Origin of the sequence: Schnuerera sp. xch1 (genome assembly GCF_019931165.1) — a bacterium.
In the GTDB taxonomy this organism is placed as follows: domain Bacteria; phylum Bacillota; class Clostridia; order Tissierellales; family Tepidimicrobiaceae; genus JAIOUP01.
In genome coordinates this window covers 1-105,844 of sequence record NZ_JAIOUP010000008.1, presented here as the reverse complement: position 1 = coordinate 105,844, position 105,844 = coordinate 1, and the positions used below count along the sequence as shown (strand labels likewise).

Here is a 105,844-nt window from a genome sequence, read left to right as displayed (position 1 = left end):
AAAACTTCATCGATTATTCCAAATCCTATGGTTTCATCTTCACTAAATTCATAATCCTCTTCAGATACAAACCTTTGAAATCCTTGATTTACATAGGCATTTTCTCTATTCCAAAATTCCTTTTCATATCCATGAAATACCCAGGATGTATAGCCATTATCTCTTAATATCCAAGGCAAACCATAGAATGTATTCTTTTCATAAGTTTTATAGATAGATCCTTGATCTGAAGGATACAATGAATTGTTAGTTACAAACTCAGCATCCGATGTATTACCTCTGCCTATTTGTTGATAATAATTATTAAAATATAAACTGCCTTGTTCTTCTATCAACTTATTTAGATTTGGAGTTATTTCCTGTCCATCATAAAATCGATTAATTGGGAAATTCTGTAAAGCCTCTACTTGTATTACTATTAAATTTTTACCTTTTCCTGTACCAGTATATTTCCCTTCTATCATCTGGCTCCTATCCTTTAATTTTTCCAAATCCTCTAAAGTAACCAAACTTCGACCTTCAACTACACCTTTCTTAGTTATAGCATCCTTTATATCCTTGATATGGTAGGTGAACAGTTCCTGGTTGCTTACTGGAATCAATAAATCCTTAGTATTTAAAAATAATAATAAGATTATAAGTAAAATTGCTATACATCCAGGGACTCCCCACCTTATATGTCTATTATAGGTTTTTTGCTCTCTTTTATTGTTAGTCTTTATCAAGTATATTATTAACAATGGAATATCTAAAATGAATAAAGCATTCTTAAAACTAAATAAAACTGCAATGCTATCCCCTACAGCTCCTACCTGTCCAAGTAGACTCAACATATTAGCTGAAGGCAGTATATTGAAATGTGAATAATACATTACATCCATAAACATAACTAGGGATATAAAAGTATATATGCTTAAACCTAGTACCCTTTTTTTCTTATAGTTGCTAAAGTAAATTGAAGTGAAGATAAACATAGTGACTAGTGTACTCGTAAGAAATATTAACGATTGATTATATTGAATTTTGGTTATATTCATAAATAATATTATTTTCAATAGTAACAATATGCTAAAAAACATTTTTATTCCTCCAACCAGGTTATTAATTTACTATATAATATTACACTAACCATTTAATGAGTGCAAGTTTTTGATTCATCACAAATTATGGATTGGAAAATGAATACAATAGGATTATAATAAAAAGGTAGAACAGGAAAGGAGATTCTTTTATGAAATATAAAACAAGAGATTTGGTTACATCAGGAGTTCTGTTAGGAATAAGCATTGTAATATCTACAGCAATACACATGTCTGGAATTGATGGATCAATTTTTCTTCCTATGCATATTCCTGTTATGATTGCTGGATTTTTACTAGGTCCTTCATTAGGTTTAATAGTAGGATTTTTATCACCTTTACTCAATCATGCTCTGACAGGTATGCCCCCTATCCCAGTATTATGGATTATGTTGGTTGAATTATCAATATATGGACTTATATCTGGTTATCTCTATAAAAGATTAAATATGAATCTGATATTTTCCTTAATTATAAGCATGATAATCGGAAGAATGGGTGCTGCCCTAACCATATTGTTGCTAGGCCAAGGATTTGGATTGCCAATGCCACCATTAGACATATATGTATATGGAATGACTCTAACAGCCATCCCTGGAATAATTATACAAATTATATTGATTCCTATATTGATTAAAACCTATGAGAAATACAGGGAATAGAGTCATAGTCAGAACATTGAATAACTTTCTTTATTAGTGCCAGGCACTAATAAAGAAAGTTATTCAATGTTTAGAAATTTGACCCAATTGATAAAGTCTGTTAAAATTATAGTATTACAATATCACAAAATAACTTGTTTAGTTTAGAAGGGGGGTTGCGATGAATTGGAAAAAAGAATTAGCCAATAACATAACAACTGTGGATGAATTAGAGAAAGCACTCCAAAAGGAATTTTCAAAGGAAGAAAAAGAGAAATTAAATGAAATAGTCAAACAATATCCTTTGTCTATTCCACATTACTATTTATCTTTAATTGACAAAGATGATGAAAATGATCCTATAAGAAAATTGTGTATTCCTTCCACAAAAGAGACAGACTTAACAGGTAGCTTTGATACGAGTGGAGAGTCAAATAATACAGTAGTTGTTGGATTGCAACATAAGTATAAACAGACAGGTTTGTTGTTATCTACCAACCAATGTGGTATGTACTGCAGACACTGTTTTCGAAAAAGACTTGTTGGATTAAATAGTGATGAGATTATGAACCATTTAAAAGAAATTATCGCCTATATAAAAGAACATGATGAAATAAATAATGTTCTAATATCAGGTGGAGATGCTTTTTTAAATAACAACAGAATAATTCACTCTTACTTAGAAGATCTATCTTCTATTGAACATTTAGATTTGATCCGTTTTGGGACTAGAACACCTGTCACATTCCCGATGAGGATAAATGGAGATCAGGAATTACTCAATATTTTAAGAGAATATTCGAGAAAGAAGAAAATCTATGTAGTAACCCACTTTAACCATCCAAATGAAATAACAAAAGAGTCTATAAAAGCAGTAAAAAATCTATTAAACAGCGAAGTTGTTCTCAAAAATCAAACTGTTTTACTAAAGGGCGTTAATGACAACCCAGATGTCTTAGCTACACTTATTAATAAACTTACTGCAATAGGAATTAACCCATATTATATATTCCAATGCAGACCTGTCTCAGGCGTGAAAAATCAATTCCAACTTCCACTCAAGGAAGGATATCACATTGTAGAAAAAACTAAATCTAAACTTAATGGTCACGGAAAATGTTTCCGTTATGTGATGTCTAATAAAAGAGGAAAAATTGAAATACTAGGAAACTTGTCAGATACTACTATGTTATTTAAATTTCATGAAGCAAAATATGATAAAGATATGGGTAAGATCTTCCAACTCGATATCAAAGATGAACAATGTTGGATAGAAGAAGCAAGTATAAAATAATTTTATCTTAAGTATAGCAACCTGGTACTAATTTACTAACTTTTTTTGAAAAAGTTAATGAATAAGTGCCGGGTTGCTTTATTTCTTAGTATTACAAGCCTGGCACTATAAAAATAAAGTTATTATTATGATTTTGTATTTTTTTATCGAATTAGTATATAATATGGGTATAATGCTTTTCAGGAAAGGAGAGGATTTTATATGAGAAAAATAGGATTACTACCTAAATTAGTAATAGCTATTATATTGGGAATAATAATAGGTAATTTTGGTCCTCAATGGTTAGTACAGATTCTAGCAACTTTTAATGGATTATTTGGTAATTTCCTAACATTCAGTATTCCATTGATTATTATAGGATTTGTGGCTCCAGGTATTGGAGACTTAGGAGAAGATGCCGGAAAGCTATTAGCTATTACAGCTGGTATTGCCTATGTATCTACTGTTTTTGCTGGCACTTTGGCATATCTTACATCTTCCATAGTACTACCTATGTTTTTGACTCCTGGAAGCTTGGATATGGCCGCCAATAATCCAGAAGAATCCCTATTGGAGCCTTATTTTGCAGTTGAAATGCCTCCAATATTTGGAGTTATGACAGCTCTATTAATAGCTTTCACTATCGGTTTAGGAATCGCTACTATTAAAGGAGATACAATAAAAAAATTTATGGATGAATTTCAATCCATTATAGAAAAACTTATATCAAGGATAATAATTCCTTTACTTCCTTACCATATACTAGGGATATTTGCCAATATGACTTACGCTGGCCAAGTAGCTACGATACTATCAGTATTTGCTAAGGTATTCATAATGATACTTATACTTCATATAACTGTTCTCATTATACAATTTATTATCGGAGGAACAGTTACAGGAGCAAATCCTTTTAAATTATTAAAAAACATGACTCCAGCTTATTTTACAGCTATTGGAACTCAATCCTCTGCAGCTACTATACCAGTTACTCTTGCTCAAACTAAGAAAAATGGTGTTCAAGATGAAATTGCTGACTTTGTTATTCCATTATGCGCAACTGTCCATCTATCTGGTAGTACTATTACCTTGGTCAGCTGTTCTATGGCAATAATGATGCTGAATAATATGACAACTAGCTTTTCAATTATATTCCCATTTATATTGATGTTGGGCGTTACTATGGTCGCTGCACCTGGTGTACCTGGCGGTGCAGTAATTGCAGCATTAGGACTCTTAGAAACAATGTTAGGATTTCCACAGTCACTTCTTTCTTTGATGATTGCATTATATGTAGCTCAGGATAGTTTTGGTACAGCTACTAATGTTACAGGGGACGGTGCCATTGCACTAATTGTGAATAGGATTTCTGGGTATAGATTAAATAAATAAACATAAAAAGAACGGTTCTAGATTACTAAAAATTAATCTAGAACCATTCTTTTTATTATTTAAATTCAATAAATTTATTATTGATTAATAAATTCATAAACTTAGCAAGTCGTTCATATAGAGGTTCAGCTTCATCTTTAAATTCATTCTCAACTAACTGACCTATTTCATAGATATTTCTTTTACCATCTATATGCTTCCATATGAAACTGCCCATTTCATCCAAGTCAAGTTTATACTTATCAGGGGTAAAGAATAACTTTCTCACTATCTTTTCAAATAGGGAATCTCTGTATATTATTATTTGGATTAAACCATCTTCTTTTTCTTTCCAATCAATCCTATCAGATTTTTTTGGTATATAGTCTAGATAGTTTTCTTGCTTTTTCTTCCTTTTTTTAAACATTATACATCCCCTAATTATTTTTCTGTTTTAACATAAAATGATTTTCTTATCAATAGATAAGCTAGTCCAACAAAGAATATCAATGATCCCCATTGCCCTAATGCCAGATTACCTACAGCAATTGTTTCTCCAAGGTTACCTGCTGCTGTTGGTATTACAGCAAATATTGCTAATAGTATTCCTATTAAACCTTCTCCTGCTATAAGACCTGAGGAGAATAATACTCCACCATCAACCTTTTGTTTAAGGATACTTGCTTCTTCTTTTCTTTTATCCAACAATCCTCTAATAATTCCACCTAACATAATTGGAGTACTTAAGTGAATTGGCAGATATAGTCCAACTGCAAAAGGCAACACTTGAATGCCTAACAACTCAACAAATATACCTATTCCAATTCCCATAAATATCAATGTCCATGGAAGTTCTCCACTCATTACACCTTCAACAACTAGTTTCATTAGAGTAGCTTGTGGCGCTGGCAATTGTGATGAACCAAATCCCCAGGCTTCGTTTAATAGAATCATTACAAATCCAATTACAAGAGCTGATGCAACTGCACCAATAAGCTCTCCATATTGTTGCTTTCTAGGAGTTGCTCCCACTAAGAATCCAGTTTTTAAGTCCTGTGACATATCTCCAGCCATAGCTGCTATTATACATATTACAGAACCTACGGCTATTGCTCCAATCATTCCTTCATGTCCATCAAAACCTATTGCTCTGAATATTAATGCTGTAATTAATAATGTTGCTATGGTCATTCCTGATACCGGATTATTAGTACTACCTACTAACCCTACAAGTCTCGCTGAAACTGCCGCGAAGAAGAATCCAAATATAGCTATTATTAATGCTCCCGGAATTCCAACTGGAATAAAGTCTGTAACACCAATAAATACAACTATAGCTATTATACCAATAATTACTATTTTCATCGACATATCTTCATCTGTTCTCAATGTGGCAGTTGCAGTTCCTGCTGTATCCCTTAGTCCACCCATTGCTTCTTTAAATGTTCTGAATATCAATGGTAAGGATTTAATTAAACTAAAGATTCCACCAAACGCAACTGCACCTGCACCTATATATCTTAAATAAAAATCCCACATTTCCGAATATCCTAGTTCACTCATTGGCACCGAAGCAGGATATATTATATCCGGTATAAATTGTCCTAAGTGAACCATTAATGGTATCAATACTAACCAACCTAATATAGCACCACTTAACATAAAAGAAGATATCTTGGGCCCTACTATGAACCCTACACCTAGTAGAGATGGTAAAGTATCCATACCTACCGCAGCACCTTTATAAAATGGTAATGCCCATTCGACTTCACTTGGGAATAGTTTTATTCCATCAGTAATAAATTTGAATGCTGAACCTATCCCTAAACCCTGGAATACTGTTTTTGCTTTAGAACCTCCTGTTTCTCCTGCTATTAATACCTCTGCACATGCTGTTCCTTCAGGGTAAGGTAAGACCCCATGTTCATTCACTATTAATGCTTTCCTAAGAGGAAGCATTAAGAATACTCCTAAAGCTCCACCCGCTAAGGCAATGATTACAATTCTAAGTGTATTTGGTTGTTCCATACCAAGCTCATTAGCCCAAATAAATAATGCGGGGATTGTAAATATAGCTCCAGCTGCTAAAGATTCACCAGCTGATCCAATGGTTTGTACCATATTATTTTCTAATATGGAATCTCTTTTCATAATTCCACGGATAATACCCATAGAAATTACAGCTGCTGGTATTGAAGCACTAATAGTCATACCCACTCTAAGACCTATATATGCATTTGCTGCACCAAAGATAATTGCCATAAAAACACCTACTATGATTGCTGTAATTGTAAATTCTGGCATTACTTTGTCAGCTGAAATATAAGGCTTAAACTTTTGTATTTCCTTTTCCATTATATTAACTCTCCTTTCTACATTTGTTTTGATTAATTTTATTATTTACCATAATTATAATATTTTGAATATTTTTTGTCAATTTTTCACACACTTTAGAATTTTTCAAATAGTCAAAAACTATTGTTCGGAATAATAACAAAATATATAAATGCTTTGTGATTATACCAACTTTCTATTCACTATTTCTGTAACTATAAAACTAGCTACATCTTCAGCAAAAGAACCTACTCCAAAACCTGCATCATAGCCTAATTCCTTTGCCAATTCGTGAGAAATTCTTGGTCCGCCACAAATTAATATTACTCTGTCTCTAATGTTTTCTGCCTCTAACAATTCTACCAATTGGGTAAGATTGGGGATATGAACATCTCTTTGGGTTACAACTTGTGATACTAGAATTGCATCAGCATTCAATTCTATTACCTTTGCCACCAATTCCTCATTAAGCACTTGACTACCTAGATTATATGCATCAATTCCCTTATATCTTTCTAGCCCATAATGACCTGCATACCCTTTCATATTCATTATGGCGTCTATCCCAACAGTATGTGCATCTGTTCCAGTACAGGCCCCTACTATAACTAGATCCCTTTTAATATTGTCATTTATATACCCTTCTATTTCTTCTTTACTCATAATATTCACACAAACTTTTGGTACTTCAATCTTCATATAGTCCACTGTTTGAGTAGCTTTTGCATAGACTATAAAATAACTGTATCCTGTTAAATCCTTAGAATATACTACACAAGGATTCTCTAAGCCCATCTTTTTAACCAATTGACACGCTGCTTCTACTGCTTCATCGCCATATGGTACAGGTAAAGTGAAGCTTAATTGAATTATTCCATCATTTAATGTGTCCCCATAAGGTTTGATTTTCGCCAAATCTACCATTAATCTTCACCTCCAACCATTAATTGGATAAATGGATTAAAATATCCAGAATCTTTTTTGATTACTCCATCTAACCCTTTTCCTCCAGTTCTTGCTCTTTTTATTCCACCAAATTTACCTTCCTCTATTGTTTTAAATATTCCCTCTTTTTCTATCTGATTTAATAGTTCCTCCGCCTTTTTAAGAACTTCCTGAGCCCTAGTTTGAATCATTCCATCTTTTCTAAAGGTAATCTCATCTCCTAAGTTTCTAGCATTATTAAAGATATATTCAGCATTTTCAATCGATAGATATCTATCCTGTAAATGTGGAGTATGAATAGCTTCTGTTGGCATACCTAATAATTGAATTCCTTGATGAGTCATAATGGATGCTAAGTTAAACATAGCATCTTGTAAATGCCCTTTAAATATATTGCCTGTCATATATTTTGTTGGAGGCATATATTTTAATAGTGCATTGGGGAATATTTCTCTTGCCATTTGGGCTTGGGCTAATTCCATTAGAAACCCATTTTCTATGGATGGATCCATTTCAAACGCATGACCTAATCCTATCTGTTCTTCTGGAATTCCTGCCTTCAATGCAAACTGTTCATTTATAAATTGTGATGCTAATACTGTATGCGCTGCTTCTACTGCATCATCTGTTGTAAGATAGTTGTCCTCTCCAGTATTGATTATTATTCCTGCAAACCCATTGATTACTCTAGAAAAATATTGATCTATTAGAGTTCTTTGCATATTTATATCTCTGAACAAAATTCCATATAGAGCATCATTCAACATCATATCCAATCTTTCTATTGCACCCATAGCTGCAATCTCTGGCATACATAAGCCAGAACAATAGTTACAAAGTCTTATGTATCGTCCTATCTCTCCACCTACTTCGTCCAATGCCTTCCTCATTATCCTAAAATTTTCTTGAGTAGCATAAGTCCCTCCAAATCCTTCTGTAGTTGGACCATACGGTACGTAGTCCAATAAGCTTTGTCCTGTAGTTCTTATTACTGCTATTATATCTGCTCCTTGACGAGCGGCTGACTTTGCTTGTTCCATATCTTCATATATATTCCCCGTCGCTACTATTACATATAAATAAGGTTGCTTACCCTCTCCAAGGGTAGCTATAAATTCTTCTCTTTTTCTCCTATTTTCACTGATCTTTGCAACTGTCTTCTTTGCCATATCTAAAACGGTTTTTCTTATCCTATCTTCATTAGCTATCTGTATGTGAGTAATATCCAATTCTCCTCTGGATATCTGCTCTACTATCTCTTGAGGGGTGTCTCCAGTTTGAACTATAGCATTCCCTATCCAAAATGCTATTCCTCTTCCTAACCCACCACTTCTCCTTACATTATCCACCAACACATTTGGTAATGGTTTTCCTATTTTATCAATACCATCTACTCCTAATAATCGTGCTATTGTTCGTTCTATAGAAGTAGTGGTATGCTTATCTATAAAGTTCTGTACTTCATCAGCTATCTTCTTAGCTGCATCTCTTGAGCTATCTATTAACTTTGAGTCAAGATTTAGTTTATTCAACTTTTCACAACACCTTTCTTTTCAATTTTGAACATATATAGACAATGTACTAGATACAGTTCATAATTAGAAAATATAATATATGGGAAAATAATATAAAGGGGCGATCTCCATTAAGATTTCTCTATTTCATAAATTCCCCTCAGCTAATTTTATTATCTTAGAGTCCAATCCCATTATTCTTGCAATATTTATGGCGTCTTTTGGAACATCTTTGTCTTTATCCACTTCCATTAGTCGATAATCCATAAGACTACTTATCATATCTATTTTATCTATATTAATATCCTTTAATTTAGTTTCCAAATTGTTTAAATCTATACTGGACAACCCTACTACCTGTAGATGAGTTATATCATCTATATTCCCTATATTGTCATAATGGGTTGTTAGTACAGTTATTGAATTTTTATCTAGTAGATACTGTACTATTGCCTTAGTTATGGCATATCCTTCTTCTGGATTTGTACCTCTTGCAAGTTCATCTATTAATATCAATCCTTTATTATTTGATATTTCTATGGCTTCTTGGATAAGTTTAATTTCTCCTCCAAAGGTACTCAATCCTTTATCAATAGATTGTAAATCTCCTATAGAGGATTTTACAAAATTATTTAGTCCTAAAATCATTTTATCAGCAGGGATTAATAATCCATATTGAGCCATTACAGTTAGCAATCCCATCAGCTTTAGACTGACTGTTTTACCACCCATATTAGCTCCAGTAATACAAGCAACCCCTTGTTGCAAATCTACAGATATTGGGGTGAATTCCAATCCCTTTTCATTTATCATTTCTTCAATTTTAGGGTGTCTTCCTTCTATTATAGTTAATAAGTGCTTATTGACTATACTTGGTTTGATAGCATCTATCTCTACAGCAAACTTAGCTTTACCTAATGTGAAATCCAGCTTTCCAATACTGGCTATATTCATCCAAAGCTTTTTACTATGTTTTGCTATCTCCTTAGTTAATCTATTTCTTATATTCATCTCTTCTTTTTCTTCTTTATCTTTTAGCATTTGGACTTTTCTTTTCAATAAATTTAAATTGTCTGATGTTTTTAAGGAGTATTTAATATCTCTTTCAATATTTCTTTTCTGTTGTCTTATCATTTTAAGATCTTCTGAATAGCTATCGTATATGTAAAATGTAGGAATACCAGTATTTTCGGGATCCAATAGTTCTTCTAATTCCTGTATAGGTTGTATTTTAATACCATCCCATAAAATGACTCTATTTTCATCTAATAACTGTTTTAAATCTCTAATTGAAAAAAGAAAATTCTTTATTTCAAACAATTCTACTTCTGTAAGGATAGATCCTTTTTCTGATCTTTTTATTGAACCCCTTAAATCCTTTATACGATGTAATACACTATCCATATCTCCTATAAGTTCTTTATCTTCAGCATAGACAACAGCTTTTTCAACTTTATTTAATTCTTCTATTAATTTTTGTTCTTCACCTGGAATATAGGGTTTCATCCTTTTTTTATAAAATTGACCATAGGAGGTGATTACGTTTATCCTATCTAGTACATATTGGAAATCTAAAGATTTCTTTGTTGACTCATCCATAAACTCCAAACTCTTCACCCCCTAATAGTAGATCCATTACAGGAATACTTTTTATATGGTATCTCATCTTATTCAATAATTCTTTTGGATCAAAATAATGTCCCTGAGGTGCGTATGAATTTAAAGTTATGGCCACTAAATTTATTGGATTCAATACCTTTACATCAACACCATATCTTTTAAATTTAAGCCAATCCTTTGGGGATATAAACACTTTAGTTCCATCGATTACTACAATAGAGACATCTTTATATTTATCAGTAGACATTATAATATCCTCTAAAGTGCTTTTTACAAGTGAACCAGGTATTACTACATATTTCGATCTGTTTTCAATATTGTCCGCTATGACTTTACCGTTATTTAATGCACTCTTTATTCTAAGTATATCAATATTTAAGTCTTCATCTATTATAGCTACCTTCCCTTTATTTAAAGCTTTTTCTACAATTTCCCTATCCTTTAAACCTTCTACTGAAGGAAGGCTAAATAAATTTGCTAAATGAACTGTTCTTTCAATAACCTTATCAATATCCCTACTAAGTACAGCACCAGTGGATAGAATAGTAGCTTCAGAAATTGAGGGCGATGCTGAAGCTTTTCTATCCATAGCCCCATCTATAATTATGATTTCGGCACCAAGATTTAATAACAAATTTGAAATTTCTCTGACCTCTCTTGCAGTTTGAGGTCCAGCTATCTGAATATATCCACTATCCCTTACTCTACCTATTAATATTTTTCCTAAGGGTGTTCTATAGTCTGTTACTTCCATTATTTCTACTACAACATCACTCAATGATAACAAATGTGCAGTAGTTCCCACTATCGTTCCTTGTTCTACAAATATTTTTGATTTTTCTGTTTCCGTAACTATATCAGTAGATTCTCCATCTCTTCCAGCGGAGATAATCCCTAGCATTATACCTTTATTCGTAGCTTCACCAACTAAGTGATTTAATGCTACTGTCTTTCCACTATTTTTTGCCACTCCTACTATGGATACTATTTTATATTTATTGTATATGATATCTAATAGCACTATAAAACACCCCCATATGTTCTAATCTCAGAGCCCAATCCTAGAAATCATACGTTATACATTGTCTGTTGTTTCTTTGTTTCCTTTCTAAATTATCTGGTTCCATTGCTTTTACTTCTCGTCCTTCTAATAATTCTGATACACCTGTATTGAGCTTTTCTATTTCTCCTCTACATGTTGGACAATCGCATGGCTCTTCAATATACTGAGGTTCAATATAAGTAGTTATAACCCCTTCATAATTTCTAAGCACAACTTTAGTTGGAGATTGGCTAATTACATACTGAGGCATAACCGGAGTTTTCCCTCCTCCTCCTGGTGCATCTACTACAAAAGTAGGTACTGCATATCCAGAGGTGTGCCCCCTTAATGCTTCTATTATCTCTATCCCTTTAGATACCTTAGTTCTAAAGTGCTCTATTCCAGTAGATAAATCACATTGATAAATGTAGTATGGTTTAATTCTCATCTTTACTAGTTCATGAACTAAATCCTTAATTATATTAGGACAATCGTTTACTCCTCTTAATAATACTGATTGGTTTCCAAGAGGAATACCTGCATCTGCCATCCTTCTAGCGGCTTCCTTTGAATAATCTGTAACTTCTTTTGGATGATTATAATGTGTATTTAACCATATTGGATGATACTTCTTCAGAATATTTACTAAATCATCGGTAATTCTCATGGGCATAACTACTGGTGTACGACTACCTATTCTTATTATTTCAACATGAGGTATTGCTCTTAATTTCCTTATGATATATTCCAGTTTTTCATCAGTTACTAATAAAGCATCTCCTCCTGATAACAACACGTCTCTAACTTGAGGAGTATTTCTAATATATTCTATGCATTTTTCTATTCTGTCGTTTGGTGCTCCAGAGTCCTTTTGTCCTGCAAATCTTCTTCTAGTACAATGCCTACAATACATAGAACATTGATCTGTAATTAAAAATAATACTCTGTCAGGATATCTGTGAGTTAGTCCTGGTACTGGTGAATCTTCGTCTTCTGATAGTGGGTCATCCATATCCGCTAAACTCTGATGAGTTTCCATTATTGTTGGGACTGCTTGCTTCCTAATTGGACAATTAGGATCGTCTGGATCCATCAAAGATGCATAATATGGTGTAATACCCATTCTGAATTTATCAAGTACTGCTTCTATATCCTTTTCTTCTTGTCGGGTAACATTTATTAACTTCTTTAAAGTCTCTATATCAGTAATTCTATTTTTTACCTGCCACTGCCAGTCGTTCCATTGTTCTTCAGTAACGTCTTTCCACAGTTCAATATCCTTAAAATTTCTCACAATTTACACTCCTTTTTTTATTCCTTTCTAACATAAAAATCAAACCCTTTTAACTCAGGAAGGCACACGACATAGGAGGACGATTGTATCTATATTATTTAAGCATACAAATCTTCAAATATCTTTCTTAACTCTTGACTTTCCCTCATTAATTCCAGAGAAATTGCTGCATGACCTTTAGTGTAGCCGTTACCTATTATCATCGTTACATCTTTTCCTACTCCTTCAGCTCCTAACGCTGCTTTTGTAAAGTTGGTAGCCATACTGAAGAAATAAACTAAACCTTGGTCTTTAGTACATAATATGCTTGACATTTCAGTATTTGGGATATTAACTGTATTTATAACTATATCTGCTAATTGTCCACCAGTTGCTTCCCTAACTTTTTTCATTAATCCTACTGCATCAGTAGCATCGGCTTTTATGTATATATCTGCTAAGTTTATACCCTTTACTCTCTGAATTGTCTTATCCCTCGATCCTATGCATATGACCTTTCCTGTAACTCCTGCCCTTTTCTTTGCTTCGTATAAACATAGCATCCCAGATTTTCCTGTTCCGCCTATTATTACTACAGTATCTCCTGGCTTTACTAATTTAGCTGTTTGTGCTGGTGCCCCTGCTACATCTAACACGGATAAAACTAAGTTTTCCGGTAAATCGTCAGGAATTACTGCATAGATTCCAGACTCAAATAATATTGCTTTACCCTTGATGTCAACTTGATCTACTCCTGGCCTAACTTCTAAAAATTCGTCTATTCTAAGTGGTGTTAATGATAATGATACTAGGGTTGCAATTTTGTCTCCTACTTTTAAGTCAGTTTTTCTTTCTAAAGCTGGTCCAATTTTTTCAATAGTACCTATTAACATCCCGCCAGAACCTGTTACTGGATTTTGATGCTTTCCCCTATCAGCTACTATACCTTTCATGATTTTTTTTATTTCTTCTACGTCATCTTTTGCCTGTTCCCTTATTTGAGTAAAACTTGCTGAATCTACATTTAAAGTCTGTACATCGATTAATATTTCATTATCATAAATTTCCATAGTATTATCAATTCTAAGTGCCGGTTGAGGTAAAACCCCTTTTGGATCTATTACTCTGTGGATTCCATATTTATTACCTTTTTTCATAGTACATGCCTCCCTCTATAATTATTTCTATCTGTTATTAATTGCAATATCTGTGCCAATTTTTTCAAATTACATAAACACTAAATTCAGGCATATCTGTTAAAATGTTAACATTGTAAATAAATTCCCTGCTGAATTTTGGGCAAATCAAAGTCAGAAATGACACAGGAGTTATTCATTACAGTAATCAGATGAGTAAACTTAACGATGTATCTCGTTTTTAATTGTGTATTGTATAAGCCTGGCACCAAAAAAGAAAGTTATTGTAATTATTTTAAGTTATATTTAGATATTTTGTATTGGAGAGTTTGTCGAGGAATGTTTAAAAGTTTTGCGGTATAGCTAATATTGTATTCTGCTTCTTTTAATGCATGCTGTATCATTTGTTTTTCCATATTAGCTAAGGTTTCTCTTAAAGATAAACATGGCTTTTGTTTTTTTATATCTTTAAATTTGGCTGGTAAGTGTTGTACTTCTATAATCTCTACATCATATATACTCATTATACCTTCTATCAAATTTTCCAATTCTCTTACATTTCCATCCCAAGAATAAGAGTTAAATATACTCATAACTTGCTTTGATATTCCTTTAACAGATTTATTTAATTTATTGTTAAATTTCTTTATAAAGTGGTTTACTAATATTGGTATATCATCTTTTCTTTCCTTTAATGGAGGTATCCCAAAACCTATTACATTAAGCCTATAATATAGATCTTTTCTTAATATCTTCTGCTTTACTGCTTCTTCTGGATGTATATTAGTAGCAGCAATTATTCTTACATCTACATCTGTATTTTTAGTTCCTCCTATTGCTCTAATACTATTATCCTGTAATACTCTTAATAATTTTGATTGTAATTCTAAGGGCATAGAATTGATTTCATCTAAAAACAAAGTCCCACTATCCGCTAATTCAAAAAGACCTTGTCTATCTTCTGCTCCAGTAAATCCACCTTTTACTGTTCCAAATAGGATCCCTTCTAATAGATTAGCTGGTAAAGCAGCACAATTTTGTGCTATGAATGGTTTATCTTTTCTATTACTTGAATTGTGTATAGCATGTACAAGCAATTCTTTGCCTGTACCCGTATCTCCATATATAAGAACTGGTGCATTTGTTTTCGCTGCTTTCAATGCATTTTTTTTCAAATCTAACATCTCTTTATTTTCTCCTATTATATCTAGGAATGTATATTTTGCCATGTTCCATTTAGTTTTATTGTTTGGTTTATTATTATTAAATAGCTTGCTTTGAAGATCTACTATCTTTTCAGACATCTCTCTGACTTGGGTTATATCTTTAGATATTTCTAAAGCTCCTATTATTTTATTATCTTTTCCTATGATAGGTAATGATGAATTAACCGTCGTTATCATTTCCCCTTTGTAATTTAAAAAGGTCTGTTCTTTTTTATATATGGGTTTTCCTGTTCTCATTGTATTTAATAGAGTAGAAGTTTTATAACTTAAAGATGGATATACTTCTAATAGGTGTCTACCTATAGCTTTTCTAGTATCTATAGCATCAATTTTTTGAGCAAATTTGTTATAATATACTATTCTCCCTTTGCTATCTATAATATGGATCCCTTCTTCAATATAATCGAATATTTGAAATATATTTTCTTTGAGAAATAGGTTTTGGTTCTGCATAGAATAATTCCTCCTTTCTGCTTAATTTTAAGCACATATAGCCAAATTTTAGGCACTTATGGTGCCTACATGTTTTCTATATTGACTTTTCGAATTGAGGCAATTTCCTTTTTTAATATATTTCCTCCTATTCTTTTAAATTTCTCTGGATCGTCACTTACATAAAACTCACATTTCCCTCCGTCAATTCTAGAAGATGTTAAATTTGATTCCTTTAGCATAATCTTTGCTGCTTTAGCAGTTTCATATGCGGGATTTATCAAATTCACTTTTCCTTCTAATACCTTATCTATGGTATATCGAAGGGTTGGATAATGAGTACATCCTAAAACCAAAGAATCTATGTTATGTTCCTTTAATTCCAATAGATACTGCTTGGCAGTCATAAATGCTACATCTGAATTTTCCCATCCTTCCTCTACTATTGGAACAAATAAAGGACAGGATATGCCTATTATCTCAGCTGAAGGAAGCATCCTTCTCATCCTTCTTTGATATGATTGACTGTTTATAGTTCCCTCTGTACCTATTACTCCTATTTTCGAATTCCTGGTTACTGCTATTGCTGCCTCAGCACCAGGTTCAATAACTCCTAGTATAGGAATCTCAAACACTTTTTGGGCTTCTTCCATAGCTAGTGCCGAAGCGGTGTTACAAGCAACTACTATAGCTTTTATATCCTTCGTTAATAAAAATCTTACTGATTGTAAAAAGTATTTTATTACAGTTTCCTTTGATCTAGAGCCGTAAGGTATTCTTGCTGTATCTCCAAAATATACTACATCTTCTCCTGGTAATTTTTCTATCAATTCCTTTAATACTGTCAATCCACCAACTCCAGAGTCAAATACTCCAATCGGTCTGTCATCCATAAAAAATTCCCCCTTATATTATATTTTATTAGTATAAGAGGAAATTTACAATCTTTTTTTACACTAAAAAGTGTTATCCAAACCTTCTATTATTTTAACTATATCTTCTTTAGAGGTACTATTATGCAATGAACAGCTTTATATGGTCTAAATTCAAAGTATTATCTTAGTAATTTTAGGAAACTTCCTATATTATCCTCCTTTATCAGTTTTTCTAATAATTCCTTATCATTGCTTAAACTATTTAAATACTTAAAAAAGTTCCTCATAGTATCATCCTTTGAATAATCTTCCTTTCTTACAGCTAATAGAAATACAATCTGTACTTTCTCATTATCCCATAAAATAGGTTTTTTTAATGTAAGTATAGCTATAGTAGATAATATTACATAATCGGCATTCCCATGAGGTATAGCTAATAAATTACCTATTTCGGTAGGATCCATTAGCTCTCTCTTCAATACGGATTTGTGAAATCTAAAATCCACTTTTCCTGCTTTATACAATTTAGATGTAATAAATCTTATAATTTCATCCTTATTTTTAAAGTTTTTGTTTAAAAATATAAATTCTCTATCTATAAATTTATGAATTTTCCTTTGATTATTCAAATCTTCATAAGCCATATTGCTATTTAATACTTTTTTAATCCTAATCTCTTCTGCCTTGTCTATAATTGGACTTATCTTAATATATCTTGTTTCAAAATTATCTATATCTACCGTTGAGAAAATAAAATCTGTTGGATTATCTTCTACATATTTTCGAATCTCTTTAACAGAAATATTTCCCCTAAAATCCATCCAAGGAAATATCTTTTCTAGTTTAATCTGCAAATAACTAGAAACACCTATTCCCAAATGACAAACTACAACTGCTGTGTATTTTTTAAAAGAACCATTGTTATGTCTTTCAATTGAAGCTTGAAAATGAACAGTTATATATGCTACTTCCTCTTTTGGAATACGTATATTGTATTCAGAATTAAATTCATTAACAGTTGCTAAGGCCTCATAGTATACATATGGATTCATTCGCTTTATATACTCAAATAGTGGGTTCTCTAAAGACAGCCCATACTTAATCCTATTAAGAGAACCGTATAGATGAAGTCTCAAACCTTTGATCAATATTTCATCTGATGTAAAAGGTAGCTTATATATTTCTTCCATATTATACAATAATCTATTTAATAATACGTCCATAATACTGGTATCTGATTCAAGAGCAAAATCCATGGATTCCATATTACTATCACTAGAGTACCTCATTCCAAGCAGATGAATTGCTAAATAAATAATTTCATTTTTAGGAAATATTAAAGAGAAGTTCTTTTCTAAGTATCCGGCTAATTTTAAGGCCCAAGAGTATTGTGGTTTTCTTTTTACTAAATCTTTTTTATCCTGAGAGATACTTATAGCTTGGTTTAGTTTAATTCTTTTTATCATAAAAAGAAGGTGTATAGCTAAAGCATCGCTGGATTCGTCGGTAAAATAGATTTTAATGTGATTTTGTAAATCCGCTATGGCTTTATTGACTAAATCAATTTCATAAGGCATAAAAATACTTTTTAAAGTAGGTTTAGTTTTATTTAGATTTCCTAAAACCTTAATTCCATGAGATAATGCTTCCCTCTTATCCTTTTCCGTTCCTTCAATAAAAGTCCCAATCTTTTGTTTTGAAACTATCTTTAAATTAAATCTTTCTAGTTGCTTTCCCAACTCATTTAAATCATCAGTAATGACTTTTTTATTCACATAGTATCTTTCTGCAAGTTCTCCTAATGTTACTGGTTTTGTATCCATAAGTAATGTATATAATAATTCAAATTGACGCTCATCATTGGATAACATATATTCATTAAAATAATTGTTGCCTAAAATATCCTTAAGGGTTATTTTAGAACCTTCTTTTATTTTTAAGCGAATACCTTTCCCCCTAATTCTCTCAAGTTTTAAATCAGAAGAAAACTTGCTAAGATACTCCTCTATCCTATCCAGTGAATTCCTAATAGTCTTATCAGAACAACCTTCACGTTCTACCATTTCCTGGATTACTATAAATGTATTCTTTTTTTCATAAAGGATTCTTATCAAGTTTTCTTCTCTCTTATTCATATTTTCACCTTATTATTTGAATTTTTAATCATCCTGTAAGCAAATAATGGTTTTTACCTCACAAGTCTTAATATCCATCATATTATTATCTAGTTTTGAAATTAGTTTTTCATCTAATCTAGATTCATAGAGTCTTTTATTCGTACCTGTAATTGCTATATTCTTATTTACAATTCTATCAGGATTATATAATCTTATAACCAAATCATCTCTGCCTTCTGCTTTCTTCACCGTTGATAATACAGCCTCTCCTTTTATACCAAATGCAGAATATGCCATAGGTAAATTCTTATCTTTAGGATTTGTAATGACAAAATAAGTGGTATTATTTTTAAATTGAGAACCTTGGTACGCTATTATTGGCGTTAATATCTCTTTTGAATTTTGAGCGAACTTATAGGCATCATATTTATCATAATATCTTATGAAATATCTTGCATTTATTTCTTCATTCATTAGTTCTGCATCAGGAGTTGGAGCTTTTGTTCCTGATTCTCTACCGGGTCTATCATTAAGCTCTTCCTTACCAAGGAATGGAGTAGACCTTAAAATAGTCATAGCAATTTTATTGAATTTTTCACCTATAATCTGATATTCCCTTACTGAATCAGTAGTAACTTGAACTGCCAAATTATCATCTGCAATACTAACAAAACTCTGCATTGGCTCTATTGTCCTAGGTTTTTCATCCCAACCCTGATCTCGCCAGAACTCAACTTCTTCTAGATATACTTCCCTTTCAATAGTTCCGAATTGTTGATCTGCATATGAACATTTTGCATATATTTCTGTATTTACGATCAATCTTAGTCTATGTTCAATTGCCTTGTTTAATACCTTTACATCTATACCAATATTGGGATCGTTCTTTGCTAAACTAATATCCATCTTTATTATATTAGTAACAGAAACTTTTCCTTGGCTCCTTTCTTCTAAATTATAAGGTAATGACATTTCAAAGACTATATGCATTATATTTTTTAATGAATTTGATTCAATTTCTACATCTATTACCTTGACTCCCCTCAAATAAATATTATCTATTGGCTCTGAGTAATCATAGCTATCGCCTTCATCTCCGTCATCTTCAAAGTATACTGCATCTAAATAATTCTTAGCTCTTTTTTTATCAAAAATATCTATAGTTCCATTGTTATTTATTGAAATAGTATAATATTCATTTTCAATACAATTATCGTTTACAGCTAATGTGTTTTTCCCCTTGTTGTTTTCACGAATATATAATGTTTTATAGCTCATAGGTCGAAGAGTTTTTATGTCTATTAATATTTTAGAATTATATATATTTTTGATTTCTTTATGCCAGGAAGTAGAAGAATCGTTGTCTACTCCAATTTCCCTGATGGACTTTTTGAAAATATCTTCCGTTACATCTTCAGTACTAATAATTTCCGATCCATATACATTGCCTTCTTCATCATATATTTCAACATCTTTAAACGGTAAAAATAATTGTGTTTCCAAAAGCCCTCCACGTTCATATGGAAGTAGATTATATACTTGAAATTGGAAATTATCTTTTACTGGAATTTTTGTACTTATCTCTCTAAGTTTTAATTCTGTTAAGGAAGTTGAAAGATTTGCCGCTTCGATGAACCTATGTTTTACATACCTGTTAGTCTCATCAGAATTACACATACCAATACTATCGTGAGCAGAATTATCAAGCATTAGTTTCCAAACCTTTTCAAATACATTTTCCTCATATTTAAATCCAAGAATGTATGCCAATGAAGATATTGGCTCAGCTATATTTTGAAGATAGTTTTCTATCCTATTGTTCATTATCTTTAAATCTGCACGGGTTGAAAAAATACTTTTATGAGTTCTTGAATATTGTCCAAAAGTAAATTCACCTTGGTATCTTTCAAAATCCACATGAGACTTCTCGAGCTCTATCAAACCTTCTTCCATAGACATTATTTCAAAATCAACATCTGGTAATACCTCTTTAGCCTTATCAATTATGTGAGGTAAATTCTTCCTAATAGGTTTTTGATCTTCACCATTAAATAACAATATCAATCCTGTTCTATACTTATCCTTCAGCTTATCTATAATTTCTATCATAGAATCCTTGATTTCATCTGAGTTTTCTGGTGGATACCCAAAACTTCCATAAGCGTAAATATTATGAACAAATACTTCATCCCCATTTGGAGAACTCCAGTAAAACTCTCTATTCCTAATTAATCTATCAGCAATGCCTCTCCTAAATGCTGCATATTTAAAACCAAATCCCCTATAAATTTGGGGCATTTGCTCACTCATTCCAAAGGAATCTGGTAAATACCCAACTTTCATAGTTCTTCCAAGTTCTTTAGCCTTACGAGTTCCATAGAGTAAATTTCTAATTAGAGACTCTCCTGATACCACCAATGTATCAGGTTGGGTATACCAGGGCCCAGTAATTATTTTATTGTCCTTGACCAGTTTCTTAACTCTAGTTTCCATATTGGGTCTCATCAATAGATAATCCTCTATTATAGAAGTTTGACCATCAAGTATAAAACATTTAAATTTTGTGTTTTCCTCTAAATATTCTATAACTTCGTCAAAAACATGTAAAGAATAGATCATTGACTTAGAAGATGTAAAATACCACTCCCTATCCCAATGGGTGTGTGGAATTATGCCAATCTTTAATTTTTTCATCTTTTCCTCCTTTTTTAAAAGAAAAGGGACCCAACATGGCCCCTTGATTTATATTTTATTAAAAGACTTGTAATTTCCCTTTTTCTATTAGTCTATTTCTATAGAATACATTGATTACGGCAATTAGGATTGAACCGATAGCAAGCCCTATAATGTATGGAATTATGCCATCAATTAATGGCCAAGCCCATATTGCTGACTCAGGGAACCATTGTACTGCTCCCAAAATAACTGCTGTAGTAGAACCTATTACTGAACAGATAACATATAGTGGAATCACGAATCCAGGTCTTTCTAATGCAAATGGTATGGCACCTTCTGATATCCCCATAAATGCTAGAAATATAGATGTTTTCCCTGCTTGATAAAATTGCTTATCATATACCCTTCTGCCAACTAATTTCCTATCGATAATAGTGCTTAGCCCAAGACCTATAGAAGGAGTAACTATTGCTAATACCCTTGCAGTTATAGGCAAAGTCTTTTCTATTGTAAATGCAGTTGCTACAAATCCTGCTGCTTTGTTTACAGGCCCACCCAAATCGAAGGCAGTTGTAGCAGAAAGTATTACTGCATAGACCATTTCACCTGTTTTCCCTGCCGATTCAAGCACACTTTTGATACCATTATTTAAAGCGCCACCAATTGGAGTTACTATATATATCATTGCTATTAAAGTAAATAACGCTGCTAATAGTGGAATCAAGAATGTAGACTTAAATGCCAACCAGTTATGAGATACTTGTATTTTTTCATTCAACCATTTAACAAAATATCCAACTGCAAAAGCTATAATGATGCCGCCTAAAAATCCTGAAGGAACTGGTGGTACTGACTGCCATGCTCCATCAACTATTTCCAATCTTCCAATTGGATTATTTGCCACATAACCTCCTATAAACCCTGAAATAAGAGCGGTTTTACCACCAATTGAGTTAGCTGTATATGCTGCAAAGATAGGTATAGCAAACCCAAATAATGTAAATCCAAAAGATGACATTATATCCGCTAATTTTAATAATGTTTCATTAAATCCGACAAATTCTCCTGTAGCCAATGCATCTGTAATGGATAAAGACGGGTCTATCCCTAAAATAACATAAGGTATAATTTGGGAAAATGCACCAATTAGACCACCCATGATTAATACCGGTATCATGTAGGATATCCCAGTCATTATATGACGGCTTACTTCTGTCCAAATAGACTGTTTACCGTTTTTTGGAGTTTGAGTATTCTTGTTTCCCCGAGTTATGGGCTTATCGTTTGATGAACCTACAACTCTTTTTTTAATTGTCATACAAAATCTCCCCCTATTTTATTTAATACCTAAATCTTCTTCTATCTCTTCTATAATTCCCTTTGAATTCTTAATTGCATCTTGTAATCCCACTTCATAAATTTCATATCCTTCAAATCTGTCCATCCCTTCAGGTGTTACAGCTACTGCATGGAGTATAATATCGGCTTCTTCAATATCTTGAGGTGTAAGTTTGTTTTTTATACCGTCTGTTCCTTGTGTTTCAATCTTTACATCATAACCTTTTTCTTTTGCTGCTTGTTCCAATGCTTCTGCTGCCATAAAAGTATGAGCAAGACCCATTGTACAGGCACATAGTCCAATGAATTTTTTCCCCATTTTCTCTCCTCCTTTTTAAGAATTTAATGCTCCCATAATCATCTCATATATCAAATCAATATCATTCGACTCGCTTAGAGTAGTTTTGAACTCTTCATTGACAAGCTTTCTTGATATTTTTGATAGCATAGTTAGATGTATATTATTAGTATTTTTCTTTGGAGATAGGAAGGAAATTATAAGATTAACATTCTCCCCATACCAATCAATGATATCTTTTGGTTTTATAATCAATACTACTGGAAAATTGATTGAAGGGGATTTTGTATGGGGTATTGCTATCATATCACCGATAGCAGTATTGTACTCCCTTTCCCTATCCCATAAATCTAGTTCTGTTTTATCTCTATCATTGGATATGTCTAGTTCACTAGCCTTAGTAGCAATAAAAGCTATAGCTTCCTCTCTCGTACTTATATCTACATTAAGCAATACATACTCTTTTTTAAATGTTTTCAATGTCATTCTCCTTAACTAATTTAACTATGATAATTTCTAAAATTATTATAACATTTAGGAAATCGTTTTATATATGATAATATTACCGATATATCGGTAATATTAAATTATTAAACCCATGATTCCATCCATAATTAGTGGAGAATAGAAATTAAAAAAATTTCCCCTTTATAAAGGGGAAATTTTTAAAATGTTAATGTACCATTTTCATTATGAATCAATTGTAGTACATCTTCTTCCTTACCATTAAGAGCGTTGATATATACTATGAAATCCTCGCCTCTATAATCTCCTTTAAATTCATAGCATAGGACCTCGTCTTTTCCCTTAGGAATCATAGCAAGTCTAGTGGAATTTATTTCAAAGTCTGTTCTTATCTTTTCTCTTGCTTCATCTACTGATAATTGAGGTTGTTGAATATCTCTTTCATGATTGTTTAGATAATATTGTGCTGCATCAAAACCAACTATTTCACCATTATCTAAAGCTACCTTAACCTTTATCAAGTCTGGATATATTGTTACATTCTCTACTTTATTTACAAAATTAATCAATACGCCACCATCATATTTTTGATAATAATTTGGCTCCATGTTGTCAAATCCTTTTTCAGAAAGATAGCTTAGTGCTCTATTTTGAGCTTCTTCTATGGATATCTCCTGTTCATTTATAGGTCTAGGATTATTCATCCAAATTACATGGCCACCTTTTCTAGATACTCCTATGTATGCAGATAGTTCTCTAGAAGTATCATTTTGTTTCAAACTAAATGTATAAGATGGTATGACGACTTCTGTTACATTTTCTCCATCTTCAAAAGAGGTCACTTTTTCTACTCTGTCATTCCCAAAGAATTCTCTAGCTATTTTTTTTGCTTCTTCTACAGATACGTCTTTATCATCTAATCCTAATGGTTCTCTATCTATCATCTGATCTGCAAACGGCCCGTCATATATTAACTCAGGAGTTTTAGCCATATTGTCTTCAATACTTGTTAAAGTAGCTTGAAATATATTTTTGTTTCCTTCTTCAACTTCCTCAGTTTGTTCCTTAACAAGCGAACGTATTGTAAAATCTTGATTTGCTAATTCGGATTGAAGATTTGCTAATTCTTCATTAAATTTAGCAGAGTTCTGCTTAAGATTTGCTAAGGATGCTCTTTGTTCATTAGTTAGAGGCTGCCCATCTAAATGAGTTTGGATTAAATTATAACTATAATCTGCTGCTTGATTTAAAAATTTTTCTGTATTAGCGGTATTAGCATGAGTTATGGGCATTTGTGCCAGCTTATCCTGAGCAAAATATGCCTCATTCATTATCTGCGATAATAATAATACGTTTTGTTCTCTTGAATTAGATAGCATAGCCTTTGATAGGTTTACTTGAACATTTTCTACGTGTTTTTTTACGTCAAAGAATAGTCTTTGATAATGATTTTCCAAGGCTACTCCCAACTCTTGCCTCGTCTGGTACTCAGAATATGCCCATGCCAAGGATAATATAAGAGCTAATCCTAATATACTTGGTGCAATCCACCATCTTTTTCTATCCATTCTATCACCTCCTATAGTCCAAACCAGTGTTTACCAATTTTAAGTGTTACTTTTCTAGACCAAATCCATTTACTAGTCGCAGTAGCTGGGTTCCAGTAATAGAGACTGCCATATGTTGGATCCCAACCATTTAGCGCATCCCTAGCAGCTTTTATTGAATCCTTACCAGGTGTCAAATTTATCTGTCCATCTGCCACTGCTGTAAAGGCCAATGGTTGATAAATTACTCCTGCTATTGTATTGGGGAAATTCGGATTCCTAACTCTGTTCAATATTACTGCACCTACTGCTACCTTTCCAATATATGGCTCTCCTCTTGCTTCACCGTGTATAGCTCTAGCTAATAGATATTCATCTCCTTGTCTATTCACACCTTGAGCAGAAGCTGGTGTAGCTTCACTTAAAGATATCCCCAATGCAGCAGCTGTATCTGGTCCCACTACTCCATCTACCTTTAATCCATTTTTTTGTTGAAACCTTCGCACTGCTCTATATGTATCTGGCCCAAATATGCCATCTACATCTCCAATTAAATATTTCCATTTCACAAGTTGCCATTGAACATTTTTTACATCTTCCCCTTGAGATCCCCAATAAAGAAGTCTAGGGGCAATGGACTTGTCAAACCCTGCTTTACCTAAATAATATATTGGTTCGTAAAATAAAAGTATACTTGAGAAAACTGAAGCTAAGACCATTGTCATAATGATAAACTTCTTATGCTTCTTTAATTTATCCACTGATATCCTCCTTCCACAATTCATAATTGTTGGGTTTCTATATTTTTTGTAATAATATAAAATTTATGCAGTAAAATGAAAAAAGCTATTATTGTCTTAGCTTACCAATAATAGCTTTTTTTATAACTTATACTTTTAATAATTTTACTAGTAAATCATAAATAACCTGAGAAGTTTTAACTAAACTATCTATAGAAACCCATTCATCAGAGGAGTGATAATTTTTCCCATAAGGACCAAAAATAAATACAGGAGCACCAGTTCTAGTTCCCAAATAATTAAAATCTCCCACACTTGAAAAATAGGCTATATTTCCACATGTACCAGTTACTTTCTTAATAACTTCTAGAAATTCTTTTGCAAATATGTTATCCTCTTCTATTGTAAAAGGTTTAAATCCATCTACTCCATCGTGAGGAGCTTCTCTAAATTCCATTTTATATTCACCTTTAATACCAGCTTTTTTTGCTGCCTCTTTGACCTCATTGATTAAAAATTCTTTATCTTCTCCCCTAACTACATGTCTAAATACCGTAAAACTTGATTGTTCTGCTACACTACACGCTTGACCACCCCCTGAAGTTTCAATAACTACTAAGGATCCTTTACCTAATTGAGGATCTTCTTTTAATTCAATCTTCTCAAGTTCACAAATCAATTTAGCTCCATCTAAAATAGCATCCATTCCCAATTCTGGTGCTGCGGCATGACTAGATTTACCGTAAAAATTTACCTTGTAATTATATCCACCTCTAGCTCCTAAGCACAGACATGGAAATTCAATATCTGCAAATCCACTGCTAGGTTCAGTCACAATTGAAAAATCAATTCCATCTGTTATTCCATCTAAAATAATAGCATCTGTCCCTAATCCATAAGGTCCCTCTTCATCAGAAACTAAAGTATAGACTACTTCGCCTTTAAAATCTTTTACATTTCGTTGGAAAGCTTCCAAAGCAATCATTATTGCTGCCGAACCACCTTTCATGTCTAAAGCTCCTAAACCATATAGCTTATCACCTTCTATAATTGCTTTCATAGGATCCTTTGTCCAACCTTGACTTAAAGTAACCGTATCTAGATGTCCATTAAGTAATATTTTAAGTCCTCCTTCTTTTCCTTTTATATTCCCTACTACATTTGTTCCTTGAAATTTTGTAATTCTATCTTCACTATACCTATGATACTCACACGAAATATTCTTTTCTTTTAGCCAATTATAAGTGAATTTCATTATTTGTTCTTCTTCAAAATAAGGACTGTAAATTTTAACTAAATCAGATAATAGCTTGATTATATTTTTCCGAACATTTTTCAAAACAATCCCCCCAATAATAATTTAATACAAATTATATCATAAAAATTAATTATTTTCAGAATGTTTAAAATTCTGTTGATATATTTAGCAAGCAATGATATTATGAAAATAAATATATTTCTATATATCTTATTAAAAAATTAAAAATAATTTTTTAAAGAATAAATAAAAATAAACAGATAAAGTATTAAAATAAATTTCAAAGTATAAAGTGGATATTCATAGCATACAAATTTAAAAAGCTAATATTCCAACTCGAAACAGGAAATGCAAATCATATTTCCTTTATCCCGTTTTTTATTTACAAATAATTAAAACAATTAATAATTACAGAAGGGAGGGAACTTAAGATTTATTCTACTAAGTTTAAATCACTAATTTAAAAAATTAGGAGGAAACTTTATGCAAACAATTACTGATATTCTAATTGGTTTTTCCAATTGGCTGTGGGGAATCCCGATGCTAATCATCTTGGTTGGTGGAAGCCTTTTCTTGACTGTTAAACTTGGATTTGTTCAATTTAAATATTTTCCATTTGCTATGAAAGAAACATTTGGTAAAATGTTCAAAAAATCTGAAGACGGAGAAGGAACAATAACTGCCTTTCAAGCTGCGACATCAGCTTTAGCCTCAACTATTGGTGCTTCCAATATAGTTGGCGTGCCAGTGGCTATAGCATTTGGTGGCGCCGGAGCTGTATTTTGGATGTGGATTATAGCTTTAATAGGTGCCGGAGCCAAAATTTCAGAAATTATATTAAGTATCAAATATAGAGAGAAGAATGAAGAAGATGAGTATGTAGGGGGTCCTATGTACTATTTAAAGAAAGGAATTCAAGGAACATTGGGCAAAGTACTAGGTTTCATGTTCTCTTTCTTTTTAATGATTGAAATTGCTCCCTCTATTGCTGCTCAAACTGTTTCAGTAGTACAAACAGCTGGAACCATCAATATTCCCAATTGGGCTAGTGGTTTAGTTCTTGTACTAATAGTAGGCATAGTAGTATTTGGTGGAATAAAAAGAATTGGAAAGGTTACAGAAAAATTAGTGCCCTTTATGGCATTACTATATATAATAGGTTCATTAACAATAATTATTATAAACATTTCAGAATTGCCAAATGCCATTGGTCTTATATTTAAACACGCTTTCACTCCAATGGCTGCCGTAGGTGGATTCGCCGGTGCAGGAATAGCTCAAGCTATAAGATGGGGTACTGCTAGAGGGGTATATTCTAACGAATCGGGAATGGGTACAGCTCCTATAGCTCATGCTTCAGCAGTTACTGATCATCCAATGCGTCAAGCTTTATGGGGTATATTTGAAAATGTAGTAGATACTTTGATAGTCTGTACTGCAACCGCATTGATAGTAATAGTTACAGGAATATACCAAATAGTTCCTGCTGATCAAGCTGCAAGTATGCCTTCTCTGGCATTTCAGACATTATTAGGAGATGGACTAGGAGGTATAATTGTGACCATAAGTATAACTTTGTTTGTACTTTCCACTGTTATCGTTATAATATATTATGGTGAGAAACAAGCAGAATATCTATTTGGCACTAAATTTTCAAAGGTAATGCGTGTCATTTATTTAGCTGCCATATTCTTAGGAGCTTATGGAGGAATTGAATTCTTGTATCAATTCTTAGACCTATTGTTAGGCTTAGTAATTATTCCTAATATGATAGGATTATTGTTATTAAGCAATGAAGTTAAAGACTTAAAGAATGAATTCTTCAATAACCCTAAATACTATAACAAAACTAGAGTTAGAAATTAATATTGACTTATAATAATATAATCATCTTGGAGGAGATAAGATGTATAGAAATTTAGGTGACAAAATCAAAAAGCTCACAATTGAGTTAACTGAAATTCCAAGCATCGTTAGTACGAGAGAAGAAATCAATGTAGTAAAAAAAATTTATGATAAATTTACAAATATGAAGTATTTCAAAAAACATCCCGAAATGGTAAGATATATTGATGTTATAGATGACAGTTTAAACAGAAAAAGCGTATTGGCTATGGTAAAAGGACAAAAGGGAAATAATAATAAAACTGTTTTATTGATAGGGCACACAGACACTGTAGGCACTTCAGATTATGGTAATATAAAAGAATATGCAACTAGACCATTAGAATTGCCAGATAGATTAAAGAGCATTTCCATTCCAGAAGATGCTTTGAAAGATTTAGAATCTGGAAAATACCTATTTGGTAGAGGCGTATTTGATATGAAATGTGGAACTGCTACTTTAATGACCATAGTTGAAGAACTGTCTAATAATGTAGAAAACTTAGAGGGAAATATAGTATTTGCTGCAGTCTGTGATGAGGAAGGTAATTCTGGCGGAATGCTTTCTGTAGTTCCAGAATTAGTTAAATTAAGAGAAAAGGAGAATTTTGAATATCAAGCCGCTATAGATGCTGATTATATGGCTCCAAGATATGAAGGAGACATTAACAGATACGTATATGTAGGAACCGTAGGTAAGCTAATGCCTTCATTTTATGTGATAGGCTCTGAAGCCCACGGTGGCGATCCATTTAAAGGTTTAGACCCTAATCACATATCTTCAGCTATAATCGAGGAAATAGATTTCAATACTAAATATTGCGATGAGGTTGAAGGTGAAGTTACAGTTCCACCTATTTCATTAAGACAACAGGATTTAAAACCAGAATATTCAGTTCAAACCGCAAAGACTAGCTATCTATATTTCAATTTTGATACTCATAGTAGTGCTCCAGATGAAATGATGAACAGGATAATTGATGGAACTACTTTAGCATTTCAAAGAGTAATTAACAGTTTAAATGAAGAGTATAAGAAATATTGTGTAGCTAATGGATTCCCTTATGAAAAACTACCATGGAAACCAAGAGTTATATCCTATTCCGAATTATATGACAAGGTTAAATTAGAACAGGGTGATAAAGTAGATAAGGTAATAGATGATTTGAACAAGGCTCTTTTATCAGATGAAAGCATAGATGAAAGAATGCATGCACTTAAAATGGTTCAAACTGTTCATAGTATGTGGTCTGATAGGAACCCAGTAGTAATTGTATACTTCTCCCCACCATATTATCCACACATACATGTAAAAGGCGAAACTGAATTGGAGAAGAATTTGTTAAATGTAGTAAATGACGTTATCGAAAGTACAGCGTCTAAATACAACATTAAGATGAAAAAATTCTATCCATATATATCGGACTTAAGTTATACAGCTGCTCCAAATGAATCCAATGCAATTGATTCATTAAAGAACAATATGCCTGGATTTGGAACGAAATATATTCTTCCTATAGAAGAAATGCAAGCACTCAATCTTCCTGTAGTAAACATTGGACCTTTTGGAAAGGATGCACACAAATTTACTGAAAGATTAGAAGAAGATTATTCTTTCAACATAGTACCAAAACTTATTTATAAAACGATAGAAAATCTTCTCAAATAAAAAAAGCAGCCTAGGCTGCTTTTTTATTTGCTCTGTGCTATTCTATCTGCTATATAAACCTTTGTCTTTTCAACTACTTCTAATATTTTAGATTTTAATATTATAGGAGAAGCTTTTTCAGCTAAAAGAACACCTACCTCATCTTCTGATAGTACCTCTTTTAAGCCTTCTTCGACATTAGCTGCATTGCCATGTCTCATTTCTACGAAACATAACGGCGGAAACATAACACACCACCAATTTTGACCCTTCCCTTCTCCTATTGTAACCTGAAGTGTCTCATATTCTCCAGCAGGAAATACTACATTTCCATATTTTTTAGTTGGGAAATCTTTTTTTCCTAAATATACATCTACAGAATAATCTTTACCTTCATCTTCTATAACTTCTTCAGCAATAGACTTGATATTATCTAGATTGTCCTCCATTATAGCTTTAGTTTGATGTATCGATTCACTGTTCTCTAATTCTGTTTGTGTTTCTTTTAGTATTTTATCTCTAATCTTTAGCTTTAATGATTGATCCTCTTCAATATCACTATTAGCTTTCACATGAAATCGTATTATCTCATTTTTAATATCATCCATATAAGCGTTTTTACTAGATGTATAAGGTTGAATTATATATATAATAGAAATAATTAATATTGCTAAAATAAGAATTAAATTCTTATGTTTCATTTAGAACCCTCCTAAGTTCTTTTTTTCTTTAATATTAATTATTTCCTATGTTTGTTTTTTTATACCATAAAACAGAGATGCTCCATTCCGTTCAAAATAACATAGCCAAAAATTTCCACTTCATATCCTATAACACCAGTATAATTCTGAGCGCCAGTTAAAAATCCAATCTTTAATTATTATTTAGTCAATCCTGTTCTTCTTATATGCACATTGACTGTAACATCAAATTCTATCTCTGGGAAAATATTATCCCAACTATCTTGAATTTTTTCCCAATCTCTAGGATGAAATTTACTCATGTGTTCTCCAATTCCTATTATATCTGCATTTATTTCTTGAAGCTTATCTATAGTCTTTTCCATTTCTGCTTTTATTTCCTTTTCTATTGTATTTTCCATTTCTAATAACACTTTATTATCGTAGGCAGTCTTTTTATCATTCATGGTATAGCCTTGTAAATATCCCTCTATTTCTACATTTATACTCGCCTTTACCCCATTTTCTATATATGCATCTTTCTTCGTGTCTCCTCTTATAATTGTATAAATTATTAAATCATCATTGTGAACAACATCTATAGTCTCCAGATTAACTTCTCCATTCATAAAATTAATAACTCTATTTTCCTTTTCATCAACCCATTCCAAAAACTTATAATTTTTTATAATACAACCACCAGATATTTTAAACTTACCATTTTCAAGTATTATCCTTGGAACAATAGTTGTATTAGAAATATCAAAATCAGAAATAAAGTCTGTAAGTGTTTTAGGAGTAAATCTAGCAGAACTCCTATTGTCTCTCACTGAAGAATAAATTACTCCATCTGTATGCTGATCCTCAGAATAGTTGGCCTGTAAAATATCTCGCGCCTTTCCTTCAGCTACTAATATCATAATCTTTTTATTTGTCTTAGTATCTCTATTCAATTCGTCCAATATCTGTCTGACTAATTCTTCCTCTTTAAGTAAGCTTTCACCTACTATTAATACTTTTACATGCTTATAATAAAAAGGAAATGGTACTCGATTTCTGAATTCCCTTCCCGCTTGAAATATACTACTAGAAATAGTAGATATCAGGTATGTTCTTTGCTCCTCAGTTGCATTTTTACCAATAGCATTTATATTAGGATACTGATATGTAACAATTAATCTATCCACATCACTGCCTTTGGCTTCTTCATTTAGGTCTATTCCTATGTCTGTTACAAATAGTCTCTGTTCTATTTCTTCTTTATCCCAACATCCCGACATAAGTATTAGAGAGATAATAGACATAATAAGCAATTTCCTTCTCATGCTCTACTCCTCCTCTTTCTTATAATTGCTGAAATAAATATAATAATTGGAAGAATAACTCTCGCTATTATAGCCGCATAGCTTATTATTCTTGCCATTATCTCATTAGTTTGAACCAAATTATCTGGTAACAATGCAACGGTATATATAATTGGTATTAAAGGCAATATAAATAATTCATGGGTTTTAGTCTTAGAGATATTTGAAAGGACAGCTCCACCAATATAAAAAATTGATGTCAATGAAGCGTATATTGCTATGACCCATATAGCTAACATAATCCCATCCAAATTTTCTAGAAAATACCCAGGCAAATTCACCTCTTTAACAACAGCTACTGAAGGCCAAATTTCCCTTTTCAATTGATAGATTCCAAATGAAGATAGGCTTGTAAAAAATACTATTAAATATACACAAGTTACAACAATTAACCCTCTTAAAACATATTTTAATGTGTTCTTATTATCATCTGAATAATTATAGCATAAAAAAATAATTTCGTACCCAGTATAGGAAAAAACAGCAGTCATTATTCCCCTAGGTAATTGTTTGTAATCTGCATTAAATATTGGAAATATATTAGTATAATCCATATCTGGTAAAGTTACCGCCAATAAAAACACTACAAGACCTATTATAATTGGATAGATCATCACAGCCATTCTACCTAAAACCTCTATTTTGGATCTGGATAGATATGCTGTAGCTAATAACATGGTTATAATGATAACCTCTATAGGAGTAGTTTCCAATATATATACCTTTATAACTTCTCCAAAGATTCTGACAGTATATGCAAGTACTATAATCGTATAAATAGCTTGAATAATCAATATTATACCAAATATTGTTGGTCCCATTACTTCTCTACCTATTTCAAATATGGATTTGTTTGGAAACATACTGAATAGTTTATCTATTATTATAAGAAATGGGATGAGCATCAATCCTGCTAATATTATCGCTATCCACCCATCGTTCTCCAATATCATAGCTAATTCACTAGGTAAAGACAACATTCCCACACCTATAATGGTAGTAACTAGCAACGCTTTTATATGTTGATTAGATATAGTATTTCTTTGCATCCTTTCACTTCCTCACATTCTTTTCTTGTCTCTAGGGAAAGTAAATTTTGGTCGAAACCTGAGTCTTTGTAATGGAGCCTTTATCAATGTATCTTTTAAATCTCCTTCCTTGATTCCTAAACCCGAATAAGGTGATGCAAATGGCACTCCAAAACTTTTTAATTTAGCAAAATGGGCAAATAATATAACTACTCCTAACATGATCCCATATAAACCCAGCACTGCTGCTAGTACCATAAATGCAAATCTACATATTCTTAATCCCGAAGCCCATTGATAATTAGGCAATGCAAAGGATGCCATAGTAGTTATAGCTACTATTATTATCATAAGAGGACTAACAATTCCTGCTTCTACAGCTGCCTGGCCCACTATAAGCCCTCCTACTATGCCGATGGTACTTCCTATTGGTCCTGCTATTCTGGTACCAGACTCTCTCAAAATTTCAATAGTTATTTCCATTAAGAAAGCTTCTATCACTACTGGAAATGGTACATTTACCCTACTTGCAGCTAAATAAAAAGTCAATACAGTTGGTATTAATCCAGGGTGGAATGAAGATATGGCTATATATAGAGCAGGCGCTAGGACAGAAAGAAAAGCACATATTATTCTTATAATTCTAATAACCGATGTAATAGGCCATCTAGAATAATAATCCTCTGTTGATTGAAATAAAGTACCCAATGTAGCTGGAACTATTAAAGCAAAAGGAGTATTGTCCACTATAATACCCACTCTTCCTTCATATAGTGATGCTGCTACTGCATCTGGACGTTCTGTACTTTCTATCTGTGGAAAGGGAGATAGATAATCGTCTTCAATTAGTGCTTCTAAGGTAGAACTTTCTCCTATTGAATCTATGTCTATTTCATCAATTCTTTTCATGACTTCCTGAAGTATTTTTTCATTTACAATATCCTCTATGTATACGATAGCAATATCTGTCTTGGATCTCCTTCCAACTTTTGTAGCTTTTAGTTTCATCTTTGGATCTCTAATACGTCTTCTTACCAATGCTGTATTAAACCTCATTGTTTCTCCAAATCCATCTCTAGGGCCTCTTACTACGGTTTCTGTCTCTGGTTCAGCTATTCCCCTTGTAGGCCATCCTCTAGAGGATAAAATCAATCCTTTTTTACAATTATCAACCAATAAGGCTGTTTCTCCAACTAGTATTTCATCTACAATTTTATCTAGGTCTTCTTCCTCTTTTACATCATGCACAGCAATGGATTCTGCAGATATTCTGTCTAAAAAATTAGTTTTAATCATATTTATGTTCATATTGTCTTTACTTTCTGTGCATTGTAATAATACTTGAATAGCATATTCACTTATCAGAGATTTATCTACAAGCCCATCTACAAAGATAAGGCAAGCTTTTGTTTTATCTTTATCTCCTATTTCAATTTTTCTATAGATTATGTCATCACAATCTTTTAATATACTCTTGAGAGTTTCTATATTTTCCTTTAATTTTTTCGATATGTTCATTTTATCCTCCTAGTCCAGCCTTAAGAGTACAAATATTATTATTGCAATTGTTATATAAGAATAGGATATAACCTCTACTATTCTACGTTCCTTAATAAATCCATTTTTTTTAAATTCACGACCATCAAATAGTAAAGATAATATTGCTACTATCATAATAACTATTACACTATAATTACTAAATATATCATTTATAAAATGTAAAATTCTATACAAAAAACCCACCCCCTGCTCACTATGTTTATAGTTAACAGAAAGTGGGTTTATTATTCATTTTATATCGTCCTGGTCACAATAACCTTTTCTACCTTCTTCTCCAACATCTCTTTACAATTATATAACTTTTTCTCATCATCAAATATTCCAAATACCGTGGGTCCACTACCACTCATTATGCTACCTAACGCTCCATATTCAATCATATCTTTTTTTATTTCTTTAATTATGGGATATTCTTTTATGACAAACCCTTCCAGCACATTAGTCATGCTTGTAGCTACTTTTACTATATTATCTTCTTCTATGTATCTAACTATCTTTTCAATATCTGCTACTTTCTCTTTATTATATAGATCTAGATTGTCATATACATGAGCAGTGGATACAGGTACCCCTATATTCGTTAAAAGAATCATATTGTTGGAAAAACTCTTTATCTTAGTTAACTTTTCTCCAATACCCTTAGCCCAAGCTGTTCCTCCAGTTATACAAAATGGAACATCTGCTCCAATTTGTAATCCCATTTTCATCAACTCTTCTTCAGATAACTTTAAATTCCATAATATATTTAATCCTTTAAACACCGCTGCTGCATTGGAACTACCTCCAGCTAAGCCTGCAGATACTGGAATTCTTTTTTGTATAATTATATGTATTCCTCTGTTTATCCCAGTTTTATTCACTATTTTTTCCCAAGCCTTATACACCAAGTTTGTATGATCCAAAGGAACATCCTTATCATTACACTCGATCTTTATTCCTTTTTTTCTATCTCTTAAAGTAACTGTATCCTTAAGATCAATCTGTTGCATAATAGTATTTATTTCATGATATCCGTCATCTCTTTTATATAAAACATCTAATGCAAGATTTACCTTACCAAAAGAGTCTACAACTATTTCGTTCATTTAAATTCTCCTTTTATAAAATTAACGGATACATTATATCATAAAATATAAATTGATACTAGAAATCTATATCAACTTTCTTCTCTATTATTATCTTCTCGCCAGGCATTAGATTAGGTGGAGAAATTATATCATTTGATTCAATAATTTCATCTACCGTAGTATTATATCGTTTTGCTATGTCCCATAGTGTATCATCTTTTTGAATAATATATACAATGATGCTAGGTCTATCTTTTTTATCTATAATTTCTCCATTTTCTTCTATATCATTTATTATATTTATTTTCCTCTCCCTATCTATAAAAATATTATTTTTAACTATTGCATCAATGTACAATACATTATCCTTTAAATTATGTTTTAAACTTTCTAAACTAGTCTCAGTATTTATGATTGCATCATTGCCTAAATCTTCTGTTGTTACATATGTCTTGAATGGCACTTCTTCTTTAAATGTAGATATTTCATCGTTAATCTCATTTAGATAATATATGTTTAATGCAAGTATTCCTTCTATTACTATCTTATCTTCCACATACTGGTTATCAATTACTCTTGGATCAGCTTCTATTGCATATATCTCTTTAAAATTTTCACCGGTAATTTCTTTAGATATATCTTCTTTATTTACTATATCCTTTATATTTTCCATTATCTTTATTTCTTCTGTCTGCAAATCAACCTTCTCTTTAATAGAGTAGGCATCTATAATTACCTCTTTTTCTTCTTGTCTATATAGCTTAGGTACTATCTTTATCTTAGCTTCTACGTCAAGTATTCTTAAATCCCCTTCAAGGTTTTCCCTTATTTCATATTCTCCATTTTCAACTTCCATATTTAATTTGCATTTTGAATCATATTCAATATTTTCCGTTTCTATAAAATGGGTGAATGGAATTCCTCTATTTATTGAATTAAGTTTGTTTCCACCGAAATATATTATGGAGCACTCTAATATCCCAGATAGTATTAATCTGTCAGCAGAAATACTTAATTCCTTCTCATGAGGGTACATATCGATTTTTAATATTTCATCTATTGGCGGCTGATCATCATTTACTTCAAAGGCTTCCTTGATTAAAGCATATGATTCTTCTCTACCAAGTATATCATTATACTTTACCTTTTCTTTTAATACTTGAAGATCAGGCTTTTCCACTACTTCTTTTATTATTTCAACTGAATTAGTTTCTTCTACTCTTGCCCATAGGTTTATCAAAGCATTTAATGAAATCTTTCTTTCATCTAATAGTTCATGTTCTATATATTCTAAGTTTGTTTTTACTTCTACCGCCATGGATTCAGTAATTCCTTCTATTTCTATTTCTTCTTTAAAATCATTGTTTGTTTCTACTGCATATATATTTAATTCCTCTTCATTTGATTTATATACAACCTTTAATTTTGCTAGTCCGTTTATTAAAACCTTTCCCTGTACAATCTTTGTACTTAAAATTTCTATTTTACCATCTGTCCAAAGGATATTATCTATTTCTGGTTTTGATTGACTTAGGTATATTTCAGTCTCCATTAAAGATTCTATTCTTTCATATCCTTTCTGCTCTTCTACTCTAAGGATATCCTTAACTATTTCCATCTCTAGACCTCCTCCATTCATAACTTTATATCCTATAAAAAAGTATATGTGTCAATGTCCAAAAACATGAATAAAATAATGCATCCTTAGACCTATTTACCTTTAAAGTTATTTCGACATATAATTTATGTAAAGACTTCCGAATGGTCTTTCTTCCCCATATGAGTATTTAAATATTACTCATTTCCCTATTTTATTAAAATTAAGGGACGAATAATTTGTCCCGCAAAATCCGACATCATGTCGGATTTTGTTTTTACGTCAAAAAGATTAAATAATATGATATAATTTATTGTAAAAGCAATTGGGGAGGAATATCATGAATAGGGAAAAAATCAAATTTACAAAAAATAAGCCATTCTCCATTAGAATACAAGCTATAAGTAAATACCCTATCCACTGGCATGAAGATATAACAGAAATTCTTTTACCCATCAAAGGTTCTATTGAAGTAATTTCAAACTTTGAACATGTTCTAGTTAAAGAAGGTGATTTTTGGTTTGTAAATAACAAATCAATACACTCAATACGAAGCCCCTCAAAATCAATAGTAGTATTTTTCCATATTGATCTAAATTATTTTGAAAACCAATTTGAGCATATAAAATACATGTTTTTCAGAAACAATATGTATTCTAACGGTAACATTAAAATAGAAAGCGATAATCTTAACAATCCAATTAAAAGGGGATATAAAACAAGATTTAGAAATTTATTGATTAGTACACTTACCAATATCATTAACAACACCCCATTAACCAAAGATTTAACCAAAGACTTAATATGTCAATTAATAAACTCCATGGTACAGGAGTTTAATTGGCTTCAATTTATAAAAAAGGATAATACACTTATCAGTTCTCTACAATTGAATAGATACTATAGGGTCATAAAGTTTATTGATGAACATTATCCAGAAAAAATAACTTTAGATGATATCGCAAGCCAAGAATTCATTACCAAAAACTATTTTTCTCATTTTTGGAAAAACTTAAGTTGCTTTAGCTTTAATGAATATCTTAATTATAAAAGAGTATTAAAATCCGAATTTTTATTGCTTACTACTGATATGAGCATCTCATCTATAGCACAAAAATGTGGATTTTCAGATGTTAAATATTACTATAAACATTTTAAACGATGGTATGGATGCACCCCATCAGAACATAGAAATAAATGTTTTTCATACATGAATAAGAAATTTGATTATAATGAATTAAAATTAATTAATATAGCAAAAGAGATTGATAGTTACATTAAAAATATAATACTTACTGAATATACACAAGATAATATCTGGAATACTACATCACTATTTGATAACTATATTAAAATGAAATATTTATATAAAATAAATAAAATGCCCTCTCAAAGATCCACCCGAAATATTATAGTTGATGTTTTAAATCCAAATAACTTTAAAATAAAAGGGAACAAGTCCTTCTTCAATTGGCAAAACATAGATTTATCAGTTAACTTTAGTGAAACTTCTAATTCAACAATCAATATTAAATTTAATTGTCATTATTTAAAGGAAAAATGTTTTGAAGATATTATATATAAATTTTTAAATTCTTGTATACACCGTTATAGAATTATAACTGTCGAAAAATGGAAATTCTTCATACTTTATAACGATACAATTTCATTTAATTATGCAAATACTATTGGAAATATAATAAGCAAAAAAATTCAGCATGCCGACGTAAGTTATTTTTTCGAGGTATAATCGACGAATATGTTTATTATTTTTTTAACAATATCACATTTTTGTCAATAGTATCAAACTGCGGTTAGTTATATAATTGATAGTGTAAAGATATGATTGAAAATTATATTTCAAATAAAGGGGGATTTTTATGAAAGGTTTTGCAATGTTAGGCATTAATAAAGTTGGCTGGATTGAAAAGGAAAAACCAGTTGCTGGTCCTTATGATGCGATTGTTAAGCCAATAGCTGTTGCTCCTTGTACTTCAGATATACACACTGTATTTGAAGGAGCACTAGGTGAGAGAGAAAACATGATATTAGGTCATGAAGCAGTAGGAGAAATAGCAGAGGTAGGCGATAAGGTTGAAACCTTTAAACCAGGCGACAAAGTTGTTGTACCTGCTATTACCCCAGATTGGAGAACTACAGAAAGTGTACAAGGATTTGCACAACATTCAGGTGGTATGCTAGCAGGATGGAAATTTTCTAATTTTAAAGATGGTGTATTCTCAGAGTATTTCCACGTTAATGATGCAGATATGAACTTAGCATATCTTCCAGATGATATTTCAATTGAATCAGCAGTTATGATAACAGATATGGTGACAACAGGTTTCCATGGTGCAGAACTAGCAGATATTCAATTAGGTGATGTAGTTGCTGTGATTGGAATAGGACCTGTAGGGCTAATGGCTACAGCTGGCGCCAAAATTTTAGGTGCAAGTAGAATCTTCGGCGTAGGAAGTAGAAAAGCATTGATAGAAGCTGCAAATTTCTACGGTGCAACTGATATTGTTAATTATAAGGAAGGCCCTATTGATGAACAAATAATGGATCTAACAAATGGCAAAGGCGTAGATAAGGTAATAATAGCTGGAGCATCTCCCGAAATTATGAAAACAGCTGTAAAAATAGTAAAACCTGGCGGCACAGTTTCAAATGTAAATTATTATGGAGAAGGAGACATAATCCCAATTCCTAGACTTGATTGGGGTAGTGGAATGGCTCATAAGAAGATAATTGGAGGTCTAACTCCAGGTGGAAAAGACAGAATGGAGAGATTAATAAATCTAGTTAAATACAATAGAGTGGATCCATCAAAATTAGTTACTCATAAATTCCATGGATTTGATCACATAGAAGAAGCTTTGATGTTAATGAAGAATAAACATCAAGATTTAATAAAACCTGTAGTGTTTGTTGACTAAAAAATTTTTGTAATAAATTCCCATCAAAAAACCGGACAAAAGCTTTTGTCCGGTTTTTCATTCTTATTTGTAAACAATAAAAAAACAAGACCATTAGCCTTGTTTTTTTAACTTATTTTTATTTGTTGTCTATCGGTATCGTCACAAATTGTAACTTCAACTGTCTGTGTTAATATATCGGAATAGGTGTATGAAACTCTTCTCATTGAGTCAAATTGGTTATAAATTCTTACTACAAACAAGCTAGGATAAGCTTCTTCTAGTATTCCTTCTCTAACCGTTGTTTTCTTTCTTCCCTTGTTCGCCTTAAGAATTACTTTTTTACCAATACAATCTTCAACATTTTTACGAATCTTGGCTAAGTTATTCTTTTCTAACAAAGTAACCACCTTCCATCGAGTTCTCCCCTTGACTTAGGGGGAAGAAGGAGTGTAAAGGGACACTCATAGTAGAATTGTAACATAATTTCCTTAGTTTGTCAAATAAATTAACATTATACTATGAAAACCTCACTTTGTCAATTGTTTTAGTAAAAAACTATAACTTAAAATATTCTAGAATACCTTCTGCTATTCCATCAACTAATTTTTTTATATAGTTATCATCTTGAAATTTTATTTCTTCATCTTTATTTGACAAAAAACCTAATTCAATTAGTAAGGAACTTGAGCTTATTCCCCTAAAAACATAAAAATTACCTTCCTTTATACCTCTTGTGAAAATATGTCTTTTTTTTAGGCTTTTTAATATATGCAATCCTAAGCTCTGACTTTCTATATCATTCCTAAAATGAAACATTTCTACACCTTTCATGCTAGAATTAGGAAAATAATCCATATGAATACTTATAAAAAAATCTGGTTTGAACTTATTAGCTTGTTCTAATCTATCTGTTGCTAAAATTTTCGTATCGTTATTCCTAATTAAGTGTACAGTAGCTCCTAAACTATCTAACTTTGATCTTAGTTGTAAAGATAAACTAAGAGCTATATCCTTTTCTAATAGCCCTAATAAATCGCCTCTGTATCCTTTATCTTCTCCCCCATGTCCTGGATCTATTACTATTATTTTCCCATATAGTGGTTTTTTTATACAAGGCAATGTCATTTTCTTTATATCTATACCTGTATAGTAGTACTTTAAAATATCTTCAAAAGTATGCCCTTCCTCGGCCATTTTATTTGCTCCATATTGGCATAACCCAATTCCATGGCCCTTACCTCTAGATACCAGCTTAATACCAGTTGGAAATATTGCAAATCTGGTAGAATTTAAGTTTAAAAGCTCCATTAGTTCTACACCTGAAAATTTTTTGTTGCCTATTTTAATTGATTTTATCCTATTATTTTCATCTTTTTTTACTTCTTCTATAAATCCTGTCATTTCCGATTCAAAATTCACATTCACCATGGGAAACTTAACCTTTAGCAATTTTTCTATTTCCTCAATACTAAAATATCTTTCATTTTGCCAGTATGGAGAGTCCTTACAATATTCACATAGAACTCGACGAAGATATATAACTTGATTATTTATAACATCTTCAGAGTTTTCTGTGCTACCCCCACACGCTAAATGATATTTAGCTTCTATGAGTTTCCCATTGAATGTTATTACCATATCCTTAGTTTCCTCTACAGCTTCAATTATTTTTTCTATATCTTCACCTTCATGCTCCCAAATATCTACAAGTCCTTCTCCTTGTATTGGCTTTGGGGATTTTAATAGATTAGTCCTAATAACTATCGCCTGAGCTTTCAAAGCTTCTATATGGAAGTTTAAATCAATTTCAGAATTCAATAATATACCAACCATTTTTTCTAGGGGTATTACCATTTCGGAATTTCGTTCTTTATCAAAATACCTTATATTATAGACACTTTCCATATTCACTACCCCCTAATTTTTCACTATTAATATATATTATGAAAAAGTTACGGATTAGTGATAAATATGATATACCCCTATTGTTCATATTTTATAAATTTAATATTGATTGAGCTACTGAAAAGTATATAATCAAACTCAACACATCTACTAATGTAGTAATCAATGGTCCTGCCATTATGGCTGGATCTAAATTTAATTTTTTAGCTATCATTGGTAATACTCCACCAATCATTTTAGATATTACGACAGTTATAAATAACGTTATGGATACAGTAAAGGAAACCAATAACCCTACCCTATCAAATAAATAATTTTTAAAAAAGTTTACAACTGACAGTATAATACCTACCATTAAACTAATTCTAAATTCTTTCCATAATATCTTAGGTGCATCTTTTAATTCTATTTCTCCTAAGGAAATACCACGAATCACCAAAGTCGAGGCTTGGTTACCTGAATTTCCTCCGGTATTCATCAACATGGGTATGAATGCAGTTAATACTACTATAGTTGCTAATACATCTTCAAATCTTCTAATTATACTCGCTGTCATAGTAGCAGATATCATCAATATCAATAACCATAAAACTCTATCCTTTGCAAGGCTTAATACACTAGCGTCAATATATTTTTCTTCTGATGGAGCAATAGCTGCCATCCTTTGAAAGTCCTCAGTGTTTTCCTGATCAATTACTTCCATTATATCATCTACTGTTATTATTCCAGTCAATCTATTCTCATTATCCACTACTGGCAATGCTAAAAATCCATATTTTTTAAATATGCTAGCTACTGTTTCCTGATCATCATGTGTATTAACATATATTACATCGGTATCCATTATTTCTTCAATAGTTTTATTTTCATCACTTATAACCAGTTTTCTTAAAGAGACTATTCCCTCTAGCTTTCTATTCTTATCTGTAACATAGCAGGTATATACAGTCTCCTTATCAAGTCCTGTTTCCTTTATATGTTTTAAGGCATTTTTTGCTGTCATTCCCTTCTTCAAATCCACATACTCTATGGTCATTATGCTTCCTGCTGAATCAGGCGGATATCTTAGGAATTGATTGATTAAATTTCTTTCCTCTTCCTTTGCGTGTATTAGTATTTTCTTGACTACATTCGCAGGCATCTCTTCAATTATATCTATCATGTCATCAAAAAATAGTTCTTCTACAATATTTTTTAATTCTTTATCAGTTACTAAACCGATTATATCCCTCTGCTTATCAATGGAAAAACTAGAAAATACTTCTACAGCTAAATCCTTAGACAGCATCCTGAATATCAATAATGCTGTATTTACATTCAAAGGTTCTAATAAGTCTGCTACATCTACTGCATTTAACTCTTCTAATTCCTTTTTTAAGATAGCATAGTTTTTTTCTTGAATTAAACATTCTAATCTTCTTTCATCCATATTAACCCCCCTAAAAGAACTTTAGTCGGTGATGACTAGTGTTCTTTTCATTTAGTTTTAATTCATAAGTTTCCATACTATACCTAGGCAAAGGTCCAGAATCCACTAATCCCCACCTCCTTTTATTCTCTTTAAGGAAAAATTAATATATTAATAGTATATTTTATTTTAACACAAATTCTATCATTTATTAAATAATATATTTTAAGATAAAAAAAGCTAAAGAATGATAATTAAATCATCCTTTAGCTAAATATTATGTTTACTATTAAATATTGTTAACAAGAAGATACTTTTCCATCAGGTATAACTGAAAATCCCTTTCTTAACCAGTTATCACTATAATCTATAGTAAATACTCCAAAACTCTCAGTTAAATATTCTTCTATAATGAAAGTAAAATTATCAACTTCTGTTTTTATATCGTCTTCCTTTAGCTCATCCAGAGCTAATCCAAATGAAGGACCACCTCAACCGTGACCTGCTACATATATCCTTAAAGGTTTTTTATCTTTCTTTGAATCTAATATTCTTTTTAGCTCCTGCTGAGCCTTTTCAGTTACTTCAACTTTCATCATTATTCCTCCCAAATTTTATTTCCTATTGTCAATATACCCTATCCGGGTATCTTTATTCATTTTATATTATTTTTTAACAAAAAACAACCCCCTAACTAAAGTTAGGGGGTTAGTGCTACATTGCTCTCCCTGGTATTATTACATCTATTATTCCTATGACTAAAGCTCCAATTATTGCTCCCCAAACTGATATTTCAAATCCAGGTACTATAAATCTAGTAGCATAGAGAATAATTGCGGCTATAATAAACCCAGTTATCCCTCTTCCAAAGGGCGTAGCATTAACTCCAGTGAATCTTTGTATTACATAATCCAGCAATGCTATCACTACTGCCGCTAATATCAAGCTCCATAAACTATCTATAGAAAACCCTGGTGTAAGAAATGCAGCAATTCCAATGACTATCGCTGTAACTAATAGTCTAATTAAAATTTCTCCTATGTCCCAATCATTTGTATTGTTTCCTGTTCTATTTTCTGTCCTTTTCTCTACATTTTCTCTATTTCTTTCATTATTATCCATAAAGCTCACCTCCTGGTATAAGAATAACCATTTATTATTTTTTTATACATTTTTGATTAAATATTTTCTTAATATCAATCTTGTGTTATACTTATACTATAAAGAATAAATAAAATATGCTAAAATACAAATATATTAATTACAATTCTCGTAAGGAGGTCCAAAATGGAAATTACTAAAGATATGTTAGTAGGTGAAGTAATTCGTAATAAACCAGAAGCAGTAGATACTTTGCTAAGCTTTGGATTGGGATGTATTGGATGTCCAGCTAGTCAAATGGAGAGTTTAGAAGAAGCTGCAATGGTTCATGGTATAGATTTACCTAAATTGTTGAAAGCATTAAATTCATAAAAAATCCCTCTTGTAATTACAAGAGGGATTTTGCCTAATTAAGTAATTGTTCCATTCTAGATTTATCAAATCCTACTATTTCTTCTCCATCAATTATTATAACTGGAACTCCCATATGTCCCATACTCATCAATTCTTTTCTAGCTTCAGGACTTGTTTGAATATTCTTTTCAGTATAGGATATTCCTTTCTCCTGCAAATAATCCTTTGCAGCTATGCAATATGGTCAAGTATTGCTCGTAAATATTACTACATTATTAGCCATTTAAATTCCTCCTCGTATAACCTTTTATTTTATAATATATTATACCCCCATAAGGTATCTTGTGTCAAGCAATTTGTCCTCTTCTTGCCTATATAATACCCTATAGAATATATAATTAATCATATTTTGCTAATTCTATCTTAATATTGACACATAAAAAACCTAGGAATATAATTACTTAGTATATTGCATAAAATCATATAAAACAGAAAAGGATGATACTATGGTAAAAAATTATATGGAAATTCTTGTAGATGAAGTATATGAAGAAATTAAAGATAGCTTTCAAGAATGTGAATGTGCAGAATTTGAAAACAATATAAAATCTATTGCATTAAACAATCTTCAGCCAGCATACTTCACATCTTCCGTTAATAATGCTAAGAAGAAAGCTTTTTTGTTAGATAAACAAACAAGAATAAATGTAGTTGCTAAACTTGCAGAAGCCAGAGATATACTTTATAAACATTATAAAAAAGATAAGGGAATAATATAACCCTCATCTTTTTTTATTCCATAAATTTTTATAAGCTTTAAAAATTATTGCATTTCCTTTCTAAGAGTGTATGGTATTGTCCGTTGGTACCATTGGATTTATAGGATATATTATCTTCCCAGTCATTGGATCAATATATAAAAGCCAATATCCTATTCCATCAATAGAATCATACCAAGTATTAAAACCTGTAATTCCTTTAAATGGATGTTCTTCTGTTATAAACCGCCCTGGTACAGCATAGACATAATACTTTGTTTCATTCCTTTCGTTATAAAAGCCAAACAAATAATGCCTATGTTTTCTAATTTGATTCATACATGTAGTGGAGTTATGCAAAAATGGATACTTATAACTAGAACTCATTAAATAATTATAATATGGTAAAAATCCTCTACATGGGTCAGTTCCATCATCATCTATTCTCCACCACTGATATCCATGAAGATATATCTTCAGAGGCTGTACTCTTGGGAAAAATTTTAATACACTCATTATATAATTGGTCATCTGATTTTTATGATTTAAACGTCTAATGTATTCCAATGATTCATAAGTATGATGTGATTCTAATGGTTGAGTTTCTCCATGAAAAGATTCTTCCTTTTCCTCAATACAATCCTCTACTTTTGATACCCTATCCACTTCTTCAAATTTATATTCTTCTGTTTGTTCAATTGGTTGTTCTACTTCTGATACCCCATCTACTTCTTCAAGTTTATATTCTTCCGTTTGTTCAATTGGTTGTTCTTCTTCTAATACTTCCTCTTGTTCAAACTGTATATCTTCTTCTACTATTTCATTATCTGCTTCAGGTTCATATTCATCTGATACTTTTTCTGTTTCCTCACTAGAAGAAGACTCTTCTATATCCTTATTCTCATGATCTATATCACTATATCCTTCCACTTCTTCTGGTTTAATATCTAAAGGGAGTGGCATCTCTTGTTGCTCTGATATAAGTTGATTATTAATATATTCATGAATAGACTTATTGTCTTTATCAATATAACCTCCTAATAATACATTCATACCTCTTCTTATAAGAATAGCGTTTACTTTCTTAATTGAAAAACCTTTTGATTCAAGTTCTCTTAAATTAATGCCAATATTTATCCTAGATCTTCCTCTTTCATCAGTAATTATCCTACCTAAATCTAATTCTTCTATTCTTCCGTTATTCTCCTTCAAAAAGTATACCTTATAATATTGGTCCTTCTCACAATTTTCTACATTTACTCTTATACTTCCTTTGTTACCTCTTATTTCTATTTTTACATGACCTTTCGGGTTTATATTGTTAATGTTTGTATAGTCATTTTTAAGGATAATATACTTTCTAAAGTATGTAAAATCCTGTGGCATGAATAACCCTCCTTTTTTAATCTTTATATTAATATATGTCTAAGGAGGGTAATGTTTTACTAATCTTAATAAAATCTTCTATTTTTAAATTTTCTGCTCTTTCTTTCTGAGAAATATCACATTCATCTAGAATTTTCTTAACATCTTCCTTATCTAGCCCCAACTCTCTGGAGGATAAAGAATTTAGTATTGTCTTTCTTCTTTGATTAAATGCCGTTCTTACTACTTTAAAAAATGTCTTTTTATCTACTTGATGGTCATTCTCTCTTATATTTAACTTAACTACAGCTGAATCCACCTTAGGTCTAGGCATGAATACAGTTTTAGGCACTGTAATCAATATTTCTGGATTAGCATAAAAATTTACAAATATCGTAAGAGAACCATATTGCTTAGTACTAGCGCTAGCAACCATTCTATCCGCTACTTCTTTCTGAATCATCACTATTATAGATTCGATATTTAAATCTTCTTCTATTAGCTTTGCTATTATAGGAGTAGTTACATAATAAGGAAGATTAGCTACTACTTTAACAGGCCCACCATTCAACTTTTCATCTATTAATTTATTAATATCAACTTTAAGTATATCTCCATGTACTATTTCCACATTATCATAACTACTCATAGTCTTATCTAAAATCGGCAAAAGATTTTTATCTATTTCTACACTTACTACTTTTTTGGCATTTAAAGCCAATTCTTCCGTTAATGTCCCTATTCCAGGGCCAATTTCTAATACGTAATCATCTTTAGTAATACCACCTTCTTGAGAAATCTTTCTGACTATATTCCCATCTATTAAAAAATTTTGACCAAGACTTTTTGAAAATTTAAATCCATATCTATCAAGAATTTCTCGTACATACTTAGGGGAGTACAATCTCTTATCATTCATGTTGTTGTATCAACTCCAATGCTTTTATAAACTCTTCCCTTGTTATTCCAAAGTTGTTGAGTCTGCTCAAAAATTGTTTAGCATTACAATAACCTATTCCTAGGATATCACCCAATTCCTCTCTTTTTTTTCTACTATTAGCTCTACCTTCTAATCCCAACGCTATTAAATCTTCTCTGACAAATTCCTTTCTCCTTGTCGAAATTATAGGCCTAGCTTTACTAATAGCTTCTACAATATCATCTTTAATAGCATTTTCAACTCCAATATTACCTTTCTTTAAAGCCTTTCCTTGTTGTAAAAATGCATGTTTACAATTTTTAATATGCTTACACAAGTCCTTTCTTATCTGTTCCCCAGCATGATCTGGATCCGTTAAAATTATAATACCTCTTTTTTCGGCAATTACCTTCAAATTTTCTATAAATTTTTTATCATATCCAAATCCTCCAGTAGCTATTACTTCTGCTTCTACAGCATTTTTTACTGCAGATATATCATCTTTTCCTTCTACTACTATTATTTCCTTTATCATAATGGTACCATCCTACTCAATTCTAAACAATCTTTTTATATTTTCTGCTGTCTTAGTCGCTAATTCTTCAAATGTTATCCCTCTTAATTCAGCTATAATTCCTGCCACGTATCGTACAAACACAGGCTCGTTTCTTTTCCCCCTATGTGGTTCTGGCGTTAAATAAGGAGAATCCGTTTCTATTAGTAGTTTATCCATTGGTACAGCTTTAGCTACTTCTTTTGGTATCCTTGCATTTTTAAATGTAACAGGTCCTGCTAATGATATATAAAATCCCATATCTATATATTTCATAGCCATCTCTACACTACCAGAATAACAATGCAAGACTCCTTCTAATTTATCGTTTTGCGCTTCCTTTAATATTTCAAGTGTATCTTGAGTCGCATCTCTTGAGTGGATTATTACAGGTAAATCCACCTCTTTTGCTAAATCAAGCTGCTCTTTAAATTTTTCTTTCTGAATGTCCCTAGGAGAATTATCATAATGATAATCCAAACCTATTTCACCTATGGCTACTACCTTTTTTCTATTTGTAAAGGATTTTAAAATATCGATAGTTGAATCATCCATTTCCTTAGCTGAGTGAGGATGAATCCCCACTGCAGCAAATACATTATCATATTCTTCTGATAGAGATACCGCTCTTATACTAGATGCTAAATCATCTCCAGGATTTATTATCAATTCTATGCCTGACTGCTTTAAGGATTTAATCAACCTATCTCTATCGGGATCAAACTTTTCATTATCTAAATGCGCATGGCTATCTATTAACATCCTTTCACTCCTTAAGATATAATAGCTCCTGATTCTATGTCCTCCAAGGTAGATACTAGTGTTAACTTTCCATCTTTTTCCGCTGCTAGTATCATCCCTTTGGATTCTTCTCCTCTTAGTTTAATTGGTTTTAAGTTTGCAACTATTACAACTTTCTTGCCAATTAAATCTTCAGGCGAATAATATTCTCTTATACCTGAAACCACCTGCCTTGTTTCATCTCCAACTTTTAATTTAAATACTAACAATTTATCTGCATTTGGATGTTGTTTAACTTCTATAATTTCTGCAACTTTAAAATCAATCTTATCAAAATCATCTATAGTTATATATTCTTCTTCCTTTGCCAATTTTTTCACCCTCGCTTCTATCAACTTTTGATTTGCATTTTCAAGTTTTTCTAATTCCTTCTTCACATCTAATCTTGGAAATAAAACTTTGCCTTTCTTTACCTTTGTGTTTGGTTGTATCTTACCCCATTCCTGAGAATCTTTCCAATTTATTTTATTACTAATGCCAATTTGTTTTAATATCTCTTTAGACGTTTTTTCCATGAATGGATTAATCAATATTGCTATAATCCTTATACTTTCAGTTAAATTATATAACACTGTGTCAAGTCTTTCATTATCATCTTCTTTAGCCAATATCCAAGGAGTAGTTTCATCTATATATTTATTTGTTCTTCTTACTACCTTCCATATTTCTTCTAGCGCTTGTGAAAAATTCAATTCATCCATATATTTTTCTACTTTTGATTTAGCATTAATAGCTATTTCTATTAAAGAATCATCCATTTCCTGTTTTTTTGCTGCATTAGGTAATATTCCTCCATTATATTTCTCTACCATTGTTACTGTTCTGCTTACTAAGTTTCCTAGGTCATTAGCTAAATCGGAATTTAATCTCTGTAAGAATTTTTCCCTTGTAAATGAACCATCTTGACCAAATGAAAATTCTCTTAGTAAGAAATATCTAAATGCATCTATCCCATAAAGTTCTATTATAGGTTCTGGATATATTACGTTACCCTTAGATTTTGACATCTTATCATCATCAAATAGTATCCAACCATGCCCAAATACTCTCTTTGGTAATTCCAATCCCAATGCCATTAGTAATGCTGGCCATATAATGGTATGGAATCTCACTATTTCCTTTCCTACTAAATGAACATCTGCTGGCCAATACTTTTTAAAGTTTTCATCGTTATCTTTTCCATATCCTAAAGCTGTAATATAACAGGATAAAGCATCTATCCATACATATACTACATGTTTAGGATCAAAAGGTACCTTTACCCCCCAATCAAAGCTACTTCTGGTTACAGAAAGATCTTCAAGTCCCTCATTTAAGAAATTGTTTAGCATTTCATTCTTTCTAGACTCTGGTTGTAAAAATTCTGGGTTATCTTTATATAGCTGTATTATTCTATCCTTATACTTCGATAATTTGAAAAAATAAGCCTCTTCCTTTGTTAACTGAACTTCCCTTCCACAATCGGGACATTTTCCATCTACTAATTGACTCTCAGTCCAAAATGACTCACAAGGGGTACAATACCATCCTTCATAATTTGATTTGTAAATATCCCCTTGTTTATACAATTTATTAAATATCTTTTGAACTACTTTTTCATGATCTTTATCAGTAGTCCTTATAAATTTGTCATAGGATACTTCTAACATATCCCAAAGTTCCTTTATGTCTTTGACTATCCTATCTACATATTTCTTAGGTTCTACATTATTTTGCTTAGCTTTTTCTTCAATCTTTTGCCCATGTTCATCAGAACCTGTTACCAGATATGCATCATATCCCTGAACTATTTTAAATTTCTTTAATGTATCTGCTGCTACTGTTGTATAAGTATGCCCTATATGAAGATTATCACTTGGATAATATATAGGTGTGGTTATATAGTATTTTTCTTTCATATTTATGTCCCTCCTATTTATAAAAGCCTTCGTCTCATATAGAGACGAAGGCTTTATATTCGTGTTACCACTCTAGTTCGTTCAAACTTCACAGTTTGAACCTCTACAAGTTACATACATAACTCAACACATGATAACGGGCGTTACCGTTACAGCCTACTAATGTTTCAACTGTAAAGTTTAGGGGCCATATTCAGAATAACCTTCAACGCCGGTTTTCACCAATTCCAGCTCTCTAAAGTATCGGGTTAAGCCTACTCTTCCCTTCACTACTTTTATTTATATTCCATAGAAGATTTTAAATTTCATCAATTTAACTGTTTAAATAGAGGTTTTTCTTATGATGCTTAATTTACTTTAAAATATACAGGAAATTTTTAGTTTTGTCAAGATTGATTATTTTTCTTTGTCTACCAGTTCTGACCAATTCTTAATAATCGCTTCAGCTTCATTATTTAAAATATCTTTTGCAGTTTCTGATATATAATCATCCATAGATGGATTATTTAAATGTTTTATAAAGTTTTCCATATGCTTTATAGCCTGTTTAATTCTACCCATATTTTTATGATGTTCTGCTTGTTTTAAGCTATTTTTTAATTGAGGTATTATTGGACCAATCAAATCTTCAGATTCTATAAAGTCTTCTATCAATCCTTTTATGGATTCAATGCTTGCACCTACTGTCACCGTTACTTTATTGGATTCAACTGTTATACCATCTAAAGTAACCTTGACATAAACTTCTGAAGTACCTGCATTTTTAGCTGTTATTACACCATCCTCTATTGTAACTACATCAGTATCACTGCTACAATATTCTATTTCAGCATCTTCATCAGTTAAATCTATAATATCACCATTCGATAGCATTGCTTTAGTTATGGTAATATTCGCTGTTTGGTTTCTTTCTAAAGTGTCGTCATCTACAGCTATGCTTACTTTATCGAGTTCAGGACCATAAAGCTCAAGCTCATATATTCTGGCAGCTGTATCACTTGTATTTGTAGGATTGGTAACATATAACCTCACATATCTAGCGGTAAATGGATCCATTCTTTTATTACTTATATTTTCAGTATTGCCTTCAATTGAATCTACATCTAACCAATTTTCACCGTCATCACTCGCTTGTAACTTAAAGTCTCTGGTATTCCAACCTGTATTTTCACCGCCATCACCAGCATGCCTTACTATCCATCTATCTATAGTGTGCTCTTGTTCCAAGTCAACCTGTAGCCATTTATCTGTTCGACCAGTTTGACACCACTTAGTATTTCTATCACCGTCTACAGCGAACTCAGGAATTTCTCTTTCATTTACATAGCCACTAGCTGTTGCTTCCTTATCTAAAGCAAAGTTCGATCCTAATTCAGTTAACACAGCTTTAACAGCAACATCTTCTGCTGGCATCTTAACTGTAGTATTAATTGCATTTTCGTCTTCTACAGGTCCTATCCACTTTTCAAAAGCATAACCTATTGGAACTTCTGCAGCAATAGATACTTCCGTACCTTGTGGATAGTTTCCACTTCCAGTGCCGTTTTCTACGTTTAGTGAAAATGTTTCTGCAGGTTCTTTCTTATCATATAGCGATCCGGCTGGCGTAGTATCGGCATTATCATTATTGGAAGCAGTCATAGCAAATACTAATATATTCTCATTATCGGGTAGTGTAATTGTGGTTTCGCCTTCTGGTAAATCTATCTTATAATTAAATAGATATGCATAGTCATATGCGCTATTGCCATCTGAGGTATGTGTATGTGTTGACACCCATGCAACTGGTGCTCGTTTTATCCCGAGGAACGCCCCAGCACCAAAGTTGTCCCAACCTCCTACATTTTCCTTATAGTCTTGGATTTCAATATCTACTGGCTTATCATTAACTTTAAATGTTTCAGTTACATCTCCAGAAGTTGATGTTGCCAATAAATGTACTTGCTTATAATCAGATGGTATTGTTATCTCTTGCCCATTGGAAGCTACTGCATTGTTATTACCATCTTCTGTGGAGCCCATCTGGAATTCTATGCCTTTACTTGTAATTGTGGAAGGAAAAATTTCTGCAGGTATTGTTCTTCCTTCAGAATCAAGTGAACCATCTTCCCTATTACTGTCTGAGCTGATTACATCCTTATCAAAAGGTAAATCTATAGCCTCTGAGGATGGTGCATCAAGTGTTGTAGCTGGATCGGCTAAAGTCACTGCAAAAGTCTTAGGTTTATATTTTCCTATATCAAATTTCAATTCCCCATTTTCAACTACTGCAGGTCCTACATATTCTTCAAAACCATTAACTTCTTTAGCTTCTGTTATGCCATTACCAATTGACAAAGTAACGTTTGAAGCAGGATTTCCACTGGTTTCTTGTACTCTTATTATAACTTCATTGCTATCTTCTGCTTGTTTTAATGCTTTAACTGTTATTTGTGGATTATCTATATTTAAGAAGGATATATTCTTTCCAAAATCTCCATCATGCTTTACAGTTTGAAAAGCTCTTAGTGGTTGATTTACTCTTTCGCCTTGGGTTACTGTATCCCCTTCAACCCAGTCTCCTTCATGTCCATATATTGAATAAAGGAATCTATTTTCGCCTATATCCTGTATATCCTGCTTATTATTACCAAAAGAGTACTTAGGTGTATGAATTAATGTAAGTCTAAGTATATTGTCTTCTGGCTTATCCCAACCATACTTACAATCATTTAATATGCTTACACCATATTCGCCTGATATATCAGTAATATCAGCCCACTGCTGTGCTGGCACCTCATATAAATTCTCTGTGTTATTTCCTCTTTGTATAGTACCAAGGCCTAAGTCATAGGTTGCATTAGGATTTGAAACGTTAAGTGGAAATGCTGCCTTTAATAAACTTGCCTTAGTCTTCCAATCTACATTATTATCCACATCGATACGCTGAGCATCATCTCCAGCTGATAGTCTGATTGTTTGAGTAAAAGTTGATTCTGCAGTTTCTCGAATAACTTTTAGCGCTACTCTAGCAGGGCCATCTTCCACTATTTCAACTTCTACAGGTCCACTTACATATTCTCTTGGAGAAGTATTTATATCATCATAAAGAATTTCCCAAGAAGGCCATGACCTTGAATTATTATCAAATAGTTCAAGTCTTGCTGGAGCCGAAAGAAGTTCTTTTTCATTTACTTTATCATAGATACTAGAAATATCTCCATCTTCATTAATGGTTACTTTATAATAATCATTCTCTACAGTTGATGTAGTAACCTCTAATCCTGTATCAATTGTACTTTTCGATTCTGATGGTCTTACATCATATACCTTATATCCAATTGAAGGCATCTCTGCAAGAAACAATACTTTTGCACTATCTCCTTCAAGAGTACTCATCTGCGAAGGTACCTCATTACCATCAGGATCAAAAACTTTTATTGATTCTGGCACTTCTTCATCAAAATTAATTTCTGCCTCTACTATGTCTTTACGTTCCTTTGAGATTGGATTATACACCACTACTGGAATACCTTCAGTTTCCGTATCCATTGTACGAGCAATAGCTCCTACTCCATTTGTAAGTTCTCCAGCAAATTGATTTAGAGACAATATATAATCATTCCAAGTTATTTGATAAGCTGAAGGCAAGCTTGTTCCTGGAAGGTCATCATGCATATGATGCCATATAAAGCGTTTCCATGCTGTATCCAATTTTCCCTTTGGATAAGGTGCTCCTCCAATCCAATCTGCCATAACGCTTGTCCTCTCAGTAGCATCAGCTAAAAGCTCATTATGCCTATTCCATCTTTTTGATATGGTTCTTGATGTATATCCTCCAACCGCATGTGTTGACATTACTAATTCACCATCATAGGTGGGAAGGTTTTGTTCTTGTTCAGATGTAATATCTTTATACAATTGATCTGATGAAGCACTTATAACTTGTATATTAGTGTCAGGATCAAATCCCTTATCAATATCATTCTGCAGTGTTTCCACCGAAGTCTCACTTGGTGAACCTCCAGTATCTCCAGTCCCATGATAACTATATGCAGCATTTACACCATATTTTGATCCGTTTTCATTGACTCTATCAACCCATGAAGAATCTGGGGCACTTAAAGAATCTGTATAGGTCGTAGTATAAGAGCCTGGATTAAGTGCAGCAATTACACTAGAACCATCTACACCTTGCCATCTTCCAATATCAAAAGGAATGCCATAAGCTGATCCCCAAGTCAATTTCTGTGTTGAAAATCCCTTTAACCCCATATGAGACGCAATAGATGGGAGAGCATATCCAAATCCAAAACAGTCTGGTAGGAAAATATCAGAACTTGTTTTCCCAAATTCATCTTTAAAAAATCCATTTCCTAAAAGGATATTACGCATTAACGCTTCAGATGAGGGTATATTGACATCTCCTGCATCCCATGAACTTCCTGATACATTCCATCGACCTTGATCTACATATTCTTTTATTTGCTCATATGCTTCCGGATAGTATTCCTTTATAAGATCATATCTAAATGCTCCTTCAAAATTAAATTCATAATCAGGGTATTTTTCAAATAGATCAAAGTTATTATTAAATGTTTTAGGAAGATACGAATTTATCGTAGTTTTTACATCCCAATTCCACTGGGTATCAAGATGTGCAGTAGCTACTGTATATATTGTCTTTTCTTTACTTAAATCCACAGCAAAAGTGGCTGTAGAAAAAGAAGTCGGTATAGTAAATGTCACGATTAAAATTATCGATATTAACCTTTTCTTCAACTTTGTAACTTTAAACATCTCTATTCCCCCTTAGTTTATTTTTTGAAACTATTTGAAACTACTAATTTCACCCCCTTAAACTTTTTATATCCAATTAAATGGTGAAAATAAGTAGAAGATTTTTTATTAAATATAGCATATAGTACTGATTATACTATCCCTTACAATAAATGTATGCCTTGTAATATTATGCATCTTCTACCTTTAATATATATTTTATTTTATCCTATGAATATTCACAATAGTACCAAATTCATAACTTGTTCCACATTATTTTGGTAATTTCTCTTTAGTTCAATATTTATTTACTCTTGCTACTCGCAACCCCAGTAAACATAAGCAAAACTATACGTATCAACTATAAAGGGATCTTTCATATATATGAAGATCCCTTTATAGTACTAACATCCTATATTTTTCATATTTGTTTATCATCTAGTTGATTTAAAGCTTCTTCTGCACTTCTAAAGCTTTGTTTTAAATCATTAAAGAAATTATCATCTTCCATTAAGTTACTAAGGTTTCTAAATATATGCTGTCCCCTCTGTAGATCATCCTCTGTTAGGCATATCATCAATACAAATTGAACTTTTTCATATTTCCAAACAATTGGATATTCTAATACAGTTAATGCAATACAAGAATCTCTTACTTCTTTAGGATCACCATGAGGAATTGAAAGCATTTTCCCTACCTCTGTAGACATAAGCCTTTCTCTTTTAAGAACTGTATCCACAAACTCTTCTTTTAAATACTGTCTTTCTACTAATGCCTCACACATTTGGGATATAATTTCTTCCTTACTTTTAAATGCAACACTTCTATAAAATATCTCCTTACTAATGGATTTCTGTATCCTAGAAGTTAAATGGAATTTGTGATTAATAAACTGTTCTAGCCTTTTAATCTCATACTTATTTAATATAGGATTAACTATCAAAAATTGTTTATTTACTTGTATTGGCACTGTAGAGATGATAAGATCTATATTTGTTAATTTATAGTTATCAATCTTTGTTGATGATTCAACTCCTACTATATCCAATTCCTGAAATCGTCCCTGCAATTTAGCTAATAATAGTTGTGAAGTACCTATACCAGTATGACATACAATTAGAGTCCTGATCTTCTTTTTATTTCGTTCTGCTGCTGCTCCAATATGCATGGCAATATACCCTATTTCATCTTCCGTTATCTTTACATCTAGATATTTATCAAATGCTACACTAGTCATCCAGGATACTCCATACATTTTCGGATAGTTACTCTTTATCTCTTCTAACATAGGATTTTGTAGTGTAAGACCATATTTTAATCTATTTATCGTGGGTCTTAAATGCAATATTAATCCATTGAGAAGTTTTTGATCTCTAGTGAGATCTATTCTTAGAGCGTCACTAGCTATAGAAATAATATCTTTAGCTATTTTCTTGGATAAACCCAATCCCCCTGCTTGTTCAAAAGAAAAATTTATATCTCCAAAATCTTTTTCATATGCTTTACTTCCAAGAATATGAAGAGCAATATATCCTATTTCCGACTTTGGCACTTGAATATTAAATATGTTTTGTAACTTATAAATCATCTTCTTTGCACATTTAAATTCTTCTGTATCCTTAATGCTTTGAAAAATCTCATCAGATATCGTTATATCCTTACCTGCTTGTATCCTTTTCATGGCTATTGCCATATGTATTATAAGGCCAATGAAAGCTTCTTGAGAAAATTTAAAATTTAGCTTAGCTTCAATATCCTCTAGCAATTTTTCTAATATTTCATAATCTACTTCCATAAGAATTTTAAGTTTTGTTAAGGTGTGAAGATCTATTCTTCCTTCATATTTATGTATTGATAATTCTTCTGGACCTTCTAAGTTGTTGGTTTCAGAAATAAAATTAGAAATAGCTCTTCTATAGTTATTTTCACTACCAATAATCTGTACAAGATTTCGTCTTTTATATAATCTTAGATCATATTTTTCTAACCATTTATCAACTTGTTCGAAGTCCTTATAGATAGTATTAGTACTTACGTAAAGCTTTTTAGCTAATTCCTTAGGTATTACATTATTTTTACCCAAAAACAATGTCTTAAGAATATGCATTCTTCTTCTTTCAGGAGAAAATGGCTTTATATATTTCTTATTTTTTTCTTCTAGCTTTTTTAAAAATACAATTTTATTTTCATCTGTTCCCTCTATACTTATACCTACTCCTGTCTTTCTGACCAATATAAGGCCCTCTTTTTCAACAACATTATTCAACTTATCTAAATCATTTCTTATAGTCCTATTAGATACGGCAAGTTTATTTGCTATCCTATTTATAGTAATTGATTTATTAGAAGTGATAAGTATTTTTAAAATTTCCATTAATCTTTCATCCATAGAAGTCCTCCTTTATAAGGAGTAGCTATTTTTCTCCTAATTTTTCAACAATTTTATCTAAAAGTGCCCCTGTATTCTTTATTATATTACTTATAGATACTTTTACTGTGGGTATATTCTTAAACCTTTCTCTACCTTTTATACTCATATCCTTAGTAATAATTACTACATCTGCTCCTTTTAAATCTTCTTTAGTTATTTCATTTTCAACTCCGATAGAACCTTGAGTTTCCACCTTTATTTCGAAACCTCTAGCCTTTGCCTCTCTTTCCAATGCTTCTGCCGCCATATATGTATGTGCAATGCCTGTGGGGCATGCCGTTACTACTAATATTTTCATGTCAATCTCTCCTTTCTCAATTAGTGAAGACCAGCTAACATAATTAGCCGGCCATTCAAGTTAATCTTAAGTTTTAACTATTAGTCAAAGTTTATGTCCATATCTTCTATGTCTTCATCCATATCTTCCATTGGTTCTTCTTTTATTTCTTTCTTCAAATAATTAACCATTAGCACAGTTACTGCTATTCCTATTAGAACCGCTACTATAAACATAAGTTTGTTGTCAATAACAGGTAACACTATTGGGCCGCCATGTGGTGCATGATCTCCTACCTTTCCTATGGCTGCCACCGCAGCTCCTACTGACGAACCTACAACTATAGATGGTATAACTTTAATTGGATCTCCTGCAGCAAATGGAATGGCTCCTTCAGTAATACCAATTAACCCCATAGCTATTGCTCCCTTACCAGCTTCCTTTTCAACCTCAGTATATTTTGTTGGTTTTAATAGTGTTGCTACTCCCATACCTAAAGGTGGGATACAGATAGCCGCTGCTACAGGTCCCATAACCGTATAAACTCCTTCAGTAATCATTGCAACTCCAAACATAAATGCAACCTTATTTACTGGTCCGCCCATATCAAAGGCTGTCATTGCTCCCATTATAATTGCTAATATTACTGAATTTCCAGCACTCATATTCTTTAACCCTTCTGTCATAGATTTCATTAAATTTCCTATTGGTGCACCAATTATATTCATTATTATTCCTACTGCTAAAGATGTTAATAAAGGTATAACAAATATTGGCATAATTGCTTTTAAACTATTTGGTACTTTCCAAGATTTTATCCATCTAGCTACATAACCTGCTACAAGTCCTGCAATAATTCCACCTAAAAATCCTGTTCCTAGTTCATTAGATAATGCACCTCCAACTAGCCCAGGCGCCAATCCAGGACGATCTGCAATCCCGAAAGCAATAAATCCAGCTAATACAGGAACCATTAATCCAAAAGCCAAACCACCAATATCGTTCATCTTCATAAGAATTGGGTTGGTAATATTGGCTCCAGTACCTGCTTCAACACCACTTAGTGCTATTGCTAATGCTATTAGAACACCTCCAATAACAACTATGGGTATCATGTAGGACACACCAGTCATAAGATAAATCCTAAGATTTCTAATCTCTTTGTTCATCAAAATAACCTCCTTATTATTTTATTATAAAGGGTAACTAAATAAAACCCCATTTCGTTCGAATCTCTCTAAAATTTTAAATATAAGCTTATACTTAAATTCAATTCTTTAAAATACCTCCGTCAACATCTGTATAAGGGTTTCCTTATCATTAATTATTGTGAGCCTTTTTCTAAAATCTTCATCTATTAATTTTCTTGAAAGAGCTGCTAATATTTTTAAATGATCATTGGAAGCAAATTTTTCAGGAACAGCTATCATAAATATTAAATTCACCTTATCCTCTTCGCCTTTTCCCCATTCAACTTTTTTCTTAGTCCTAGCAAAAGCTATTGATGGAATTCTTACTCCATCTGTCTTTCCGTGAGGTATGCATACCCCATGGCCCACAGAAGTACTCACTAGCTCTTCTCTTTCCATAACTGAATCTATATATTGTTCTATATCATTAAGTCTACCGTTTTTATCCATTATTTTAGCCAAATGCCTAATGATGCTTTCCTTATTATCCAAATCCAATTCAAGTTCTATTAAATTTATATCAATAATCTTTGTCATAATTATACCCCCTTAATATTTTATGAAAACCTTTACCTTACAATTACATTCTATCACAGAAAAATTCTTCCTAAGAGTACACATACTATCATATTGATATGGCAATTTTTCGTTAAAAATATCTGATTCCGTTATCAGAATCAGATACCTTAATCAATGTTTCATAATGTACTCTTCTATATATCAATAATCTAATCATTTATTCCTTTCATTAATATTATCTAATTTGATCTAATATTTCATTTTCCACCTTTTCTATACATGGCACATAACTTTTTAATAATTTCAATTCTCCTGTTATTTTGTAATCTCCCATTTTTGCAGGAATAAATATACTATCTCCCATTTTTATATCCTCAATTCCATCATTATATTCTATCTTTCCCTGCCCTTCAACACATGTGTATATATAAAACCTTTCTCCTTCACTTGTTTCTTGAAAACTATCCTTTACATCATAAAGCTCTAAAGAAAAATGCTCGTTTAAACAATAGTAGGTCTTATGATACTTTTCATATTCAATTTTTATACCTTTACTTCGTTTACCTCTGAGATTAAAATCTATGACGTCTAGAGCTTTCTCTATATGGAGCTTTCTCCCCCGATTATAGTCAAATACCCTGTATGTAGTATTACTATTTTGTTGTATTTCTGCAATAATAAGTCCTGGCCCCATGGTGTGAATTAGTCCACTCTTAACATAAAACACATCACCTTTTTTTGCTTCTATCCTGTTCATAAGCTTTTCAGGATCTCCATCTTTTATAGCCTTTTTAAATTCATTTTTCGTGCATCCATTAGTCCCTAAAATTATAAAGGAATTTTCTTTGGCTTCAACAACATACCAAATTTCTGTTTTCCCCATCTCTCCTTCATTCATAAGTGCATATCTATCACTAGGATGTACTTGTACTGAAAGCTTATCACTGGTATTTAATAATTTTATGAGCAAAGGAAAAGTATCTCCATTGACTTTAGTTCCTAACAAATCAACTTTTTTTATTTTTAATAATTCTTCCAATGTCATACCTTTATATACACCATTTTTAATTACACTAACTCCATTAGAATGACAAGATACATCCCAACTTTCCCCAATACTTCCCTCTGGTACATTGTCTCTAAATTTTTCAAAATCTCTACTTCCCCATATCTTTTCATAGTATATGTTCTCAAATTTTAACGGATACATATCTTCACCTCTATTCCTCTACTTATAAATAAAAAACATAGGTTTGTGAAACTGTTTGAAAATACTAGGAATCAATTACCAATATACAAAAAACTCCATCTCACGATAGAGATGAAGGCCTAGTTTTCATAGTACCTAATTTACTCTAAAATATATAGGAAATTTTTAGCTTTGTCAAGATTGATTTATTGTAGCGCCTTTATACCTAATACATATAATAATATTAGTTAGTATAAAAGGAGTGATTTCTATGTATCAAGGAGATAATAATCAAATACATCCAGCAGTACCTCCATTATATCCAATGGATCCATGTAGACCAATGCCACAGCCTAGACCTTACGAACCACCCATGTATGAACCACAACCTATGCCTTACGAACCACCTATGTATGAACCTCAACCTATGCCTTATGAACCACCTATGTATGGACCCCCTATGGATCAAATGCCATACATGGATTGTCCTATGATGGACCCTAGATTTAGAGATTGTGTTAGAGCTTGCATGAAAATGCGTTGTGGAGATTATCCAATGGATACGGGGTATGCGGGTATGGACTATGATCTTATGGAATATATAGATCTTCATAAATTAAGTCCATACTATGATCAAGATGAACAGGAAACAGAATGAAAAAATGTCCTCGATATCGAGGATATTTTTTTATTCTAACAATCTTTCTTAGATATTACAAAAACTTAATATTTTATTGATAAATTGATCATCTTATTTACTCTGGCAATTATTACCTCCTACAAATCAATGTTCAATTCCCGCTCACATAATTTTTTTCAATTTACAGAATATATTAAATAGTTTTGGAAATACTATCTTTATGTTAAAATATCACCAATTTTTAACATATTTGTACTAAATTATACCAAAAACAGTTGACAGATAAATACTTTTTGAATAGAATACTACCTAGTCAAAAAAATAGGAGGTAGAAACATGAATAATTTTTCAGTCAACAAGGCTAAAGCCTTAAAAATATTGACTGTCCTCGCTATTTTTGCAAGTTTATCTTTAGGAGTATATAGTTTAGCAGCTAAGGATATAACTATTTCTATTGATGATGAAAAAAGTGAAATAGTTACTTACTCTAATACTGTTGAAGAATTGCTAAAAGAAAAGGGAATTGCCTTTGATAGCAATACATATATAAATACTCCTCTAGACACAAAATTGAAAGACAATATGAATATTATCATAAAAATGCCTAAATCTTATACATTAACTATAGGCAATGAAAAGAGTAAAATTAAATCACCTTATGAAAATGTCGAAGATATACTTAAAGATCAAGACATAAAACTAGATCAGAAAGATTATACTAAACCTGCCCTTGATGAAAAAGTAAAGCCTGAAACTGAAATTCAAGTCATCAAGGTTAAAGAAGTTATTGAGGAATTTGAAAAGGATATTCCTCATAAAAATCTAACAAGAAAATCAGATGATTTAGATATTGGAATAGAAAGAATCGTCCAAGAAGGACAAAATGGTTTAATGAATGTTAAGACTAAGAAGATATTCGAGAATGATAAACTTGTAAAAGAAGAAACTATTGAAGAGGAAATTGTTAAAAAACCAATACCTAAGATTACAGAAAAGGGTACAAGGAATGTAGCAAGTTCCTCTAGAGGAAACTTTAGATACAGAAAGACACTTACTATGGCAGCTACAGCATATGATTTATCTTATCAGAGTACTGGAAAAACGCCAGGAGATAGAGGTTATGGAGTTACAGCTTCTGGAACAAGAGCAAGAGCGGGGGTTGTAGCTGTTGATCCAAACGTGATACCTTTAGGCACAAAACTATATGTAGAAAGTCTAGATGGTAGCAAGGATTATGGTTTCTGTACTGCCGAAGATACCGGTGGAGCGATTAAAGGAAATAAAATTGATTTGTTTTTTAGTTCTTCCAGCGAAGTCAAGAATTTTGGTAGAAGAAGAGTAAAAGTATATATTTTACACTAAAAAAGTGGACAAAGGAGTATATCATAATATAATATACTCCTTTGCTAAATTTCTATTTTTCTTTAGTTAAACAAATGACTACATATGAATATTGTTATAAATATGGATATTATATATGATACTAATGCTGCTTTTAATGTATGTCTATGATCTTTTACTCCTATTGAACCAAAATATAATGCCATAGTATAAAATATTGTTTCTGAAGAACCCATCATCACTGAAGCCACTATTCCAATAAATGAATCTGCCCCATAGTGGCTTACAATATCCCTTACCACTCCTAATGCTCCAGAACCAGATAAAGGCCTAATCATTACAAGAGGTAAAACCTCTTCTGGCATACCCAAAATATTTGTAATAGGATTTAACAAGTTTATAAACATTTCTAAAGCTTGAGATCCTCTAAATATACCTATAGCTATAAATATAGCAATTAAATTTGGCATTATCTTTATAGCAGTTTTAATGCCCTCCACCGCCCCCTCTATAAAGGTATCATATATATCCACCCCTTTTATGTAGCCGTAAACGGATATAATAAGTACAATTGCTGGCATCATTGCTAAGGAGATAATTTCTAGCATCTCCTTCCCCCCTCAAAAGCCTTCCCTACTATTATAGCTACTAAAGTGGAGAAACCTGTGGCCAAGATAGTTATACCTACTATAGCTGTTGGATTTGGTGAACCATAATCATGCCTAAGTTTTATTACCGTCAATGGGATCAACTGAAGAGAGGACATATTTATAATTAAAAACATAGCCATAGAATTAGTAGCTATCTTCTTATTATGATTTAATGTATCTAATTCCTTCATAGCCTTAAGTCCAAATGCTGTTGCTCCATTTCCTATACCAAACATATTGGCTATGAAGTTCATAAGTATCCATCTTTCTGCTGAATGATCTTTAGGAATATCAGGGAAGAGTATTCTCATCATTGGCCTAAATCCCTTTGATATAGTTTTTATTAAACCAGATTTCTCTGCAATATTCATAATCCCAAGCCAAAAAGCCATAATGCCAATAAGACCTATCCCAAAGGTTACACCTTCTCCTGCTTCTTTTATAATTATATTGTTTATTTCATCTAGGTTCCCCGTTAAAATTCCATATATAATTCCAATAAATATTAGTAAAAACCATATAGTATTTATCATAAAAAAACCCCTTTCATAGAAATATATGAAAGGGGACAAAACAATATTTATTTTATTTTTAGTATAACATCATCGAACTTAGTTCCTTTACCTAGTTCATTATCAATTGCTATCTATATACGTTGAAAAATGGAGTTTTTTGTTTTTCTATCATACCTTTATCTACTAGATCATTTAGCTTCTCTTCAAATAAATCAAGTGGATAAGTTAGCCCTGTTTCTGATTCTATCTCTTTTATTACATTTATAAAGTCATCTCCATTTATGGGTAGTTTGTCCTTTATTATCTCCAAAAATTTATTATCGTCTTCTTCTGTTTTATTTTTAAGTTCATCAAATGGATTTTCCGTGTGTGGGCTAGTAGTATTTGCTGCTCTAATTCTTGCGAATATAGTTCTTCCCATAGCAGATTCTGATACAAACACATCCCCTGTTTTCAAATATGGAAGACGCCTTGCCTCTTCTTCCGTAATATCAGTTTCTTCTTTTATTGTCTGTATATCTGAACCTCTTACGGTTCTAAATATAAACTTTGTATTCAACTGAGCTGTTATAGTTTCATCTAATAATGTTGGTCTTTGAGTTGCCAGTATCAAAAATACTCCGTATTTTCTTCCTTCCTGAGATATTTCCTTTAATATGGATTTAGAGGGACAATCATATCCCTTTGGTGCAAAATTGTGAGCTTCATCTGTCACCACTATAAATGGTGGAAAATAATCAGCAGTGACCTTTTTATATAATGCATCCTTATATTCTCTTCTCTTATGATATAAATTGTTCACCAAATAGGTGCTAAATACTTGAAGTATTCTAGTACTTCCTTGAATTACTATGAGTTTGCCCATATGCAATCCTTCTTCTATTTCCTTTATATCCTTGCTAAATATCCCTTCATTGTTAAGCCTATTAAGTCTCCATAATATTCCTCTTACTGAACTATAGGGACAAATCTTATCATAATTTAAATATAATTCCTTTCTCTTTTGCCATCCTTCTCTTTCCAAATTTGAATTACTTTCCTCTATTCGTCTACTAATTCTGTCTAGTGAACCTTCTTCTTGCGCTTCTACAAGCATCTTTAACCTATTGTGAAAACTATTATATGAATCATTTCTTTTAAATAATATATCAACAACATTATTCATAGCATCTGTCAATGGACTTGATGCATCCAATAGATTCTTAATATCCTGTGTAGATAGATCTTGAAATTTAACTCCTACATGAAACCCTACTTGCAAACATTTGAACTTATCATCATAAATTACTGCCTTATCTTTTGGCATATAATCTTCTATTTCTGAAAAATCCATTTCAAAATGAGGATCTAATACAATGGTAGGAATATTTAAATTCATCAATTCTTCCAACACAACCCTAAGTCCAAAGGACTTTCCTGAACCAGATCCGCCAAAAACGCCAACATGTGGATACTGATGCATTGACTTTATATTATATATGTATGGAATTTCATTTTGACTTTTAAGTTGTCCATCTTCAAAGGTATATAATAAATCCTTATATTCTTCATCCATTCCTTTGGCCATCTGATCTGTACTCTTTATTACTCCTAACACTAAACCTTCATCTACAGACGATCTAATCATCAAATCCTTTACTTCATCAAACTCTGGAATCCTTACATCAGAACCAGCTTCTACAGGATATAATGCTTCATTTAGTAACCTTACCTTAGCTATATATATGGTATCCTCTTCAACATTATATCCTATCGCTTTTAATGACTCTATAACTGAACTATCTGCTAACTCTCCATGCATACTCAATGGTATATATTTGTTATATGCTTCAGCTTCAACTACTTCTCCCATCAAATCTCCCTGATATGAATCAGTTATTATCAAAAATTCATTAATTCTGAAGTTTCTATCCTTTGACCCTATATATACTTCCTGTTGAGTGGTAATGCCAACGACTTTCACTATTATCCCTCCTACATTGTTCTTTTATCTCTTTCAGATATGAAAAACATCTCCAGTATACTCCTATCCAAGTACGATTCTAATAATCCTCTTATCATTTTATCAGGAATTTTTACTTCACTATCTACTATATCTAACCATAGAGGTACTCCTCGACTATCCTTTGGAGTAAGTGTAAACACCAATCTTGCCATCTCTTCTAAATGATCTTTTTGGCTATCTAATATATCCATACCTATTACACTTGGAGCATTAGAGCTTCTCATAAATAAAGATGCAAATCCTTCTTCGCTTTTCTTTGTCACTTCAGATTGAATTCTAATAATCTCTCCATATTCAAGTAAACCATATAATAATTCTCTGTCATAAAAGCACTCTTCTATTTGTAAGGATGTATCATTCATAAACAAGTCCCCTATTATGGATGTCTTTATATCCTTTATGACTCCAACTAAAATTATACCTCGTTCCTCACATTCTCTTCTCAATTCCATCCATTTATCGAAACACTCTATATCATATCTTATTAAAGAACCATCCATCATTACTGCATAAGGATTGAATTCCCTTATTCCTTCCAATGCAGCCTCTACCTCTATTGAAGAAAGTTTTTTACTTCGTATTTGTTCTTCCTTTTCCACAGTATTTTCTAAAAGATTTACTCCTTCATTTTCTAAATAAAGAGGAGTATAGAAATCAGTTTTATATATTGCCTTATCCTTATAAAGTGTCGATTTAGCTAACCCCTGATATATTTCTATAAAATGTGGATAAGCTCCACCCATTCTATTTTTAGAACCATCTATTCCTAATATACCACCTGATTTTGTAAAATTAAATAATTCATCCATAGTAAATTTGTTAAGTTTTACTATTGGTCCAACATTTTCTTGAATATATTTTTTTGAAAATTCCCTATCTAAAGATAATACATCCTTATATTTATTCATTAAAATCTTATTAATATGCTTTATATTTTCTTTCAATCCATCATCAATACTATACATTTGTATCACCCCTTATGGAATACAAAAATATTAAATTTCATATTTGTTAATAATTCTGTAACATTTCGTAATATTTTCATTGACTATTTTTGGTATTTATGGTATTCTTTTTATTGCAGAAAAAAGTCGATTTATCACTTATATAATAGGAGGAATGAGTATGAAATCAACAGGCATTGTAAGAAAGGTAGACCGATTGGGGAGGGTCGTTATACCTATCGAATTAAGAAGAAATTTGGATATTGATGAAAAGGATGCATTGGAAATATTCATAGACGGTGAACATATTATCCTCAAAAAGTATGAACCTGCATGTATATTTTGTGGACAAGCTAAAGATGTAACAACTTTTAAAAACAAAAATATATGTCCATCTTGTCTTGAAGAGCTGGATAATTTAATAGAATAGTCCAAATACCCGTCATACGACGGGTTTTATCACGCTCATCTATATATCTATGCTTTCCTTATATACTAAATTCTTAGAAATATTTCTTTCTTTTGCTACCTTTTTTATAGCATCCTTTTTTGTAAAACCCTCATCCAAATATATTTTTATATGTTCTTTAATACTAATATTTTGATATATATCTTCTCGTTCCATTTCTGTACCTTCTATTATTAAGACAAATTCTCCCTTTGGTTTTTCATTATCAAACCTTTCTTTTGCCTCATGAATTGTTCCCCTAAAGGTTTCTTCGTATATCTTAGTCAATTCTCTAGATATAGATATTTTTCTATCTCCAAAGACTTTGAACATATCCCTTAAAAGAGCCTTTATCCTATGGGGAGCTTCATATAGGATTATTGTCCTTTCTTCATTTTTTAGTCTTTTTAATTCTTTTATTCTATCTTTACTTTTAGAAGAGAGAAACCCCTCAAACACAAATCTATCAGTTGGCAATCCTGATCCTACTAATGCGGTTATAGAAGCAGTGGCTCCAGGCAAAACTATTACTCTAATATCATTTTTAATACATAACTTGATTATATCCTCTCCTGGATCAGATATTCCCGGCATACCTGCATCTGTAACAATAGCAATTTGCTTACCTGACTTAAGTTTATCTAATAATTGCTCTCCCTTCACCTTTTTATTGTGTTCATGATATGATATTAATGTTTTTTTTATTTGATAATGATTCAATAACTTTATAGTATGCCTAGTATCCTCTGCCGCTATTAGGTCCACCTCTTCTAAAACCTTAAGAGCTCTAATAGTTATATCCTCCAAGTTTCCTATAGGCGTAGGACATACATAGAGAATTCCATCACTCATATTCATTCTCCTTTATACTTATTCGTTATAAAAAAGACCCTAATACTAGGGTCTCTTCTGTATAGTTTTATTATTCTGGTTGAGGTGCATCTACTGGACATACATTAGCGCAAGAGCCACAATCAATACATTTTTCTGGATCTATAACATATTTATCGTCTCCAGCACTAATAGCTTCTACAGGACATTCAGCTTCACATGCCCCACATGCAATGCATTCATCAGTAATCTTATATGCCAATTATTTCACCCCCCAAAGGCTTGTCTTACTACCTACTCCATTTTATCAAATTATCGATAATAATAAAAGAGAAAAATACTATTAGGTTTGAATTTATTCTTGCATTTCATCTTCCGTTGTAACGCTATCATATTTAGGATCCTTTTCTTGCGTTACTATTATCTCATCTAACCTATGATTGTATAGTTCCTCAGTGTCATCTTCTTGCCTTACCCTAACCTTTACCATTTGCGGAAGCGTAAACGTATCTACAATTATTCCTCTACCATGGGGAGTTATCACTATACTACCTATGGATGGCATTTTAGACAATGATTCCTCATAAACTTCATGTTCAAATTTCAAACAACACATAAGTCTACCACAAAGTCCTGATATTTTAGTTGGATTCAATGATAAGCTTTGATCTTTCGCCATCTTTATGGATACAGGTTCAAACTCTCCAAGAAATGAAGAACAACAAGCCGGTTTACCACAAGGGCCTAACCCTCCTACCATTTTTGCTTCATCTCTTACCCCAATTTGTCTTAGTTCTATTCTAGTTCTAAATATGGATGCCAGATCTCTAACTAATTCTCTAAAGTCCACTCTTCCATCAGCTGTAAAATAAAATATGACTTTATTGTTATCAAATGTATATTCTACATCTATTAATTTCATCTCTAAACCATGTTCATCTATCTTCTTTTCACAGATTTCCAAAGCCTCTTTTGCTTTTTCTTTATTTCTTTGATGAATTATATAATCCTCTTCAACAGCTATACGAAGTACCTTTTTTAAAGGTGGCACAATTTCCTCTTCTGTTACCTGTTTTGGTCCTACTATTACATGACCAAACTCTATTCCTCTTGCCGTTTCTACTACTACATGATTATCTTTATCTATATCTAAACCGTCAGGATCAAAATAATATATCTTTCCCGCCTTTTTAAATCTTACACCTACTACTGTTATCATAAATATTATACCTCCTGCATATTTAAAAGCATGGTTTCAATTGCAAGTTGAAAGTTAACATTACTTTCAATGCTTTGTTTTGTTTCTATTATATTATCTATTATATCATTAATCTTATCTATGTCTAAAGAAGTTTGGCTGGACAATAATTGAATTTTATCTCTGTTTATTATGAGGTTTGAATCCCCAATCTCCTTATATACAATCAAATCCCTAAACCAATAAAGAATCATGTCCAATATTTTATCTACAAAATCCTTATTGTTTGAAAAAAATTCTTGGGACTCAAATACCTTTAATCTATCTCCTTTTAATATACTGTAAATTATATCAATGATTTTTTCTCTTTTTGTAAAAAAATCCTCAGATTGAGATAGATTAATTGATTTACCTACGCTTCCTTTTGTAAAATGAGCAATAAAACTAGCTTCTTCTAAATTTTTATTGTATTTGTCCATTAAAATCTTAACGATTCTTTCATTCTTTACAGGATAAAATTTAATCACTTGAGACCTAGATACTATAGTTGATATGAGGTTGTTCATATTGGAGGTTATTAATATTATATTAATATAGGATGGAGGTTCTTCCAAGGTTTTTAATAAAGCATTCTGTGCCTCCACCCCCATTTTATCACTATCATCTATTATTATTATTTTTCTTTTACTCTCTAATGGCGCCATATTTATAGATTTGATTAACTCGTCAATCTTTTTCTTCTTAATGAATCCTTTTTCTGGTTCAACAAACTCTAAATCTGGATGATTCCAATTGTCAAATTTTAAACATGAATTACATCTATTACAAGGGTCAATTCCTTCTTTCTTGCAAAGAAGAGCTTTGGCAAAGGATAAAGCTACTAACCTTTTACCTATTGATTCTTCTCCTTCAAACAGGTAACAATGAAATATGTGATCGTGCTCTATGGCTCTTTGTAAAGCTTGTATTACTTTCTCATGGCCTATTACTTCAGTAAAATTCATTCAAATCACCTAAATTATATTCTCTTATAGTCATGCATGTTTAATATAAATAAATTTGCTCCACCTACTGTTATCTTATCTTTTCCATTATTCACATTTTTCTCTTTACATTGTTTTTGTATTAACTTTACAACCTTGTCCACATCATCATCTTCTACTCCTATTAATAAAGTAGTATTACCTGATTTTAAAAATCCACCTGTAGAAGATAATTTAGTAGTTCTATATTTCTCATCCATTAGGCTTTTAATAACCTTTTGTGAATAGTCATCTTCAATTATAGCAATTATAAGTTTCATAATCATCCTCCCATCTATATTTTGATATGTTTCTCTACATCTAATATAAATATGGTGGCTCCTCCTACTTTTACCTCTAATGGGTAAGGTATATAAGCATCTCCTGGCATTGATACTGTCAATAATGAAGTGGTAATATCTCTAGTCTTACAGTTATCCTCAATTATCTTTAAAACATCTTCTATAAATTCTTCTTCTACTCCAATTAAAAGAGTTGTATTCCCAGCTTTTAAAAATCCTCCAGTTGACGCCAGCTTTGTAACCCTATATTCATTTTCTGTAAGATCATTTATTAAACTAGCCGCATCCTGATCCTGTACTATAGCCACTATAAGTTTCATCTATAACCCTCCCTTTTCAAAATATTCTCAATGTGACGTATGCTCTGTTCCAATACTTCTTTCTTACTTTTAGTTGCATCTATTATCTTTATGTCTTTATGGTATATTTCTAAAAGTTTTACATATCCATTATAGACCTTTTTATGAAAATCTATTCCCTCTCTTTCTAACCTATCCCCTCCTTTTTCGCCCGTCTTTCTCTTTAAAGTAGTTACTGGATCTACATGAAAAAACAATGTTAAATCAGGTCTCATCCCCCTGATTGCAAAATCATTTATCATCCTAACCTCTTCTATGCCTAAATCCCTTCCTATACCTTGATAAGCTAAACTAGATAGTATAAATCTTTCACATATGACAACCTTTCCGGACTTAACAGCTGGTAATATCTTCTGATACATATGCTGCCCTCTAGCTGCAGCGAGAAGCAACGCCTCAGTTTCTGGTGTCATATTCTTATTTTTACTGTCTAACAAAATTTTTCTAATACTTTCACCTATTTTTGTGCCGCCCGGCTCCCTAGTAACAAGAACATCTATGTTTTTCTCTTCTAAATATTTAGTTATATGCTTTATTATAGTACTCTTTCCTGAACCATCTGGCCCTTCTAATGCTATAAATATTCCTTTCAAATTTGAGTCATTCCCTTCCTATTCTATTATTTCTATCTTTTCTTTATTATCGCCTATAAGCCCTATAATATCTATACCTTTGCTCAATGAAAAAGTAATATAATCCACTAATTCTTCAGTAATCTCCTCACCTGGACAAATAAGCGGTATTCCTGGCGGATAGGGTATTATAAAAGATGAGGATACTCTTCCTATACTTTCCTTTAAAGCTACTGCTTTTTTGTTAGAATAAAAAGCTTCATATACCGGTAATACTATTCTTGACATTGGCATATGTAAGTTTATAGAACTCGAGCTTTTATTGGGTCCATGTTTTGCTATGTTCTCTACAGCTTTAATAAGCATTTCAAAATCAGATTTTTCATTCATTAAACTGGCTAATGCTAAAGCATAGTTAAAGTCAGCCATTTCTAAATATATATTATAGTCTTCCATCAACATCCTGCTTAAATTTGTTCCTGTAATCCCTTTTATTCCAAATAATATCTTAGTTATATCCTTGTCATATATAGTATTATCATCTTCAGCACCTGTAAACACATACGCACCATAAATACGTTGTAACGTATCTGTTAAATAGCTAATGATATCGATATTTCTATCCAATCGTCCTTTTCCCTCTCCTTCCATATATGCCCTAGCTGCTTCTAAGGAGGCCATAAATAAATATGAAGGACTTGTGGTTTGATAGAGAGAAGACATTGTTTTTAATTTTTCTATATTTACCCTATGAGTTCCTACATGAATCATAGATGTTTGAGTAAAACTGGGTAAAGTCTTGTGAGTACTCTGTATAGTTATATCTGCATGTACTTCTAGTGAAGACAAAGGCAATTTATCTGAAAAAACAAAATGACTTCCGTGTGCTTCATCTACTAATAATATTTTATCATAATTGTGAACTATTTCAGCTATTTTTTTTATATCAGAACAGATTCCGTAATAATTTGGATAGGTTATGGCTACAACTTTAATATCTGGATCTTCCTTTAATTTTAATTCTATTGATTTTGGATTTACACCTGTATACATATGATGAGCTTCATTATAATTAGCATATATGTATTCTATGTCCAGCCTATTTAATATAGATGCATTGTACATGGATTTATGAGAATCTCTTTGAATTAAAATCTTATCGCCTGGATTGGTTATCGCCGCTAAAGCTATATATATACCTCCAGTAGTTCCATTAACAGAATATATGGTTTCTAATGCACCAAAAGTCTTTGCAGCTAATTGTTGACTTTCCTTGATGATTCCTGTTGCATTATGGAGGTTATCCATTCCTGGCAATTCAGTAGTATCTATATTTGGAATATACTTTGTCCATTCTATTAAAGTATCTTTTCCCTTATGTCCTGGAGTGTGAAATGATATCTCATTTTTCCTTTGTAATATCTTTAATGAATCAATTATAGGGGTCTTCATCTTATATCACCTTTCAATTATTAAGTTATTTTAATTATATCGCAATATGAAAAAAATTAACCCTGTATTTATTCTACAGGGTTAAAAACAGATTTTTCATATATGTAATTTTTTAAAATTTTCTTTACCATTTCCTTATAATAATCGTACTTTTCAGTAGATACAGAGGTAGTTGATATTTCTTTGAAACAATTCTCACATATATTAGCTCCAAGTAAATCAACGCCACCTTTCATATCCTTGTGGCATAAATCACAATACACAAAATCAACCCCTTGTCAACTATTTACTTAAATTATTGACTCTTTTTATATATATTATTCATAAGGCTTGATTTTAGTGCTTGCCAAAAGCCAAAATTATTCATATTAAATAAAAATTATATTTATTCTTCTAAATCAATACCCCCTTCAAAATAGCGGTAACATCTTCTCAGTTGACATTCTAGTTGCGAGCAAACTTTGGTGTGCATCTCGTAGAATAGGTTCCATAAACTTTACTTCTTTGTTACCAAACTTTCATACTCCCATCTTTCAATATTATTTCTTCTAGTTTTTGTTGCATCTCTTGCACACTGTGTGTGCGATTTCTTCCACATTCCTTTGCATTTTTTTTACAAATAAAACATTTCCTTGGAGAAAAACCTAATTCGATCCGTTCAATTGAAGTTATCCCATCTTTCCCTGTGTGAAGAATATCTATATCGTATAAACGCCCCAATGGGCTTTCTTCCAATTGAATCATTTCAATTTTTAACATCTTTACATCTTCTATATCTACAACACAAAAATATTCTGGCCCTGTTTTTAAGTCCAATAATTTTTCATATAAAGTCCACCATTGATGTTTGCTCAAGACATCTTGAATTTCTTGGCAGCCTTTTTGGAACACTTGACGGATAATATCATTATTTTTTACTGGTCCTGGAATATTCAGTTTAAAGGCTAAAACTGGGGACAGAAACCTTTTTACCAGACTTTGTTCTAATCTTGCTCTATTTTCCCGTGTTTTAAGAACTTCCCTTAAGGAAGGTTCTGTCCCAGTAGAAAATATATTTTTCTTTTCCATGTTATTCCTCATAGTCATCTAGCTATTCCTTTACTTTTCTTACTACATCAATTAAACTACCATCACGATATTCAATCAATGCAACAATTTTATCATCGTATTCGATAGGGTCAGGTGTTCCAGCTATTTCATATGCCTTATTTTTTAATTCTTGGATTGTATATTGTGGTATTGGTAAATCCTTAAAGTGTTCTATTAAATCTTGTCTTAATGGGTTGATACATATACCCACCTCTGTTACTACAACATCCACGCTTTCTCCCGGAGTAACAACTGTATTTACTTTATCCAAAATAGTGGAAATTCTACCACGGATAAGAGGGGTAACAATTATACTCATTTTGGAAGCAGCTGCAGTATCACTATGTCCTCCTGAAGCCCCTCTGATCATTCCGTCAGAACCTACAATGACATTGACATTAAAATCTGTGTCCAATTCCAAGGCGGATAAAATAACCACATCCAACTTACTTACCACTGGACTTTTTGAAGCAGGAGAAGCATACATAGCAGCATCAATTTCGTAATGATTTTCATTTTCTTTTATGGATTGGCCTGCTTCCCTGTCAAAGGATTGAACATCCAACAACTTTTCCACTAATCCTTCGTCTAGTAGTTCTACCATTTGCTGGGTAATTCCTCCTAGGGCAAAACTTGCTTTTACATTTTTTTTGATCATATCTTCTTTAAGATAACGAGCCACAGCTAATGCAGAACCACCCGATCCAGTTTGGAAAGAAAATCCATCCTTAAAATAAGGAGAATTTACTATAACCTGGTTAGCATACTTTGCAATAAGTAATTCTTTTGGGTTTTTTGTGAATCGAGTTGCTCCTTTAGCAATTCCATTTGGATCTCCAATGGAATCTATCACTACAATATAATCAACGTCTGTTTGTGGAATACTAATGGGAGTATTCGGATAGGGAACTAAGTTATCAGTGATAATAACAACTTTATCTGCATATTTAGCATCTATACGGGCATATCCCAATGAACCACAAATTGCATTGCCGTGGGATCCATTAGCATTACCATATTCATCAGAACTAGGTGCACCAAGAAAGGCCACATCGATATGAATATCACCAGATTCAATTGCTCGTGCACGTCCACCATGGGAACGAATCACTACTGGATTTTCCATAAGCCCTTTAGAAATTTCTGATCCTAGCTTATCCCGTAGCCCACTGGAAGTAATGTTAGTAACAACACCCTTTTTAATGTAGTCAATTAAAGGTTCATGTATATTTGCAATTGAGCTTGGGGCAATAGATAGGTTTTTAACACCCATCTTATCAATTTCATCCATAACTAGATTCATCACATAATCCCCTTCACGGAAATGATGGTGGAAGGAAATTGTCATACCATCCTTTAAACCTGTTTTTTCAATAGCTTCACGAATTGACGATAATAACTTGGATTCTCCTGGATAAATAGTTGATACTTTTGCAGCTGCACGTTTATAATTAGGTTTTCTAGCCCAAGCTCCTTCAAAAACCCCGTATTGTTTTGCATATCGCTCTGGGATTTCTCTTCCGATTTTATTTCTCACCATTTTCTATACCTCTCCTTTCCTATATAAATTTGCTGCTTCCGCCAACATTAATACTCTTTTAGCTCTTTGTACAATGGGCTTATCAATCATTTTCCCATTTAAGGCAATTACTCCGGACCCCTTTGCTTTTGCCTCTTCAATGGCATGAATAACATTCTTAGCGTTTTCAATTTCTGCTTCAGTTGGAGTAAATACATCATTTACAATGGGAATTTGTCTTGGGTTGATGACTGATTTCCCATCGAAGCCTAATTGTTTGATAATTTCTACTTCTTTCCTTAATCCTTCTTCATTATTCACATCAGAATAAACAGTATCAAGAGCGGCGATACCTGCAGCTCTTGCAGCATGTAAGATCATGCTTCTTGCAAAGTATAATTCTTGTCCCTCTGGTGAACGTTTTGTATGCAAATTAGTAACATAATCCTCAGCCCCTAAAGCAATACCGATTAAACGATCACTTGCCTTAGCAATGTCAACGGCGTTTAATACACCTACTGCACTTTCAATAGCGGCCATCATTTTAGTGGATCCTACTTCCCTGCCACATTGTCTTTCTACTTCTTCGATAATCTCTTCAATCTCAATAATATCCTGAGCAGTTTCGGTTTTTGGAAGACGAATAACATCTATTCCTGCTCTAACCATAGCCTGAATGTCATCTCTACCTCCGGCATCCAGACTATTTATTCTTACAACAGTTTCTGTGTCTCCATAATCCAAGGTTTTCACCGCTTGATAGACTAAAAAACGGGAAGTATCTTTTTCCTTTAAGGAGACAGAGTCTTCTAAATCAAACATAATAGAATCGGCACCATATATATATGCATCACGTAACATTCCAGGATTACTTGCTGGAAGAAACATCATTGCTCTTCTTAAACGTTCCATGCTTCAATTCCCTCCCAATCATAGTTTTCTGTGATTCCTGCTGAACGATGCACTACTGCAATTGTTCTTGCCTTTATTGTGCAATCTAGTGCCCCCCTGTCTTCCACTACTAATTTTGCCTCTTTAACTCCCAAATTGGCCAATGTTTCCTCAATCACTTCACGAATTCTTCTTCCATATTGTTTTTCTAGGCTACTTTTTAATTCGATTTCAATTCCCTTCCCTGGATTTTGATCAATGATAATCTGAACATCGGATGATTCAATGGTTCCAGCAATAGCTTGTTTTTGAATTGTTAAAGCTTTCAAAGATCTCACTCCTTCTTTATTTTTTGTTGTATTGCTTTTCCCTTTGGGGATTGCAAATATTTAAAAGTGGTTTCTGGCACAAGAGCTTTTATCTTATCTAATCCATTTTGAGACAACAAATAGCGAACCCTTGATGCACTAATAATTTCACCTTGTTCAGTCTTTCTAGGTAAAATAACTAATTTGATATTATTATTAAAAATCTCCGCCATAGTCCTGTTGTAAATATTGGTGACTTCAGAGTAAGGTTCTTCTCCCACATAACGAAGGGTAATATTCAAAGCTGGAGCAATCCATTCTTTAAAAATGATTGCATCAAGCATAGCATGTATCTTGATTACATCGCTTTCTTCTTTTAAAAAATATGATGGAAAGGTGGCACTGGAAATCATATAATTTCCAGTCTCGTGCACAAATATGTTTTTTAAATGCCTTACTCCCTCCTTTACCAATTCCAATCTATCTTTGGCAGGAAAAACTGAAGCATCTTCTGATAATACAAACAAATGAACCACATCACTTTCTTTGGCAGCTGTTTCAATTAAATGCAAGTGTCCTCTGGTAAATGGGTTAGCATTAATTACAATACCGGCAATAGAATTCCCGTCTTTACGTTGGGTTCCTAACTTTTCTATAAAATGTGGAAACCCAAACGCTGCTTTTTCCATAAACACCAATTCATTTGAAACCCTGGCAATTTCCTTAAATCCTAGATGGATAAAAGATTTTTTGGCACATGGCTTGGTGTAAACATAACAGGCAGTCTCCCCACTATCAAATACCATACTCATCAAGTGAGAGATTAGTTGACTTATAGCCTCTCCTCCGGTGTATTTTTCACAAACTGCAATACATTTCAAGACATTTCTCGAAAGGGAACCTACGGCAATCAATTTTTCTTCATCAAAAAGTCCCACAGTGTAATCCACATTTTTTTCAGCTCGAATACCTGCCTGTAACAACAATGTTTCCCATATCTGTTTATCCTTTTTATTTCGTTTTACCCATAAACGTTTCAGTTGAAAATCCATTCGTTCTCCTTCTTTCTCTAAATCAATAAGGTTCTAAATTCAGGTGAAGTTTAGGACTCCATCTGAACTTCAGAAAACGTTATATAATGCTTTACGGTTAATAACAATGAATAATTGCTTCTATACCCATTCAAGTGGAAATAATACTCTTTTTAGTATCTCGAGTACTACGATTATTGATTTCATTTGCCATCCATAATTTTCTTACATAACTTACAATCAGAGGTAATTATAGCAATTATATTATCGGTATTAATGTCCATTGGACCTCCTCCATCAGGATATCTTTCTTCATCCTATCATAATTTATCCGTCGAAGAGAGTAATTTACATAATTACCTTGCTGACATTTTATATCTAGGGAATATCAGCTTTATTCCTTTCTTGTATACCTATTTTTCATCTAATGTGAAAATGGGCTGAAAAGTGATAACTTTTTTCAAAAAACAAGAAGCAATTTTAAGAATTTGCCCCTTGTTGAATAGTATTATTTCTTATTAAAATTTTATCAACTTTTTATTCTTTTAAATAAACGCATTTTTAAGAGACTTTATTTTATTAAAGGAATCGCTCCAGTAGCACCTGCTACTAGGATAAAGATAACAAAGATACCTAACGCCCATTTACCAGATTCTTTTTGCCATTCCCCCATATCCAAACCAGTTAGGTTTAATAATAGGTAAATGAAGGCAACTAGTGGACTTAATAGATGGAATGCTTGGCCTAATAATGAAGCGATACCTAGTTGTCGAGCTGTGAACCCATATTTAATCCCAGCTTCCGCCAAGACTGGCAATACTCCAAAGTAGAAAGCATCGTTTGATAGGAAAAAAGTTCCTGGAGCTGATAAAAGGGCAACAATAAGTCCCCAGAATCTGCCCCAACTTTCCGGGATGATACTGGTTAAACTGACAGCTAAAGAGTCGGCCATTCCTGTTCCTGTGAAAAGTCCCATAAAAATACCGGCACCTAATACTAGAATAACAACTTGAACAGCATCTCCTGCATTATCTTGAATACGTTGTTTTTGATCTTTTAATGAATCATAGTTGATTACTAAAGCTAAAGTGGTTCCTGCCAAGAATAAGAAAACGGATGGGAAAGTACCGAACACCAACATAATTACTAAAGCAATTGTCATAATGGCATTGATCCAAATTTTCTTTGGACGTCTTAAAGCTAATTCCTCAGGATCAGTTATGGTTATCAACTCTTTAATGTCTTTATTAGTCAAGGTTTGAATACCAATACGTTTTCTTTCTTTAACTCCCAAATAGTAGGCAACGAATAGCATGTAAATAACTGAGACAACCATTCCAGGTACCAAGCCCTGTAAAACAGCTTGTTCATTAAGATCCAAGACAGCAATGGCACGTGCAGTTGGCCCTCCCCAAGGAAGTAAGTTCATAATGGTATTCATTAAAATAACCAATACACCCAGATTCATCATTTTTAGATTCAATTTTTTATAAATAGGAATAAATGCAGTACATGTAATTAAAGTAGTTGTGGTTCCATCACCATTTAATGAGACTGCTGCTGCTACAATGGCTGTTCCAAGAAGTATCTTTACTGGATCTCCCTTTGCAAAACGGATCATTGCTGAAGTAACTGGATCAAATAACCCAGCATTTAACATAATTGCAAAGTAAAGAATTGCAAAAAATAACATAATCCCGGTAGTGGATACATCTTTTATTCCTTCTACAGCCATTTCACCAATGTTTGTAGGAAATATATCGAAGATTGCACCTAGACTTGCGAAAACTAATGGTACAAGAACCAAGGCAGAAAAAGGTGTTAATTTTTTTCTAATAACCAAAAACATAAAAACAATAACCATAAGATAAGCTAAGAATGTTGCCATAAACTTACACTCCTTTTTATTCTATTTGCTTTTATCAACTTTTATTATAAATAAACAAAACGTTTTCATCAGCAAAAAAACATCTAAAAAAAAAGAAACACAAAAAAAATAATGTGAGCACATTAAAAAACTTTCTTCCCTTTATTATGACCATAAATAAAGGAATAGTGATCCCTTCTTTAAAAGGGATCACTATTCCTTTGGAGGTTGAAAGCATCTTGCTCTTCTAGGATCAAACCTTTAACCTTCCCAAGTGCGACATTAGCCGCTTTCTTGTTTATCAGAAAATATTTTCTAATTTCCCCAAAAATACAGTAATACTCAATAAATCAGCACTTCCTCCGGGGCTGATATTCTCTGAAGTAAATAGACGGTTCATTTCCTCAATTCTTTGTATAGCATTTGCTTGACAAAGGCCACCATTATTAATAAAGTATTTAGCTTTGGTCTTTACTAATTGCAAGGCTTCTAATCCACCACGGTGACCCACGTTAGAATCTTCAATTGAAGACATCAGGAAAAGTAGAACTTCTAATAAACGGATGTTTAATAAAGTATTTTTATCCTGTGTTCGAATTAAAGGTAAAGTTCCTTTTTGAACACAGGGATATCCAGCTTCGGCTTCTCCTCGTACTCCAGTAAAACCATACTTCAAATATAACTTTTCTCCATTAGTCAAATTTTTCTTTTGATATATGTCTTGAAAATCATTATCCACTAGATTAAGAGTCATTTCTTTTATTATACCAAAAATTTTATCGGTTTCATTATCTTTTAAAATAGGAAATTCGTGGGATATACCTAAATATTTTTGCAAAAACAAGCCTGCGGCTGCTAAAAAGATACCCATTGAAAAAATAATTCCCTTATGGGTATTAATCCCTTTAGTTTCTTTAAACATTTGCTTTTCTAGTCTAATACCTATTGGACGAATGTGTTGAAATAACTTCTTTGGGGAATTCCCCCACCAAAGACCTGTTTTAGCGTATTGGTAAAATCCTTCATATAAACTGCTGGAACTATCCATAAAGGTAAAGATATTCATATCGGTGTGGGCTCCACTATTTACAGGATCCACCAAACCTGGTTTAGGGCATAAGACGGCTTCATAGAGAACCCCTTGCTGTGCATAAATAGACAGTTGATGTGCCCAATTATTTATTTTAGATTCTTTATCTTCTTTTATTGTTCTCTTTTCAGTAATATAGTCTTTCATTTGATTATTTAACATTTTGTTGTCTTTCCATTTCTTCCAATATAAATTTCTCTGAATATTCCAGGTGTTCCTTGGTAATCAAGCTTACTTGATCTTCATCTTTGTTGCATATAGCTCGATAAATCATCCAATGTTCATCCAAAGCTTTACGTCTACGATCTTCTTTTTTTAAAGAAATATCTCTAAAGCGCATGAGATATTCTCTTAATTTTGTGACAATGGAAGTCAATCGAGGCATTTGGCTAAACTCATAAATCATCTCGTTAAATTCAGAGAACAATTGAGTTATCTCATCTAAACTTTCATTTAGCCGATTGGCTTCCTCTGTTCTATTGAGCAAATTCTTCAACTCTTGAAATTGTTCGTCTGTCATAATATTCATGGCATTAACAGTGGCTAATGTATCTAAAGCTTTCCGAATCTGGTAGATCTCCTTTGCATCCTCTATGGATACCTTTTTTACAATTACCCCGTATCGTGGAATATACTCTACTAATCCTTCTTTTTCTAAGCGATGCAATGCATCCCTGATAGGAGTCCGACTAATATTCATCCGATCAGCATATTCCTTTTCATTTATTTTTTCTCCCACTGGTATCTGACCTTTAATGATTGTTTTTCTTATTCCTTCAAAAACAATTTCATTTAATGGTTTATATTGTTTCATATCTGTATGCCTTATGATTTCTGCTATATAATCATCCATATGCCGCCCTCTCTTTACACTTATTCTAACATATTGAAGGATATTTCTTTTTCCTTTACAATTAAATTGGTCATATAAATCACTCCTATTTATGTTCTTTAGTAATTACATTTTACAGTTTGATTTGTATGATGGGAAGATGTATTTTCCATCTTCCTTTTATTCTTTGATTAGTTATACCAATAATAATTTTACTCCAAGTTTTTAACAGAACAGCGTTAATTTAGTGTAGAGAAAAAGAGAATAGATCCATCCTAGTGGATAAAATATAATACAAATTAAAGACTGTATCTTTAATAATAAGCATTTTTAACACCAATATTAAAATTTAGTGGCAAACTCTGCCACTAGAATAGTAAGATATCAGGATTAGCTTCTATTGATACATTAATTATATTATATGACTTCCTTTTGTTATCGTAAAGCTTTACTATGTTATAGCGTACTGATATTCATCTTAACCTATTGAATACCCTAATCCTTTATATACACCTGTCTTATAACCTTCCTCAATAGCAATTAAGTTGTTGCTCCAGATATTTGTATATTTACCGGTAGAAGTTTGTCGAAGGGACTTGATTAGGGACTCTTGCATCTAAATATTTTTCTTTTATAATTCTTTTATCTTTTGTGCCATTACCATATCATATGCTTTTTTGGCCGTTTTCCCTATATAGAATAAGCTCAGCCATTTGAAATACACCTAGTTTTGGCCAATCTCGGTATCTTTTAATTCTTGATAAATATCTTTATTCGCTAGATGAGCTGTTGCAACTTTGATGTATTTATTTAGATAATAATTGTCTAGTACAAATCTCTACTTTTATTGCTTTTTTCTGCAGAACAACATAATCTTCCTAAGCTTCTATGTATAATACACGTACTTTTCTTTTTTCCTCTATCTTTAGCTTAGGTTCTTCAACTTTACTTTTATGTATTTTATTCATAATAGCTTGTTTACTAATTCTTCAATATATGCGCTTTCTCACTAATTTTATCATTCCTTACAATTTCTCAATCTTTTTTTGATATCATTTTTCCTTAGTTCCGCTTAGTTTAAGTATCAAATTAGCTAAGTCTTTTTTCTTTTATAAAATTCTTTATATTTTTTACACTAAATTCATTAAAGCGTTATATATCATCATATATGGAGATGTCATCCTTTCGTTAAGTTTTTGTTTTTGGCAACTTATATCTTAACAAGATGCATCTCCTTTTTAATTCACATGGAACTTTACTCCATATAATTCCTACAACAATTTTCCTTTAACATTAGGTAAGGATAATCCTACCTGCTCTTTCACAATTAAATATTATTCTTCTGATTCCTCTTCTTCTTCACCTACTACTGGAACTTCCTCTGCATCTATTGCTTCTTCTTCTAATTCTTCTTCCTCTTCTTCCTCAGCTGGAGATACTAGATTTGCAACTAATTCATCTGCTTCTCTAAGTACTGTTATATTTTCATCATTAAATATATCCAAATCGGACACATGAATTGGAGTATTAAAATCAATACCTGATACATCCACCTCAATTGTTTCAGGAATATCTTGAGGTAAACATTCGATTTCAATCTCATCTAATTGTTGCATTAATATTGAAGGTTGCGCTTGAATATATTCCCTACCTGTTAATACAATAGGAATAGTTAATTTAACAGTTTCATTCATATTAAGTTTTTGAAAATCTACATGTAAATATTGGTTTTTAAATGGATGCATTTGTACTTCTTTTATTAGTACAGGCTCAACCTTTCCTTCCAGATCTAAATCTATTAAGGTACTTGTTCCCGCAGTTTTATAAACTTTTTCAAAACTACCTTTATCAATTTGAATATTTTTGTTTTCTTCACCTTTGCTATACACAACTCCAGGTATTATGTCTTTTTGACGAAGTTTATCTACTTTATTCTTGCCCAATCCTGTTCTTTTTTCCACTTGTACTTTAATTGCTGCCATGGCAATTGCCTCCTTACAAAAAATTATTATACATTATATTTATATCAAATCTTAGAGTCATTTGCAAACAGAATAATAATTTTTTAGTATTTTAATTGTTATTATAGTATATATTGCAATAAAATCAATAAAATTACTCCTGGTATTCCAAATATACCAGCAATAACTGCAGTTAGTGGATTAATAACTATGCTAAAACCTATAAATCCACCAATAAAGTTTACAACTAATAATAAAATACCTCCTAAAACTCCATTTATCACTAATTTAATAATTAATTTTATAGGTATTACTAATAGCATACCTACTATATATAATAAGAATAACCCAAACAAAAAAGCTAATACAATGCCTATGTCCATTAGACTTTCCCCCTTTATTTAAAGTACTTATTATATAATAAGGGACATGTTATATAAATATTACTCATTATCCATTTTCTTTGCCTTTTTTAACAAATACATATATTTTATTTTTGAAGCCTTTAATTCATATATAGCATGATCTACTAAATCAGGATCTGTAACGTGTTCAAAATATTTTTCTTTCATTTTCCATTCATTATGAGCTTTATTTAAATTTTCTAGAACTTGCTGTTTCTCTGTCTTTTCATCCTTAAACTTATTCGATATTAAATTTATATATTTAATTATTCTTTTTGCCTTACCTCTATAATAACTTTTACCCTTATACATTGCAACACCCCCATATTTTTTATTTATATTTTTCCCAAAATATGGGGGATTATACCATTTATCTTTCACACCATTTATTGCATCTTCTATTTTTGTTGTTACAATGTATCTTGTTTGAATTGCACATAGGACATTCTTTTTTATCTTTTACATTTTTAATTCTATAAATTGTATTACAGGACTCACATTTTATTTCACAATAAGATGAAATAAAATTTCCTCCCTTAATGTTTATGGCCAACCCCTCTGTCAACGCTACAGCAACTTTATTTCTTGCATTATCTATTATATTTTGGAAGGTTTGTCTTGATACCTTCATCCTATCAGCGCATTCCTGTTGGGATAATCCTTCAATATCCTTTAATCTCATGGCTTCTAACTCTTCTATTTTCAGCTCCACTTCTTTTAATCTTCTTTTTTCCTTCCCTAATGGTACAAAACACGTTGTGTTAGGAAAAAAATCCACTCTTCTACATTTAGTTGGCCTTGCCATACTTACTCCTCCAATATGTCTACTTTAAAGCATTCACTAACTTATCGCCTATTTGTCCAAAAGTTTTATTTATTTCTTCGCTTAATTTTTGATTGCCTTCTTTTGGAATATTGGCTATATCCTTAATCATGGGTAATTCTCCCAAAAGTTCTAGCCCATGTTCTGTCAAGAATTCCGATGTGTTCTCTCCATCAAATATTTCAATTCTTTTGTTACAATCTGGGCACATTACATAGCTCATATTTTCAACTACTCCTAATACAGGAATATTTAATTTATTAACCATATTAATAGCTTTTGCTACTATCATGGATACTAAATCCTGAGGTATCGATACAATTACCAATCCTGATATTGGTATGGATTGCATAACAGTTAAAGCTACATCCCCAGTCCCTGGTGGCATATCTATTACTAAATAGTCTAATTCTCCCCATAAAACATCAGTCCAAAATTGTTGAACTACTCCTGATACTATTGGTCCTCTCCAAATTACAGGTTTTTCCTCTTCATCCATTAATAGATTTAAGGATATTATCTTTATACCATCATCAGTCACTACAGGTAATATTCCATTGTCATTAGCCATAGCTTTTTGATAATTAACTTGGAACAATCTTGGAATACTTGGCCCAGTAATATCTGCATCTAAAATCCCTACTTTATATCCTTTATCATTTAAGTCCTTAGCTATTAGAGCAGCGACAGTAGATTTTCCTACTCCACCCTTACCACTCATAACACCAATTATATTTTTAACATGATTATTCGGGTTGTTCTTTATTGTACATGTGTCTTGAGAATTACAATTATCTTTAGATGGACAACTATTGCAATCAGCCATTATTATTCATTCCTTTCTATATTATATTGGCATATGCCAATATAATTGTACCTTTATTTGATGTTGGTGTCAATATACGATTACTTAGTTAACATCTTCTTTATTTCTTTTACAGAAGGCACTTTGCCGACAGATTTTACTTCGTCATCTATTATTAACCCAGGAGTACTCATAATACCATATCCTACTATTTCTGCTAGATTATCTATCTTTAATATATTAGCTTGTAGGTCTAATTCATTTAAAGCTTTGTCTAAATTCTTTTCAAGCTTTCCACACTTAGAACAACCAGTCCCCAGTATCTTAATTATCAACTAAATCACCATCCTATTTTAATAAAAATGAAAATATGTTAAAGGAATATCCAATTATAATTATCCCTATTGTAACTATAGCTAAAAATACTCCTAACAATTTCTTTTTCACTACTTGACTTAACATTACCAATGATGGAAAGGATAATGTAGTTACACCCATCATAAAGGCTAATACCGTTCCCATTCCTACACCTTTAGCAATTAAAGCTTCAGCTATTGGAATAGTTCCAAATATATCTGCATATATTGGTACGCCTACCATAGTAGCTAATATTACTGCAAAAGGATTATTTTGACCTAATATATTCTCTATTACAGACTGAGGAATCCAATTATGAATTAATGCACCTACGCCAACACCTATTAGAATATACTTCCATACTCTATCGAAAATATCCTTGACCTGGTCTTTAGCGAAATTCACTCTATCTCTTGGAATCATCTCCTCAATATTTACGTCTGTATCTTTAACTCCATATACATAGTCCTTTATATATTTCTCCATTCCTAATTTATCTATTAAAATGCCCCCTATAACTGCTAGTATCAGTCCAACAATTACATAGGCTATAGCTATTTTCGCTCCAAAAAAGGACATCAGTAATAGTAAGGACGCTAAATCTACCATAGGTGATGATATTAAAAAGGAAAATGTTACTCCAACTGGTAACCCAGCTGATGTAAATCCTATAAAAATAGGAATGCTTGAACAACTACAAAAAGGAGTTATAGTTCCTAACAATGCTCCTAACATATTTCCTTTAATTCCTTTAAATCTACCTAGTATCTTTTTGGTCCTCTCTGGTGGGAAATAGCTTTGAATATATGATATAGCAAAAATCAATACTGATAAAAGTATAAAAATCTTTATAACATCATATATAAAAAAGTGAATACTGGTACCAATTCTAGTTTCTAAGGATAGGTTAAAAATCTCCTCCACTAAAATTCTAACTAAATTATAAAGCCATTTCATTTTAAACAATTGGTCATTTACCCAATTAAATATATTCATAAAATCACATCCAGTCCAATCAACTCACAATTATTTAGGCAAAGCTATAGGGTCTTATAGGATAACCCTGGGACATTTCTTATGGCTCACAACATAATAGCCACAAAAAATTGTCCCTGTAGTTACTTCTTCGCACTCATCAGCTCAATATATTTTTCTGCAGCTTTGCTCTTTTCTATATCTAACTTTAGAGTTGGATACTCTCCTATATTATTAACTATATTCTCAATTATGTTCTCAAACAATTTATCCTTTAAGTCTAAGGAATAACAAGTGTATTGTTCCTTTCTTTCATCTTTTACTAAGTCCATGTCTCTAAGCTTAGCCAAATGCTTTGATATATTGGGCTGAGATATGCCTGTGATACCACACATTTGGCATACACATAGCTCCCTATGGTATAAAAGCACCATTATTCTAAGCCTAGTTTCATCTGAAAGAATTTTAAAGAACCTTGTCAGTTTATCCATATTATCACCCCAATCCTATCTTAATTTCATAGTCTTACCTATTACTTCTTCCCAAGCACTAAATATTGGTCTTATTATCTGTGCTCCTATTTTAGATATTATTACTAACTCAGATGTTTCTTCTCCTTTATCTGTTGGTTTGTAATCTATAATATCTCCTACTACGTCCACCTGATTCCATCCATCTTCTAATTTGAAGAATCCCTTAATTCTATAACTATCGTCTTTGATCCTATTGATAAATTCTGTAAGTCCTTCTTTGGTTATATCTTTATCATAGGTTAAGGTCAATGATTTCGGCTTATTTTCTGGAGAATTTGTTGTTTCTTCGCTTTCTGCCCAATCATTTTTCATAAGATCTTTTTCAAGGAAGTCATAATCTATGTTTCCATTTATCGATTCAATAATATCCACCTTATCATTTATCTCCTTTATCTTCTCTATAACCTTTTTCTTCTTTTCATCATCTATTAAATCTACCTTAGAAATAATAGCTAGATGACAGAATTTAAGCTGTCTCCTTACAGTTTCTATGTCTTCCTCCAATTGACTTAAGAAATTAACTGCATCTACTATAGTGATTGCTCCACTATAATCGTAGGCATCACCTTTTGCAACTTTAACCGCTTCCAATATTTCTGCTATATTAGATGGATCCGCAAGACCTGAACTCTCTACAAATACATAGTCCATATCTCTGTCTGCTATTTCTGTTAGTGCAGATACAAACGAAAGCTGCAAACAGGAACAGAATATTGAACCTCTATTTAATTCAACTAGCTCCATCCCTTCTTTCTGAATTATAGTACCATCTATACCTACTTTGCCAAATTCATTCATTATAACTGCAACCTTTTTACCTTCTAAATCATCCTCTAATACCTTAGTTAAAAAGGTAGTCTTCCCTGCTCCTAGAAATCCTGTTAATAAATACAATTTTGCTTTATTTGCCATAGTATTTACCTCCTCACCATAAGTCTAATATTATATTCTTATATTCTTATATGCTTATATAGGTATGTAGAAATTATAACTTTTTAAAATTATTTTGTCAATAAATAAATATATTTTCAGATAGATTTTTGTTGCTATTAAAATGCAACAAAAAAGTCAAAAAGTCCTTTAAAAAGACTTTTTGACTTAAGTAGTTTCTCAATACAAATTAATCAGCCGTTGCTATTATCGTCTCTGGGTCATCTTCTATTTTTTCAATTACTAGCTTACTTCCCATAAAGGCCAATACAATTACTAATATAGGAGTTGAGTAGTTCATTATAGCCCACTTGCCATAAGATGTGGCTGATACCCCTAATACACTATACATAAACGCTCCACAGGTGTTCCATGGTATTAAAGGTGCAGTTATTGTTCCTGCAGATTCTAAAACATTGGACAGAGTTTTTGGATGTAGTCCTTTCTCTCTATATGTTTTTGCATACATTCTACCTGGAACAACAATTGATATATATTGTTCTGGCATTGTAATATTACTTGCAACACAAGTTGCAGTTGTAAGAGTAACAAGCCCTCCTACGCCTTTTATTCGTTTTAGTAAAGCGTTAACTATTACTTCTAATTGACCTGTTTTTTCCATTATACCACCAAACATCATTGCTATAATCGTAAGAGATATTGAATACATCATCCCTTCTAGACCGCCTGCTGTAAGAAGTTCATCTATAGTTGCTATTCCTGTTTCACTCACATATCCACTATAGCTTGCAGATAATATATTTCCTAAATTAGCACCTTGAAAAATAGGTGCAAAAATCATACCTAATATAACACCTACAAATATTCCAGGTATAGCTGGCATCTTTTTAGCTACTAAAATTATAACTATAATAGGCGGCAACAATAGCATTGGTGATATGTTAAAGCTTGCGTATAAACCACTTTGAATTTGTTCAATAGCAGAAAGGTCTACATTTTTTCCGCCAAACCTAAACCCTATTACTAGGAAAAATATTATAGTTATAATATAAGTGATTGAATTACTCTTAATCATATACTTAGCATGGGTAAATACATCTGTACCTGCCATAGCTGGTGCTAAGTTAGTTGTATCAGAAAGAGGAGATATCTTGTCCCCAAAGTATGCACCAGAAATAATGGCACCTGCTGCAATCGGTGCAGGAATATTTAATCCTTTAGCTACTCCCATTAAAGCAATACCAATGGTTCCTGCAGTTCCCCAAGATGTACCTGTTGCTATAGATGTAATAGAACAAATTAAAACTGTGGCTACTAAAAATATTGTTGGTGATATAATATTTAGACCATAATATATCATTGTAGGAACTACACCTGATAATAACCAAACACCAATTAGAACGCCTATAATTGCTAGAATTATAACTGATTGAAGCGCTTGAATGATTCCATTAATCATTCCCTGTTCTATATCCTGCCACTTATATCCAAGTCTAATTGCCATCAATGCTACAAATGCTGTTCCAATTAACATAGGAATATGTGGATCTGAACCAAATCCAACAATACCTACTCCCATTATTACTATTAGAAACAGAAATGAAATAATCGCTTCATAGATATAAGGTTTGCGTGGACTTTCCATATAATATCCTCCTTTTTGTATTTTCAATTAAATTTGATTATTAGGTTATAATGTTAAGTTAAATTCCAATATCAACGCTAATGACCAAATATTATAAATATAACTTTAAATATATTAATACTTAATGAGAAGATTCCTATTAAATAATGTTTTGTCAATATTCTTGATATTTAAAATGTTTTTAAACAACAAGATTATATGGTTTTTCTAAGAATAAATGAAAAATACTTTGTTTATAGTAAAAAATTTTGCAGCCTCAGTTATATTGAAATCGTTTACCTTATAAAGAGATACTCTTCTATTAAGTTTTTATTTGTCTTGTAATTACATGATTTCCTACCTTATAGTTTTTAAATATTCTGACATTTATTAGTCTGCTCGAATGCCGAGAAGCATTGGATCGATATTCATTTACACTCATATAGTAACCTTTTAGAAAAATTTTGTCAATATCTTATATTATTTCATCACAATTAATCCATCTGCATATATCTTTTTAATCCATAAGAATTTAACCATTTTCATGGTGAACTCATCATCTTTAGCTCTAAGTTCAGGTGAAAGATATACTTTAATATTTTCAACATCATATATATCAAAAGAAAACTTATTATCTGGTATTCCCATCTCAACTGATGGTTCATAGGATACTTGTCAACCAGATCCAATTTGTCTGATTCCTATGGTTATAGTGTTATCATTAGATTCTTTTTGTATATATTCCTTTGCTTTAGGATCTATATTAATCTTCATTAAAATTCCTCCTTGCTGTTTTCTTCTATTATACCATACAGGGGTATTTATTTAAAATATCAATAGCATCATATACATCATTCAGTAAATTTTTCATCTACTAACCCAACTTCTATCCACAATTTCAATGTTTCTGTAAGCACTAGCTTATTAACTAATAATTTATATTCTTTTCCTTCTAATCTAAAAATCCTTTGATCCACTACTTCAATAACCAAATCTGGATCTATTGTATTTACTTCCTTACCCAGTAGGTTAGTATACTTCTCCTTTATAACCTTTTCTATTTCAATTTTATCTATTTTATCTTCTATATCTTTACTTTTAAAATCAACAATTACCTGAATGTCCTCTAGCACAAAATTCATCGTATTAATTGACTCTTCCAATTTTTCTAGCTTAGCATCCTTCTCATTTATAACATACTCAAGCTGTGCAATATTTTCATATAGTGTGTCCATCTTATAACTAATAATAGTAGTCATTATTACACCACCCAATAATATCCCAGCTATTACACCAACTATAAAACATGAGTTAAAGTTATAATTCTTCTTTTTTATCTTCCCCATATTTGTCCACACCTTTGTATTACCCTAATAAATGTATACCCAAAGTTTGCTCCTAATAGAGCAGCTAATACATATAAAGCCTGTTTTATCAAAGCTTTAAAATCTCCAGCAAATAATCCTTTATCTATTACATCAAAGGAAGAAAAGGTTCCTCCAAGAGCAACTGCTACAGCCCAAATTTTAGTAGATCTAGCTATGTCAATCATGGCTTTCATAGGTGGATTATCAGTTATTATAGCTCCTATTCCATTAAACACACTGGCACCAATTACTACTCCAAAGGCAATTAAAAAATTATGTATTACATTTGTATAAAAAGAAGACAATTCCATCACCGTACCCTTTCTTTTAAAATAAGATATGATGTGGATACTTGTCCTTATGTATTTTAAAATTAATTTCAAATGGGTACTATATTAATATAAATAACTTATTATAGAAAGAAGGATGAAACAATGCCACACAATCACAGCAATAATCACCACAACTACAACAATCAAGGAAATATTAGAGCAGCATTTTTATTGAACTTAAGCTTTACAATATTTGAAATTATAGGTGGCTTTTGGACAAATAGTATGGCTATTCTATCAGATGCTTTACATGACCTTGGAGATTCGTTGTCCTTAGGTATCTCTTGGTCTCTAGAGAGATATTCCAAGAAAGGACCTGATAAAAGATTTTCCTATGGATATGCTCGCTTCTCATTATTAGGTGCATTGATTAATAGTCTAATATTAATAAGTGGTTCTGCAATTGTTTTAGTAAGAGCAATTCCAAGAATATTAAATCCTCAAAGTATTAATTCTAGCGGAATGCTTATATTTGCTATTATAGGAATAATAGTAAATGGTGTAGCTGCTTTGAAATTAAGAAAAGGCACATCATTTAATGAAAAAGTTGTTTCATGGCATCTAATAGAAGACATATTAGGATGGTTAGCCATATTAATTGCTAGTATTATACTCATGTTTGTAAACATCCCAGTAATTGATCCTATTTTATCAGTTTTAATTACAGCTTATATACTATATAATGTTATAATAACCTTAAAGCAAATATTAAATATACTCTTACAAGGAGTACCCAAAAATTTACCAATTGATGAAATTGAAAAACAAATAGTAGAAAAAACCAACGCGCTTTCAGTACATCATACCCATATTTGGTCTCTAGAAGGTGAAAAAAATCTATTGAGCACACATATAGTGGTGGAAGATAACATTAAACTAGATGATATCATTAAGCTAAAACAAGAAATAAGAAAATTGATGAATAAAAAAGGAATACAACATGTCACTGTTGAAGTTGAATTTAACAGCGAAGATTGTGATAACTATTTTGATTATTGATTGGATGATATCGAATTGTAGGTTTTCTTAGCTTATTTAGTAATTTATTACAAAATTTTCTTGACATCTTTGCCTATTATTGTTAAAATATTATCAAATATAATATCTGGAAGCATTGAGGTAGCCCTTAATATTTTCAGATCACAATGTACCTAATACCTGACAAGATTAGAATTTTCTAACTTGAAAGGGAATTAGTATTTTCAACATACTTAACTTCCTTTCAAAGGAAGTTTTTTGTTTAAAGGGGGGAGATTTTTGAAAAAAAGAATCGCCATAATAAGTGCAATATTAGAAGAACCAAAAAATTCACAATATGAATTTAACAAAATAGTATCTGATTACAAAAATATAATAAAAGGACGAATGGGAATACCTTTTCAGGAAGAAGAGATTTCTGTTATATCTATAACTGTTGTAGGAACATTGGATGAAATAAATAGCTTAACAGGAAAGTTGGGTAATTTACGTAACTGCATTGTCAAAACTTCTATATCTAAAAAGGAACTGGAAATATGAAAAAACTACTCAAAAAATTATACTATGAAAATAATTTGTCAAAAAAAGAATTATTGTATCTACTTAACAACCTACACCAAAAAAACAGAAAATATTTATATGAACTAGCTTGCAAAACTACCCAGAAGACCTATGGAAATAGAATATTTGTAAGGGGACTTTTAGAATTTACTAATTACTGCAAAAACAATTGCAAATATTGCGGGTTAAGAAGAGATAACAAGAAAGTGAAAAGATATAGGTTGTCTAAAAAAGAAATTCTTATATCCGTAGAAAAAGGTTATAGAATAGGGTATAAAACCGTTGTCCTTCAAGGAGGAGAGGATTCTTATTATAGCGATAAGATCCTAGAAGAGATAATAAAAGAAATAAAATACAAATTCAAAGATATAGCAATAACCCTTTCTATAGGTGAAAGAAGTAAAGTAAGTTATAAAAATCTATTTAATGCAGGAGCAGATAGATTTCTCTTAAGGCATGAGACAGCTTCTTATGAAATGTATGAGGCTTTACATCCAGAAATGACATTAAGTCACAGAATTAATTGTTTACTTAATTTAAAAAAAGTTGGCTATCAATCTGGAGCAGGATTTATAGTTGGATTGCCAGGTGAAAATAATGAAACTTTATCAAATAACCTGTTATTTCTTAAAAAATTAGATCCATCTATGGTTGGGATAGGTCCACTTATTCCCCATCCTGATACTCCTCTTAATAAATTAAAAAATGGTTCAATAGAAACTACATTGACAATGCTTGCTTTAACAAGACTTTTATTACCTTATGCTCTCATTCCCGCAACTACTGCTCTAAATACTCTATGCAGTGAGGGACTAGAAAAAGGAATATTAGCTGGTGCAAATGTAGTGATGTTAAATCTTTCACCTGTAGAAGTAAGAGAAAAATATGAAATATATAAGAACAAAGAAACAACAGATATTCACGAATTGGATCTAATTAAAAGAAAAGCAGAAAAAGTAAATTTTCATGTAGATATGAGCAGAGGAGATTATATAAATTATAATGGGAGGAATGAAAATGTATAAAGAAGACTTTATTAATGATGATGAAATATTTAGTTTGTTGGAAAAAGGGAAAAATGCAAACAGAAGTGAGATTAGAAAGATAATTGCAAAATCATTGGATAAAAAACGTTTAGAACCCATAGAAACTGCAAAGCTTCTCCAAGTTGAAGATGAAAATCTACTAGAAGAAATATTTTCTGCAGCAAGAAAGCTAAAAGATGAAATATACGGGAATAGGATTGTATTCTTTGCTCCCCTTTATATAGGAAACAAATGTATTAATAACTGTCTATATTGTGGCTTTAGAAGGGATAATAAAGGAATAGTTCGTAAAACTTTGACTCCTGAAGAACTTGAGGAACAGGTAAAAATTCTAGAAAGTAACGGTCATAAAAGATTGATTCTTGTATATGGAGAGCACCCATGCTACGATGCCAACTACATTGCTGAAACCATGCGTATTGTTTACAACACTAAAAACGGTAATGGAGAAATAAGAAGAGTTAACATAAATGCCGCTCCTCTAGATGTAGAAGATTATAAAATATTAAAAGAAGCAGGGATTGGTACTTTTCAAATATTCCAAGAAACATATCACCATGAGACATATAGAAAACTTCATCCAGCAGGAGATAGAAAAGGTGATTATTCATGGAGATTGTATGGACTAGACAGAGCCATGAAAGGTGGAATAGATGATGTAGGTATAGGTGCTCTATTTGGCCTATTTGAATGGAAATATGAAATAATGGGACTTCTATTGCATGCAATACACCTAGAAAAAACCTTTGGAGTAGGTCCTCACACTATTTCCTGTCCAAGAATTGAACCCGCTCTAGACACAGAATTCTATGATCAAAGTAAATATAAGGTTTCCGATGATGATTTCAAAAAACTAGTAGCTATAATTCGTCTTTCTGTTCCATATACAGGATTAATACTTACAGCTAGAGAAACCCCTGAAATTAGGAGTGAAACCATTCCTCTTGGAGTATCACAAATTGATGCAGGCTCAAAAATAGGCATTGGAGGATATACAAAAGACGACTATATTCCAGATAAAGAACAATTCCACCTTGGGGATAATCGTTCTCTTGACAGTGTTATCAATGAAATGTGCGAATTTGGATATATAACCTCTTTCTGTACTGGTTGTTATAGAAGTGGAAGAACCGGAGAGAGATTTATGAGCATGGCAAAACCAGGAATTATACAAAATTATTGTATACCAAATGCAATACTTACCTTTAAGGAATATCTTTTGGACTATGCAACTGATGAAACTAGAAAATCTGGTGAAAAAGTAATTGAAAAAGAACTTGAAATGGTAGAAAAAAACGATCCTGAAAGAAGAAAACTTATTGAAAGTAAGTTAAAGTTAATAGAAGAAGGACAAAGGGATATCTACCTATAAGGGTGAGATTATGAACACTACTCCAAATTCAAATAGAACAATAATAACTATATATGGGAAAAGAAATGTAGGAAAATCCTCTCTACTAAATGCTATTACAGATCAAGAAGTATCAATAGTCAGTGATACTAAAGGCACTACTACAGATCCTGTAAAAAAATCTATGGAATTAATTCCTGTTGGCCCTGTACTCTTCATTGATACAGCAGGACTTGACGATGAAGGTAGTTTAGGTAGCTTGAGGATTAATAAAAGTTTAGAAACTACGAGAAGAACCAATATAGCTTTATATGTAATGGATATAGATGATATTGATAATGTAACCCTAGTTAATATGAAAAATAATTTTGAAAGATATAATATACCATATATTCTTGTTATAAATAAAATTGACAAGGCAAGTAACGAATATATAAATACAGTTAAAGAAAAATATAATGAAGCTATCTTTGTTTCTTCTTTAAAAGGTATAAATATTGACATGCTCAAAGATAAACTTATCGATAAAATTAAAGATATTAAAGAAGATCCACATCTTATAGGGGATTTAGTCCCCTATAATGGTAAAGTAGTCCTTGTGATACCAATAGACAAGGAAGCACCAAAAGGCAGGCTCATCCTACCTCAAGTACAGGTAATTAGGGAATGTCTTGATCATGGGATTAAATGTTATGTGATGAGAGATACAGAACTTGAAAGTGGACTTAAAGATATTAGTAATGTTAACCTAGTAATTACTGATTCACAAATATTTAAAAAGGTTGATAAGATTGTACCAGATAATATAAACTTAACCTCTTTTTCCATCCTATTTGCAAGACAAAAGGGAGAACTAGATAAATTCATAGAGGGGTTAAATGTAATTTCACGCCTACCTAATAATTCAAATATACTCATAGCCGAAAACTGTACCCACAATACAAGCCATGAGGATATAGGTAGAGTTAAAATCCCAAAATTACTTGAAACAAAATCAGGAAAAAATTTTAATTTTTACTTTAAAACCGGATATAATTTTAGTGAAAATTTAAGTAATTATGATCTCGTTATACACTGTGGAGGATGTATGGTTAATAGAAAGGAAATTGAAAGTAGAATCACAATATGCGAAGATCAAAATACACCTATAACTAATTATGGAATACTATTAGCATATTTAAACGGTATACTAGATAGAGCTGCAAAGATATTTATTAACAAGGGATAGAAATCCCTTGTTAATTTTTGTTTCAAATCTATTTTTTATGATATAATCGTGTATATAATTATTTAATTTATTAAGGTGGTTATCTTTATGAAAAAAGTAGATTGTCTTGGGGACATGTGTCCTATCCCAATTATAAAAACTCGAAGAGCATTAAAATCAGTAAGTTCAGCTGATACTATAAAGGTTATAACCGATCATAGTTGCGTATTAGAGGCTATTATAAACAATTTTAAAAAATACAAGATAACGCATGAAGAAGTAATCAACGGTGTTTGGGAAATTTTTATAACCAAACCCTAACATAGACTTTTCTTAGCGACTTTTTTAAAATATTTAATGAATTCACTAAGTGCTCTGTTATTGTTTGCATTTTTATTATATATTAGATACATGTCATATTCTACTGAATAGTTCTTAATATTTATTAGTTTTAATTGTTCATTATATAACTCTTTTTTTATAGATGTATAAGGCAAAAACGCTATGCCAAATTCATTTACCACTGATGATTTTACTGATTCTACCGAGTCACTATTATATAATATTTCCAAATCCTTTATTTCAAGTCCTATATCTTTCATTTTATTTGTGATGGCCCCTATAACATGAGTCTTATCATTTAGCAAAATAAACGGATGTTTTATTAAATCCTTAAAATCGATTTCATCTGGTATCTCATAATTAGATGAAGAAACTAACACTATTTTATCCATCCCAATTTTGTAATATGATAGATCTTGGTTTTTTGGCTTACTATATATAACTCCAAGGTCACATATATTATTCATTACATTCTCTTCAATAATATCCGATTCATTTGGATTCAATTCATAATTATATTTAGAAAACTTATCTTTGATTATATACATAACACATGGTAAAGAATAAGTTGCTATTGACCAACAAGCTTCAATTTTAATATTCTTCATATTCTCATTAGTTGATTGTAAATGTTCTATCATCGTATCATAAGTCCTTACTATATTATCAGCATATTTTAGGACAATCATACCCTTTTCAGTTAATTCGACACCCTTATTGCTTCTATCTAGTAATTTACACCCTAATATTTCTTCTAATTTTGAAATCTGTTGACTTAATGCTGATTGAGATATATGAGTATTTTTAGCTACTTTTGAAATGCTTCCTGCTGTAGCAACTTTATAAAAATAATCTAGGTATTCTATATGCATATACTGTTCAGCTCCTCATACTACAAGTATTATTATATTATATCATTAATTAACTATATTATTATAGTAATGTGCAATGTACTATGATATATACCCAAGATAAAAAAGTAATAAGCAAATATGGTATAATATTTATATGGATAACTATAACTAAATGAGGTGTATTCTATGAGTAATAATATAAATAAAATAAAAAATCAAATACCTATTGGTATATTCGTTTTTATATTCATTATAGCTTTTAGTGTATTTTTATATTCTATGTCGAGTACACTTAGTTTTTTCTGGATTACTGGTATTGTTTTTGGTTTTATCCTGCAGAGATCAAGATTTTGTTTTGCTTCATCCATAAGAGACCCTTATTTAATTGGAAGCACATCGTTAACTAAAGCTGTACTTATAGCACTTGCTATAACAACTGTTGGTTTTACTTCAATTAAATATGGAGCATATATTAATGGCCAAACAATTCCAGGTCAAGATTCCATATCTCCTGTAAGCTTTGCAACTATAATAGGAGGTACTCTTTTTGGTATTGGAATGGTTTTAGCAGGTGGTTGCGCTTCAGGTGTCCTAATGAGAACTGGAGAAGGTTTTCAAACGCAAATGGTAGCTCTTATCTTCTTCATCATTGGTTCATTATGGGGAGCACATGACTTTGGATGGTGGCATGAAAAATTTATTTCTCATGCTAATCCAATATTTCTTCCAGATATTTTTGGTTGGCTTGGTGCTTTGACGATCCAATTATTATTTATCGCTTTTCTTTTTATTATTGCTGATAAATGGGAGTCAAAGAAAAGTGGAGATTACTAAACGCTAAACAGGAGGTGCAAACTTGAACTTAAACAATAACAAATTTTATATTAAATGGTTTAAAAATTCTTGGTCATATGTTACTGGGGCAGTTCTGTTATCGCTATTTCAAATTGTAACTCTTGCAGCGACTGGAGAACCTTGGATGATAACTTCTGCATTAACAAATTGTGGTGCATGGGTATTCCAGGCTTTTGGAGGGGATGTATCAAACTGGTATTATTTTGTTTCAGAGGGTAGTTTATCATCCCTAGAATCAGGTTTTTTAAAAGCCCCTAGATCCATCAGAAATTTAGGAATAATTATAGGTGCCTTATTGTCCACATTAATTGCTTCTCAATTTAAGTTTCGGAAAACAAAGTCAAAAAAACAACTAATATTAGCTGCTGTAGGTGGGTTATTGATGGGGTATGGTTCTAGAATAGCTTCAGGATGTAATATTGGTTCTCTATATAGTGGTATAGCTTCACTTTCACTATCTGGCTGGGTATTTGCACTTTTTGTTTTTATGGGTGCCATTATTGGTAGTAAAATAATAGTTAAATATTTAATATAATATTTTATTTCCTACATGGAAAAGAATCCAATAAAAAATACTAATCCTATTTTTCCTGGATTCTTTCATTTTTTCTATGCATATTCAATTGCCTTGCATTTATACAGTATTTTCTGTAATAGAAAAATCCTGCAACTATCCATAAGATCACAAAGAGTATAGAAGGTATGCTCAACCTACCTGGAGACCAGGGTATAACCAATAAACCAATAAATGCAATGCTAATAAAACTTCCTATTGATGAAAGATACTTTTCTCTCCTATTTTTTACAATTTTAGAACTAATATAACATACGTAGAAATATGCTAATGCTGCTAATAGCGATGACATATCTACAATATATATAATTACTTCTCGTCCAAACCATGGAGCAATTAAACTTATAATAGCAACAAATTTTATTCCTTTTTCAAATACTCCTACTTTATTTCGTTCCTTATATTTTGAAGGGAATAGTCCATAATTTGATAATGCACCAATTAATTTGCTACTACTTAGCATAAAGCCATTAATTCCTCCTGTTACAGCTGCTGCTAAAGCAATAATCAATAATAAAAACCCAAATAAACCGATTTTGTTCAAAATAGCTGAGCCAAGGGCCCATTCCTGCTGCAAAGCTGCTCCAGGTGTATATATCAACGAAGTTATGACATTAAGGATATTATAAACCAATACCCCTGCAAATATAGATATTACTGCCATTTTAGTTGCTTTTTCTGGTTTGAAATTTAGCTCTGTTACTACTTGTGGAATTACATCAAATCCGACAAAAAGAAATGGAATGATTGCTACTATTTTTGATATTTCACCCATGTTAAAATCATAATTCAATATATAGTTCTCAACGAACAACGTTTTATCTGTTATGAATAACATTGCTATAAACAGTATTATTACATTTACGACTAAAAGTAACACCATGCCATTTTGAACTCGAGAACTTGCTCGAATTCCTTTAATATTAACATATGCAAATAAAATAATGATAAAGCTTGCAATTAAAACCTCTGACAAATATACTGGATAATCTGCAATATCATATAGATATAGCATTTCTATACTAGAACCAAATAACCTTTTAATTACTAGAACAAAAGCTGTCGCATTCAATGGCACTATGCTTAAATAACATAATATTAAACTCCATCCAACTATAAAACCGTGGATTTTACCCATGTTTTGATATGTGTATGAAAACTCTCCACCATCTTCTGCATGTGCTTGCATCATAATATGATAGCCTTTTTGAATAAATGTAACTGCCATTCCTCCGACTATTAATCCAATGGCTGTATTTATTACGCCAGACTCATGGAGAAATTTAGTACCGGGCAGGGTAAAGGAACCCCACCCTATGATTGATCCTAGTACTAAACTCAATATATCTAATCTATTTAATTTACCATTCATATTATCAACCAATTACTTAAAATTATATGCAGTTACTATTTTATCTCTTCCAGTTACCTGATCATTAAAATATTCATAGCAGCAAATTCCTAAATATGAACCAGAGATATTATATAGATTATCATATCCCATGTTTTGTAAAGCCATAACTGCATTATAGCTTCTTTGACTTGAACGGCAGTGTAAATATACAGGTACATCTTTAGGAATTTCATTAGTTCTTTGTCTCAATTCACTTAATGGAATATTAATAGAATTAATTAGGTGGCCTTCTTCGTATTCAGCCTTTTCTCTCACATCTATAATAAATGCATCATCTTCTACTAATTCTCTTACCTTAGTTACAGGAACCTGTTTGAAAAATCCATTTAATAAATTCAATCCTACTAATGCTGCATGATTTACAACATCCTTCGCTGTTCCAAACATTGGAGAGTAACATAATTCTAATTCCTTCAAATCCTCCAAAGTACCATCCATCATGATTAATGTAGCTATAACGTCTATTCTCTTATCTACATTTCCTTTGCCTATTGCCTGAGCTCCTAATATCTTTCCTGTAGGAACTTCGTATACTAATTTGAAATGCAATGGATTGCTTTCCGGCATTAATCCGACCTTGTCTCCTGGTATTATATACACGAAACCATAGTCTATATCAGCTGCCTTTGCTGCCTTCTCATTGAGTCCTGTGGAAGCAGCATTTAAATCAAATACCTTAACAACTGAAGATCCTATTACTCCTGTGTTTCTATGACAAACATTATTAATATGGTCTGCTACAGCTCTTGCTTGTCTTTGTGCAGGTCCAGCAAGTGCAAGTCTTGATCTCTTATGTGTTAATCTATTGTAAACCTCTATAGCATCTCCAACTGCGTATATATCTCTATCATTAGTTAAATAGTTATGGTCTACCTTTATACCACCTGTCTCACCTATTTCAAGTCCAGCTTCCTTTGCTAATGTAGTTTCTGGTCTAACACCTATTGCCATAACTACCGCTTCCGCATCAACCTTCTTTCCTGATTGTAACTCTATCGAATCTTCATTTAGCTTTTGTACTCCATCGCTTACAATCAGATTTACTCCTTTATCTATTAATTCTTTATGAAGAATTTGAGCCATATCATAATCAAATGGTGCCATTACCTGATTTAAAGCTTCCACTAAGGTTACTTCAACGCCTGCTAATCTTAAATTTTCAGCTACTTCGATTCCTATAAAGCCTCCACCTATTACAGCAACTTTTTTTACCTTATTATTTTTAATATAATTACTAAAATTCTCTATATCTACTACATTTCGAACAGTAAATACATTTGGATTATTTATTCCCGGAATACTGCCAGGGCGAATTGGATTGGCTCCTGGAGAAAGAATTAATTTATCATAAGATTCCTCATATTCTTTTCCTGTTGTTAAGTCTTTAACTATGATAGTCTTTTCCTTTCGATTGATTTTAGTAACTTCACTATTAACTCTAGCTTCTATATTATACTGTGATTTGAATTTCTCAGGGGCCATTAAAACCAATGAATCAGAATCTTCTACAATTCCACTTAAGTGGAAAGGTAGTGAACAGTTAGAAAAAGATACATGAGGTCCTTTCTCAAACATGATAATCTCTGCAGATTCATCTAATCTCCTTGCTCTAGCAGCAACAGAAGCTCCTCCTGCTACTCCTCCTATGACTAAAATCTTCTTATCCATAATAAATTTTCCTCCCTTTGTTTTTGATCTTATATTTTATTGCAAAACTATAATAGCTTTCATCAATGTTACATCTTAAATTTTTATCTTTTATCCTACTTTTTTAGCAAAGGTATTACCTGCAATACCCCCTACTACCATAAAGATTAAGAATATCCAGCCGGATAACGAGAAATTTGCAATAGGCGTATATAATGCTCCTACATTACAACCATTAGCTAAACGAGTTCCTAATCCCATAGTAATGCCACCAAGAGCAAATAATAATACTTCTTTTTTGGTTATATGCATCTCTGACATAAAAGTTTCTCTAAATTTACCAGCAGTTAATAGGTAAATAGCTGTTCCAATTATGATACCGAAATTTTGCACCGAAACTGCATGTTCAAAAAATGGCACAGTAAAGAATTCAGCTGTCTGGTTGGTAAATGAAGCAAGAGATTCAGATGAAACCCCAAAGATCATTAACAATTTACCAAACCACATACCATAAGGAGTAGAAGCACCCCAACCAGCACCGGTAACCCCCATCAAGAGAGCAAATATTAAACTAATAACTACGGCTCCCTGTTTTAAAGTCCATGGTTTGACAAAAAAACGATTATAAGTTTCAACACCGAAAAGATTAAATTCTTTAGTATCAAATGTTTCATTTAAATTTTGTTGTTCTTCCATGGGGTGGCCTATATAGGTACTGTTGTTTTTACGGCATTTTTCATAAAGGTAAGATAAAGAAACTACTAAACTACAAAATAATGCAATTAATATAAGTGCACCTAGGTAGCCTCCTAAACCATCTCCCTTAAATAAATCTGGTAGAAACACACCTCCAGACATTTGTTCTCCAACTGATGTAGAAAACCAAGAGTTAGTAACCCATTTTGCAGTTTTTTGAACAGGGAATCCAAGAAATACTCCTAAGCTGAAAAATATCAAAGTAATAAAAGCCCTAGGTAAACCTGTAATTAAATCAGTAAGCACTCCACTTGCACAGCACGAAGAAAAGGACATCCCAAATCCAAATAATGTTGCTCCTAAAATTAACCCTAAATTGATAGGATTTATCCAAAGATTATAATTGCTAGGGTCACTGTTGAATACGAAAGCAGTTGTTATTAAAGTAGAAATAAAAAACATAAACATTAATGTCCTCATTAATTTAGTTGAACCAGTATTATATGCACGATTAACACTGCCTGCAAATCCTGTGTAAGCTCTCGTCAACACATAACCAAGTCCTACACCAATTAAAAGCCTAAAAAACAACATATCTGTTTTTAGCAGCGCTTTCCCTAAAATTAACACCAATAAAACACCTATAAATCCTATAATCATTTCTGTTTTATTAACTTTTATTTTTGCCTTTTCCATTTTGACCTCCCTTTTATTATAAGTTTCTTAATACTATTAACTATGTTTATTATAAAACAAACAATCACCATTCCGTGATTACTCTTACTTATACAGCATTAAAGTTTTGAATAGCTTGATATTTATTTACTATCTGAATTGAAATTAAAAATAGTTTTAGGTATTAAATAAGGGGCTGTTTCATAACTTATAAATAAGTTATGAAACGCCTCTTTTTCTATATTCTAGTTGTCAACTATATTTCATAAATTTCTATAAAATGAAATATAG

At 31.8% G+C, this 105,844-nt stretch carries 101 protein-coding genes and 1 other annotated feature; of the genes, 20 read left to right on the top strand and 81 right to left on the bottom strand.

Features of this window, described 5'->3' with window-relative positions; genetic code table 11:
* The coding region (locus K8M07_RS07575; RefSeq protein ID WP_223377376.1) for an LTA synthase family protein at positions 1 to 1,079 on the bottom strand (1,079 nt) is incomplete at its 3' end.
* 152 nt (positions 1,080 to 1,231) lie between these two features.
* Between K8M07_RS07575 and K8M07_RS07570 the strand changes: the two genes are divergently transcribed.
* From K8M07_RS07570 to K8M07_RS07560, 3 genes are all read left to right on the top strand, one after another.
* Complete coding sequence (locus tag K8M07_RS07570; protein ID WP_223377374.1) at positions 1,232 to 1,741, top strand: ECF transporter S component; 510 nt, start codon at positions 1,232 to 1,234, stop codon at positions 1,739 to 1,741.
* A gap of 160 nt (positions 1,742 to 1,901) precedes the next feature.
* On the top strand, positions 1,902 to 3,014 hold the full coding sequence (locus tag K8M07_RS07565) for a KamA family radical SAM protein (protein WP_223377372.1): 1,113 nt from the start codon (positions 1,902 to 1,904) through the stop codon (positions 3,012 to 3,014).
* Positions 3,015 to 3,215: 201 nt separating this feature from the next.
* Complete coding sequence (locus K8M07_RS07560; protein ID WP_223377370.1) at positions 3,216 to 4,385, top strand: dicarboxylate/amino acid:cation symporter; 1,170 nt, start codon at positions 3,216 to 3,218, stop codon at positions 4,383 to 4,385.
* A 55-nt stretch (positions 4,386 to 4,440) separates the two neighbouring features.
* Here K8M07_RS07560 and K8M07_RS07555 read toward each other — a convergent pair whose 3' ends face one another.
* The 18 genes from K8M07_RS07555 to K8M07_RS07470 all read right to left on the bottom strand — a co-directional run bounded on the left by K8M07_RS07555 (position 4,441) and on the right by K8M07_RS07470 (position 27,281).
* Positions 4,441 to 4,791 carry a PqqD family protein gene (locus tag K8M07_RS07555; protein ID WP_223377367.1) on the bottom strand — a complete coding sequence of 117 codons (351 nt, stop codon included), beginning with the start codon at positions 4,789 to 4,791 and terminating at the stop codon, positions 4,441 to 4,443.
* A gap of 14 nt (positions 4,792 to 4,805) precedes the next feature.
* Complete coding sequence (locus K8M07_RS07550) at positions 4,806 to 6,719, bottom strand: OPT family oligopeptide transporter (RefSeq protein WP_223377365.1); 1,914 nt, start codon at positions 6,717 to 6,719, stop codon at positions 4,806 to 4,808.
* 162 nt (positions 6,720 to 6,881) lie between these two features.
* Positions 6,882 to 7,622, bottom strand: coding sequence for an OAM dimerization domain-containing protein (locus K8M07_RS07545; RefSeq protein ID WP_223377363.1), 741 nt, complete (start codon positions 7,620 to 7,622; stop codon positions 6,882 to 6,884).
* Positions 7,622 to 9,175, bottom strand: coding sequence for a lysine 5,6-aminomutase subunit alpha (locus K8M07_RS07540; protein ID WP_223377361.1), 1,554 nt, complete (start codon positions 9,173 to 9,175; stop codon positions 7,622 to 7,624). The genes K8M07_RS07545 and K8M07_RS07540 overlap by 1 nt, the downstream gene beginning before the upstream one ends.
* A gap of 129 nt (positions 9,176 to 9,304) precedes the next feature.
* Positions 9,305 to 10,756, bottom strand: coding sequence for a MutS-related protein (locus tag K8M07_RS07535; protein WP_223377387.1), 1,452 nt, complete (start codon positions 10,754 to 10,756; stop codon positions 9,305 to 9,307).
* Positions 10,749 to 11,798 carry a hypothetical protein gene (locus tag K8M07_RS07530; RefSeq protein ID WP_223377351.1) on the bottom strand — a complete coding sequence of 350 codons (1,050 nt, stop codon included), beginning with the start codon at positions 11,796 to 11,798 and terminating at the stop codon, positions 10,749 to 10,751. The genes K8M07_RS07535 and K8M07_RS07530 overlap by 8 nt, the downstream gene beginning before the upstream one ends.
* Before the next feature lie 40 nt (positions 11,799 to 11,838).
* The gene (gene ablA, locus K8M07_RS07525) at positions 11,839 to 13,113 is read right to left on the bottom strand and encodes a lysine 2,3-aminomutase (protein WP_223377350.1); all 1,275 of its coding nucleotides are present in this window, start codon (positions 13,111 to 13,113) and stop codon (positions 11,839 to 11,841) included.
* Between the two features lie 98 nt (positions 13,114 to 13,211).
* A complete protein-coding gene (locus tag K8M07_RS07520; protein ID WP_223377348.1) occupies positions 13,212 to 14,249 on the bottom strand; it encodes an L-erythro-3,5-diaminohexanoate dehydrogenase in 1,038 nt (345 codons plus the stop codon).
* A gap of 269 nt (positions 14,250 to 14,518) precedes the next feature.
* Positions 14,519 to 15,907, bottom strand: a complete 1,389-nt coding sequence (locus tag K8M07_RS07515) for a sigma-54 interaction domain-containing protein (RefSeq protein ID WP_223377346.1) — start codon at positions 15,905 to 15,907, stop codon at positions 14,519 to 14,521.
* Between the two features lie 65 nt (positions 15,908 to 15,972).
* Entirely contained in the window at positions 15,973 to 16,779 is an 807-nt protein-coding gene (gene murI / locus K8M07_RS07510) for a glutamate racemase (RefSeq protein ID WP_223377344.1), read from the bottom strand.
* A 161-nt stretch (positions 16,780 to 16,940) separates the two neighbouring features.
* Positions 16,941 to 18,896, bottom strand: a complete 1,956-nt coding sequence (locus K8M07_RS07505; protein ID WP_223377343.1) for a BglG family transcription antiterminator — start codon at positions 18,894 to 18,896, stop codon at positions 16,941 to 16,943.
* Between the two features lie 24 nt (positions 18,897 to 18,920).
* Positions 18,921 to 21,572 (bottom strand): glycoside hydrolase family 38 C-terminal domain-containing protein, encoded by a 2,652-nt coding sequence (locus tag K8M07_RS07500; protein WP_223377341.1) that lies wholly within the window; start codon positions 21,570 to 21,572, stop codon positions 18,921 to 18,923.
* 58 nt (positions 21,573 to 21,630) lie between these two features.
* Complete coding sequence (locus K8M07_RS07495; protein WP_223377331.1) at positions 21,631 to 22,872, bottom strand: PTS fructose transporter subunit IIC; 1,242 nt, start codon at positions 22,870 to 22,872, stop codon at positions 21,631 to 21,633.
* Positions 22,873 to 22,890: 18 nt separating this feature from the next.
* Positions 22,891 to 23,211, bottom strand: coding sequence for a PTS fructose transporter subunit IIB (locus tag K8M07_RS07490; RefSeq protein ID WP_223377328.1), 321 nt, complete (start codon positions 23,209 to 23,211; stop codon positions 22,891 to 22,893).
* Positions 23,212 to 23,226: 15 nt separating this feature from the next.
* Positions 23,227 to 23,670: a PTS sugar transporter subunit IIA gene (locus K8M07_RS07485; protein ID WP_223377327.1), complete on the bottom strand. Its 444-nt coding sequence runs from the start codon at positions 23,668 to 23,670 to the stop codon at positions 23,227 to 23,229.
* Positions 23,671 to 23,855: 185 nt separating this feature from the next.
* Positions 23,856 to 25,223, bottom strand: a complete 1,368-nt coding sequence (gene ypeB, locus K8M07_RS07480; protein ID WP_223377324.1) for a germination protein YpeB — start codon at positions 25,221 to 25,223, stop codon at positions 23,856 to 23,858.
* Between the two features lie 11 nt (positions 25,224 to 25,234).
* The gene (gene sleB, locus K8M07_RS07475) at positions 25,235 to 25,963 is read right to left on the bottom strand and encodes a spore cortex-lytic enzyme (RefSeq protein ID WP_223377322.1); all 729 of its coding nucleotides are present in this window, start codon (positions 25,961 to 25,963) and stop codon (positions 25,235 to 25,237) included.
* A 127-nt stretch (positions 25,964 to 26,090) separates the two neighbouring features.
* Complete coding sequence (locus K8M07_RS07470) at positions 26,091 to 27,281, bottom strand: M20 family metallopeptidase (RefSeq protein ID WP_223377320.1); 1,191 nt, start codon at positions 27,279 to 27,281, stop codon at positions 26,091 to 26,093.
* Positions 27,282 to 27,683: 402 nt separating this feature from the next.
* On the opposite strand from K8M07_RS07470, the gene K8M07_RS07465 reads away from it, so the two are divergent.
* Both K8M07_RS07465 and K8M07_RS07460 read left to right on the top strand, forming a co-directional pair.
* A complete protein-coding gene (locus tag K8M07_RS07465) occupies positions 27,684 to 29,066 on the top strand; it encodes an alanine/glycine:cation symporter family protein (protein WP_223377319.1) in 1,383 nt (460 codons plus the stop codon).
* Positions 29,067 to 29,106: 40 nt separating this feature from the next.
* Positions 29,107 to 30,753 (top strand): M20/M25/M40 family metallo-hydrolase, encoded by a 1,647-nt coding sequence (locus K8M07_RS07460; protein ID WP_223377317.1) that lies wholly within the window; start codon positions 29,107 to 29,109, stop codon positions 30,751 to 30,753.
* 23 nt (positions 30,754 to 30,776) lie between these two features.
* Here K8M07_RS07460 and spoIIR read toward each other — a convergent pair whose 3' ends face one another.
* From spoIIR to K8M07_RS07425, 7 genes are all read right to left on the bottom strand, one after another.
* A complete protein-coding gene (spoIIR, locus tag K8M07_RS07455) occupies positions 30,777 to 31,433 on the bottom strand; it encodes a stage II sporulation protein R (RefSeq protein ID WP_223377315.1) in 657 nt (218 codons plus the stop codon).
* A 179-nt stretch (positions 31,434 to 31,612) separates the two neighbouring features.
* Entirely contained in the window at positions 31,613 to 32,737 is a 1,125-nt protein-coding gene (locus tag K8M07_RS07450; RefSeq protein ID WP_223377313.1) for a Ger(x)C family spore germination protein, read from the bottom strand.
* Positions 32,734 to 33,825: an endospore germination permease gene (locus K8M07_RS07445; protein WP_223377311.1), complete on the bottom strand. Its 1,092-nt coding sequence runs from the start codon at positions 33,823 to 33,825 to the stop codon at positions 32,734 to 32,736. The genes K8M07_RS07450 and K8M07_RS07445 overlap by 4 nt, the downstream gene beginning before the upstream one ends.
* 12 nt (positions 33,826 to 33,837) lie before the next feature.
* Positions 33,838 to 35,322 (bottom strand): spore germination protein, encoded by a 1,485-nt coding sequence (locus tag K8M07_RS07440; RefSeq protein ID WP_223377310.1) that lies wholly within the window; start codon positions 35,320 to 35,322, stop codon positions 33,838 to 33,840.
* A 9-nt stretch (positions 35,323 to 35,331) separates the two neighbouring features.
* Complete coding sequence (locus K8M07_RS07435) at positions 35,332 to 35,538, bottom strand: CLC_0170 family protein (protein WP_223377308.1); 207 nt, start codon at positions 35,536 to 35,538, stop codon at positions 35,332 to 35,334.
* A 59-nt stretch (positions 35,539 to 35,597) separates the two neighbouring features.
* Entirely contained in the window at positions 35,598 to 36,449 is an 852-nt protein-coding gene (gene ispE / locus K8M07_RS07430; protein ID WP_223377306.1) for a 4-(cytidine 5'-diphospho)-2-C-methyl-D-erythritol kinase, read from the bottom strand.
* A 58-nt stretch (positions 36,450 to 36,507) separates the two neighbouring features.
* Positions 36,508 to 38,049 carry an SPOCS domain-containing protein gene (locus K8M07_RS07425; protein WP_223377305.1) on the bottom strand — a complete coding sequence of 514 codons (1,542 nt, stop codon included), beginning with the start codon at positions 38,047 to 38,049 and terminating at the stop codon, positions 36,508 to 36,510.
* A 319-nt stretch (positions 38,050 to 38,368) separates the two neighbouring features.
* Between K8M07_RS07425 and K8M07_RS07420 the strand changes: the two genes are divergently transcribed.
* The gene (locus K8M07_RS07420; protein WP_223377303.1) at positions 38,369 to 39,778 is read left to right on the top strand and encodes an AraC family transcriptional regulator; all 1,410 of its coding nucleotides are present in this window, start codon (positions 38,369 to 38,371) and stop codon (positions 39,776 to 39,778) included.
* Positions 39,779 to 39,908: 130 nt separating this feature from the next.
* A complete protein-coding gene (locus K8M07_RS07415; protein ID WP_223377301.1) occupies positions 39,909 to 40,967 on the top strand; it encodes an NAD(P)-dependent alcohol dehydrogenase in 1,059 nt (352 codons plus the stop codon).
* Between the two features lie 107 nt (positions 40,968 to 41,074).
* Here the strand turns inward: K8M07_RS07415 and K8M07_RS07410 are convergent, their stop codons facing one another.
* The 5 genes from K8M07_RS07410 to K8M07_RS07395 all read right to left on the bottom strand — a co-directional run bounded on the left by K8M07_RS07410 (position 41,075) and on the right by K8M07_RS07395 (position 45,384).
* Entirely contained in the window at positions 41,075 to 41,356 is a 282-nt protein-coding gene (locus tag K8M07_RS07410; protein WP_411741962.1) for a Veg family protein, read from the bottom strand.
* Positions 41,357 to 41,504: 148 nt separating this feature from the next.
* Positions 41,505 to 42,854 (bottom strand): N-acetylmuramoyl-L-alanine amidase, encoded by a 1,350-nt coding sequence (locus K8M07_RS07405; protein WP_223377299.1) that lies wholly within the window; start codon positions 42,852 to 42,854, stop codon positions 41,505 to 41,507.
* 91 nt (positions 42,855 to 42,945) lie between these two features.
* Positions 42,946 to 44,283, bottom strand: coding sequence for a magnesium transporter (mgtE, locus tag K8M07_RS07400; RefSeq protein ID WP_223377296.1), 1,338 nt, complete (start codon positions 44,281 to 44,283; stop codon positions 42,946 to 42,948).
* A gap of 278 nt (positions 44,284 to 44,561) precedes the next feature.
* Entirely contained in the window at positions 44,562 to 44,858 is a 297-nt protein-coding gene (locus tag K8M07_RS12850) for an iron-sulfur cluster biosynthesis family protein (protein ID WP_411741961.1), read from the bottom strand.
* 118 nt (positions 44,859 to 44,976) lie between these two features.
* The gene (locus K8M07_RS07395) at positions 44,977 to 45,384 is read right to left on the bottom strand and encodes a phage holin family protein (protein WP_223377295.1); all 408 of its coding nucleotides are present in this window, start codon (positions 45,382 to 45,384) and stop codon (positions 44,977 to 44,979) included.
* Between the two features lie 165 nt (positions 45,385 to 45,549).
* Here K8M07_RS07395 and K8M07_RS07390 point away from each other — a divergent pair, with 165 nt between their 5' ends.
* Positions 45,550 to 45,735, top strand: coding sequence for a DUF1858 domain-containing protein (locus tag K8M07_RS07390; protein WP_223377293.1), 186 nt, complete (start codon positions 45,550 to 45,552; stop codon positions 45,733 to 45,735).
* A 34-nt stretch (positions 45,736 to 45,769) separates the two neighbouring features.
* Here K8M07_RS07390 and K8M07_RS07385 read toward each other — a convergent pair whose 3' ends face one another.
* A complete protein-coding gene (locus K8M07_RS07385; protein WP_411741963.1) occupies positions 45,770 to 45,952 on the bottom strand; it encodes a glutaredoxin family protein in 183 nt (60 codons plus the stop codon).
* 271 nt (positions 45,953 to 46,223) lie between these two features.
* Here K8M07_RS07385 and K8M07_RS07380 point away from each other — a divergent pair, with 271 nt between their 5' ends.
* Positions 46,224 to 46,496: a late competence development ComFB family protein gene (locus K8M07_RS07380; protein WP_223377289.1), complete on the top strand. Its 273-nt coding sequence runs from the start codon at positions 46,224 to 46,226 to the stop codon at positions 46,494 to 46,496.
* Between the two features lie 60 nt (positions 46,497 to 46,556).
* Here K8M07_RS07380 and K8M07_RS07375 read toward each other — a convergent pair whose 3' ends face one another.
* The 11 genes from K8M07_RS07375 to K8M07_RS07325 all read right to left on the bottom strand — a co-directional run bounded on the left by K8M07_RS07375 (position 46,557) and on the right by K8M07_RS07325 (position 62,396).
* Positions 46,557 to 47,861: a hypothetical protein gene (locus tag K8M07_RS07375; protein WP_223377288.1), complete on the bottom strand. Its 1,305-nt coding sequence runs from the start codon at positions 47,859 to 47,861 to the stop codon at positions 46,557 to 46,559.
* Between the two features lie 28 nt (positions 47,862 to 47,889).
* On the bottom strand, positions 47,890 to 48,759 hold the full coding sequence (gene rsmA, locus K8M07_RS07370; protein WP_223377286.1) for a 16S rRNA (adenine(1518)-N(6)/adenine(1519)-N(6))-dimethyltransferase RsmA: 870 nt from the start codon (positions 48,757 to 48,759) through the stop codon (positions 47,890 to 47,892).
* Positions 48,752 to 49,294 (bottom strand): ribonuclease M5, encoded by a 543-nt coding sequence (gene rnmV, locus K8M07_RS07365; RefSeq protein WP_223377283.1) that lies wholly within the window; start codon positions 49,292 to 49,294, stop codon positions 48,752 to 48,754. The genes rsmA and rnmV overlap by 8 nt, the downstream gene beginning before the upstream one ends.
* A 12-nt stretch (positions 49,295 to 49,306) precedes the next feature.
* On the bottom strand, positions 49,307 to 50,074 hold the full coding sequence (locus K8M07_RS07360) for a TatD family hydrolase (RefSeq protein WP_223377281.1): 768 nt from the start codon (positions 50,072 to 50,074) through the stop codon (positions 49,307 to 49,309).
* Positions 50,075 to 50,085: 11 nt separating this feature from the next.
* Complete coding sequence (gene metG, locus K8M07_RS07355; protein ID WP_223377279.1) at positions 50,086 to 52,011, bottom strand: methionine--tRNA ligase; 1,926 nt, start codon at positions 52,009 to 52,011, stop codon at positions 50,086 to 50,088.
* A gap of 37 nt (positions 52,012 to 52,048) precedes the next feature.
* Positions 52,049 to 52,290, bottom strand: a binding site (T-box leader).
* 117 nt (positions 52,291 to 52,407) lie between these two features.
* A complete protein-coding gene (locus K8M07_RS07350) occupies positions 52,408 to 56,790 on the bottom strand; it encodes a glycoside hydrolase family 38 C-terminal domain-containing protein (protein ID WP_223377277.1) in 4,383 nt (1,460 codons plus the stop codon).
* A 400-nt stretch (positions 56,791 to 57,190) separates the two neighbouring features.
* Positions 57,191 to 59,158: a BglG family transcription antiterminator gene (locus K8M07_RS07345; protein ID WP_223377275.1), complete on the bottom strand. Its 1,968-nt coding sequence runs from the start codon at positions 59,156 to 59,158 to the stop codon at positions 57,191 to 57,193.
* Positions 59,159 to 59,183: 25 nt separating this feature from the next.
* Positions 59,184 to 59,498: a PTS fructose-like transporter subunit IIB gene (locus K8M07_RS07340; RefSeq protein WP_223377273.1), complete on the bottom strand. Its 315-nt coding sequence runs from the start codon at positions 59,496 to 59,498 to the stop codon at positions 59,184 to 59,186.
* An 80-nt stretch (positions 59,499 to 59,578) separates the two neighbouring features.
* Positions 59,579 to 60,646: a PTS fructose transporter subunit IIC gene (locus K8M07_RS07335; RefSeq protein ID WP_223377271.1), complete on the bottom strand. Its 1,068-nt coding sequence runs from the start codon at positions 60,644 to 60,646 to the stop codon at positions 59,579 to 59,581.
* Positions 60,647 to 60,754: 108 nt separating this feature from the next.
* Positions 60,755 to 61,204, bottom strand: coding sequence for a PTS sugar transporter subunit IIA (locus tag K8M07_RS07330; protein WP_223377269.1), 450 nt, complete (start codon positions 61,202 to 61,204; stop codon positions 60,755 to 60,757).
* Positions 61,205 to 61,421: 217 nt separating this feature from the next.
* Positions 61,422 to 62,396: a type I phosphomannose isomerase catalytic subunit gene (locus tag K8M07_RS07325; protein ID WP_223377268.1), complete on the bottom strand. Its 975-nt coding sequence runs from the start codon at positions 62,394 to 62,396 to the stop codon at positions 61,422 to 61,424.
* Positions 62,397 to 62,646: 250 nt separating this feature from the next.
* On the opposite strand from K8M07_RS07325, the gene K8M07_RS07320 reads away from it, so the two are divergent.
* Entirely contained in the window at positions 62,647 to 63,033 is a 387-nt protein-coding gene (locus K8M07_RS07320; RefSeq protein WP_223377266.1) for a hypothetical protein, read from the top strand.
* 318 nt (positions 63,034 to 63,351) lie between these two features.
* Positions 63,352 to 64,377: a 3D domain-containing protein gene (locus K8M07_RS07315; RefSeq protein ID WP_223377264.1), complete on the top strand. Its 1,026-nt coding sequence runs from the start codon at positions 63,352 to 63,354 to the stop codon at positions 64,375 to 64,377.
* Positions 64,378 to 64,439: 62 nt separating this feature from the next.
* Here K8M07_RS07315 and K8M07_RS07310 read toward each other — a convergent pair whose 3' ends face one another.
* The 4 genes from K8M07_RS07310 to K8M07_RS07295 form a co-directional block, all read right to left on the bottom strand.
* Entirely contained in the window at positions 64,440 to 64,964 is a 525-nt protein-coding gene (locus tag K8M07_RS07310) for a spore maturation protein (protein WP_223377262.1), read from the bottom strand.
* Positions 64,958 to 65,539, bottom strand: coding sequence for a nucleoside recognition domain-containing protein (locus K8M07_RS07305; protein ID WP_223377260.1), 582 nt, complete (start codon positions 65,537 to 65,539; stop codon positions 64,958 to 64,960). The genes K8M07_RS07310 and K8M07_RS07305 overlap by 7 nt, the downstream gene beginning before the upstream one ends.
* Before the next feature lie 109 nt (positions 65,540 to 65,648).
* Positions 65,649 to 67,484 (bottom strand): ATP-binding protein, encoded by a 1,836-nt coding sequence (locus K8M07_RS07300; RefSeq protein ID WP_223377258.1) that lies wholly within the window; start codon positions 67,482 to 67,484, stop codon positions 65,649 to 65,651.
* Positions 67,485 to 67,495: 11 nt separating this feature from the next.
* A complete protein-coding gene (locus K8M07_RS07295; protein ID WP_223377256.1) occupies positions 67,496 to 68,491 on the bottom strand; it encodes a DNA double-strand break repair nuclease NurA in 996 nt (331 codons plus the stop codon).
* Between the two features lie 160 nt (positions 68,492 to 68,651).
* Between K8M07_RS07295 and K8M07_RS07290 the strand changes: the two genes are divergently transcribed.
* Positions 68,652 to 68,900 (top strand): AbrB/MazE/SpoVT family DNA-binding domain-containing protein, encoded by a 249-nt coding sequence (locus K8M07_RS07290; RefSeq protein WP_317845482.1) that lies wholly within the window; start codon positions 68,652 to 68,654, stop codon positions 68,898 to 68,900.
* Between the two features lie 39 nt (positions 68,901 to 68,939).
* On the opposite strand, the gene rsmI is transcribed toward K8M07_RS07290, so the two are convergent.
* The 30 genes from rsmI to K8M07_RS07140 form a co-directional block, all read right to left on the bottom strand.
* Positions 68,940 to 69,770: a 16S rRNA (cytidine(1402)-2'-O)-methyltransferase gene (gene rsmI, locus K8M07_RS07285; protein ID WP_223377252.1), complete on the bottom strand. Its 831-nt coding sequence runs from the start codon at positions 69,768 to 69,770 to the stop codon at positions 68,940 to 68,942.
* Between the two features lie 70 nt (positions 69,771 to 69,840).
* Complete coding sequence (locus K8M07_RS07280) at positions 69,841 to 70,011, bottom strand: DUF362 domain-containing protein (RefSeq protein WP_223377251.1); 171 nt, start codon at positions 70,009 to 70,011, stop codon at positions 69,841 to 69,843.
* A gap of 93 nt (positions 70,012 to 70,104) precedes the next feature.
* Positions 70,105 to 70,968, bottom strand: a complete 864-nt coding sequence (locus K8M07_RS07275) for a stage 0 sporulation family protein (RefSeq protein ID WP_223377249.1) — start codon at positions 70,966 to 70,968, stop codon at positions 70,105 to 70,107.
* A gap of 5 nt (positions 70,969 to 70,973) precedes the next feature.
* Entirely contained in the window at positions 70,974 to 71,951 is a 978-nt protein-coding gene (gene holB / locus K8M07_RS07270; RefSeq protein WP_223377247.1) for a DNA polymerase III subunit delta', read from the bottom strand.
* Positions 71,952 to 71,965: 14 nt separating this feature from the next.
* A complete protein-coding gene (locus K8M07_RS07265) occupies positions 71,966 to 72,250 on the bottom strand; it encodes a cyclic-di-AMP receptor (protein ID WP_223377245.1) in 285 nt (94 codons plus the stop codon).
* A 14-nt stretch (positions 72,251 to 72,264) separates the two neighbouring features.
* Complete coding sequence (locus K8M07_RS07260) at positions 72,265 to 72,591, bottom strand: cyclic-di-AMP receptor (protein ID WP_223377244.1); 327 nt, start codon at positions 72,589 to 72,591, stop codon at positions 72,265 to 72,267.
* Complete coding sequence (tmk, locus tag K8M07_RS07255; RefSeq protein WP_263282490.1) at positions 72,588 to 73,223, bottom strand: dTMP kinase; 636 nt, start codon at positions 73,221 to 73,223, stop codon at positions 72,588 to 72,590. Before tmk ends, K8M07_RS07260 begins: the two co-directional genes overlap by 4 nt.
* A gap of 18 nt (positions 73,224 to 73,241) precedes the next feature.
* Complete coding sequence (locus tag K8M07_RS07250; protein WP_223377243.1) at positions 73,242 to 74,654, bottom strand: aminotransferase class I/II-fold pyridoxal phosphate-dependent enzyme; 1,413 nt, start codon at positions 74,652 to 74,654, stop codon at positions 73,242 to 73,244.
* Between the two features lie 68 nt (positions 74,655 to 74,722).
* A complete protein-coding gene (locus K8M07_RS07245) occupies positions 74,723 to 74,917 on the bottom strand; it encodes a sigma factor G inhibitor Gin (RefSeq protein ID WP_223377242.1) in 195 nt (64 codons plus the stop codon).
* 244 nt (positions 74,918 to 75,161) lie between these two features.
* Complete coding sequence (gene citX / locus K8M07_RS07240; protein ID WP_223377241.1) at positions 75,162 to 75,722, bottom strand: citrate lyase holo-[acyl-carrier protein] synthase; 561 nt, start codon at positions 75,720 to 75,722, stop codon at positions 75,162 to 75,164.
* A 22-nt stretch (positions 75,723 to 75,744) separates the two neighbouring features.
* Positions 75,745 to 77,283, bottom strand: coding sequence for a citrate lyase subunit alpha (gene citF, locus K8M07_RS07235; protein WP_223377240.1), 1,539 nt, complete (start codon positions 77,281 to 77,283; stop codon positions 75,745 to 75,747).
* A 3-nt stretch (positions 77,284 to 77,286) separates the two neighbouring features.
* A complete protein-coding gene (gene citE / locus K8M07_RS07230) occupies positions 77,287 to 78,150 on the bottom strand; it encodes a citrate (pro-3S)-lyase subunit beta (RefSeq protein ID WP_263282489.1) in 864 nt (287 codons plus the stop codon).
* Positions 78,151 to 78,161: 11 nt separating this feature from the next.
* Positions 78,162 to 78,482 carry a citrate lyase acyl carrier protein gene (gene citD, locus K8M07_RS07225; RefSeq protein WP_223377238.1) on the bottom strand — a complete coding sequence of 107 codons (321 nt, stop codon included), beginning with the start codon at positions 78,480 to 78,482 and terminating at the stop codon, positions 78,162 to 78,164.
* Positions 78,483 to 78,487: 5 nt separating this feature from the next.
* A complete protein-coding gene (gene citC / locus K8M07_RS07220) occupies positions 78,488 to 79,513 on the bottom strand; it encodes a [citrate (pro-3S)-lyase] ligase (protein WP_223377237.1) in 1,026 nt (341 codons plus the stop codon).
* 550 nt (positions 79,514 to 80,063) lie between these two features.
* The gene (locus tag K8M07_RS07215) at positions 80,064 to 81,380 is read right to left on the bottom strand and encodes a CitMHS family transporter (RefSeq protein ID WP_223377236.1); all 1,317 of its coding nucleotides are present in this window, start codon (positions 81,378 to 81,380) and stop codon (positions 80,064 to 80,066) included.
* Between the two features lie 280 nt (positions 81,381 to 81,660).
* Entirely contained in the window at positions 81,661 to 82,611 is a 951-nt protein-coding gene (gene citG / locus K8M07_RS07210) for a triphosphoribosyl-dephospho-CoA synthase CitG (protein WP_223377235.1), read from the bottom strand.
* Complete coding sequence (locus K8M07_RS07205) at positions 82,601 to 83,302, bottom strand: GntR family transcriptional regulator (RefSeq protein ID WP_223377234.1); 702 nt, start codon at positions 83,300 to 83,302, stop codon at positions 82,601 to 82,603. The genes citG and K8M07_RS07205 overlap by 11 nt, the downstream gene beginning before the upstream one ends.
* 1,313 nt (positions 83,303 to 84,615) lie before the next feature.
* Positions 84,616 to 85,263: a 50S ribosomal protein L25 gene (locus K8M07_RS07200; protein ID WP_223377233.1), complete on the bottom strand. Its 648-nt coding sequence runs from the start codon at positions 85,261 to 85,263 to the stop codon at positions 84,616 to 84,618.
* Between the two features lie 101 nt (positions 85,264 to 85,364).
* A complete protein-coding gene (locus K8M07_RS07195; RefSeq protein ID WP_223377232.1) occupies positions 85,365 to 85,625 on the bottom strand; it encodes a pro-sigmaK processing inhibitor BofA family protein in 261 nt (86 codons plus the stop codon).
* A gap of 60 nt (positions 85,626 to 85,685) precedes the next feature.
* The gene (locus K8M07_RS07190) at positions 85,686 to 85,958 is read right to left on the bottom strand and encodes a DUF2508 family protein (RefSeq protein WP_223377231.1); all 273 of its coding nucleotides are present in this window, start codon (positions 85,956 to 85,958) and stop codon (positions 85,686 to 85,688) included.
* A 58-nt stretch (positions 85,959 to 86,016) separates the two neighbouring features.
* Positions 86,017 to 86,451: a DUF134 domain-containing protein gene (locus K8M07_RS07185; protein WP_223377230.1), complete on the bottom strand. Its 435-nt coding sequence runs from the start codon at positions 86,449 to 86,451 to the stop codon at positions 86,017 to 86,019.
* A gap of 19 nt (positions 86,452 to 86,470) precedes the next feature.
* On the bottom strand, positions 86,471 to 87,295 hold the full coding sequence (locus K8M07_RS07180) for an Mrp/NBP35 family ATP-binding protein (protein WP_223377229.1): 825 nt from the start codon (positions 87,293 to 87,295) through the stop codon (positions 86,471 to 86,473).
* 80 nt (positions 87,296 to 87,375) lie between these two features.
* Positions 87,376 to 87,609: a thioredoxin family protein gene (locus tag K8M07_RS07175; protein WP_223377228.1), complete on the bottom strand. Its 234-nt coding sequence runs from the start codon at positions 87,607 to 87,609 to the stop codon at positions 87,376 to 87,378.
* Positions 87,610 to 87,622: 13 nt separating this feature from the next.
* Positions 87,623 to 88,627 (bottom strand): permease, encoded by a 1,005-nt coding sequence (locus tag K8M07_RS07170; protein ID WP_223377227.1) that lies wholly within the window; start codon positions 88,625 to 88,627, stop codon positions 87,623 to 87,625.
* Positions 88,628 to 88,749: 122 nt separating this feature from the next.
* Complete coding sequence (locus K8M07_RS07165) at positions 88,750 to 89,097, bottom strand: ArsR/SmtB family transcription factor (RefSeq protein ID WP_223377226.1); 348 nt, start codon at positions 89,095 to 89,097, stop codon at positions 88,750 to 88,752.
* Positions 89,098 to 89,112: 15 nt separating this feature from the next.
* A complete protein-coding gene (locus K8M07_RS07160) occupies positions 89,113 to 90,051 on the bottom strand; it encodes a CobW family GTP-binding protein (RefSeq protein WP_223377225.1) in 939 nt (312 codons plus the stop codon).
* 208 nt (positions 90,052 to 90,259) lie between these two features.
* Positions 90,260 to 91,675, bottom strand: a complete 1,416-nt coding sequence (nhaC, locus tag K8M07_RS07155; protein WP_223377224.1) for a Na+/H+ antiporter NhaC — start codon at positions 91,673 to 91,675, stop codon at positions 90,260 to 90,262.
* Between the two features lie 459 nt (positions 91,676 to 92,134).
* Complete coding sequence (locus K8M07_RS07150) at positions 92,135 to 92,302, bottom strand: hypothetical protein (RefSeq protein WP_223377223.1); 168 nt, start codon at positions 92,300 to 92,302, stop codon at positions 92,135 to 92,137.
* A 203-nt stretch (positions 92,303 to 92,505) separates the two neighbouring features.
* Entirely contained in the window at positions 92,506 to 93,000 is a 495-nt protein-coding gene (locus tag K8M07_RS07145) for a hypothetical protein (protein ID WP_223377222.1), read from the bottom strand.
* Positions 92,988 to 93,332: a YtrH family sporulation protein gene (locus K8M07_RS07140; RefSeq protein ID WP_223377221.1), complete on the bottom strand. Its 345-nt coding sequence runs from the start codon at positions 93,330 to 93,332 to the stop codon at positions 92,988 to 92,990. The genes K8M07_RS07145 and K8M07_RS07140 overlap by 13 nt, the downstream gene beginning before the upstream one ends.
* A 123-nt stretch (positions 93,333 to 93,455) precedes the next feature.
* Between K8M07_RS07140 and K8M07_RS07135 the strand changes: the two genes are divergently transcribed.
* The 6 genes from K8M07_RS07135 (at position 93,456) to K8M07_RS07110 (ending at position 98,817) form a co-directional block, all read left to right on the top strand.
* Positions 93,456 to 94,352, top strand: a complete 897-nt coding sequence (locus K8M07_RS07135) for a cation diffusion facilitator family transporter (RefSeq protein ID WP_223377220.1) — start codon at positions 93,456 to 93,458, stop codon at positions 94,350 to 94,352.
* Positions 94,353 to 94,610: 258 nt separating this feature from the next.
* A complete protein-coding gene (locus K8M07_RS07130) occupies positions 94,611 to 94,871 on the top strand; it encodes a TM1266 family iron-only hydrogenase system putative regulator (RefSeq protein WP_223377219.1) in 261 nt (86 codons plus the stop codon).
* The gene (gene hydE / locus K8M07_RS07125) at positions 94,868 to 95,917 is read left to right on the top strand and encodes a [FeFe] hydrogenase H-cluster radical SAM maturase HydE (protein WP_223377218.1); all 1,050 of its coding nucleotides are present in this window, start codon (positions 94,868 to 94,870) and stop codon (positions 95,915 to 95,917) included. Before K8M07_RS07130 ends, hydE begins: the two co-directional genes overlap by 4 nt.
* Positions 95,910 to 97,310 (top strand): [FeFe] hydrogenase H-cluster radical SAM maturase HydG, encoded by a 1,401-nt coding sequence (gene hydG / locus K8M07_RS07120; protein ID WP_223377217.1) that lies wholly within the window; start codon positions 95,910 to 95,912, stop codon positions 97,308 to 97,310. Before hydE ends, hydG begins: the two co-directional genes overlap by 8 nt.
* A 10-nt stretch (positions 97,311 to 97,320) precedes the next feature.
* On the top strand, positions 97,321 to 98,517 hold the full coding sequence (gene hydF / locus K8M07_RS07115; RefSeq protein ID WP_223377216.1) for a [FeFe] hydrogenase H-cluster maturation GTPase HydF: 1,197 nt from the start codon (positions 97,321 to 97,323) through the stop codon (positions 98,515 to 98,517).
* Between the two features lie 87 nt (positions 98,518 to 98,604).
* Entirely contained in the window at positions 98,605 to 98,817 is a 213-nt protein-coding gene (locus K8M07_RS07110) for a sulfurtransferase TusA family protein (protein WP_223377215.1), read from the top strand.
* Here K8M07_RS07110 and K8M07_RS07105 read toward each other — a convergent pair.
* Complete coding sequence (locus K8M07_RS07105) at positions 98,814 to 99,710, bottom strand: LysR family transcriptional regulator (protein ID WP_223377214.1); 897 nt, start codon at positions 99,708 to 99,710, stop codon at positions 98,814 to 98,816. The genes K8M07_RS07110 and K8M07_RS07105 overlap by 4 nt on opposite strands.
* 168 nt (positions 99,711 to 99,878) lie before the next feature.
* On the opposite strand from K8M07_RS07105, the gene K8M07_RS12680 reads away from it, so the two are divergent.
* A complete protein-coding gene (locus K8M07_RS12680; RefSeq protein ID WP_263282488.1) occupies positions 99,879 to 100,526 on the top strand; it encodes a YeeE/YedE family protein in 648 nt (215 codons plus the stop codon).
* A 22-nt stretch (positions 100,527 to 100,548) separates the two neighbouring features.
* Positions 100,549 to 101,082, top strand: a complete 534-nt coding sequence (locus tag K8M07_RS12675) for a YeeE/YedE thiosulfate transporter family protein (RefSeq protein ID WP_263282487.1) — start codon at positions 100,549 to 100,551, stop codon at positions 101,080 to 101,082.
* Between the two features lie 46 nt (positions 101,083 to 101,128).
* Here K8M07_RS12675 and K8M07_RS07095 read toward each other — a convergent pair whose 3' ends face one another.
* The 3 genes from K8M07_RS07095 to K8M07_RS07085 form a co-directional block, all read right to left on the bottom strand.
* Positions 101,129 to 102,493, bottom strand: a complete 1,365-nt coding sequence (locus K8M07_RS07095; RefSeq protein WP_223377213.1) for an APC family permease — start codon at positions 102,491 to 102,493, stop codon at positions 101,129 to 101,131.
* A gap of 12 nt (positions 102,494 to 102,505) precedes the next feature.
* Positions 102,506 to 104,203 (bottom strand): FAD-dependent oxidoreductase, encoded by a 1,698-nt coding sequence (locus K8M07_RS07090; protein WP_223377212.1) that lies wholly within the window; start codon positions 104,201 to 104,203, stop codon positions 102,506 to 102,508.
* 90 nt (positions 104,204 to 104,293) lie between these two features.
* Positions 104,294 to 105,574 carry a YeeE/YedE family protein gene (locus K8M07_RS07085; protein WP_223377211.1) on the bottom strand — a complete coding sequence of 427 codons (1,281 nt, stop codon included), beginning with the start codon at positions 105,572 to 105,574 and terminating at the stop codon, positions 104,294 to 104,296.
* Positions 105,575 to 105,844 lie beyond the last annotated feature (270 nt).

Bases quoted from the DNA above. Each gene is read 5' to 3' on its own strand.
- K8M07_RS07570 (WP_223377374.1), top strand. From the start codon at position 1,232: ATGAAATATAAAACAAGAGATTTGGTTACATCAGGAGTTCTGTTAGGA.
- K8M07_RS07565 (WP_223377372.1), top strand. From the start codon at position 1,902: ATGAATTGGAAAAAAGAATTAGCCAATAACATAACAACTGTGGATGAA.
- K8M07_RS07560 (WP_223377370.1), top strand. From the start codon at position 3,216: ATGAGAAAAATAGGATTACTACCTAAATTAGTAATAGCTATTATATTG.
- K8M07_RS07555 (WP_223377367.1), bottom strand. From the start codon at position 4,791: ATGTTTAAAAAAAGGAAGAAAAAGCAAGAAAACTATCTAGACTATATA.
- K8M07_RS07550 (WP_223377365.1), bottom strand. From the start codon at position 6,719: ATGGAAAAGGAAATACAAAAGTTTAAGCCTTATATTTCAGCTGACAAA.
- K8M07_RS07545 (WP_223377363.1), bottom strand. From the start codon at position 7,622: ATGGTAGATTTGGCGAAAATCAAACCTTATGGGGACACATTAAATGAT.
- K8M07_RS07535 (WP_223377387.1), bottom strand. From the start codon at position 10,756: ATGGATGAGTCAACAAAGAAATCTTTAGATTTCCAATATGTACTAGAT.
- K8M07_RS07520 (WP_223377348.1), bottom strand. From the start codon at position 14,249: ATGAAAAAAGGTAATAAATATGGAATCCACAGAGTAATAGATCCAAAA.
- K8M07_RS07515 (WP_223377346.1), bottom strand. From the start codon at position 15,907: ATGCAGAACCAAAACCTATTTCTCAAAGAAAATATATTTCAAATATTC.
- murI (WP_223377344.1), bottom strand. From the start codon at position 16,779: ATGGATGACAGACCGATTGGAGTATTTGACTCTGGAGTTGGTGGATTG.
- K8M07_RS07505 (WP_223377343.1), bottom strand. From the start codon at position 18,896: ATGAATAAGAGAGAAGAAAACTTGATAAGAATCCTTTATGAAAAAAAG.
- K8M07_RS07500 (WP_223377341.1), bottom strand. From the start codon at position 21,572: ATGAAAAAATTAAAGATTGGCATAATTCCACACACCCATTGGGATAGG.
- K8M07_RS07495 (WP_223377331.1), bottom strand. From the start codon at position 22,872: ATGACAATTAAAAAAAGAGTTGTAGGTTCATCAAACGATAAGCCCATA.
- K8M07_RS07490 (WP_223377328.1), bottom strand. From the start codon at position 23,211: ATGGGGAAAAAATTCATTGGACTATGTGCCTGTACAATGGGTCTTGCT.
- ypeB (WP_223377324.1), bottom strand. From the start codon at position 25,223: ATGGATAGAAAAAGATGGTGGATTGCACCAAGTATATTAGGATTAGCT.
- K8M07_RS07465 (WP_223377319.1), top strand. From the start codon at position 27,684: ATGCAAACAATTACTGATATTCTAATTGGTTTTTCCAATTGGCTGTGG.
- K8M07_RS07460 (WP_223377317.1), top strand. From the start codon at position 29,107: ATGTATAGAAATTTAGGTGACAAAATCAAAAAGCTCACAATTGAGTTA.
- spoIIR (WP_223377315.1), bottom strand. From the start codon at position 31,433: ATGAAACATAAGAATTTAATTCTTATTTTAGCAATATTAATTATTTCT.
- K8M07_RS07450 (WP_223377313.1), bottom strand. From the start codon at position 32,737: ATGAGAAGGAAATTGCTTATTATGTCTATTATCTCTCTAATACTTATG.
- K8M07_RS07445 (WP_223377311.1), bottom strand. From the start codon at position 33,825: ATGCAAAGAAATACTATATCTAATCAACATATAAAAGCGTTGCTAGTT.
- K8M07_RS07440 (WP_223377310.1), bottom strand. From the start codon at position 35,322: ATGAACATATCGAAAAAATTAAAGGAAAATATAGAAACTCTCAAGAGT.
- ispE (WP_223377306.1), bottom strand. From the start codon at position 36,449: ATGAACGAAATAGTTGTAGACTCTTTTGGTAAGGTAAATCTTGCATTA.
- K8M07_RS07425 (WP_223377305.1), bottom strand. From the start codon at position 38,049: ATGGAAATAGTTAAGGATATCCTTAGAGTAGAAGAGCAGAAAGGATAT.
- K8M07_RS07420 (WP_223377303.1), top strand. From the start codon at position 38,369: ATGAATAGGGAAAAAATCAAATTTACAAAAAATAAGCCATTCTCCATT.
- K8M07_RS07415 (WP_223377301.1), top strand. From the start codon at position 39,909: ATGAAAGGTTTTGCAATGTTAGGCATTAATAAAGTTGGCTGGATTGAA.
- K8M07_RS07405 (WP_223377299.1), bottom strand. From the start codon at position 42,854: ATGGAAAGTGTCTATAATATAAGGTATTTTGATAAAGAACGAAATTCC.
- mgtE (WP_223377296.1), bottom strand. From the start codon at position 44,283: ATGGATGAAAGAAGATTAGAATGTTTAATTCAAGAAAAAAACTATGCT.
- K8M07_RS07395 (WP_223377295.1), bottom strand. From the start codon at position 45,384: ATGGATAATAATGAAAGAAATAGAGAAAATGTAGAGAAAAGGACAGAA.
- K8M07_RS07390 (WP_223377293.1), top strand. From the start codon at position 45,550: ATGGAAATTACTAAAGATATGTTAGTAGGTGAAGTAATTCGTAATAAA.
- K8M07_RS07380 (WP_223377289.1), top strand. From the start codon at position 46,224: ATGGTAAAAAATTATATGGAAATTCTTGTAGATGAAGTATATGAAGAA.
- K8M07_RS07375 (WP_223377288.1), bottom strand. From the start codon at position 47,861: ATGCCACAGGATTTTACATACTTTAGAAAGTATATTATCCTTAAAAAT.
- rsmA (WP_223377286.1), bottom strand. From the start codon at position 48,759: ATGAATGATAAGAGATTGTACTCCCCTAAGTATGTACGAGAAATTCTT.
- rnmV (WP_223377283.1), bottom strand. From the start codon at position 49,294: ATGATAAAGGAAATAATAGTAGTAGAAGGAAAAGATGATATATCTGCA.
- K8M07_RS07360 (WP_223377281.1), bottom strand. From the start codon at position 50,074: ATGTTAATAGATAGCCATGCGCATTTAGATAATGAAAAGTTTGATCCC.
- metG (WP_223377279.1), bottom strand. From the start codon at position 52,011: ATGAAAGAAAAATACTATATAACCACACCTATATATTATCCAAGTGAT.
- K8M07_RS07350 (WP_223377277.1), bottom strand. From the start codon at position 56,790: ATGTTTAAAGTTACAAAGTTGAAGAAAAGGTTAATATCGATAATTTTA.
- K8M07_RS07345 (WP_223377275.1), bottom strand. From the start codon at position 59,158: ATGGATGAAAGATTAATGGAAATTTTAAAAATACTTATCACTTCTAAT.
- K8M07_RS07340 (WP_223377273.1), bottom strand. From the start codon at position 59,498: ATGAAAATATTAGTAGTAACGGCATGCCCCACAGGCATTGCACATACA.
- K8M07_RS07335 (WP_223377271.1), bottom strand. From the start codon at position 60,646: ATGAACAAAGAGATTAGAAATCTTAGGATTTATCTTATGACTGGTGTG.
- K8M07_RS07330 (WP_223377269.1), bottom strand. From the start codon at position 61,204: ATGACAAAGATTATTGATATAAATTTAATAGAACTTGAATTGGATTTG.
- K8M07_RS07325 (WP_223377268.1), bottom strand. From the start codon at position 62,396: ATGTATCCGTTAAAATTTGAGAACATATACTATGAAAAGATATGGGGA.
- K8M07_RS07320 (WP_223377266.1), top strand. From the start codon at position 62,647: ATGTATCAAGGAGATAATAATCAAATACATCCAGCAGTACCTCCATTA.
- K8M07_RS07315 (WP_223377264.1), top strand. From the start codon at position 63,352: ATGAATAATTTTTCAGTCAACAAGGCTAAAGCCTTAAAAATATTGACT.
- K8M07_RS07310 (WP_223377262.1), bottom strand. From the start codon at position 64,964: ATGCTAGAAATTATCTCCTTAGCAATGATGCCAGCAATTGTACTTATT.
- K8M07_RS07305 (WP_223377260.1), bottom strand. From the start codon at position 65,539: ATGATAAATACTATATGGTTTTTACTAATATTTATTGGAATTATATAT.
- K8M07_RS07295 (WP_223377256.1), bottom strand. From the start codon at position 68,491: ATGTATAGTATTGATGATGGATTGAAAGAAAATATAAAGCATATTAAT.
- K8M07_RS07290 (WP_317845482.1), top strand. From the start codon at position 68,652: ATGAAATCAACAGGCATTGTAAGAAAGGTAGACCGATTGGGGAGGGTC.
- rsmI (WP_223377252.1), bottom strand. From the start codon at position 69,770: ATGAGTGATGGAATTCTCTATGTATGTCCTACGCCTATAGGAAACTTG.
- K8M07_RS07275 (WP_223377249.1), bottom strand. From the start codon at position 70,968: ATGATAACAGTAGTAGGTGTAAGATTTAAAAAGGCGGGAAAGATATAT.
- holB (WP_223377247.1), bottom strand. From the start codon at position 71,951: ATGAATTTTACTGAAGTAATAGGCCATGAGAAAGTAATACAAGCTTTA.
- K8M07_RS07265 (WP_223377245.1), bottom strand. From the start codon at position 72,250: ATGAAACTTATAATTGCTATAATTGAAGATGACTATTCACAAAAGGTT.
- K8M07_RS07260 (WP_223377244.1), bottom strand. From the start codon at position 72,591: ATGAAACTTATAGTGGCTATAGTACAGGATCAGGATGCGGCTAGTTTA.
- K8M07_RS07250 (WP_223377243.1), bottom strand. From the start codon at position 74,654: ATGAAGACCCCTATAATTGATTCATTAAAGATATTACAAAGGAAAAAT.
- citX (WP_223377241.1), bottom strand. From the start codon at position 75,722: ATGGAAAAGAAAAATATATTTTCTACTGGGACAGAACCTTCCTTAAGG.
- citF (WP_223377240.1), bottom strand. From the start codon at position 77,283: ATGGTGAGAAATAAAATCGGAAGAGAAATCCCAGAGCGATATGCAAAA.
- citE (WP_263282489.1), bottom strand. From the start codon at position 78,150: ATGTTTCTTCCAGCAAGTAATCCTGGAATGTTACGTGATGCATATATA.
- citC (WP_223377237.1), bottom strand. From the start codon at position 79,513: ATGGATTTTCAACTGAAACGTTTATGGGTAAAACGAAATAAAAAGGAT.
- K8M07_RS07215 (WP_223377236.1), bottom strand. From the start codon at position 81,380: ATGGCAACATTCTTAGCTTATCTTATGGTTATTGTTTTTATGTTTTTG.
- citG (WP_223377235.1), bottom strand. From the start codon at position 82,611: ATGTTAAATAATCAAATGAAAGACTATATTACTGAAAAGAGAACAATA.
- K8M07_RS07205 (WP_223377234.1), bottom strand. From the start codon at position 83,302: ATGGATGATTATATAGCAGAAATCATAAGGCATACAGATATGAAACAA.
- K8M07_RS07200 (WP_223377233.1), bottom strand. From the start codon at position 85,263: ATGGCAGCAATTAAAGTACAAGTGGAAAAAAGAACAGGATTGGGCAAG.
- K8M07_RS07195 (WP_223377232.1), bottom strand. From the start codon at position 85,625: ATGGACATAGGCATTGTATTAGCTTTTTTGTTTGGGTTATTCTTATTA.
- K8M07_RS07190 (WP_223377231.1), bottom strand. From the start codon at position 85,958: ATGTATAAGGGTAAAAGTTATTATAGAGGTAAGGCAAAAAGAATAATT.
- K8M07_RS07185 (WP_223377230.1), bottom strand. From the start codon at position 86,451: ATGGCAAGGCCAACTAAATGTAGAAGAGTGGATTTTTTTCCTAACACA.
- K8M07_RS07180 (WP_223377229.1), bottom strand. From the start codon at position 87,295: ATGGCTGATTGCAATAGTTGTCCATCTAAAGATAATTGTAATTCTCAA.
- K8M07_RS07170 (WP_223377227.1), bottom strand. From the start codon at position 88,627: ATGAATATATTTAATTGGGTAAATGACCAATTGTTTAAAATGAAATGG.
- K8M07_RS07165 (WP_223377226.1), bottom strand. From the start codon at position 89,097: ATGGATAAACTGACAAGGTTCTTTAAAATTCTTTCAGATGAAACTAGG.
- K8M07_RS07160 (WP_223377225.1), bottom strand. From the start codon at position 90,051: ATGGCAAATAAAGCAAAATTGTATTTATTAACAGGATTTCTAGGAGCA.
- nhaC (WP_223377224.1), bottom strand. From the start codon at position 91,675: ATGGAAAGTCCACGCAAACCTTATATCTATGAAGCGATTATTTCATTT.
- K8M07_RS07150 (WP_223377223.1), bottom strand. From the start codon at position 92,302: ATGGGAATACCAGATAATAAGTTTTCTTTTGATATATATGATGTTGAA.
- K8M07_RS07145 (WP_223377222.1), bottom strand. From the start codon at position 93,000: ATGGGGAAGATAAAAAAGAAGAATTATAACTTTAACTCATGTTTTATA.
- K8M07_RS07140 (WP_223377221.1), bottom strand. From the start codon at position 93,332: ATGGAATTGTCTTCTTTTTATACAAATGTAATACATAATTTTTTAATT.
- K8M07_RS07135 (WP_223377220.1), top strand. From the start codon at position 93,456: ATGCCACACAATCACAGCAATAATCACCACAACTACAACAATCAAGGA.
- hydE (WP_223377218.1), top strand. From the start codon at position 94,868: ATGAAAAAACTACTCAAAAAATTATACTATGAAAATAATTTGTCAAAA.
- hydG (WP_223377217.1), top strand. From the start codon at position 95,910: ATGTATAAAGAAGACTTTATTAATGATGATGAAATATTTAGTTTGTTG.
- hydF (WP_223377216.1), top strand. From the start codon at position 97,321: ATGAACACTACTCCAAATTCAAATAGAACAATAATAACTATATATGGG.
- K8M07_RS07110 (WP_223377215.1), top strand. From the start codon at position 98,605: ATGAAAAAAGTAGATTGTCTTGGGGACATGTGTCCTATCCCAATTATA.
- K8M07_RS07105 (WP_223377214.1), bottom strand. From the start codon at position 99,710: ATGCATATAGAATACCTAGATTATTTTTATAAAGTTGCTACAGCAGGA.
- K8M07_RS12680 (WP_263282488.1), top strand. From the start codon at position 99,879: ATGAGTAATAATATAAATAAAATAAAAAATCAAATACCTATTGGTATA.
- K8M07_RS07095 (WP_223377213.1), bottom strand. From the start codon at position 102,493: ATGAATGGTAAATTAAATAGATTAGATATATTGAGTTTAGTACTAGGA.
- K8M07_RS07090 (WP_223377212.1), bottom strand. From the start codon at position 104,203: ATGGATAAGAAGATTTTAGTCATAGGAGGAGTAGCAGGAGGAGCTTCT.
- K8M07_RS07085 (WP_223377211.1), bottom strand. From the start codon at position 105,574: ATGGAAAAGGCAAAAATAAAAGTTAATAAAACAGAAATGATTATAGGA.